The organism is Klebsiella sp. 141251, assembly GCF_050600725.1.
GTDB lineage: Bacteria > Pseudomonadota > Gammaproteobacteria > Enterobacterales > Enterobacteriaceae > Klebsiella > Klebsiella aerogenes.
In genome coordinates this window covers 228,392-310,715 of the sequence record NZ_JAQIRG010000007.1, presented here as the reverse complement: position 1 = coordinate 310,715, position 82,324 = coordinate 228,392, and the positions used below count along the sequence as shown (strand labels likewise).

General features: G+C 55.0%; 81 protein-coding genes and 2 tRNA genes (1 of these 83 only partly in view). 49 read left to right on the top strand and 34 right to left on the bottom strand.

The annotated features are described in order from the left end of the window. Window positions 1-313: 313 nt before the first annotated feature. The 3 genes from PGR09_RS17800 to PGR09_RS17790 form a co-directional block, all read right to left on the bottom strand. Window positions 314-401: transfer RNA gene (locus tag PGR09_RS17800), tRNA-Ser, on the bottom strand. A 146-nt stretch (window positions 402-547) separates the two neighbouring features. Beyond that, on the bottom strand, window positions 548-1,225 hold the full coding sequence (locus PGR09_RS17795) for an isochorismatase family protein (protein ID WP_430916363.1): 678 nt from the start codon (window positions 1,223-1,225) through the stop codon (window positions 548-550). A 19-nt stretch (window positions 1,226-1,244) separates the two neighbouring features. Next, complete coding sequence (locus PGR09_RS17790) at window positions 1,245-2,105, bottom strand: pirin family protein (RefSeq protein WP_430916362.1); 861 nt, start codon at window positions 2,103-2,105, stop codon at window positions 1,245-1,247. Window positions 2,106-2,220: 115 nt separating this feature from the next. Here PGR09_RS17790 and PGR09_RS17785 point away from each other — a divergent pair, with 115 nt between their 5' ends. After that, a complete protein-coding gene (locus tag PGR09_RS17785) occupies window positions 2,221-3,126 on the top strand; it encodes a LysR family transcriptional regulator (RefSeq protein ID WP_047046926.1) in 906 nt (301 codons plus the stop codon). Window positions 3,127-3,578: 452 nt separating this feature from the next. Here the strand turns inward: PGR09_RS17785 and PGR09_RS17780 are convergent. Further along, window positions 3,579-3,666, bottom strand: a tRNA-Ser gene (locus PGR09_RS17780). 268 nt (window positions 3,667-3,934) lie between these two features. On the opposite strand from PGR09_RS17780, the gene ghrA reads away from it, so the two are divergent. The 7 genes from ghrA to ymdB all read left to right on the top strand — a co-directional run bounded on the left by ghrA (window position 3,935) and on the right by ymdB (window position 8,589). Continuing rightward, the gene (ghrA, locus tag PGR09_RS17775) at window positions 3,935-4,873 is read left to right on the top strand and encodes a glyoxylate/hydroxypyruvate reductase GhrA (protein WP_430916361.1); all 939 of its coding nucleotides are present in this window, start codon (window positions 3,935-3,937) and stop codon (window positions 4,871-4,873) included. 85 nt (window positions 4,874-4,958) lie between these two features. Further along, window positions 4,959-5,696 (top strand): phosphatase, encoded by a 738-nt coding sequence (locus tag PGR09_RS17770; protein ID WP_047046923.1) that lies wholly within the window; start codon window positions 4,959-4,961, stop codon window positions 5,694-5,696. A gap of 23 nt (window positions 5,697-5,719) precedes the next feature. Beyond that, the gene (locus PGR09_RS17765; RefSeq protein ID WP_045393616.1) at window positions 5,720-6,274 is read left to right on the top strand and encodes a TorD/DmsD family molecular chaperone; all 555 of its coding nucleotides are present in this window, start codon (window positions 5,720-5,722) and stop codon (window positions 6,272-6,274) included. A 102-nt stretch (window positions 6,275-6,376) separates the two neighbouring features. Further along, window positions 6,377-6,859: a DUF1097 domain-containing protein gene (locus PGR09_RS17760; RefSeq protein ID WP_045386447.1), complete on the top strand. Its 483-nt coding sequence runs from the start codon at window positions 6,377-6,379 to the stop codon at window positions 6,857-6,859. 287 nt (window positions 6,860-7,146) lie between these two features. After that, window positions 7,147-7,443: a fimbrial assembly protein gene (locus PGR09_RS17755; protein ID WP_226473727.1), complete on the top strand. Its 297-nt coding sequence runs from the start codon at window positions 7,147-7,149 to the stop codon at window positions 7,441-7,443. Window positions 7,444-7,671: 228 nt separating this feature from the next. Next, complete coding sequence (locus PGR09_RS17750; RefSeq protein ID WP_052766969.1) at window positions 7,672-7,974, top strand: hypothetical protein; 303 nt, start codon at window positions 7,672-7,674, stop codon at window positions 7,972-7,974. A 90-nt stretch (window positions 7,975-8,064) separates the two neighbouring features. Next, complete coding sequence (ymdB, locus tag PGR09_RS17745; protein ID WP_045393619.1) at window positions 8,065-8,589, top strand: O-acetyl-ADP-ribose deacetylase; 525 nt, start codon at window positions 8,065-8,067, stop codon at window positions 8,587-8,589. Window positions 8,590-8,633: 44 nt separating this feature from the next. On the opposite strand, the gene mdoC is transcribed toward ymdB, so the two are convergent. Beyond that, window positions 8,634-9,794 carry a glucans biosynthesis protein MdoC gene (gene mdoC / locus PGR09_RS17740; RefSeq protein ID WP_045393621.1) on the bottom strand — a complete coding sequence of 387 codons (1,161 nt, stop codon included), beginning with the start codon at window positions 9,792-9,794 and terminating at the stop codon, window positions 8,634-8,636. A 252-nt stretch (window positions 9,795-10,046) separates the two neighbouring features. Between mdoC and mdoG the strand changes: the two genes are divergently transcribed. The 3 genes from mdoG (at window position 10,047) to PGR09_RS17725 (ending at window position 14,410) form a co-directional block, all read left to right on the top strand. Next, window positions 10,047-11,600: a glucans biosynthesis protein MdoG gene (gene mdoG, locus PGR09_RS17735; protein ID WP_047046915.1), complete on the top strand. Its 1,554-nt coding sequence runs from the start codon at window positions 10,047-10,049 to the stop codon at window positions 11,598-11,600. Beyond that, a complete protein-coding gene (mdoH, locus tag PGR09_RS17730; RefSeq protein WP_047046912.1) occupies window positions 11,593-14,121 on the top strand; it encodes a glucans biosynthesis glucosyltransferase MdoH in 2,529 nt (842 codons plus the stop codon). The genes mdoG and mdoH overlap by 8 nt, the downstream gene beginning before the upstream one ends. A 61-nt stretch (window positions 14,122-14,182) precedes the next feature. Further along, entirely contained in the window at window positions 14,183-14,410 is a 228-nt protein-coding gene (locus PGR09_RS17725) for a YceK/YidQ family lipoprotein (protein ID WP_045393628.1), read from the top strand. Here the strand turns inward: PGR09_RS17725 and PGR09_RS17720 are convergent, their stop codons facing one another. The 3 genes from PGR09_RS17720 to PGR09_RS17710 all read right to left on the bottom strand — a co-directional run bounded on the left by PGR09_RS17720 (window position 14,411) and on the right by PGR09_RS17710 (window position 17,231). Continuing rightward, window positions 14,411-14,797: a MysB family protein gene (locus PGR09_RS17720; protein ID WP_045393629.1), complete on the bottom strand. Its 387-nt coding sequence runs from the start codon at window positions 14,795-14,797 to the stop codon at window positions 14,411-14,413. Window positions 14,798-14,887: 90 nt separating this feature from the next. Further along, on the bottom strand, window positions 14,888-16,138 hold the full coding sequence (gene mdtG / locus PGR09_RS17715) for a multidrug efflux MFS transporter MdtG (protein ID WP_047066444.1): 1,251 nt from the start codon (window positions 16,136-16,138) through the stop codon (window positions 14,888-14,890). A 172-nt stretch (window positions 16,139-16,310) separates the two neighbouring features. Beyond that, a complete protein-coding gene (locus tag PGR09_RS17710; protein WP_430916360.1) occupies window positions 16,311-17,231 on the bottom strand; it encodes a Kdo(2)-lipid IV(A) acyltransferase in 921 nt (306 codons plus the stop codon). Window positions 17,232-17,438: 207 nt separating this feature from the next. Here PGR09_RS17710 and PGR09_RS17705 point away from each other — a divergent pair, with 207 nt between their 5' ends. Then, window positions 17,439-18,503: a rhodanese-related sulfurtransferase gene (locus PGR09_RS17705; protein ID WP_049061350.1), complete on the top strand. Its 1,065-nt coding sequence runs from the start codon at window positions 17,439-17,441 to the stop codon at window positions 18,501-18,503. Here PGR09_RS17705 and PGR09_RS17700 read toward each other — a convergent pair. From PGR09_RS17700 to mdtH, 7 genes are all read right to left on the bottom strand, one after another. Next, window positions 18,489-18,602, bottom strand: a complete 114-nt coding sequence (locus PGR09_RS17700; protein WP_064571551.1) for a DUF2770 family protein — start codon at window positions 18,600-18,602, stop codon at window positions 18,489-18,491. The two genes, PGR09_RS17705 and PGR09_RS17700, sit on opposite strands and share 15 nt — an antisense overlap. Window positions 18,603-18,660: 58 nt before the next feature. Then, the gene (gene solA, locus PGR09_RS17695; protein ID WP_430916359.1) at window positions 18,661-19,779 is read right to left on the bottom strand and encodes an N-methyl-L-tryptophan oxidase; all 1,119 of its coding nucleotides are present in this window, start codon (window positions 19,777-19,779) and stop codon (window positions 18,661-18,663) included. 124 nt (window positions 19,780-19,903) lie between these two features. After that, entirely contained in the window at window positions 19,904-20,158 is a 255-nt protein-coding gene (bssS, locus tag PGR09_RS17690) for a biofilm formation regulator BssS (RefSeq protein ID WP_045393644.1), read from the bottom strand. 304 nt (window positions 20,159-20,462) lie between these two features. After that, on the bottom strand, window positions 20,463-20,708 hold the full coding sequence (gene dinI, locus PGR09_RS17685; protein ID WP_045393647.1) for a DNA damage-inducible protein I: 246 nt from the start codon (window positions 20,706-20,708) through the stop codon (window positions 20,463-20,465). 73 nt (window positions 20,709-20,781) lie between these two features. Next, window positions 20,782-21,828, bottom strand: coding sequence for a dihydroorotase (gene pyrC / locus PGR09_RS17680; protein ID WP_430916358.1), 1,047 nt, complete (start codon window positions 21,826-21,828; stop codon window positions 20,782-20,784). 130 nt (window positions 21,829-21,958) lie between these two features. Continuing rightward, a complete protein-coding gene (locus PGR09_RS17675) occupies window positions 21,959-22,519 on the bottom strand; it encodes a lipoprotein (RefSeq protein ID WP_015367205.1) in 561 nt (186 codons plus the stop codon). A gap of 114 nt (window positions 22,520-22,633) precedes the next feature. Continuing rightward, a complete protein-coding gene (mdtH, locus tag PGR09_RS17670; protein ID WP_045393652.1) occupies window positions 22,634-23,842 on the bottom strand; it encodes a multidrug efflux MFS transporter MdtH in 1,209 nt (402 codons plus the stop codon). Between the two features lie 227 nt (window positions 23,843-24,069). Here mdtH and rimJ point away from each other — a divergent pair, with 227 nt between their 5' ends. From rimJ to murJ, 4 genes are all read left to right on the top strand, one after another. Beyond that, window positions 24,070-24,654: a ribosomal protein S5-alanine N-acetyltransferase gene (gene rimJ / locus PGR09_RS17665; protein WP_045393654.1), complete on the top strand. Its 585-nt coding sequence runs from the start codon at window positions 24,070-24,072 to the stop codon at window positions 24,652-24,654. 9 nt (window positions 24,655-24,663) lie between these two features. Then, window positions 24,664-25,311: a YceH family protein gene (locus tag PGR09_RS17660; protein ID WP_045393656.1), complete on the top strand. Its 648-nt coding sequence runs from the start codon at window positions 24,664-24,666 to the stop codon at window positions 25,309-25,311. A gap of 2 nt (window positions 25,312-25,313) precedes the next feature. Beyond that, entirely contained in the window at window positions 25,314-26,237 is a 924-nt protein-coding gene (locus PGR09_RS17655; protein WP_289576733.1) for a Gfo/Idh/MocA family protein, read from the top strand. A 113-nt stretch (window positions 26,238-26,350) separates the two neighbouring features. Then, complete coding sequence (gene murJ / locus PGR09_RS17650) at window positions 26,351-27,886, top strand: murein biosynthesis integral membrane protein MurJ (protein ID WP_015367200.1); 1,536 nt, start codon at window positions 26,351-26,353, stop codon at window positions 27,884-27,886. Between the two features lie 56 nt (window positions 27,887-27,942). Here the strand turns inward: murJ and PGR09_RS17645 are convergent, their stop codons facing one another. Continuing rightward, on the bottom strand, window positions 27,943-29,157 hold the full coding sequence (locus PGR09_RS17645) for an MFS transporter (protein WP_315710013.1): 1,215 nt from the start codon (window positions 29,155-29,157) through the stop codon (window positions 27,943-27,945). Window positions 29,158-29,266: 109 nt separating this feature from the next. Here PGR09_RS17645 and PGR09_RS17640 point away from each other — a divergent pair, with 109 nt between their 5' ends. Further along, window positions 29,267-30,205, top strand: a complete 939-nt coding sequence (locus tag PGR09_RS17640; RefSeq protein WP_045393662.1) for a LysR family transcriptional regulator — start codon at window positions 29,267-29,269, stop codon at window positions 30,203-30,205. 38 nt (window positions 30,206-30,243) lie between these two features. Here PGR09_RS17640 and rne read toward each other — a convergent pair whose 3' ends face one another. After that, window positions 30,244-33,456: a ribonuclease E gene (rne, locus tag PGR09_RS17635; protein WP_430916357.1), complete on the bottom strand. Its 3,213-nt coding sequence runs from the start codon at window positions 33,454-33,456 to the stop codon at window positions 30,244-30,246. 825 nt (window positions 33,457-34,281) lie between these two features. Between rne and rluC the strand changes: the two genes are divergently transcribed. Next, window positions 34,282-35,235 carry a 23S rRNA pseudouridine(955/2504/2580) synthase RluC gene (gene rluC, locus PGR09_RS17630; RefSeq protein ID WP_072251500.1) on the top strand — a complete coding sequence of 318 codons (954 nt, stop codon included), beginning with the start codon at window positions 34,282-34,284 and terminating at the stop codon, window positions 35,233-35,235. 40 nt (window positions 35,236-35,275) lie between these two features. Here rluC and PGR09_RS17625 read toward each other — a convergent pair whose 3' ends face one another. Next, complete coding sequence (locus PGR09_RS17625; protein ID WP_047078748.1) at window positions 35,276-35,860, bottom strand: Maf family protein; 585 nt, start codon at window positions 35,858-35,860, stop codon at window positions 35,276-35,278. Between the two features lie 141 nt (window positions 35,861-36,001). Between PGR09_RS17625 and yceD the strand changes: the two genes are divergently transcribed. The 22 genes from yceD (at window position 36,002) to PGR09_RS17515 (ending at window position 54,933) form a co-directional block, all read left to right on the top strand. Then, complete coding sequence (gene yceD, locus PGR09_RS17620) at window positions 36,002-36,523, top strand: 23S rRNA accumulation protein YceD (RefSeq protein ID WP_015705036.1); 522 nt, start codon at window positions 36,002-36,004, stop codon at window positions 36,521-36,523. A gap of 16 nt (window positions 36,524-36,539) precedes the next feature. After that, window positions 36,540-36,713, top strand: a complete 174-nt coding sequence (gene rpmF / locus PGR09_RS17615) for a 50S ribosomal protein L32 (RefSeq protein WP_000290724.1) — start codon at window positions 36,540-36,542, stop codon at window positions 36,711-36,713. Window positions 36,714-36,859: 146 nt separating this feature from the next. Then, complete coding sequence (gene plsX, locus PGR09_RS17610) at window positions 36,860-37,960, top strand: phosphate acyltransferase PlsX (RefSeq protein WP_088389843.1); 1,101 nt, start codon at window positions 36,860-36,862, stop codon at window positions 37,958-37,960. A 53-nt stretch (window positions 37,961-38,013) separates the two neighbouring features. Beyond that, the gene (locus PGR09_RS17605; protein ID WP_045393676.1) at window positions 38,014-38,967 is read left to right on the top strand and encodes a beta-ketoacyl-ACP synthase III; all 954 of its coding nucleotides are present in this window, start codon (window positions 38,014-38,016) and stop codon (window positions 38,965-38,967) included. Between the two features lie 15 nt (window positions 38,968-38,982). Then, complete coding sequence (gene fabD / locus PGR09_RS17600; protein ID WP_045393679.1) at window positions 38,983-39,912, top strand: ACP S-malonyltransferase; 930 nt, start codon at window positions 38,983-38,985, stop codon at window positions 39,910-39,912. Window positions 39,913-39,924: 12 nt separating this feature from the next. Further along, window positions 39,925-40,659 (top strand): 3-oxoacyl-ACP reductase FabG, encoded by a 735-nt coding sequence (gene fabG, locus PGR09_RS17595; RefSeq protein ID WP_015367190.1) that lies wholly within the window; start codon window positions 39,925-39,927, stop codon window positions 40,657-40,659. 210 nt (window positions 40,660-40,869) lie between these two features. Further along, window positions 40,870-41,106: an acyl carrier protein gene (gene acpP, locus PGR09_RS17590; protein ID WP_000103754.1), complete on the top strand. Its 237-nt coding sequence runs from the start codon at window positions 40,870-40,872 to the stop codon at window positions 41,104-41,106. A gap of 88 nt (window positions 41,107-41,194) precedes the next feature. Then, window positions 41,195-42,436 (top strand): beta-ketoacyl-ACP synthase II, encoded by a 1,242-nt coding sequence (gene fabF, locus PGR09_RS17585; RefSeq protein WP_015705037.1) that lies wholly within the window; start codon window positions 41,195-41,197, stop codon window positions 42,434-42,436. Between the two features lie 128 nt (window positions 42,437-42,564). Continuing rightward, complete coding sequence (gene pabC, locus PGR09_RS17580; protein WP_430916356.1) at window positions 42,565-43,374, top strand: aminodeoxychorismate lyase; 810 nt, start codon at window positions 42,565-42,567, stop codon at window positions 43,372-43,374. Between the two features lie 2 nt (window positions 43,375-43,376). Beyond that, window positions 43,377-44,399, top strand: coding sequence for a cell division protein YceG (gene yceG, locus PGR09_RS17575; protein WP_020079144.1), 1,023 nt, complete (start codon window positions 43,377-43,379; stop codon window positions 44,397-44,399). After that, entirely contained in the window at window positions 44,389-45,030 is a 642-nt protein-coding gene (tmk, locus tag PGR09_RS17570) for a dTMP kinase (RefSeq protein ID WP_430916355.1), read from the top strand. Before yceG ends, tmk begins: the two co-directional genes overlap by 11 nt. After that, complete coding sequence (holB, locus tag PGR09_RS17565; RefSeq protein ID WP_047046878.1) at window positions 45,027-46,031, top strand: DNA polymerase III subunit delta'; 1,005 nt, start codon at window positions 45,027-45,029, stop codon at window positions 46,029-46,031. Before tmk ends, holB begins: the two co-directional genes overlap by 4 nt. A 10-nt stretch (window positions 46,032-46,041) precedes the next feature. Further along, entirely contained in the window at window positions 46,042-46,836 is a 795-nt protein-coding gene (locus tag PGR09_RS17560) for a metal-dependent hydrolase (RefSeq protein WP_047046875.1), read from the top strand. A 296-nt stretch (window positions 46,837-47,132) separates the two neighbouring features. Further along, the gene (gene ptsG, locus PGR09_RS17555; RefSeq protein WP_045393695.1) at window positions 47,133-48,566 is read left to right on the top strand and encodes a PTS glucose transporter subunit IIBC; all 1,434 of its coding nucleotides are present in this window, start codon (window positions 47,133-47,135) and stop codon (window positions 48,564-48,566) included. A 256-nt stretch (window positions 48,567-48,822) separates the two neighbouring features. After that, window positions 48,823-49,179 (top strand): purine nucleoside phosphoramidase, encoded by a 357-nt coding sequence (hinT, locus tag PGR09_RS17550; protein ID WP_047046872.1) that lies wholly within the window; start codon window positions 48,823-48,825, stop codon window positions 49,177-49,179. 4 nt (window positions 49,180-49,183) lie between these two features. Further along, complete coding sequence (locus PGR09_RS17545) at window positions 49,184-49,558, top strand: YcfL family protein (RefSeq protein WP_045393699.1); 375 nt, start codon at window positions 49,184-49,186, stop codon at window positions 49,556-49,558. A gap of 21 nt (window positions 49,559-49,579) precedes the next feature. Further along, a complete protein-coding gene (gene lpoB, locus PGR09_RS17540) occupies window positions 49,580-50,218 on the top strand; it encodes a penicillin-binding protein activator LpoB (protein ID WP_430916368.1) in 639 nt (212 codons plus the stop codon). Beyond that, window positions 50,199-51,026, top strand: a complete 828-nt coding sequence (gene thiK, locus PGR09_RS17535) for a thiamine kinase (RefSeq protein ID WP_047046866.1) — start codon at window positions 50,199-50,201, stop codon at window positions 51,024-51,026. The genes lpoB and thiK overlap by 20 nt, the downstream gene beginning before the upstream one ends. 23 nt (window positions 51,027-51,049) lie before the next feature. After that, window positions 51,050-52,060, top strand: coding sequence for a beta-N-acetylhexosaminidase (gene nagZ / locus PGR09_RS17530; protein ID WP_161801943.1), 1,011 nt, complete (start codon window positions 51,050-51,052; stop codon window positions 52,058-52,060). Window positions 52,061-52,096: 36 nt separating this feature from the next. Then, complete coding sequence (gene ycfP, locus PGR09_RS17525; RefSeq protein ID WP_047046860.1) at window positions 52,097-52,639, top strand: alpha/beta hydrolase YcfP; 543 nt, start codon at window positions 52,097-52,099, stop codon at window positions 52,637-52,639. A 244-nt stretch (window positions 52,640-52,883) separates the two neighbouring features. Further along, window positions 52,884-54,188, top strand: coding sequence for an NAD(P)/FAD-dependent oxidoreductase (locus tag PGR09_RS17520; protein WP_015367177.1), 1,305 nt, complete (start codon window positions 52,884-52,886; stop codon window positions 54,186-54,188). 205 nt (window positions 54,189-54,393) lie between these two features. Then, a complete protein-coding gene (locus PGR09_RS17515; RefSeq protein ID WP_052671546.1) occupies window positions 54,394-54,933 on the top strand; it encodes a glycine zipper 2TM domain-containing protein in 540 nt (179 codons plus the stop codon). A gap of 56 nt (window positions 54,934-54,989) precedes the next feature. On the opposite strand, the gene PGR09_RS17510 is transcribed toward PGR09_RS17515, so the two are convergent. The 3 genes from PGR09_RS17510 to PGR09_RS17500 form a co-directional block, all read right to left on the bottom strand. Beyond that, entirely contained in the window at window positions 54,990-57,179 is a 2,190-nt protein-coding gene (locus PGR09_RS17510; protein WP_430916354.1) for a TonB-dependent siderophore receptor, read from the bottom strand. 225 nt (window positions 57,180-57,404) lie between these two features. Beyond that, window positions 57,405-58,040, bottom strand: a complete 636-nt coding sequence (locus tag PGR09_RS17505; protein WP_047066470.1) for a TetR/AcrR family transcriptional regulator — start codon at window positions 58,038-58,040, stop codon at window positions 57,405-57,407. Further along, window positions 58,037-58,156 carry a hypothetical protein gene (locus tag PGR09_RS17500; RefSeq protein ID WP_162184065.1) on the bottom strand — a complete coding sequence of 40 codons (120 nt, stop codon included), beginning with the start codon at window positions 58,154-58,156 and terminating at the stop codon, window positions 58,037-58,039. Before PGR09_RS17500 ends, PGR09_RS17505 begins: the two co-directional genes overlap by 4 nt. Window positions 58,157-58,289: 133 nt before the next feature. Between PGR09_RS17500 and bhsA the strand changes: the two genes are divergently transcribed. Beyond that, window positions 58,290-58,547 carry a multiple stress resistance protein BhsA gene (gene bhsA / locus PGR09_RS17495; RefSeq protein ID WP_045375056.1) on the top strand — a complete coding sequence of 86 codons (258 nt, stop codon included), beginning with the start codon at window positions 58,290-58,292 and terminating at the stop codon, window positions 58,545-58,547. A gap of 230 nt (window positions 58,548-58,777) precedes the next feature. On the opposite strand, the gene ldtC is transcribed toward bhsA, so the two are convergent. Further along, on the bottom strand, window positions 58,778-59,737 hold the full coding sequence (ldtC, locus tag PGR09_RS17490) for a L,D-transpeptidase LdtC (protein ID WP_430916352.1): 960 nt from the start codon (window positions 59,735-59,737) through the stop codon (window positions 58,778-58,780). 165 nt (window positions 59,738-59,902) lie between these two features. Continuing rightward, window positions 59,903-63,349, bottom strand: coding sequence for a transcription-repair coupling factor (gene mfd / locus PGR09_RS17485; protein WP_396279758.1), 3,447 nt, complete (start codon window positions 63,347-63,349; stop codon window positions 59,903-59,905). A 338-nt stretch (window positions 63,350-63,687) separates the two neighbouring features. Between mfd and lolC the strand changes: the two genes are divergently transcribed. The 6 genes from lolC (at window position 63,688) to PGR09_RS17455 (ending at window position 69,118) form a co-directional block, all read left to right on the top strand. Beyond that, a complete protein-coding gene (gene lolC, locus PGR09_RS17480) occupies window positions 63,688-64,887 on the top strand; it encodes a lipoprotein-releasing ABC transporter permease subunit LolC (protein WP_072251518.1) in 1,200 nt (399 codons plus the stop codon). Beyond that, window positions 64,880-65,581, top strand: coding sequence for a lipoprotein-releasing ABC transporter ATP-binding protein LolD (gene lolD, locus PGR09_RS17475; RefSeq protein WP_015367168.1), 702 nt, complete (start codon window positions 64,880-64,882; stop codon window positions 65,579-65,581). Before lolC ends, lolD begins: the two co-directional genes overlap by 8 nt. Beyond that, entirely contained in the window at window positions 65,581-66,825 is a 1,245-nt protein-coding gene (gene lolE / locus PGR09_RS17470) for a lipoprotein-releasing ABC transporter permease subunit LolE (protein ID WP_396279757.1), read from the top strand. The genes lolD and lolE overlap by 1 nt, the downstream gene beginning before the upstream one ends. A 105-nt stretch (window positions 66,826-66,930) precedes the next feature. Next, window positions 66,931-67,842, top strand: coding sequence for an N-acetylglucosamine kinase (gene nagK / locus PGR09_RS17465; protein WP_049059665.1), 912 nt, complete (start codon window positions 66,931-66,933; stop codon window positions 67,840-67,842). Between the two features lie 14 nt (window positions 67,843-67,856). Beyond that, a complete protein-coding gene (gene cobB / locus PGR09_RS17460) occupies window positions 67,857-68,687 on the top strand; it encodes a Sir2 family NAD+-dependent deacetylase (RefSeq protein ID WP_047046845.1) in 831 nt (276 codons plus the stop codon). A gap of 107 nt (window positions 68,688-68,794) precedes the next feature. After that, the gene (locus tag PGR09_RS17455) at window positions 68,795-69,118 is read left to right on the top strand and encodes a hypothetical protein (RefSeq protein WP_047046842.1); all 324 of its coding nucleotides are present in this window, start codon (window positions 68,795-68,797) and stop codon (window positions 69,116-69,118) included. A 72-nt stretch (window positions 69,119-69,190) separates the two neighbouring features. Here PGR09_RS17455 and PGR09_RS17450 read toward each other — a convergent pair whose 3' ends face one another. From PGR09_RS17450 to potA, 5 genes are all read right to left on the bottom strand, one after another. Further along, window positions 69,191-70,066: a DUF6708 domain-containing protein gene (locus tag PGR09_RS17450; protein WP_047046838.1), complete on the bottom strand. Its 876-nt coding sequence runs from the start codon at window positions 70,064-70,066 to the stop codon at window positions 69,191-69,193. Between the two features lie 324 nt (window positions 70,067-70,390). Next, on the bottom strand, window positions 70,391-71,437 hold the full coding sequence (potD, locus tag PGR09_RS17445) for a spermidine/putrescine ABC transporter substrate-binding protein PotD (protein WP_020079135.1): 1,047 nt from the start codon (window positions 71,435-71,437) through the stop codon (window positions 70,391-70,393). Next, window positions 71,434-72,219, bottom strand: coding sequence for a spermidine/putrescine ABC transporter permease PotC (gene potC / locus PGR09_RS17440; protein ID WP_045393735.1), 786 nt, complete (start codon window positions 72,217-72,219; stop codon window positions 71,434-71,436). Before potC ends, potD begins: the two co-directional genes overlap by 4 nt. Then, window positions 72,216-73,073 (bottom strand): spermidine/putrescine ABC transporter permease PotB, encoded by an 858-nt coding sequence (potB, locus tag PGR09_RS17435; RefSeq protein WP_041908286.1) that lies wholly within the window; start codon window positions 73,071-73,073, stop codon window positions 72,216-72,218. Before potB ends, potC begins: the two co-directional genes overlap by 4 nt. After that, window positions 73,057-74,193, bottom strand: a complete 1,137-nt coding sequence (gene potA / locus PGR09_RS17430; RefSeq protein WP_042892246.1) for a spermidine/putrescine ABC transporter ATP-binding protein PotA — start codon at window positions 74,191-74,193, stop codon at window positions 73,057-73,059. Before potA ends, potB begins: the two co-directional genes overlap by 17 nt. Window positions 74,194-74,447: 254 nt before the next feature. Here potA and pepT point away from each other — a divergent pair, with 254 nt between their 5' ends. Beyond that, complete coding sequence (gene pepT, locus PGR09_RS17425) at window positions 74,448-75,671, top strand: peptidase T (protein ID WP_045361297.1); 1,224 nt, start codon at window positions 74,448-74,450, stop codon at window positions 75,669-75,671. A gap of 88 nt (window positions 75,672-75,759) precedes the next feature. Further along, window positions 75,760-76,251: an REP-associated tyrosine transposase gene (locus tag PGR09_RS17420; RefSeq protein ID WP_047046833.1), complete on the top strand. Its 492-nt coding sequence runs from the start codon at window positions 75,760-75,762 to the stop codon at window positions 76,249-76,251. Between the two features lie 402 nt (window positions 76,252-76,653). On the opposite strand, the gene PGR09_RS17415 is transcribed toward PGR09_RS17420, so the two are convergent. The 6 genes from PGR09_RS17415 to mnmA form a co-directional block, all read right to left on the bottom strand. After that, the gene (locus tag PGR09_RS17415) at window positions 76,654-77,775 is read right to left on the bottom strand and encodes a cupin domain-containing protein (RefSeq protein ID WP_045375085.1); all 1,122 of its coding nucleotides are present in this window, start codon (window positions 77,773-77,775) and stop codon (window positions 76,654-76,656) included. 85 nt (window positions 77,776-77,860) lie between these two features. Continuing rightward, window positions 77,861-79,327: a two-component system sensor histidine kinase PhoQ gene (gene phoQ / locus PGR09_RS17410; RefSeq protein WP_045393745.1), complete on the bottom strand. Its 1,467-nt coding sequence runs from the start codon at window positions 79,325-79,327 to the stop codon at window positions 77,861-77,863. After that, window positions 79,324-79,998 (bottom strand): two-component system response regulator PhoP, encoded by a 675-nt coding sequence (gene phoP, locus PGR09_RS17405; protein WP_047046826.1) that lies wholly within the window; start codon window positions 79,996-79,998, stop codon window positions 79,324-79,326. The genes phoQ and phoP overlap by 4 nt, the downstream gene beginning before the upstream one ends. Before the next feature lie 167 nt (window positions 79,999-80,165). Then, entirely contained in the window at window positions 80,166-81,536 is a 1,371-nt protein-coding gene (gene purB / locus PGR09_RS17400; RefSeq protein WP_045393751.1) for an adenylosuccinate lyase, read from the bottom strand. Window positions 81,537-81,539: 3 nt separating this feature from the next. Continuing rightward, window positions 81,540-82,181 (bottom strand): high frequency lysogenization protein HflD, encoded by a 642-nt coding sequence (gene hflD / locus PGR09_RS17395; protein ID WP_015367144.1) that lies wholly within the window; start codon window positions 82,179-82,181, stop codon window positions 81,540-81,542. A gap of 56 nt (window positions 82,182-82,237) precedes the next feature. Continuing rightward, window positions 82,238-82,324: the 3' portion of a tRNA 2-thiouridine(34) synthase MnmA gene (gene mnmA, locus PGR09_RS17390; RefSeq protein WP_430916351.1), read on the bottom strand. 1,020 nt of this gene lie beyond the right edge of the window; only the last 87 of its 1,107 coding nucleotides appear in the window; the start codon falls outside the window, past its right edge; the stop codon is at window positions 82,238-82,240.

The following is an 82,324-nucleotide window of genomic DNA, read 5'->3' as shown; positions in this document are numbered from 1 at the left end:
GGCTACTGGTTGGTGGTGCGGCCTGTGGGATGGGTAGCCCGGGCGAGGCATTTATGCCGACCCCGGGAAGGGCGGCGGTGCCACATGCGAAAAAAGAGCCCGTACTTTCGTACGAGCTCTCATCTCGAATATGGCGGTGAGGGGGGGATTGACTCGCTTCGCTCGCCCCTGCGGGGCAGCCCGCTTACTGCGTTCGCGGTCTGTCCAACTGGCTGCGCCAGTTGTCGAACCCCGGTCGGGGGTTCTCGTCCCCCCTAACGGAGAATATAAAAGAAAAGAGCCCGTACTTTCGTACGAGCTCTCATCTCGAATATGGCGGTGAGGGGGGGATTCGAACCCCCGATACGTTGCCGTATACACACTTTCCAGGCGTGCTCCTTCAGCCACTCGGACACCTCACCATATTGTCTTGCTGCTCACCTTGGGTGGGCAACGGGGCGCTACTATAGGGAGTTGCGCTAAAACGGTCAAGCATATTTTTTTCTTTCTTTATCGTTCGGTTAAGCAATGAACACTGCCCCGTCGATTCATCGACGGGGCAGCTATTTTAACGCTGGGAATCCAGCTTTTCGTTGTTCTTCACGACATCCTGCGCCTTGCTGTAGCTTTCAATCAGCAACTGGTACGCCGGGAAGACTTTGGTATACACCTCAGCCCACTCGGCGGCATCCGGACGGTTCCAGGTGCGCTGCAGTTCAGAGGCTACCGCAGCAGTATCCATTGGCACTACACCGGCCTGGACTACGCGGGCCAGGGTGATCTCCTGCGCCATTTTGCTATAGGTACCCGAGGCGTCGATAACGGCAAACACCTTATAACCGTCGGCGACGGCGGCAATTGCCGGGAAAGCCATGCAGACGCTGGTAATGGTACCGGCGATGATTAAGATTTTGCGCCCGGTCGCTTTCACCGCGGCGACAAACTCCGGGTTGTCCCAGGCATTGATTTCGCCTTTACGCGCAATATATTTCGCATGCGGCGCGTTCTCATGAATTTCCGGAATCAACGGGCCGTTCGGGCCTTGCGGTACGGAAGCGGTGGTGATCACCGGGATCCCGGCAAGGGATGCCATTTTCGCCAGCGCGGCGGCGCGAGCGCGCAGTTCTGGCATCGGCATATCGCCAACGGTCTGGAACAGGCCGCTTTGGTGGTCAATCAACAGCATCGCGGTATCGTTAACATCAATCACCGGACGAGAACCGTTAAAGTTAGCTGGAGTAGACATATTCTTCACCTCAATTTCGTTAGATTTGGCCAAAACGGCCGCTGTTAAAATCGTGAATTGCCTCGGCAATTTGCGTTTTGGTATTCATCACAAACGGGCCGTAGCCCACGATCGGCTCCTGCAGCGGCTCGCCGGCCATCAGCAGAACTTTCGCGTCGGAGCCCGCTTCCAGATGGAAGGCTTCGCCTTTCTGGCTCAGCACCACCAGCTGTCCTTCCCGGGCGTTTTCCGTACCGTTAACGGTGACTTCACCTTCCAGTACGACCAACGCGGTGCTCCAGCCTTCCGGCTGACGCAATGTCACATCGTGACTTTGTTTGAGCTGCATATCCCACACGTTTAACGGTGAGAATGTGTGCGCTGGGCCGGCAACATCGCCGTAACGCCCGGCAATCACTCTGAAGGTCCCGGCATTGTCTTCCAGCGTCGCTTGCGGAATGACGTCTGCGGTAATGCTCTGATAGCCCGGAGTCGTCATTTTGTCTTTCGCCGGCAGGTTGACCCACAGCTGCATCATTTTCAGTTCACCGCCAGAGCGGGTGAACGCTTCGGAGTGGAACTCTTCATGCAGTATCCCGGCGCCAGCCGTCATCCACTGCACGTCGCCTGGGCCGATAACGCCGCCTCTGCCGGTTGAGTCGCGATGCTCTACTTCACCGGAGTAGACAATGGTGACGGTTTCGAATCCGCGATGCGGATGCTCGCCGACGCCGCGTTTACCGCTTCCCGCCGGAAAAGTATGCGGACCGGCATAGTCGAGCAGTAAAAATGGGCTCAGTTGTTCGCCGTGGGTCTGGTAAGAAAACATTGAGCGAACCGGGAAACCGTCGCCCACCCAGTGCTGCGAAGGGGCGGTGTAAACGCCAGTAATCTGTTTCATGGTTATCTCCTGCATGTCTGTATCTGATGTGAATAAGCTTATATCTGGAGCTAATATTCCGGTAGATAGCGAAAATGACCTATACTGTTCTAAAAATGGAACGATGGAGAGAAGGATGCATGACCTCAACGATCTGGCCTGGTTTGTTCAGGTGGTAGACCATGGCGGTTTTGCCGCTGCCGGTCGGGCGCTCGACCAGCCTAAATCCAAACTCAGCCGCCGCATTGCGCAACTGGAAGAACGCCTGGGCGTGCGCCTGATTCAACGAACCACCCGACAGTTCGCCGTAACGGAAGTCGGCCAAACTTTCTATCAACACTGCAAGGCGATGTTGATAGAAGCCGAAGCGGCGCATCAGGCGGTAGAAACGCTGCAGTCTGAACCGCGCGGCAGCGTTAAGCTCACCTGTCCGGTAACCCTGTTGCATGCCCATGTTGGCCCGATGCTGGCGCGCTTTATGGTGCGATACCCAGGGGTGACGCTACATCTGGAAGCCACTAACCGGCGGGTGGACGTGGTGGGCGAGGGGGTTGATGTGGCCATCCGCGTGCGGCCAAGGCCATTTGAAGATAGCGACCTGGTCATGCGGGTGTTGGCCGATCGCGGCCATCGCCTGGTGGCGAGTCCGGCGCTGATCGCTCGGCTTGGGCGCCCACAGGCGCCGGCGGAATTGAGTACCTGGCCGGGGCTAAGTATTGGCGCCGGAAAACATCAGCATAAATGGCAATTGACCGGCCCGGAGGGGGCGCGAGCCGAGGTTTATTTCACCCCGCGAATGGTGACCAGCGATATGCTGGCGCTGCGCGAGGCGGCTATGGCGGGCGTTGGCGTGGTACAGCTTCCTTTATTAATGGTGCGCGATCAGCTGGCATCAGGGGAGTTGGAGATCGTGCTTGATGAGTGGCAGCCGCGGCGGGAAGTCATTCATGCGGTGTTTGCCTCGCGGCGCGGTTTATTACCTTCTGTCAGAGCGCTGGTGGATTATCTCAGCGAAGAGTATCAGCGGATGGAAGAGGATTAGCTTAGACTCTTTTTCCCCGGCGGCGCTGCGCTTGGACGGGCTACTGGTGGTGCGGCCTGCGGGATTTCCGGCGACGCTGCGCCTGGACGGGCTACTGGTGGTGCGGCTGTGGGATTCCCGGCGGCGCTGCGCTTGGCCGGGCTACTGGTTGGTGGTGCGGCCTGTGGGATGGGTAGCCCGGGCGAGGCATTTATGCCGACCCCGGGAAGGGCGGCGGTGCCACATGCGAAAAAAGAGCCCGTACTTTCGTACGAGCTCTCATCTCGAATATGGCGGTGAGGGGGGGATTGACTCGCTTCGCTCGCCCCTGCGGGGCAGCCCGCTTACTGCGTTCGCGGTCTGTCCAACTGGCTGCGCCAGTTGTCGAACCCCGGTCGGGGGTTCTCGTCCCCCCTAACGGAGAATATAAAAGAAAAGAGCCCGTACTTTCGTACGAGCTCTCATCTCGAATATGGCGGTGAGGGGGGGATTCGAACCCCCGATACGTTGCCGTATACACACTTTCCAGGCGTGCTCCTTCAGCCACTCGGACACCTCACCATATTGTCTTTCCCGTTGTTGCTGGGAACGGGCGCTAATGTAGGGAAATACGTATCTCCCGTCAATCAACTTTTTTAAAAAAAGATGCGTTTAGCCAAACTTCAAACAACTTGCTTCTTAAACGCGCGGGAATCGTTTTTTTTGTCACCATTCTCTTTATTCCTCGATAGCGATACGAAATTTGTTATGCTGGCAAACCAATACAAAACAAAGAGTAAAACACGACGCAAACCTCAACCTACTCACGCGTCAGTAATCAGGAGTCATTATGGAGATTATTTTTTACCACCCGACGTTCGATACCCCGTACTGGATAGCAGAGTTGGAAAAACATCTGCCGGGAGCGCGCGTTCGTGAGTGGAAACCTGGCGACAATCAACCAGCCGACTATGCGCTGGTCTGGCATCCACCGGTAGAAATGCTTCAGGGACGCGAGCTGAAAGCGGTTTTTGCTCTCGGCGCTGGCGTGGATTCCATTCTTAGCAAGCTGCGGGAGTATCCGGAAATGCTGCCGCTTTCTGTCCCGCTGTTCCGCCTCGAAGATACCGGCATGGGACTGCAGATGCAGGAATATGCGGTAAGCCAGGTACTGCACTGGTTCCGTCGCTTTGATGATTATCATGCGCTGAAGCAGGAATCCCGCTGGCAACCCTTGCCGGAATACCGCCGCGAGGATTTCACTATTGGCATCATGGGGGCAGGGGTGTTGGGCGGCAAAGTTGCGGAAAGCCTGTTGCGCTGGGGATTCCCGATGCGCTGCTGGAGCCGTAGCCACAAATCCTGGCCGCAGGTCGAGAGTTTTGCCGGTCAGGAAGAGTTGGGCGCGTTTCTCCGAGAAACCCGCGTGCTGATCAACCTGTTGCCCAATACGGCCGAAACTGTCGGTATCATCAATAAAACGCTACTGTCCCAGTTGCCGGATAACAGCTATGTTCTGAACCTTGCCCGCGGCGTGCATATCGTCGAGCCGGATCTACTGGCGGCGCTTGATAGCGGCAAACTGAAAGGGGCGATGCTGGATGTCTTTAGCCGCGAACCGCTGCCGAAAGAGAGCCCGCTGTGGGCGCATCCGCGCGTGGCCATGACGCCGCATATTGCCGCCGTTACCCGTCCGCAGGAAGCAATTGCCTATATTGCCAGCACCATTAGCCGCCTGGAGCGTGGAGAAACGGTCAGCGGGCAGGTCGACCGCCAGCGCGGCTACTAATCGATAACCCCGCTACGGCGGGGTTTTTACTGATCATGACTCCTGATTCCTGCTATTCTTGCCACAAACAGAGGAGGAGATTGTGATGTATCCTGTTGACCTGCACATGCATACCGTCGCCAGCACCCACGCCTACAGTACCTTGCATGACTATATTGCCGAGGCCAAACGTAAAGGCATCAAACTTTTTGCCATCACCGATCACGGCCCGGATATGGCCGATGCCCCGCACTACTGGCATTTCGTCAATATGCGTATCTGGCCGCGTCTGGTTGATGGCGTCGGCATCCTGCGCGGCATTGAAGCGAATATCAAAAATACCCAGGGTGAAATTGACTGTACCGGACCAATGCTGACCTCGCTGGATCTGATCATTGCCGGTTTTCATGAGCCGGTATTCCCGCCTCAGGATAAAGCCACCCACACTGAAGCGATGATTGCCGCGATTGCCAGTGGCGCAGTCCACATGATTAGCCATCCTGGTAATCCGAAGTTCCCAATCGATATTCCAGCGGTAGCCGAAGCGGCGGCAAAGCATCATGTGGCGCTGGAAATTAATAATTCCTCTTTCCTTTCGTCGCGTATTGGTAGTGAGGATAATTGCCGGGCGATCGCCGCCGCCGTGCGTGATGCGGGTGGTTGGGTGGCGCTGGGTTCGGACTCCCATACCGCCTTTACCCTTGGCGAATTTACCGAATGCCGCAAAATCCTCGACGCGGTGAATTTCCCGGAAGAGCGGATCCTTAACGTCAGCCCGCGTCGACTACTGAATTTCCTCGAATCGCGTGGGATGACGGCGATTGCGGAATTTGCAGACCTTTAATTTGAACCACTGGAACATATTGTATGAATGAATTTTCAATCCTCTGTCGCGTGCTGGGCTCGCTGTATTATCGTCAACCGCAGGACCCGCTGTTGGTGCCGCTGTTCACGCTGATTCGCGATGGCAAGCTGGCCGCCAGTTGGCCGCTGGAACAGGATGAATTACTGGAGCGTCTGCAGAAGAGTTGTGATACCCAGCCGTTAACCGCTGATTATAACGCCCTGTTCGTTGGGGAAGAATGTGCGGTCTCGCCTTATCGCAGCGCGTGGGTTGAAGGGGCAACTGAAGCGGAAGTTCGTGGTTTTCTGACGCAACACGGCATTCCTACTGGCGAAGGCCCAACCGATCATATTGGATCCTTACTGCTGGCCGCATCATGGCTTGAAGATCACGCCACGGAAGATGAAAGCGAAACGCTGGAAACGTTATTTGCCGATTATCTATTACCGTGGTGCGGTACCTTCCTTGGAAAAGTGGAGGCGCATGCGCAAACCGCATTCTGGCGCACCATGGCGCTATTAACGCGTGAAGCGATTTCCGCCATGTGGGATGAACTGCAGGAAGAAAACGACGAATAAATGTGACTAAAGTCACCTTTATTGTGAAACAGCAAACTCACGCTTTCATATTGTGTGTTCTGGATCGCATTTGGTTGCCGCGTATCTGCTATGATACGCGGCATGAACATACTCTTCGCAATCGCACTCACGACGGGCATTCTCTCCGGTATCTGGGGATGGGTGGCGGTCTCACTTGGCCTGCTGAGCTGGGCCGGATTCCTCGGCTGTACGGCCTATTTCGCGTGCCCACAAGGCGGCCTGAAAGGGCTGTTGATTTCTGCCTGCACGGTCATGAGCGGCGTGATATGGGCGCTGGTGATTATTTACGGTAGCGCGCTGGCGCCGCAGTTAGAAATCCTCAGCTACGTGATGACCGGAATAGTCGCCTTCCTGATGTGTATTCAGGCGCGCCAGCTGCTACTTTCTTTTGTTCCCGGAACCTTTATCGGCGCATGCGCGACGTTTGCCGCGAGCGGCGACTGGCGCATTGTCGTGCCGTCTCTGGCGCTGGGATTGGTCTTCGGCTATGCCATGAAAAACAGCGGACTGTGGCTGGCGGCACGAGCGGCAAAGAGCAAGTCTCTGGCTAACGATAACGTCTGATTTTCTTCACATTTCCTCGATGACAGGAGCAAGGCTCCTGTCACGCACTACATGAAAGCCTTTTTGCATCAACCCCTCTTCGATTGTTTTTTCCTCTTAATGCAGACATTTTGAGCAAACAAACCATAATAATTTGATACCGTTTGCAAAAACGGAGAGAAAAAAGTATCAACAGGTACTTCATATATATACTGATTTTGTATGTAGTTGCTTGTATTCAACTGCGCTCATGGATGATTTGTAAGGTTTTTTTGACCGTTACGCAGAGGGGTTTTGCCGTGAAAAAAATGACTGGCGTACTACTTGCTACAGTTTGTTTCCTTCCCGCTTTATTGACGTTTTCAACTACCTCTAACGCCGCAAGCGGCGTGATTCGTTTCCACGGCGGCGTTGTCGAGCCGCCTTGTAAAATTCGTTCTTCAGAAGATCAGGTCTCGATGGCCTGCGCTAAGCAGAAGTCAGTCACTTTTTCTGCTCAGCAGGTAGCCCGAGGGGATCTGCAACATGCCAATATCAAATCTACGCAATTAACCTACATTAATCCTCAGCACACTAACGCTATCCTCGAAGTGAATTATCGTTAACAGTACAGCCCCTGCCGGACCTGCAGGGGTTTTCCCGTCTCTCACCTGATATTCCCCCGCAGATTTTTTGTAGCAAAATCAAGATGAATCGGTTTTGTTATCGAAAAGAAAACAAAAAGTAATATATTTGTGTTTTGTAACGCAATCATTGCCTTGCCGTAGTCGGGCGGCGCAGTGCGCTCAGGGATGGCCTGTTGCTTCTTTGCTATTCATACAGAGGAGTCTGCCGTGATAAAAAAAATCCACGCCTTAGCTGTGCCATGTCTGATGTTGTCATGCTTATTTGGCTCAGTGAATGCCGCGCCGACCGGCAGCGTTGTCGCCATTTACGGGCAGGTCGTTGACCCTTCCTGCGAGGCCAATAGTATGAATGGTAAGATTGAAATGGCCTGCCCGCGGCTGGGTAGCCAGGCGATTTCGCCGCAGGTGCTGACGACGGGGAATTACAGTAATGACGCCGTCGGTTCGACACAATTAAAGTATATTGATCCGCAACATACCCGCGCTATCCTCGAAGTGAATTATCGCTAATTACTGACCCTCAGGCTTTCGCCTTGGGGTCTATCATGCCATAGTAGACATCACTCTGAGTATGAAGACGTTTGCCGACAGGAGGGGGAAATGGTGGTTCAACCTGAAGTGGTTCTCGGCGATATTACGACGTTGCAGGTAGATGTTATTGTCAATGCGGCAAACCCATCATTACTGGGCGGCGGCGGCGTTGATGGCGCCATTCATCGCGCAGCCGGCCCGGAACTACTGGCGGCGTGCAAAATAGTTCGTCAGCAGCAGGGCGAATGTCCTCCGGGGCATGCGGTTATCACCAGCGCCGGTAATCTACCGGCCAGCGCGGTGATTCATGCGGTCGGCCCCGTCTGGCACGGCGGCGGCGAGCAAGAAGCCGAATTACTGGCGGATGCCTATCGCAATAGTCTGTTGCTGGCGGCAGCCAATAATTATCGTTCTATTGCTTTTCCGGCTATCAGCACCGGCGTATATGGCTATCCGAAACAGGCGGCGGCGGAAATTGCGGTGAAAACGGTGAATGCTTTCCTCACCCGATATAATCCGCTGGAACGGGTGTGCTTCGTCTGCTTTGATAACGAAACGGCGGAGATCTATCAGCGATTATTGCGGGCGGAATGAATCGTTACACCGGCAGCACGCGGGCGCGCTGCCGGTTGAGGCGTTTAGTTAACCGACACCGGCGTTTTAGCCGGCTTTTGCTGCGGTTTACCCGAGAACAGGAAGCGGAGCAGCGGAATACGTAGATGGATTTCGTACAATATCAGCGCAATCCCCACCACAAATACCAGCCCGGTGATAAAACCTAACAGGTTCGATTTTATTATCGGCGTAATCCATGCCCCATACAGCAGAGTCAGCGGATGGTGCACCAGGTAGATAAACAGCGAGGCGTTGACGAAGTAAGTCACCCGTGCGGACTGGAAGTTGAGTAGGCGGTGGCCCAGTGAGAACACCACGTTTACCATCCACAGCCCCAGTACCATCGTAATCACTGATTCGGTTTCATACATCCAACCATCGCCAGAACCATACTGCTGGTTAAGACGATAGGCGATAAAGCCCAGCAGTGCGCCAACAAAACACCACGGTGATGAGGTGGTGAACATCGCTTTCAGCCGCGGATTGATGAACGTCTGCGCGCCGAGAATAAAAAACGGCAGATAGAACAGGGTCTGCATCACGATGAAGTTAAACAATCCGTTACTGAGAATCGGCGGATAAATAATAAAAATGGTGCGACGGATCACCGCGTACAATACGCCAAGTCCCAGAAAAATCAGTGATAATTGACTGAATGTGACGGTGTCACCAAAACTGTTGTCCTGCTTTTTCCGCCGATTGGCCAGCCACTTAAACAGCACTACCCCAGCGGTGGTCAGCACCACGAGCACCAGCAAAAACCACAGATGGGAGATAAGCTCCCAGGCCAGGGTGTTGAATTTGTCATAGCCGGAGAGCGTATGCCAGTCCTGGGCTTTACCATTGACGTATTGCAGCATCAGAAACTGCGGCAGCGTAAGCAGCGGGATCGCGGTGAGCATCGGGATGCCAACTCGCTCTACGCGCACTTTCCACCATTTCTTCAGCGGATAGCGGAGAAACAGCATGTATGAGAAATAGCCGGAAATAACAAAGAAGACCTGCATACGGAAGGCATGGATAAAATCGTTGAACAGCGTTAGCCCCCAGGAGGGCTCCAGGCTATTCACATGCCAGCTGTGGCTGGAGTAGATAAGTGAGATGTGAAACGGGATCCCCAACAGCATCAGCCAGGCGCGGATACTGTCGAAGAAATATTCACGTTCTACTGGTGTTTTATTCATAAATTCACAACAATCTCAGACAATTCGTCTTATCACTCAGGGCGATAACGGGTACATTGCCAGCAACCCTACATGAACTCAGGGAATCTGTCTCCAGGATAAGTACGCAAAGTGCAATATGGGACAGAGAACTGTTTATTCCCTGGTCCGCTAAGCTGAACAATGCAGGGATTATGTTGTCGGATTGCCTGAGTTTCCATTAAAATAGATCGGATCGATTTAAGCACACAAAGGGGGAAGTGCTTACTTACTATGAAACATAAACCACAGATGATGAAAATGCGTTGGTTAAGCGCAGCCGTAATGTTGTCCCTGTGTACTTCATCTGCATGGGCATTCAGCATTGATGACGTAGCAAAACAGGCGAAAACGTTAGCCGGGAAAGGCTATGAAGCGCCGAAAAGTAACTTACCCTCCGCCTTCCGCGATATGAAATACGCGGATTACCAGCAAATCCAGTTCAATCACGATAAAGCCTACTGGAATAACCTGAAGACCCCGTTCAAGCTGGAATTTTACCACCAGGGTATGTATTTCGACACGCCGGTTACTATTAATGAAGTGACCAGCACCAGCGTACGTAAAATTAAATATAGCCCGGATTATTTTAATTTTGGCAATGTTCAGCACGATAAAGACACGGTGAAAGACCTTGGTTTCGCCGGTTTCAAAGTACTGTATCCGATCAATAGCAAAGACAAGAATGACGAAATCGTCAGCATGCTCGGTGCCAGCTACTTCCGCGTTCTGGGCCAGGGTCAGGTATATGGGCTTTCCGCCCGCGGCCTGGCTATCGATACCGCGCTGCCGTCCGGCGAAGAGTTCCCTCGCTTCCGCGAGTTCTGGATTGAGCGTCCGAAAGCGACCGATAAACGCTTAACCATCTATGCGCTGCTGGATTCCCCGCGTGCGACCGGCGCCTATCGTTTTGTGATTATGCCAGGCCGCGACACCGTGGTTGATGTGCAGTCGAAGGTCTATCTGCGCGACAAAGTCGGCAAGCTTGGTGTGGCGCCGTTGACCAGTATGTTCCTGTTTGGGCCGAACCAACCGTCGCCGACCACCAACTATCGTCCGGAATTACATGACTCCAACGGTCTGTCGATTCTTGCCGGTAACGGCGAGTGGATCTGGCGTCCGCTGAATAACCCGAAACATCTGGCCGTTAGCAGTTATGCGATGGAAAACCCGCAAGGGTTTGGCCTGCTGCAGCGTGGCCGCCAGTTCTCCCGCTTTGAAGATCTCGACGATCGTTACGACCAGCGCCCGAGCGCGTGGATCACCCCGAAAGGCGACTGGGGTAAGGGTAAAGTCGAATTGGTTGAAATCCCGACTAACGATGAAACCAACGATAATATCGTCACCTACTGGACCCCGGATCAGCTGCCGGAACCAGGCAAAGAGATGAACTTCAAGTACTCCATTACCTTTAGCCGTGATGAAGACAAACTGCATGCCCCAGACAACGCTTATGTGGTGCAGACTCGCCGCTCAACCGGTGATGTGAAGCAGTCTAATCTCATTCGCCAGCCAGATGGCACTATCGCTTTCATCGTTGATTTCACCGGCGCTGACATGAAAAAAATGGCGGCGGATACTCCGGTAACGGCGCAGGCGAGCATCGGCGATAACGCCGAAATCGTGGAAAACTCGGTGCGCTATAACCCGGTTATTAAAGGTTGGCGTATGACCCTGCGCGTGAAAGTGAAAGATCCGAAGAAAACCACGGAAATGCGCGCGGCGCTGGTCAATGGCGATCAGACGCTAAGCGAAACCTGGAGCTATCAGCTGCCTGCCAATGAATAAGATAACGAATTATATCGACGCATTGCCGCTGTCGGATGCAGAAAAAGCCGCTTTACCTGATGCGAGCCTGCAAGCCGTACATGAAGCGCTTGACGCAGAGCATCATCATTTTCCGCGCGATGAAGATTCCCCGTTAGGATCGGTAAAAGCGCGGCTGGAGCATAGCTGGCCGGACTCTCTGGCCGGCGAGCAACTGGTGAAAGATGATGAAGGGCGCACGCAGCTTCATGCGATGCCGAAAGCCAAACGCTCTTCTATGATCCCGGATCCGTGGCGTACCAACCCGGTAGGCCGCTTCTGGGATCGTCTGCGCGGCCGCGACGTGACCCCGCGCTATCTCTCTCGTCTTACGCAAGAAGAGCGCGAAAGCGAACAGAAATGGCGTACCGTCGGCACCATTCGCCGCTACATTTTGCTGCTGCTGACGCTGGCGCAAACGGTAGTGGCTACCTGGTATATGAAGACCATCCTCCCTTATCAGGGCTGGGCGCTGATCAATCCATCCGATATGGTTGGCCAGGATCTGTGGGTCTCCTTCATGCAATTACTGCCGTACGTATTGCAGAGCGGCATCCTGATCCTCTTCGCGGTACTGTTCTGCTGGGTCTCGGCCGGTTTCTGGACCGCCCTGATGGGATTCCTGCAACTGCTGATCGGGCGTGATAAATACAGTATTTCGGCATCCACCGTTGGCGACGAGCCGCTGAACCCGGAACACCGGACCGCGCTTATCATGCCTATCTGTAACGAAGATGTTGACCGCGTGTTTGCCGGCCTGCGCGCCACCTGGGAATCGGTGAAAGCGACGGGTAACGCTGCGCACTTTGACGTTTATGTGCTAAGCGACAGCTACGACCCGGACATCTGCGTTGCCGAGCAGAAAGCGTGGATGGAGTTGATTGCTGAAGTGCAGGGCGAAGGCCAGATCTTCTATCGTCGTCGTCGTCGTCGCGTGAAACGTAAAAGCGGCAACATCGATGATTTCTGCCGTCGCTGGGGTAGCCAGTATAGCTATATGGTGGTGCTCGACGCTGACTCAGTGATGACCGGCGAGTGCCTGAGCGGGCTGGTGCGCCTGATGGAAGCGAATCCGAATGCCGGGATCATCCAGTCTTCGCCGCGCGCCTCCGGTATGGATACCCTGTATGCGCGCTGCCAGCAGTTCGCCACCCGCGTGTACGGTCCGCTGTTTACCGCCGGGCTGCACTTCTGGCAGTTGGGGGAATCGCACTATTGGGGCCACAACGCCATTATCCGCGTGAAGCCGTTCATTGAGCACTGTGCGCTGGCGCCGCTGCCGGGCGAAGGTAACTTTGCCGGCTCGATTCTGTCGCACGACTTCGTGGAAGCCGCGCTGATGCGCCGTGCGGGGTGGGGCGTTTGGATCGCCTACGATCTGCCGGGCTCCTATGAAGAGCTGCCGCCGAACCTGCTGGATGAGCTGAAACGCGACCGCCGTTGGTGTCAGGGTAACCTGATGAACTTCCGCCTGTTCCTGGTAAAAGGGATGCACCCGGTACACCGTGCGGTATTCCTGACCGGCGTCATGTCCTATCTGTCGGCGCCGCTGTGGTTTATGTTCCTCGCGCTGTCGACGGCGCTGCAGGTCGTGCACGCCCTGACCGAGCCGCAGTACTTCCTGCAGCCGCGTCAGCTGTTCCCGGTATGGCCGCAGTGGCGTCCGGAGCTGGCTATCGCGCTGTTTGCCTCGACCATGGTGCTGCTGTTCCTGCCAAAACTGCTGAGTATCATTCTGGTGTGGTGCAAGGGGCCGAAAGAGTACGGCGGCTTCTTCCGCGTGACGCTTTCCCTGCTGCTGGAGGTGCTGTTCTCGGTGCTGCTGGCGCCGGTACGCATGTTGTTCCATACCGTGTTCGTGGTCAGCGCGTTCCTTGGTTGGGAGGTGGTGTGGAATTCACCGCAGCGCGATGATGACTCAACGCCGTGGGGCGAGGCCTTTATGCGTCATGGTTCACAGCTGCTGCTGGGGCTGGTATGGGCGGTGGGCATGGCGTGGCTGGATCTGCGTTTCCTGTTCTGGCTGGCGCCGATCGTCGTGTCGCTGATCCTCTCTCCGTTTGTCTCGGCGATTTCCAGCCGCGCGACGGTAGGCCTGCGCACTAAGCGTTGGAAATTGTTCCTGATCCCGGAAGAGTATTCGCCGCCGCAGGTATTGAAAGATACCGATGCTTATCTGACCCTGAACCGTCAGCGTTCGCTGGGCGATGGCTTTATGCACGCGGTATTTAACCCATCGTTTAACGCTCTGGCGACGGCAATGGCAACGGCGCGTCACCGCCACGGGCATATCCTGGATATCGCCCGCGAACGCCACGTCGAGCAGGCGCTAAATGAAACGCCTGATAAGCTTAACCGCGATCGTCGGCTGGTGCTGTTAAGCGATCCGGTAACGATGTCGCGCCTGCACTATCGCGTGTGGAACTCCCCGGAGAAATACTCCTCCTGGGTGGGTGAGTATCAGAAACTCACGCTGAACCCGCTGGCGTTGAAAACGAAGTAAGCCGTACGTTAAGGAAAATACCGGCAATTGTGCCGGTATTTTTTTGCCTGAGAGGAAGTGAATGAGAATATTTCTGCTTATCGCCATGACGCTGGTCCTCAGCGGCTGCGGCAGCATTATTAGCCGTACGGTGCCGGGGCAGGGCCATGGCAACCAGTATTACCCCGGTGTACAGTGGGATGTTCGCGATTCAGGCTGGCGCTATCTGACTATTCTCGATCTGCCATTCTCGCTGGTATTCGATACGCTGCTGCTGCCGCTAGACGCCAGCCATGGTCCCTACGAGTAATTAACGCTCATCCCACTCATCGGCTGCGGTCTGCCCCTCTTCGGTATCCAGGGAGGGCTCCAGCTGAAACTCGCCTTCGTCCCATTCGTGTAGCGTATTCTCTTCCACCCACTCCTGGCGTAGCTCGATTTCGTCATAATCGCCGTCAAATACGCTCTGTGCCGCCTCACCACTGAGCATGGGCAAACACTCGCCTTCTTCATCTTCGCTGGCGAAGAATTCGGCCCGCCAGGCGATATCGCCGTCCTGGAGAATGTATTTCTGCATATTGAACTGTTCGATATCGGCACTTTCTTCATCGCTGTCGGGATTATCGGCCAAAAACTCTTCCCGGGCGGCGTCGATTGCCTCTTCAAGCGTGGCGTAGAAAACTGATTCCGTTGACATAGCTAACCCCCTAAGAAGAATGAAAAAGGACACGTTTCAATCTATAGAAGGCGGTTAGCCTGGCGTCAAGGCAGAGTAGCGCTGAAGCGCTTAATTTACCGAACGTTTACCCGAGCCTCCGTCATCCGCTGAAGCGTTGTGCCGTGGGCGGCGCAGACTGATGGTTGAGTAAAAGGCGTTAAACAGGACGACGCAGGCGGTGACGAGGAACACGGCGCGGAAGCCGTAGTTGGCCGAGACCGAGGCGCCGATTAACGGCCCGGTGACGTTACCAATATCGCGAAACGACTGGTTATAGCTGAAGATGCGCCCCGATATCTGGCTGGTGGAGTTGTAGACCAGCAGAGTTTGTACGGCGGGTAACAGCGCGCCGTCGGCGGCGCCGAGCAAAAAGCGCAGAATGCCTAGCTGCAGCGGCGTCTGTACGAAGGACATCGGGATTAACAGCAGCACGGAAATAACCAGGGCAACGATCAGGATCTTTTCCGGCCCGATACGATCGCCGAGCTTGCCTAAACGTGGCGCGCTCAGCAGGGCGGCAATGCCGGGTACGGAGGCAATCATACCGCTAATAAAGGCGATATTACTGACGTTACCCGCCAGGTCGCGCACGTAGAGCGTCAGGATCGGCGCAATGGATCCGGTAGCGACCTGGATAATCAATGAGGTGACGAACAAGCTGAGCACCAGTTTCGGGTTCTTAAGCGAACCGAAAACGTCCCTGGCATTGAGCATCTCTTTTTTGTTCACCGGAACAAAGTTTTCGCGGATTAAAAACAGGGTGAACAGGAAGCAGATAAACAGCACCGTGGCGGTCATGAAGAAGACGGTGCGCAATCCCCAGTGGTCGGCAAGGAAACCGCCCGCCAGCGGGCCCAGCAGCGCGCCGCTTACCGCGCCAGTTGAAAGCGTTCCTAGCGCCCAGCCGCTTTTCTGACGCGGGATTTGGGTCGCGATCAGCGCATTGGCATTGGGGATAAATCCGCCCAGTAAACCCAGCAGCGCGCGCAGGATCAGGAATTGCCATATGTTCTGCGCCATGCCCATCAGCATCATGACGATGGCCATCCCCAGCGCCGAGCGTAGCAGCATAATCTTACGCCCTTTACGGTCGGCCAATCCGCCCCAGAACGGCGAGGCGATGGCGGAAAACAGGAAGGTAATGCTAAAGACCAGCCCTGACCACATATTCAGCGCGCTATGGCCGGTCACGCCCAACTGTTCGACGTAGAGCGGCAAAAAAGGCATCACGAGGCTAAAGGCGGCGCCGGTTAAAAAGCAGCCAAGCCAGGTGACGGTAAGATTTCGTTTCCAGTTGATAGGCGTATCAGCAGACGGCATAAGGTCTCACTGGCCCGCGGCGCGGGTCAAAATAAAGGAAAATATGAGCCTGCTAATTATGCGCCTGAGAAATGGTTGCCGCAATGGAGCGTAGCTTTTAAAGCTAAAGGAGTATTAAAAAGGACTGGCGGTAGAATTTATCCGGGCGAGGACCACCCGGATAGAGAGTCAATCAGTAGCGCGAAGGTACGCCTTCCGGACGAGTTTTAAAGCGGCGATGCAGCCACATATATTGCTCTGGCGCCATCATGATGCATTTTTCGACGATTTTGTTCATCCACGCGGCGGTGGTTTCTGCGTTTTCCAGAGGCGGATCGCATTCCGGCGGCAGCATAATGAGCTCATAGCCTTTGCCGTTTGGTTTACGTCGTGGGACAAACGGCACAATGCAGGCTTTGGACATTTTCGCCAGCATCCAGGTGCCGGAAGTGGTGGCGGCCTGGTCGACGGCGAACAGCGGCGCGAAGACGCTGGCGGTCGGGCCGTAGTCGTGATCCGGGGCGTACCAGACCACTTCGCCTTTTTTTAGCGCGCGGATCATGCCTTTGAGATCTTTACGGTCAATCATATCTTTGTTGGAACGCAGGCGGCCCCAGGTCTGCAGCCAGTCGATAACCGGGTTGTCATTTGGCCGATAAACCCCGATACCGGGCTCGTTCATGCCGAACATGCGCGCGCCCATTTCCAGCGTCAGGAAATGGATACCAATCAGCAGAATGCCGCGGTTTTGCGCCTGCACGTCACGGACATATTCAAAGCCAATGGTATCGGTCCAGCGCGCAATGCGGCAGGTAGGCCAGAACCATGCCATGCCGGTTTCCATCAGGCCCATGCCGACGGACTCAAAGTTTTGCACTACCAGTTGATGACGTTCTTGCTCGCTCTTCTCAGGAAAGCAGAGCTCAAGATTGCGATAAGCGATTTTTGCGCGGCGCTTCATAAAACGCATTGCCAGGCGACCGATGGCATTACCGAGACGGTAGATAATCGGATAAGGGAGCTGGACGACTAACCACAACAGGCCAATGCCCAGCCAAAGCAGCCAGTAGCGCGGATGGAGCAGCGCGGCGGAAAATTTCGGTAAATGGGTCATTTCATACCTGTCTGATTTAACAACGCGTTCTATTATCGCATTTTTTTCCGCTGTCGCCAAAAGCCGTCTCCTGCCGCAGCTGATTGTTAATGACTGAAAATTGCGTGGATGAAATGTAGCGTAAAATGTAGGGATGTAAATTAACGGTGTTTGCTATATGATGCCCGCCGTTTATTTTACTCATTTCCTATGTCGAGCAGGTACACCATGCCAGTGTTACACAACCGCATTTCAAATGAGACGTTAAAGGCGCAGATGTTGGCTGAAACCGAGCCGCGCACGACGATCTCGTTCTATAAATATTTCACTATCGTTGACCCGAAAGCAACCCGTGATGCCCTGTGGCTGGCGCTGACTAAGCTGAATGTCTTTGGTCGCATCTATCTGGCGCATGAAGGTATTAATGCGCAGATCAGCGTGCCGGAAAGCAAGGTCGCGGCGCTGCGTGAATTTCTTGATGGCTTTGACCCGGCGCTGAAGGGGTTACGTCTGAATATCGCGCTGGATGATGACGGTAAATCCTTCTGGGTCCTGCGTCTCAAGGTCCGCGACCGTATTGTGGCCGACGGTATTGATGACCCGACCTTTAACCCCTCTGACGTTGGCGAGTACCTGAAAGCGGCGGAAGTGAACGCGATGCTGGACGATCCGGACGCGGTATTCATCGATATGCGCAACCATTATGAGTACGAAGTCGGCCACTTCGAGAACGCGATGGAAATTCCGGCGGATACCTTCCGCGATCAATTGCCGAAAGCGGTTGAGATGATGCAGGAGTATAAAGACAAGAAGATTGTCATGTACTGTACCGGCGGCATTCGCTGTGAGAAGGCCAGCGCCTGGATGAAACATAGCGGTTTCAATAAGGTGTGGCACATTGAAGGCGGGATTATCGAGTACGCGCGACGCGCCCGTGAACAGGGCTTACCGGTACGCTTTATCGGTAAGAACTTTGTCTTTGACGAGAGAATGGGCGAGCGTATTTCTGATGATGTGATTGCCCACTGCCATCAATGCGGCGCACCGTGCGACAGCCACACCAATTGCCTGAATGACGGTTGCCATTTGCTGTTTATTCAGTGCCCGGCTTGTGCCGAGAAATTTGCCGGTTGCTGCAGCGAAGCCTGCATGGAAGAGCATAAACTGCCGGAAGAGGAGCAGCGCAAACTGCGGGCGGGACGAGAGAATGGCAATAAGATTTTTAATAAATCCCGCGGCCGTCTGAATACCAAATTAGGTATCCCGGATCCCGACCCGTCAGTAAAACCATAACCAGATGAGGTCGATTGCCGCTAGCAGCAGCCACAGCGCGAGATAAATCATAAAGTGCTCGCGCACGTTGTTGACTAACCAGTGATACAGGCGACGCATACACACTCTCTGATATGAAACGGCCTCGATTGAGGCCGTTTTGTTTTATGGCCGGCTATTATTGTGAAAATCGCGCCAGCGAGAAGGGAGCGAGATCAAACTCCGTCGTTTCGCCTTGCGCAAATTGCGTCGCAATTTCCCCTAGTACCGGGGCAAACTTGAAACCGTGACCGCTTAACCCGGTAATGAGTAATGTATTGTCGTGACCGGGAAGCGTATCGATGATGAAGTCTTCATCTACCGTATTATCGTAAGTGCAGGAGGCGCCGTGCAGGCAGCCGCCAATCCCGGGTAGCACGTTGCGCAGGAAGTTGAACGACTCCGAGCCATCGCTGGCCACCGCGCCAAACGGTTTACGCTCTTCCGGTTCGGAAATCAGCTGGCCGCCGTTATGCTTGCCGATCTTCAATTCGTTGTCTTCTGCCGGGAAGCCATAATACTGATCGCCATTCGGCAGTTCGCCGGTGAAAGCAGGGAAGTTGTTTTTCGCGCTATAGCGACCATCGGCCTGGAACCAGGCGAAGACTTTACGTACCGGTTGAATGGGCAGTTCCGGCAATAATTTTGTTACCCAGGTTCCGGCGCTGATCAGCAGTTTTTTGCCGCTGTAGCTACCATCGGCGGTATCGATGGTCACGCCGTCGGTGTGATGGTGAATTGCGGTAACCGGGCAGTTGAACAGTTGGGCGCAGCCCGCTTCGCGCGCCATGCGAATCCAGGTTTCTACCGCCAGCTCGCTGCGTAACACGCCGGAAGCCGGTTCAAAAATAGCCCGGTAATCTTGCGGAATACGAATCTCCGGCCAACGTTTCATGACCGCCTCAGCATCCAGCTCTTCCACGTTAAGCTCAAACTGACGCGCGCTGTGGGCCACGTTATTGAGAAAATCGGAGCTCGCGGGGCCAAGGTTAATAACTCCGGTTTTTTCGAATACGGCCTCGCCGCTACTTTGCGCAAATTCGTCCCATAGCTGCTGGGCGCGTAGCACCAACGGCACGTATCTTTCGCCCTCGCCATAGGCGTGACGGATCAGCCGCGTACTGCCATGGTGGCTGCCTTCCTGGTGCGGCGGTTTGTGGGCATCGGTCATCAGGACATTCAGACCGGCGCGACGGGCGTAATAGCCGGCGGCAGCGCCAACGGAGCCACTACCGATAATGATGAGGTCGTATTGCATGGTGAGTTCCGGGTTATTGTTTTATTAGCAGGGTAATTAACATCAGCCGGATGTACAAGCGCGAAAAATAATTCAGGCACCCGCAGGTGCCTGTTCAGTGAATATTTAGACATCATCGGTGATGCTAATGTCTGCGATACTCATTTTCCTGGTAATCGCCAGATTCTATCTTCGCTATTCCTGCTTCCAGAATAGAAATAAACTGACGTGCGACATCCGTCGTTAGCCATAGCGTCTGGCCAATTTCTGCTTCTTTATTGCTTTCTTGCGTGGGGTTTTGGTAGTGCAGGCGCAACATCAGCGCATCGTAGCTATCAACGGTGCTGATGTCCCATCCGACGAGGGGATGGGTCTGGATGACTTCATTATTCTTTTCCATCATAACCCCTTATTCATATGTTAAAAGACAACAATTCTCGAGGTTTAATGCTTGTTTTCTGAAGCACGTTAATTATATCAGCAGTTAAGTACAAACTCGAGAAAATAAATAATTAGAGACAAATTTTGCTCTGATTGGCGGTTTTTTGCGCGAGTTTCGTCCTGGGTCTCATTATTTTTTAAGGAATTTATCAGGATATTAAGGAAAGTCTTAGTTATAAGCGGAGATAAAAAAGCCGGGGCGACCCGGCAAAAAAAAGCACAATGAGGGAGCAAATTGATTTTGCGTAAGCAAACCCGGAGGCTTAGTCGTGGATAAACCAGTCGTCGGCGCTTTCCCAGGTTTCCTGCAGGATTTCGCTAATCCGGTCTTTGTCTTCTTTCAAACCACCGATGACCGACAAATTATTGCCGGCGGCATAACGTACCGTGACCTGGTTTTCACGTTCCGGGTAGTGTTGAGCGATACGTTTAGAGAGTTCGTTATTCAGCGCTTCCAGCGCGCCGCTGGGTAAGGCTGTGGTTTTGGCAATTGACACTTCGATGCGCATAATGGCCCCCTGGGTAATATACTGTTTATTTATACAGTAACGCTTGCGCATTTACAACAGGGGGCAAAAAACTTTATTTTTTCATCGTCCAACGCACGGTTTCACCGGCCAGGAACGGCACCAACGTATCGCCTGGAAGGGCGATGCTTTCGGCAACGGTGCTTTCTTCGCGTACCAGTTCAACGTAGCTTTCATTCACCGGCAGGCCGTAGAAACGCGGGCCATTCAGCGAGCAGAAAGCCTCAAAATGCGCCAGCGCGTTCATCTCTTCAAAGACGGTGGCGTAGCTGCCGAGCGCGGTTGGGGCATTGAAACAGCCCGCACAGCCGCAGCTGGCCTCTTTACGGTGGCGCGCGTGCGGGGCGGAGTCGGTGCCGAGGAAGGCGCGGCTGAACCCGCTGGCGACCAGTTCACGCAGCGCCTGCTGGTGGACATTGCGCTTGAGGATCGGCAGGCAGTATAGATGCGGACGAATACCGCCAACCAGCATATGATTGCGGTTAAACATCAGATGCTGCGGCGTGATGGTGGCGGCCAGCAGTTCGTTGCCGTCGCGCACGTATTCAGCGGCATCTTTGGTGGTGATATGTTCGAAGACCACTTTTAACCCCGCCAGCCGTTTGCGCAGCGGTTCCATCACCGTCTCGATAAAGCGCGCTTCGCGATCGAAGATATCAATATCAGCGTGGGTAACTTCGCCGTGCACCAGTAGCGGCATGCCCAGTTTTTCCATCCGTTCCAGCACCGGCATAATGGCATCGGTGCTGGTCACACCGTGACTGGAGTTGGTGGTGGCGTTTGCCGGGTAGAGTTTGGCTGCGGTAAATACGCCTTCATGGAATCCGCGTTCCAGTTCGTCCGGGTCGAGCGTGTCGGTCAGGTAGCAGGTCATCAGCGGAGTGAAATCATGCCCGGCGGGAATCGCATCGATGATGCGCTGGCGATAAGCAATGGCAGCAGCGACGGTCGTTACCGGCGGTACCAGATTCGGCATCACGATCGCCCGGCCATAAAACTCACTGGTGTAAGGCACGACGGTTTTTAACATATCATCATCGCGAAGATGGATATGCCAGTCGTCAGGGCGGCGGATTTTCAATACCTGGGGTTGTGCTGTCATGGAAGGCTCCGGCTAATTGGTTCAGTCATCAGGGCTGTTTTTTGCCGGGCACTAAGGATAAGCGTAAACGTTTTCCTTTGCACTCATTTCCGTAAAAAATTAAGGGCGCTATATTCAGCGCCCTTATCGTTTAGTCAGTGAAGGGGATGATTATCTCGCCCGGTTTCACTTCAATGCCTTTAGCGTATTTCTTCGCTAAGGCCTCGCCGGTGCTGGCATCTTCACGCAGAACGTAGGCCGGTTGCTGGTTGAAATAGCTGCGCAGCGACTGATTCAGATAGGGGATCAGCGTCTGTACCACGGAGGTGAGCTTTTCCGGCTTAACTTTCGCATCGACGACTTCCATTTCACGCAGATAAATCGCGCCTTGCTCTTTATTGAACACCGGCAGCGCTTTAAGCTTCAGGTCGATGGTCGCTTTCTGATTGCCAAACAGCGAATTCAGATCCAGATTAGCGGTTCCGCTCAGCGCCACTTTGTTAGGCTCTTCACGACCGATGGCGCTGGTCAGGTTTTGCAGTTCAATATGCGCATCCGCTACGCCAGGCAGGCCGATATCTTTGGCGAAGTGATTACGTTTCTGCAGCGCCTGGTTAATCTCCTGCTCGCTCACCGAGTATTGCGTAAGCTGGTTACATCCGCTCAGAAGGCCGCTGACAATCAGCGCGGCCGCGATCAACATCTTTTTCATTGGGTTCCTTAACGTCATGCCATGGCTAATCCTGACACAAAGCAGCATGGTCTGCTAGCCCCGCTTGTACTAGCGGAAAATGCTGAAAAAAAGGATTACCACTTTGGCCGCGCGTCAGATGCGCGGTTCCAGCATACCGGAAGCCGACCGTTTCTGGCTGAACTGCCACCACAATGCAATGAATGTCGCAAAGCCGATAATGCCCAACATCAACCACGGGAGTTCAGGCTGACTGAGCACTTTACCGGCATCAAACAGCCAGCCGCCGCCGGCGTACCCCAGCGCGCCGCCGAAGGCCAGGCCAAGGCGGCTAAAACCCATATAGCTGCCTCGGGCGCGGGCATCGGCTAGCGAAGCGCCCAACGTTTCGCGCGCAGGCTCGGCAATGATCGAGCCGATATAGAAAATACAGATTAAGGTAAACAGCTGCTGTAGCGTACTGGTTAAGCCAATCGGCAGCATCGCCGCCGTCATCACCAGTAAACCTGCCATCAGGCGATGCTCAAGACGAAAACGTTTTTCGCTCCAGCGGGCAATGGGGTACAGCAGGGTCAGGGAAATTGTCGCCTCAATGGCATACATCCATTTGACCGCCGCCGGAGAACCCGCAATATCGTTAACCATAATCGGCAGCATGAGCATCACCTGTACGGCCAGCATGTAGTAACCGGTCAGGGTCAGCACGTAAGTGACAAAGCGCTTATCACGTAACACCAGCCCCAACCCTTCGCGGACCGGCGTTTTGACCGTCGAGAGTTTCCAGGCCGGTAGGTACCAGGCGTTAAACGCGGCGCAGGCAATAAAAAGCGCCGCCCCCGCGCTGCATACCAGACGGAAATCGTACTGTAATAGCCAGCTGCCTAGCAGGGCGCCGATTACCGCGCCGGCGCTATCCTGCATCATAAGAATAGAGAAGAAGCGACCGCGTTGATGCGGGCGCACCAGCTTGACCACCAGCGCCGCTCGCGGCGGGTCGAACAGTGTGCCGCCGAGACCGGACAAAATGCACGAGAGCCAGAGTACCCAGGGCTCATGGGCGACGGCCATCGCCGCGAAACCGCCGGCGCGCATCAGCATCCCGGTGACGATCATCGGTTTAGCGCCAAAACGATCGGCGATCGCCCCACCGAAGATGCCTAAACCTTGTTGCACCAGCTGACGCAGACCGAGGGCAATACCGACCATCAGCGCCGCCCAGCCCATCTGGTCGACAAAACGGATCGATATCAGGGGGAATACGACAAAAAAGCCGAGAACAACCAGCATGTTATCGACTAACAGGAAATATTTACCCAGGCTCCTTGCCTGCGATACGCGGGACATTTCCCCTCCAGGGAAAAAGAAAGATAAGCTTAGATATTCTGCGGGTGCGCCGGTTATTTTCCCAGCATACTGGCGACAATATTTTTTTATCAAAAAGCAAGATCGATTGAGGCTATTCATCGAAAAATGGAGATGGTGCAGAAAATGGTATGTTGCTGTTTTCACACCTTCACTCAGGGAAGGTATAGTGAAAGATATCAGTTTGGGGTAGGGAACAGGAGTGAGGAATGTTTGGCTATCGCAGTAACGTACCCAAGGTGCGTTTGACGACGGACCGGCTGGTGGTGCGGCTGGTTCACGATCGTGACGCCTGGCGTCTGGCCGATTACTACGCGGAAAACAAAGGGTTCCTGAAACCCTGGGAGCCGGTGCGCGATGAAAGCCACTGTTATCCCTCCGGCTGGCAGGCGCGATTGTCGATGATTACGGAATTTCATAAACAAGGTTCGGCATTCTATTTCGCGCTGCTCGATCCTGATGAGAAAGAGATTATTGGGGTAGCAAACTTCTCCAACGTAGTGCGCGGTTCATTCCACGCCTGCTATCTCGGCTATTCCATTGGTGAAAAGTGGCAAGGGCAGGGGCTGATGTTTGAAGCGCTGACCGCGGCGATTCGCTATATGCAGCGTACGCAGCATATCCATCGCATCATGGCCAACTATATGCCGCACAATAAACGCAGCGGTGACTTGCTCGCCCGACTGGGTTTCGAGAAAGAGGGTTACGCTAAGGACTATCTCCTCATTGATGGGCAATGGCGAGATCACGTATTGACGGCATTAACGACCACTGACTGGACCCCGGGGCGCTAAGGAGACAACATGAAATATCAGCTAACCGCGCATGAAGCGCGCATTATTGGTTGCCTGCTGGAGAAGCAAGTGACCACACCCGAACAATATCCGCTGTCGGTGAATGCGGTGGTCACCGCCTGTAACCAGAAAACCAACCGCGAGCCGGTGATGTCGCTGGCGGAAAGCGATGTTCAGGATTTGCTGGATGAACTGGTTAAACGCCACTATCTGCGTACGGTAAGCGGTTTTGGCAATCGAGTGACCAAATATGAACAGCGCTTCTGTAATTCCGAATTTGGCGACCTCAAGTTAACAGCGGCGGAAGTCGCCATCGTCACGACGCTGCTGCTGCGCGGCGCGCAAACGCCAGGCGAGCTGCGCAGCCGCGCGCAGCGGATGTATGAATTCCGCGATATGGCCGAGGTGGAAAGCACGCTCGACAATTTGGCCAGTCGCGAAGACGGCCCGTACGTCGCGCGCCTTCCGCGCGAACCGGGTAAACGCGAAAGCCGCTATATGCACCTGTTTTGTGATGACATGGATTCGCTCATTACCGTCGTGGAAGCCGTGTCGCCGCCGAATGACGATCTGCAGGCGCGCGTCGAGGCGCTGGAGGCGGAAGTGGCTGAGCTCAAAGTACGCCTTGATTCACTACTGGCTCATTTAGGAGAGTAACCGTGACGGCAAAATTACGCGTTGGCGTGGTGGGGCTCGGCGGCATTGCGCAAAAGGCATGGTTGCCGGTGCTTGGCGCCGCCGATGGCTGGACGCTGCAGGCCGCCTGGTCGCCGGGGAAAGAGAAAGCGTTACGCATCTGTGAAACCTGGCGTCTACCTTATGCCGAGTCTCTGGATGCGCTGGCGGCGCAATGTGATGCGGTATTTGTCCATACCTCAACCGCTTCACATTATGAAGTGGTGCATCATCTGCTGAATGCAGGAGTTCATGTTTGCGTGGACAAGCCGCTGGCGGACAAGCTCAGCGAAGCCGAATCACTGGTTGAACTGGCGGCGCGTCGGCGTTTAACGTTAATGGTGGGTTTCAATCGCCGTTTTGCGCCGCTGTATCGTGAATTAAAAGCGCATCTCAACGATGCGGCGTCATTGCGCATGGATAAGCATCGCAGCGATAGCGTGGGTAAAGAGCTGCGTTTCACCCTGCTGGATGATTATCTGCATGTTGTCGATACCGCGCTGTGGCTGGCGGGAGATAAAGCGCGGGTGAATGGCGGGGTCCTGCAAACCACTTCTCAAGGGGAAATGCTCTACGCCGAGCATCACTTCAGCGTGGGGCAGCTGCAAATCACGACCAGCATGCATCGTCGCGCCGGAAGCCAGCGTGAGTGGGTACAGGCGGTGACCGATGGCGGGCTGTATGAGGTGAGCGATATGCGCGAGTGGCGTGAAGAGCGGGGCAGCGGAATCTTGCAGCGCCCGGCGCCCGGCTGGCAAACGACGCTTGAGCAGCGTGGATTCGACGGCTGCGCGCGGCACTTCATTGAATGCGTGCAAAATCAGACGGTTCCGGAAACCGCCGGCGAGCAGGCGCTCTTAGCCCAGCGGATCGTGGAAAAGCTCTGGCGTGAAGCGATGAGCGAATAACTGGTTGTAACAACTGACAGTAGTAATTCATTGCGAACCCGGTAGACTATCGCCACTTTCCAGCGCCCGCTTTTGCGGGCGTTTTACTCCATGGGTTGTGGAATAAGACAGTAATGAATCTATTAAAATCATTAGCGGCAGTCAGCTCGATGACCATGTTCTCGCGCGTACTGGGGTTCGCCCGCGATGCTATCGTCGCGCGTATTTTCGGCGCCGGGATGGCGACCGACGCCTTTTTTGTGGCCTTCAAACTGCCAAACCTCTTGCGGCGTATTTTTGCCGAAGGCGCCTTTTCTCAGGCCTTTGTGCCGATCCTCGCTGAATATAAAAGCAAGCAGGGCGAAGACGCGACGCGGGTGTTCGTCTCCTATGTTTCCGGGCTGTTGACCCTGGTTCTGGCGCTGGTCACGGTGGCGGGGATGCTGGCTGCGCCGTGGGTGATTACCGTTACCGCACCGGGCTTTGCCGATACGCCGGATAAGTTTGCCTTAACCACCCAGCTGCTGCGTATCACCTTCCCCTATATATTATTGATCTCGCTGGCATCGCTGGTGGGGGCGATCCTTAACACCTGGAACCGCTTCTCGGTTCCCGCCTTTGCGCCGACCTTCCTCAACGTCAGCATGATTGGTTTTGCTCTGTTTGCCGCGCCTTATTTTCATCCGCCAATGCTGGCGATGGCCTGGGCGGTTACGGTTGGCGGTATCCTGCAACTGGCGTATCAACTGCCGCATCTGAAAAAAATCGGTATGCTGGTACTGCCGCGGGTTAATCTGAAAGATGCCGGGGCGATTCGCGTGGTTAAGCAGATGGGGCCGGCGATCCTCGGCGTCTCCGTCAGCCAGATTTCGCTGATTATCAATACCATTTTCGCCTCCTTCCTGGTCTCAGGTTCGGTCTCCTGGATGTATTATGCCGACCGTCTGATGGAGTTCCCCTCCGGCGTGTTGGGCGTGGCGCTGGGGACTATCCTGTTGCCATCGCTATCAAAAAGTTTCGCCAGCGGCAATCATGATGAGTACTGCCGACTGATGGATTGGGGGCTGCGCCTGTGTTTCCTGCTGGCCTTGCCAAGCGCGGTGGCCTTAGGCATTCTCGCTAAGCCGCTGACGGTATCGCTATTCCAGTATGGTAAGTTCAATGCTTTCGATGCGGCGATGACTCAACGCGCGCTGGTGGCTTATTCGGTTGGGCTGATGGGGCTTATCGTGGTGAAGGTGCTGGCGCCGGGCTTTTACTCGCGCCAGGATATCAAGACGCCGGTTAAAATCGCCATTGTTACTCTGATAATGACCCAGGTGATGAACCTGGCGTTTATTGGCCCGTTGAAGCATGCCGGCTTGTCGCTGTCTATTGGTCTGGCCGCTTGTCTGAACGCCGCGCTGCTTTACTGGCAACTGCGTAAGCAGAAAATCTTCACCCCGCAGCCGGGGTGGTTCGTCTTCCTGCTGCGTCTGGTCATCGCGGTGCTGGTCATGGCGGCAGCGCTCGTCGGCGTGATGTATCTGATGCCGGAGTGGTCGCAGGGGACGATGCCGTTCCGCCTGATGCGCCTGATGGTAGTGGTGGTGGCCGGCGTAGTCGCCTATTTCGCAACCTTGCTGCTGCTCGGTTTCCGCCTGAAAGAGTTTGCCCGCCGCACGATTTAAATTCATCGCTACGTCGGGCCTGACTAACCCGTTCCGCTATGCGGAGCGGGTTTTTTTTATCTCACGGCGCGGTCAGCGGCCTTTAGACGGGCATTTTCCAGCAGGCGGATAATCAGAGCAATCGCGCCGCTGCTCACCGCCAGAATCACCACGCCATTCCAGCCAGCCAGCACGTACAGTTTACTTCCCAGCACCGAACCCAGAGCCATACCAATGAAGACCACGGTAAACAGCAAAGCGTTAAGCCTGCCGCGGGCCTGGGGCTCCAGGCTGTAAACCAGATTTTGATGCGCCACCAGACTTGATTGCAGACCAAGGTCAAAACCGATAGCCGATAGTGCAATCAGCGCCAGTTGGCCATGTACCGGCAGGGCGGGCAGCAGCAACATCAGGGCAAAGGAGACGGTGACGAATGCCGCGCCGAGCTGGGTGACTCTCCCCGCGCCAACTTTATCCGCCAGACCGCCTGCCAGCGGTGCCGCCAGGGCGCCTGCCGCGCCCGCGATACCGAAGCCGCCGGCGACCGCGCTACCCATCTGGTAATGTTCGGCGAGCATCACCGCCAGCGTCGACCAGAACGCGCTAAAGGCGATAGATAAAAAGCCCTGGGCGAATGCCGCGCGGCGCAGCGCAGGATAGCGCTGCCACAGATGGGCCATCGACCTCATCAACTGCGGATAGCTGAGGGTAGAGTGGATCTCAAAACGCGGCAGAACACGCCACATTAACAGGCCGATGAAAGCGATACTGACTGCCGCAGCCTGGTACATGACTCGCCAGCCAAATAGCGCGCCGACCAGCCCGCTGACGGTACGCGAAAGTAGGATCCCCAGTAGCAGGCCGGTCATCACCGTACCGACCATTTTCCCCTGTTTGCCCGCCGGCGCAAGAATGGCCGCTGCCGGGACAATATCCTGCGCCATGGTCGCCGCCATGCCGATCAGCAGGCTGACGACCAGCAGCGAGGTCAGTTGTCCGGTCAGGCTGCAGAGTAGCAACAGCGCCGCCAGTACGGCGCTTTTCAGCAGGATAAGCGTTCTGCGATCGTGGCGATCGCCGAGCGGCAGCAGAAATAATATTCCCAATGCATAGCCTGCCTGGGTCAACGTGGGCACCAGCCCCATTCCTTCAACGCTGAGATGCAGGTTGGCGCCGATTAATGGCAGCAGCGGCTGGGCGTAGTAGATGGATGCGACGCTAAAGCCTGCGCCGAGCGCGAGAATAAATATAACCCAGCCGGCCTGGCGGGTGGATAAAGGAAGCGGTGTCATAGTAATGCCCTCGTAAATGCGTTGGCGCTATTGTTCCCCGAAGCAGACTGGCGCGGAAGATAGGGTAGTGGTAAAACGGTTATACGTAGCACGTATAGGCAAAATATAAATGAAGAAACAAGAGCGTATAGATCGGATTGAGCTGATGCGGACGTTTATTCGCATCGTCGAAGCGGGTTCGCTCTCGGCGGCGGCTCTGCAGATGAGTACGACTCAGGCGACCGTTAGCCGACGCTTGCAGTCGCTGGAGACGTTACTCGGCGCAAGGCTTATTCTGCGCACGACCCATGCGATGAAACTAACCGATGACGGCGAGCGCTGCTATCAACATGCGCGGCGGCTGGTGGACAGCTGGCTGGCGCTGGAAGATGATCTACGCATCGAGGAAGACCGTCCGGTTGGCGTGCTGCGGGTGCGGGCGCCGCACGCTTTTGGCCAACAGCAGCTGCTGGGCCCGCTGGTTAGCTTTCTGCAGCGTTATCCTGAGCTTTCCGTTGAGTGGATGCTGAATGATAAAACCGTCGATTTTCTTAGCGATAATATTGATTGCGCGATCCGCGTTGGTGCAGAAGTGGATCCGTCAACCGTCTCGGTACTGTTGGCTGTAGTTCCCCGCAGCCTGGTGGTTGCGCCTGAGCTATTGGCGCGCCATCCGGAACTCGGCGAACCGCAGGCGCTCTCCGCGCTGCCATGGGTCGCTATCAGCACCTTTTACCAGCATGAAGTCACGCTACAGCATCAGGTGGGCGGGCAGTTGATGAGTTTCCCGATCGTCCCTTGTCTGAGTACCGATAGCGTCTACGTTGCGCGTAATACCGCTCTGGCGGGGTTGGGAGCGGCAATTGTTTCCAGCTGGGCGGTGGAGGAGGATATTGCGGCAGGCAGGCTGATTGAGCCGTTTGCGCAGTGGCGGGCTTCGCCGCTGCCGGTGCATCTGGTATATCCCTGGGCGCGCTATTACCCAACGCGGCTGCGCAAGTTTCTCGATTTGATGCGCGAAGTGATGCCGCAGGTGGCGGGGATGCAGCGCCCGGACGAGAACAAATAAAAAACCGGCCAGTTGGCCGGTTTTTTAGTCGTGCACCGTTACTCTACAGGTTGCGGGCGAGTCGCTTCCGCCGTGGCCTGATGAGTAGCGCTATGGCCGCCTGCGGACCCTTTACCCTCAAAGGCAAACGGTGGGCGAACCCAATCGCTTTGGCGCGGCGCTTCCGGCACGTATTCCGGCGCCGGGGCGCGGGTCATCGGCGCGGTCGCGTGGCGAGTTGCGGTGGTTGCCGGTTGCGCTTTTACCACTGGCGCGGCGCTGACGACCGGCGTCGGTTCAACAACCGGCGCGGTTTCTTCAGCTGCGGTAACGGTCGTTTCTTCGACAACAGCGGTTTCTTCTGCGGCAATTGTTGGCTGCGCAGCGTCGGTTTCTTCAGTCACCGGAGCTGGCGTGGTCTCAGTTTCTTCGACAACGGCCTCTGCTGGCGCACTGACCTCTGCCTGCGGCGCAACGGTTTCTGCTACAACTGCAGTCTCTTCAACCACTGCCGTTTCTTCGGCAACCGGGGCTTCAACTACGCTTGCTTCTGCGGTCGGTTCGCTGGTCACTGTCGGTGCGACAGTTTCAGCTGCGACGGTTTCCGCAACGACAACCGGAGCGATAGTCTCCGCGACGACTGGCGTGATGATAGGCTCAACGCTGCTGGTTTCCTGCACCGGTAACTCTTCCTGCAGCTGATCCTGCACGCGAGCAATCGGATAACGGATCCACGCTTTACCTGATGCCAGCTCAGGCGACGCGCAGGCGATAGCCAGCGGCATCGGCGACTGGGTCGGATAACGCTCATCGCGGTAACGACGGCGACGTTGGCCGCTTACGCGCAGGTGGCGCGGAGAGCGACGTGAACGACGCGGTATACCGTTAGATTCACGAGCGTCGCCGTTTTCATCCTGCTCAGCGGCAGTTTCAACGACGGCCGGCAGATCGACTTTTGCCAGTTCGGTACGCGGCGAAGTGGATTCCACCTGCTGCTCGGCAACGGCTTCGACAACCTGCTCGGTTTCTACGGATTCAAAGCGGACTTTCTGCGCCAGCTGACGCGGCTTACGACGCGGCATGCTCTGAACGCGTTCTTCCTGCTCGGTCTCCTGCTGAACTACCGGTTCTTCGCGGGACTGAGATTTTGCTTCCTGCTGTGCCTGGCGCTTGTCATCATTCCGACGACGGTTGCGTTCACGGCGCGGTTGTTGCTGCTCATCGCGAGATTTACTGTTATCAGCCTCATTGCCAGCGGTTTGACGTGATTCGCGCTGTTCAGCGTTCTGCGGCTGTTTCTCACGGCGATTACGGCGGTTTTCCTCACGAGATTCGCGACCTTCCGCGTTTTCTCCGCGATTATCGCGATTGTCACGGTTATCGCGATTATCGCGGTTATCACGACGGTCATTACGATCGCGGCGATTATTAGAACGCGGTTTACGACGCTCTTGCTGACGTTCCGGTTTCTCTTCTGTTTTTTGCTCAGCCTTGACTTCCGCCGGTTTGGCTTCTTCTGCGCCAGCAAAAATGTTTTTCAAAGCGCCAAAGAAACGGGACAGCAGGCCAGGCTGGGCAGGCGTTGCTACTTTTGCGGCTGGAGCGGCGGCTTTCGCTGCGACCGGTGCGGCTGCGGTTTCTTCCTGTACCGGTACTGGCGGCGCATCCGGCATCACGAAAGCGGCAAGAGCTGGCTCTTCACGGCGCTTGCGTTCAGCTGGTTCATCGTCGGACGGCATCGCCATCTCTTCTTCGTGTAGTTTCGGCAGCAAGTAGCTCAGGGTTGAGGTCTCTTCGCCTTTACGCACGCGCAGCACGGAGTAGTGCGGGGTTTGCATCTCATCGTTCGGGACGATGATGACGCGAATGTCGCTCTGACGGGTTTCAATCGCGCTGACTGCGGCACGTTTTTCGTTAAGCAGATAAGAAGCGATAGGTACCGGAACGATCGCATGGACTTCTTTGGTGTTCTCTTTCAGCGCTTCTTCTTCAATCAGACGCAGGATAGAGAGCGACAGCGATTCGTTGTCACGCACGGTACCGGTGCCGCTACAGCGTGGGCACACGTGGTGGCTGGACTCGCCCAGCGACGGGCTCAGACGCTGGCGGGACATCTCCAGCAGGCCGAAGCGCGAGATGTGGCTGATCTGGATACGCGCGCGGTCCTGACGAACGGCCTCACGCAGGCGGTTTTCAACCGCACGCTGGTGGCGCACCGGAGTCATATCGATGAAGTCGATAACGATCAGGCCGCCAAGGTCGCGCAGACGCAGCTGGCGCGCAATTTCGTCAGCCGCTTCGAGGTTAGTATTGAACGCCGTTTCTTCGATATCGCCGCCGCGGGTCGCGCGAGCGGAGTTGATGTCGATAGCGGTCAGCGCTTCGGTGCTATCGATAACGATAGAGCCGCCGGAAGGCAGGCGAACTTCACGCTGGAACGCGGATTCAATCTGGGATTCGATCTGGTAATGGCTGAACAGCGGGATTTCACCGGTGTACAGTTTGATTTTGCTGCTGAAATCCGGACGACCGAGGGCGGCGATATGCTGGCGCGCCAGCTCAAGCACTTTCGGGTTATCGATCAGGATTTCGCCGATGTCCTGGCGCAGATAGTCGCGGAAGGCACGTACGATAACGTTACTTTCCTGGTGGATCAGGAACGGAGCAGGGCGACTCTCAGCGGCTTTCTGAATAGCTTCCCAGTGCTTCAGGCGGAAGCTCAGATCCCACTGCAGCGCTTCAGCGGATTTGCCGACGCCCGCGGTACGTACGATAAGACCCATGCCGTCCGGCAACTGAAGGCTCGCCAGCGCTTCTTTCAGCTCGGTACGATCGTCACCTTCGATACGGCGCGAAATACCGCCGGCGCGAGGGTTATTCGGCATCAGTACCAGGTAGCTGCCGGCCAGGCTGATGAAGGTCGTCAGCGCAGCGCCTTTATTACCACGCTCTTCTTTATCAATCTGAACAATGACTTCCTGACCTTCACGCAGAACATCCTTAATGTTAGGACGACCATGAGAGCTGTAATTGGCAGGGAAGTATTCGCGGGCAATTTCTTTGAGGGGGAGGAAACCATGACGCTCAGCGCCGTAATCGACAAACGCGGCTTCAAGGCTAGGTTCAATACGAGTGATTTTGCCTTTGTAGATGTTCGCTTTTTTCTGCTCGTGCCCGGGGCTTTCGATATCCAGGTCGTACAGGCGCTGCCCATCAACAAGAGCGACGCGCAACTCTTCCTGCTGAGTTGCGTTGATTAACATTCTTTTCATCGTAACTTACTCATTATTCTTACATTGACGACTAAGCTACGGGCAGAGTAACGCCTTACCGGGTGAAAACCGATGGCCTCGAGTCTGGTTCACGTCGCCAACCTCACGGTTGTCGCGCGCTTAAGAGGCGCAGAGTGTCGGTCGCCTGTGTTTCAAACGGAAACACAGCGCAATTATTCAGGGGAACAGCCTGGGATGTATCACCAGAGAATATTCCATTTATACACTTCATCCTTTAAGTGATTTCGCGTTGGCCGCGCTTGTTCACTTCAATCGATTGCGTGTACAACCGACTGAAGATTCTCTCTTTTGCAGCCTTGACGCACCTCAAACGATGTTGCGTATATTCTCATCGTCTCTCACGTCGCAGGGGTAATGGCTTAACCTGTTCACCTCAATCGGAGGATTCAGATGAACTCCCGGTAGTCCCGGAGTCGTCGCCGTCCTGCCACGCAAAAATCTTATAGAGCCTGTGCCGGTAAGGACTGCAACCCGCAGCCCGCTAACTGTCTGAAAGATCAATACGTCTTACGCCATTGCTGCGTGGATGATCGGTCAGACAAAATTGGTCATTCCGCTAATTTCTTGTTCTAACAAGTGTCAACACGGAAAACGGCTTCATTATTCCATTGCTAACCTTGTTATAGCAAGTTCACTTTTACCTTTTATCACCGGGTTACTCACAGTTTTTTCACCAGCGTCTACAGATTGTTCTAATAACAAACAAAACGCCGATGAAGCATGCGATGAAATCCGGATACTGATAAATATAAGCATATAAAAATGAGTGGCGCTAATGCCCTCGGCTATTTAGAATCGCCGACCATGAAAACTGAGACTCCAACCGTAAAAATGGTTGCCATTTCCGCCGATGAAGCGGGGCAACGTATCGACAACTTTTTGCGTACGCAACTTAAGGGCGTACCGAAGAGCATGATTTATCGCATCCTGCGTAAAGGCGAGGTGCGGGTGAACAAAAAGCGCGTCAAGCCGGAATATAAACTGGAAGACGGCGATGAAGTGCGTATCCCGCCGGTGCGGGTTGCCGAGCGCGAAGAAGAGGCCGTTTCGCCGCATCTACAAAAGGTGGCGGCGTTGTCGGATGTGATCCTCTATGAAGACGATCATATCCTGGTGCTCAACAAGCCTTCCGGCACCGCGGTACACGGCGGCAGCGGTCTGAGCTTCGGCGTGATTGAAGGGCTGCGGGCGCTACGCCCCGAGGCCCGCTTCCTGGAGCTGGTTCACCGTCTTGATCGGGATACCTCCGGCGTTCTGTTGGTAGCGAAAAAACGCTCGGCGCTTCGCTCGCTTCACGAGCAGCTGCGTGAGAAAGGGATGCAGAAGGATTATCTGGCGCTGGTCCGCGGTCAGTGGCAGTCGCACACCAAGGCGGTACAAGCGCCGCTGCTGAAAAATATCCTGCAGAGCGGCGAGCGCATCGTGCGCGTGAGTCAGGAAGGTAAGCCGTCCGAAACGCGCTTTAAAGTGGAAGAGCGTTACGCGTTTGCCACCCTGGTGCGCTGTAGCCCGGTTACCGGGCGTACGCACCAGATTCGCGTTCACACGCAGTATGCGGGACATCCCATCGCTTTTGACGATCGCTATGGCGATCGCGAGTTTGACAAGCAGCTTTCAGGGACGGGGTTAAACCGCCTGTTTTTGCATGCCGCAGCGCTGAAGTTCACTCATCCAGGCACCGGTGAAGTAATGCGTATTGAAGCGCCGTTGGATAATCAACTGAAGCACTGCTTACAGGTTTTGCGCAATAGCAAATAACCACAGCGGCGGATTCATACTCCGCCGCTTTCTTTAATGGCTAGCTAAGCAGAGGGTTAAAGCCTTCCCGGCGCAACATCTGGCATAGCGCGATCAGCGGTAGCCCCACCAGCGAATTAGGGTCGCGTCCTTCCAGTCGTTCAAATAGCGTGATGCCTAAGCCTTCGCTTTTAAAACTGCCGGCACACTGCAGAGGGTTCTCTTTACGGATATAGGCCTCGATCTCCTGATCGCTTAAATGACGAAAATGGACGTCGAAAGGTTCGCATTCCGTTTGCAGGTGTCCGTTGGCCGAATTATAGAGCGCAAGCCCGGTATAAAAAGTGACAATCGTGCCGCTGGCCTTGCGTAGCTGTCGGTAGGCATTTTCTTCAGTGTGCGGTTTACCGGTGATGTCGCCGTCTAAGACACAAACCTGATCGGAACCTATAATAAGGTGTTGAGGGAAGCGGGATGCCAGCGCCTGGGCTTTGGCTTGCGCCAGACGCACAACCAACTGGCGGGCGGATTCGCCGGGCAGAGGCGTTTCGTTAACCTCCGGCGCCGCGCATTCGAATGGCAGCGAGAGTTTTTCCAGCAGCATTCGCCGCCACGGCGAGGTTGAGGCCAGGAGAAGATTAGACATATTTTTTCATCCACATATAGCGCTTCGCAGAGCATCATTTTAAACTATGCGCCGCAATGTGTGCGAATAAATGGCAAAAGGCAACCTGAGGCTGCCTTTTTCTTTGACTCTATGACATTACAAAGTTAATATGCGCGCCCTATGCAAAAGGTAAAATTACCCCTGACTCTCGATCCGGTTCGCACGGCTCAAAAACGCCTTGATTACGAGGGTATCTACGCCCGTGATCAGGTTGGCCGTGTCGCCGATTCAGTCGTCAGCGTGGACAGTGATGTGGAATGCAGCATGTCGTTCGCTATCGATAACCAGCGTCTCGCCGTTATTACCGGTGATGCGAAGGTGTCGGTAACCCTCGAATGTCAGCGTTGCGGGAAACCGTTCCCTCATCATGTCCACACAACGTATTGTTTCAGCCCTGTCAGAAATGACGAACAGGCAGAAGCACTACCGGAAGCGTATGAGCCGATTGAGGTTAACGAATTCGGTGAAATCGATCTGCAGGCGATGGTTGAGGATGAAATCATTCTTTCCTTGCCGGTAGTTCCGGTGCATGATTCTGAACACTGTGAAGTGTCCGACGCGGACATGGTCTTTGGCGAACTGCCTGAAGAGGCACAAAAACCAAACCCATTTGCCGTATTAGCCAGCTTAAAGCATAAGTAATTGAGGAGTAAGGTCCATGGCCGTACAACAGAATAAACCAACCCGTTCCAAACGTGGCATGCGTCGTTCCCATGACGCTCTGACCGCAGTCACCAGCCTGTCTGTAGACAAAACTTCTGGTGAGAAACACCTGCGTCACCACATCACTGCCGACGGTTTCTACCGCGGTCGCAAGGTAATCGCTAAGTAATCACGCCTTACTCCGTGGATTTCACGTTGCAAGAAAACGTACCTAACGTCCTTGCAACGTGAAAGACAAGAGTAAAAGCGTGGTGAAGCTTAGTGAGGATCTCCCCGGGTAACTGGGGAATAACCGAACCGGGCAGCGACGAGACCTTGACACGTCTAACCCTGGCGTTAGATGTCATGGGGGGCGATTTTGGCCCATCCGTGACAGTGCCTGCAGCACTGCAGGCACTGAACTCTAATTCGCAACTCACTCTTCTTTTAGTCGGCGACCCCGACGCCATCACGCCATTACTTGCCAAAGCTGATTTCGAACAACGTTCGCGATTGCAGATTATTCCTGCACAGTCAGTTATTGCCAGTGATGCGCGACCCGCACAGGCTATCCGCAGTAGTCGCGGAAGCTCGATGCGCCTGGCGCTGGAGCTGGTGAAAGAGGGCCGAGCCGAAGCCTGCGTTAGCGCGGGAAATACCGGCGCGCTGATGGGGCTCGCGAAATTATTGCTCAAGCCCATTGAGGGGATTGAGCGCCCGGCGCTGGTGACGGTACTGCCGCATCAGCAAAAGGGCAAAACGGTGGTGCTGGATTTAGGCGCCAACGTCGATTGCGATAGCACGATGCTGGTGCAGTTCGCGGTGATGGGCGCGGTGTTAGCCGAAGAAGTCGTGGGGATTAAAAATCCGCGCATTGCGCTGTTGAATATCGGCGAAGAAGAGATGAAAGGCCTCAACAGCATCCGTGATGCGTCGGCGATTCTCAAAAAGCTGCCGTCGTTCAACTATATTGGTTACCTTGAAGCTAACGAGTTGCTGACGGGGAAAACGGATGTTCTGGTTTGTGATGGATTCACCGGCAACGTCACATTAAAGACGATGGAAGGTGTTGTCAGAATGTTCCTTTCGCTGCTGAAATCACAGGGAGAGGGAAAAAAAAGGTCGTGGTGGCTGATTTTATTAAAGCGTTGGTTACAAAAAAGCCTAAGCAGGCGATTCAGTCACCTCAACCCCGACCAGTATAATGGCGCCTGTCTGTTAGGATTGCGCGGTTCTGTGATCAAAAGTCATGGCGCTGCCAACCAGCGCGCATTTTGCGTCGCAATAGAGCAGGCAGTGCAGGCGGTGCAGCGGCAAGTTCCACAGCGGATCGCCGCTCGCCTGGAATCGTTATACCCAGCAGGTTTTGAACTGCCAGGGAGCAGCAGCGGTAACGGGAATGCCCGACAGCACACCGGGACCAACGGATACGACTGACGCCCTGCGGTTTTAACAACGCGGGTATATTACCCAAGAGTGACTGAGCGTACATGTATACAAAGATTATTGGCACCGGCAGCTACCTGCCTGAGCAAGTGCGTACTAACGCCGACCTGGAAAAAATGGTTGAAACGACTGACGAGTGGATTGTCACGCGTACAGGTATTCGTGAACGCCGTATTGCCGCAGCGAACGAAACAGTTGCTACGATGGGCTTCGAAGCCGCAAAGAAAGCGCTGGAAATGGCGAATGTCAACCCGGAGCAAATTGGTCTGATCGTTGTTGCGACCACCTCGGGTACGCATGCCTTCCCGAGCTCTGCGTGCCAGATTCAATCTATGCTGGGGGTAAAAGGGTGCCCGGCGTTTGACGTCGCAGCCGCCTGCGCGGGCTTTACCTATGCCTTGAGCATCGCCGATCAGTACGTGAAAAACGGCGCCGTCGATTATGCGCTGGTGATCGGCGCTGATGTGCTGGCGCGTACCTGCGATCCAACCGATCGCGGCACGATCATTATCTTCGGCGACGGCGCGGGCGCGGTGGTGCTTGGCGCTTCCGAAGAGCCGGGCATTATCTCTACGCATCTGCACGCCGATGGCCGCTACGGCGACCTGTTAACGCTGCCGAATGCCGATCGCGTTGAGCCGGAAAACCCGATTTATCTGACGATGGCCGGCAACGAAGTGTTTAAAGTCGCGGTCACCGAACTGGCGCATATCGTTGACGAGACGCTGGCGGCCAACAACCTTGAGCGCTCGGCGCTGGATTGGCTGGTCCCGCACCAGGCTAACCTGCGTATCATCAGCGCGACGGCGAAAAAGCTGGGGATGTCGATGGATAACGTGGTGGTCACGCTCGATCGTCACGGTAATACCTCTGCTGCTTCGGTTCCTTGCGCGCTCGACGAAGCCGTGCGCGATGGCCGTATTCAACGCGGCCAGTTGATTCTGCTGGAAGCCTTCGGTGGTGGTTTCACCTGGGGTTCCGCGCTGGTTCGTTTTTAGTATAAGGATTTAAACATGACGCAATTTGCTTTTGTGTTCCCCGGACAGGGCTCTCAGGCTGTCGGTATGCTGGCAGATATGGCCGCGACCTGGCCTGTGATTGAAGAGACCTTCGGCGAAGCTTCCGCAGCGTTGGGTTACGATCTGTGGGCGCTTGCCCAACAGGGCCCGGCAGAAGAACTGAATAAAACCTGGCAAACGCAACCGGCGCTGCTGACCGCCTCCGTCGCGTTATATCGCGTATGGCAGCAGCAGGGCGGTAAAGCGCCGGCGCTGTTAGCCGGTCATAGCCTTGGCGAATACTCTGCGCTGGTCTGCGCAGGCGTTATCAATTTCGCTGATGCCGTTCGTCTGGTTGAACTGCGTGGTAAATTCATGCAGGAAGCGGTACCGGAAGGCACCGGCGCGATGTCTGCAATTATTGGTCTCGACGATGCGTCCATTGCGAAAGCCTGTGAGGAATCTGCGCAAGGGCAGGTGGTTTCGCCGGTGAACTACAATTCTCCGGGCCAGGTGGTTATCGCCGGGCACAAAGAAGCCGTTGAACGTGCAGGCGCCGCGTGTAAAGCCGCAGGCGCCAAACGCGCGTTGCCGCTGCCGGTCAGCGTACCGTCCCACTGCGCGCTGATGAAACCTGCCGCAGAAAAACTGGCGGTTGAACTGCAGAAAATCACTTTTAACGCGCCGACGATTCCGGTCGTGAATAACGTCGACGTGAAGTGTGAAACCGCGCCGGATGCTATCCGCGATGCGCTGATTCGTCAGCTGTACAGCCCGGTTCAGTGGACTAAGACTGTTGAGTTTATGGCATCTCAGGGCGTCGAGCACCTGTATGAAATGGGTCCGGGTAAAGTCCTCACCGGCCTGACCAAACGTATTGTTGACACCCTGACTGCTTCTGCGCTCAACGAGCCGGCTGCGATGTCTTCGGCGCTTGAGCAATAAAAGAGGAATACCATGAGTTTTGAAGGAAAAATCGCGCTGGTTACCGGTGCAAGCCGCGGTATCGGCCGTGCAATCGCTGAAACCCTCGCCGCGCGCGGCGCGAAAGTTATCGGTACTGCCACCAGCGAAAGCGGTGCGCAGGCGATCAGCGACTATCTAGGCGCCAACGGTAAAGGTCTGATGTTGAATGTGACCGACCCGGCATCTATTGAATCTGTTCTGGAAAATGTTCGCGCAGAGTTTGGCGAAGTTGACATCCTGGTCAATAATGCCGGGATTACTCGTGATAACCTGTTAATGCGAATGAAAGATGATGAGTGGAACGATATTATCGAAACCAACCTGTCATCTGTATTCCGTCTGTCAAAAGCGGTAATGCGCGCTATGATGAAAAAGCGTCATGGGCGTATTATCACTATCGGTTCTGTGGTTGGTACCATGGGAAATGCTGGTCAGGCTAACTACGCTGCGGCGAAAGCGGGTCTGATTGGTTTCAGTAAGTCACTGGCACGTGAAGTTGCGTCTCGCGGTATTACTGTAAACGTTGTTGCTCCGGGCTTTATTGAAACGGACATGACGCGTGCGCTGACCGATGAGCAGCGTGCGGGTACGCTGGCTGCAGTTCCTGCGGGGCGCCTTGGCTCCCCAAATGAAATCGCCAGCGCGGTTGCATTCTTAGCCTCTGACGAAGCGGGTTACATCACTGGTGAAACCCTGCACGTCAATGGCGGGATGTATATGGTCTGACCGAGATTTGCGCAAAATGTTCAGGAAGCGCGCAGTCTGCACGCTTGCGGGTACTGTTTTGTGCGAAATCATTTGCGTTATTAGGGCAAACAGCCGCAAAATAGCGTAAAATCGTGGTAAGACCTGCCGGGATTTAGTTGCAAATTTTTCAACATTTTATACACTACGAAAACCATCGCGAAAGCGAGTTTTGATAGGAAATTTAAGAGTATGAGCACTATCGAAGAACGCGTTAAGAAAATTATCGGCGAACAGCTGGGCGTTAAGCAGGAAGAAGTTACCAACAATGCTTCCTTCGTTGAAGACCTGGGCGCTGATTCTCTTGACACCGTTGAGCTGGTAATGGCTCTGGAAGAAGAGTTTGATACTGAGATTCCGGACGAAGAAGCTGAGAAAATCACCACCGTTCAGGCTGCCATTGATTACATCAACGGTCACCAGGCGTAAGTGAACATCTCCAGGCGGTCATTCGACCGCCTGAGTTTTATCTTTTTTTGTCCCACAAGAATCTATTTTCCCTCCCTGGAGGACAACCGTGTCTAAGCGTCGTGTAGTTGTGACCGGACTGGGCATGTTGTCTCCTGTCGGCAATACCGTAGAGTCTACCTGGAAAGCTCTCCTTGCCGGTCAGAGTGGCATCAGCCTGATCGACCATTTCGATACTAGCGCCTATGCAACGAAATTTGCTGGCTTAGTAAAGGATTTTAACTGTGATGATATCATCTCGCGCAAAGAACAGCGCAAGATGGATGCCTTCATTCAATATGGAATTGTCGCTGGCGTTCAGGCCATGCAGGATTCTGGCCTTGAAGTGACGGAAGAAAACGCAACCCGCATCGGCGCCGCTATCGGTTCCGGTATTGGTGGCCTCGGCTTGATCGAAGAAAACCACAGTTCGCTGGTAAATGGCGGACCGCGGAAGATCAGCCCGTTCTTCGTACCGTCCACAATTGTTAACATGGTGGCCGGTCATCTGACCATCATGTTTGGTCTGCGTGGACCGAGTATCTCCATCGCGACCGCGTGTACTTCAGGCGTACATAACATCGGCCACGCGGCGCGTATTATCGCTTACGGCGATGCCGACGCGATGGTTGCCGGTGGTGCAGAGAAGGCGAGTACGCCGCTGGGCGTAGGCGGCTTTGGCGCTGCGCGCGCGCTGTCTACCCGCAATGATAACCCGCAGGCGGCAAGCCGTCCGTGGGATAAAGAGCGTGATGGCTTTGTGCTGGGCGACGGCGCCGGTATGGTCGTGCTGGAAGAGTACGAGCATGCGAAAAAACGCGGCGCGAAAATCTACGCTGAGATCGTCGGTTTTGGTATGAGCAGCGATGCGTACCATATGACATCTCCACCGGAAGATGGCGCTGGCGCTGCGCTGGCGATGGTTAACGCCATTCGCGATGCGGCGATTGAACCGGGCCAGATTGGCTATGTCAACGCCCACGGTACTTCGACGCCAGCCGGTGATAAAGCAGAAGCCCAGGCGGTGAAATCCGTGTTTGGCGATGCGGCAAGCCGCGTGATGGTGAGCTCCACCAAATCCATGACCGGCCACCTGTTAGGCGCGGCTGGCGCAGTAGAGTCTATCTACTCTATTCTGGCGCTGCGCGATCAGGCGGTTCCGCCGACCATCAACCTGGATAACCCGGATGAAGGTTGCGACCTCGACTTCGTTCCTCATGAAGCGCGTCAGGTTTCCGGTATGGAATACACCCTGTGTAACTCCTTCGGCTTTGGCGGTACTAACGGTTCGATTATCTTCAAAAAAGTATAATCAACCGCTAATGCTGGTTCAGCGTTGACGAAAAGACCCGCCTGGCGGGTCTTTTTTTATTCGGTTTTCTCCGCTTGTTCTCTGCTTTTTATCCTGAGACACTGTGCCACCGGTGAGAGGAGCCCCCTATGTTCTTGATAAATGGTGTCGAGCAGAGTGTACTGGCAGCTAACGACCGTGCTATTCAATTCGGTGATGGCTGTTTTACCACCTCACGAATCATCAACGGTAAGATAGCCTTCTTCAATGCCCATTTGGCCCGTTTGCAGGATACGTGCGAAAAACTCTTTATTCCTTTTACTGCGTGGCAAATGCTGGCCGCAGAGATGCAAGAACTCGCAAAGTCGCATCGTGAAGGCGTCCTCAAGGTGATCATTACGCGTGGTTCAGGAGGTCGGGGATATAGCGCGAGCGGATGCATTCAACCTACCCGCATGATGAGTGTGTCGTCTTTCCCCGCGCATTATGCGCGTTGGCGAGAAGAGGGAATAACTCTGGCGTTAAGCCCGATCCGCCTGGGGCGCAATCCTTCGCTGGCGGGGCTCAAACATCTTAATCGCCTCGAACAAGTCTTAATTCGTTCTCATCTTGAGCAGACGGACGCCGATGAGGCGCTGGTTCTTGACAGCGACGGGTGGCTTACGGAATGCTGTGCCGCGAATGTGTTCTGGCGTAAAGGAAGCCAGGTGTTCACGCCGCGCCTCGATCAGGCGGGCGTTAATGGCATTATGCGCCAGCACTGTATGGCTATGTTGGCACGTTCTTCTTTTGAGGTTGTCGAAGTATCCATGCGCCCTGATGTACTGCGCGATGCCGATGAAGTGCTGATTTGCAATGCGCTTATGCCGCTGGTACCGGTTTGTCGTTGGGATGACGTCTGTTGGTCTGAACGCGATCTTTACCATTTTTTAGCCCCATTGTGTGAGCTGCCTGGTTAGTCATGAAGAAAATGTTACGTTTTGTCCTGCTGTTAGTCGTGGTGTTCGGTATTGCCGCAGCGGCAGGTATGTGGAAAGTCCGCCAACTGGCAGATAGTAAGTTGCTTATTAAAGAAGAGACCATCTTTACCCTTGAGCCAGGAACCGGGCGAGTGGTGCTTGGTCAGCAGCTGTATGGCGATAAAATCATTAATCGTCCACGCGTATTCCAGTGGCTGCTGCGCGTCGAACCTGAACTTTCTCATTTCAAAGCGGGTACCTATCGCTTCACACCGCAAATGACGGTGCGCGAGATGCTGCAGCTTTTAGCGAGCGGTAAAGAAGCGCAGTTCCCGCTACGGTTTGTTGAAGGGATGCGCGTTAGCGACTATTTGCGTCAGCTACGCGATGCGCCGTATGTGAAGCACACTTTAGAAGACGACAGTTACGAAACGGTGGCCAAAGCGCTGGGTCTTGAGCACGCCGATTGGGTTGAAGGTTGGTTATGGCCGGATACCTGGATGTACACCGCCAATACCAGCGATATCGCCATTCTTAAACGCGCGCACCAGAAAATGGTCGCTGCGGTAGCGAAAGCCTGGGAAGGGCGGGCGGATAATCTACCGTATAAAGATCAAAACCAGTTACTGACCATGGCCTCTATCGTTGAGAAAGAGACCGCGGTTCCTGCCGAGCGCGATCGCGTGGCGTCGGTCTTTATCAACCGTCTACGCATTGGCATGCGTTTGCAGACCGACCCTACCGTAATTTACGGCATGGGAGAGCGCTATAATGGTAAACTGTCGCGTAAAGATCTGGAGACGCCGACCGCTTATAACACCTATGTGATTAGCGGTATGCCGCCAGGGCCAATCGCCGTGCCGGGCGAAGCGTCTCTCAATGCGGCCGCGCATCCGGCGAAAACGCCGTACCTCTATTTTGTTGCCGACGGAAAAGGCGGCCATACGTTCAATACCAATCTGGCCAGCCATAACCGTTCGGTTCAGGACTATTTAAAAGTACTTAAGGAAAAAAATGCGCAGTAACTATATCGTCATCGAAGGCCTGGAAGGGGCGGGGAAAACGACCGCACGCAATCTGGTCGTTGAGACACTCGAACAGCTGGGTATCCGCGATATGGTGTTTACCCGTGAGCCGGGCGGTACCATCCTGGCTGAAAAACTGCGCAGCCTGGTGCTGGATATCCAGTCTACCGGCGATGAAGTCATTAACGATAAAGCGGAAGTGCTGATGTTTTACGCTGCCCGCGTACAGCTGGTCGAAACCGTTATCAAGCCGGCGCTGGCCCGCGGTCAATGGGTCATTGGCGACCGTCACGATCTCTCAACTCAGGCCTACCAGGGCGGCGGACGCGGTATCGATCAGCGAATGCTGGCGACGCTACGCGATGCGGTGCTCGGCGATTTCCGCCCTGATTTAACGCTCTACCTTGACGTGACGCCGGAGGTCGGCCTCAAGCGCGCGCGCGCGCGCGGCGATCTGGATCGAATCGAGCAGGAGTCGATGAATTTCTTTAATCGTACCCGCGCGCGCTACCTTGAGCTGGCGGCGAAGGATCCGACTATCCGCACGGTGGATGCGACGCAGCCGCTGGAAGCGGTTGAGCGCGACATTCGCGCGGTTGTCACGCAATGGGTTGCGGAGCAGCGCGCATGAAATGGTATCCGTGGTTACGCCCGTCCTTCGAGCAGCTAGTCGCTGGTTATCAGGCAGGACGGGGTCACCATGCGTTATTACTGCAGGCGTTGCCGGGAATGGGGGGCGATGCGCTTATCTACGCATTATGCCGATTCCTGATGTGCCGCCAGCCGGAGGGGCATAAAAGCTGCGGCCATTGCCATAGCTGTCAGCTTATGCAGGCCGGCACCCATCCTGATTACTACACGCTTGTCCCGGAGAAAGGCAAGAGCGCGCTAGGCATCGATGCGGTGCGCGGCATCACTGAAAAACTCTATGAGCGCGCGCGTCTTGGCGGCGCGAAGGTGGTGTGGATCAACGATGCGACGTTGTTAACCGATGCTGCCGCGAATGCTTTGCTGAAGACGCTGGAAGAGCCGCCGGAAAACACCTGGTTTTTCCTGGCCTGTCAGGAGCCGGCGCGTCTACTCGCCACCTTGCGTAGCCGGTGCTTCTCATATCACCTTGCTCCGCCTTCTGAAGCCTGGGCATTAGGGTGGTTAGAGCGCGAAGTGACAATGTCACAAGATACTTTACTGGCAGCGCTGCGCCTCAGCGCTAACGCACCCGCGGCAGCGCTGGCGTTACTGCAAGAAGCCAACTGGGCGCCGCGACAACAGCTTTGCCAGGCGCTAGCGAGCGCGTTAACCAGCGGCGACTGGCTGTCATTATTACCGGTTCTTAATCACGAACAGGCTCCGGTGCGCCTGCACTGGCTGGCTTCGCTGCTGTTGGATGCGCAAAAAAGGCAGCAGGGCATTTCGCTTCTGAGTAATCCGGATGCCTGGACGCTGGTTAACCAGCTGGCGCAAACACTTTCGGGCCCACGTCTTGAGGCTATCACGCGCGATGTTAGCGCCTGTCGCGAACAGTTGCTGAGCGTGGTCGGCGTCAATCGCGAACTGCTGCTCACCGAGCGCCTTCTGCGCTGGGAACATTACCTGCAACCCGGGGCGGTTCTGCCCGTCTCGCATCTCTGAGAATAAGAATATGTTTTTAGTCGATTCCCACTGCCATCTTGATGGCCTGGATTATCAAACGTTGCATAAAGACGTCGATGATGTTCTGGCGAAAGCCGCCGCGCGTGATGTCAGGTTTTTCCTGGCGGTCGCCACGACGCTGCCGGGATACCGCGGGATGCGTGAATTAATCGGCCAGCGCGATGACGTTGTCTTTTCTTGCGGCGTGCATCCCCTGAACCAGGATGAAGCGTATGACTATGAGGAGCTGCGTACGCTGGCGGCGGAAGAGGGCGTAGTGGCGATGGGGGAAACCGGGCTCGATTACTTCTATACCCCGGAAACCAAACTGCGCCAGCAGGAGTCTTTCCGTCAGCATATTCGCATTGGCCGCGAATTAAATAAACCGGTGATTGTGCATACCCGTGATGCGCGCGCCGACACGCTGGCAATTTTGCAGGAAGAAAACGTGACGGATTGCGGTGGCGTACTACACTGTTTCACAGAGGATAGAGAGACCGCGGGTAAACTGCTCGATATGGGGTTCTATATTTCGTTTTCCGGTATCGTCACGTTCCGTAATGCCGAACAGCTGCGAGATGCAGCGCGTTATGTGCCGCTCGATCGCCTGCTGGTAGAGACCGACTCGCCCTATCTGGCGCCGGTACCGCATCGCGGTAAAGAGAATCAGCCGGCGATGGTGCGTGATGTCGCCGAATACATGGCGGTCTTGAAGGGCGTGTCGCTGGAGCAACTTGCGCAACAAACCACCGAAAACTTTGCCAGCTTGTTCCACATCGACCCTGCCAGACTGCAACCTGCCTGATCTTTCTATTATTTTAAGGCTCGTAATTAATACTCAAAGCGAGTAAAGTTCACCGCCGCGACAGAGGCGGTGAACGCATTTCTGCAACATACAGATACACATTATGTAAATCAGTGTAAATTTTTATATGTTGACTGAATGAAACGTGATAGCCGTCAAACAATCTCCGCGTTAATTATTTTACTCTGTGTAATAAATAAAGGGCGCTTAGATGTCCTGTCCACGGCACGGTTCTCCCCCCGGGCCAATGCGTGAAAACGTAAAAAAGTACCAAATACTCAGGAGCACTCTCAATTATGTTTAAGAATGCATTTGCTAACCTGCAGAAGGTCGGTAAATCGCTGATGCTGCCAGTATCCGTACTGCCTATCGCAGGTATTCTGCTGGGCGTCGGTTCTGCCAACTTCAGCTGGCTGCCTGCCGTGGTTTCCCACGTCATGGCAGAAGCAGGCGGTTCAGTTTTCGCCAATATGCCGCTGATCTTCGCAATCGGTGTTGCGCTTGGCTTCACCAATAACGACGGTGTATCCGCACTGGCTGCAGTCGTAGCTTACGGCATCATGGTGAAAACCATGGCGGTAGTCGCGCCGCTGGTTCTGCATTTACCTGCTGAGGAAATCGCAGCGAAACACCTGGCTGATACCGGCGTGCTTGGCGGTATTATTTCCGGTGCGATTGCAGCCTACATGTTCAACCGCTTCTACCGTATCAAGCTGCCTGAATATCTCGGCTTCTTCGCGGGCAAGCGCTTTGTGCCGATTATCTCTGGTCTCGCCGCTATCTTCACCGGCGTGATCCTGTCCTTCATCTGGCCGCCGATCGGTTCCGCCATCCAGACCTTCTCTCAATGGGCGGCTTACCAGAACCCGGTTGTGGCGTTCGGTATCTACGGCTTCATTGAGCGCTGCCTGGTACCGTTTGGTCTGCACCATATCTGGAACGTACCTTTCCAGATGCAGATTGGTGAATACACCAACGCTGCAGGTCAGGTGTTCCACGGCGACATCCCGCGTTACATGGCCGGCGACCCGACTGCGGGTAAACTGTCTGGCGGCTTCCTGTTTAAAATGTACGGCCTGCCGGCTGCAGCTATCGCGATTTGGCACTCTGCTAAACCAGAGAACCGCGCCAAAGTCGGTGGTATCATGATCTCCGCTGCGCTGACCTCGTTCCTGACCGGTATTACCGAGCCGATCGAGTTCTCCTTCATGTTCGTTGCGCCGATCCTGTATATCATTCACGCGATTCTTGCAGGCCTGGCATTCCCGATCTGTATCCTGCTGGGTATGCGTGACGGTACTTCATTCTCTCACGGTCTGATCGACTTTATCGTTCTGTCCGGCAACAGCAGCAAGCTGTGGCTGTTCCCGATTGTCGGTATTTGCTACGCGATCGTGTACTACGTAGTCTTCCGTGTGCTGATTAAAGCGCTGGACCTGAAAACTCCGGGTCGTGAAGATGCCACTGAAGACAGCAAAGGCGCCGCTACCAGTGAAATGGCCCCAGCTCTGATTGCTGCTTTCGGCGGTAAAGAGAACATCACTAACCTCGACGCATGTATTACTCGTCTGCGCGTGAGCGTGGCTGACGTAGCGAAAGTTGATCAGGCTGGTCTGAAAAAACTGGGTGCTGCTGGCGTAGTTGTTGCAGGTTCTGGCGTTCAGGCCATTTTCGGTACCAAGTCCGATAACCTGAAAACCGAAATGGATGAATACATCCGCAACAGCTAAGACGTAGTGTGGGGAGACTAAGGCAGCCAAATGGCTGCCTTTTTTACGTCGGTATTCTGCTCATTGTTGGCAATGGCAGGAAAATGGGGAGAAATGCTTATTCCCTCAGCAGCTAAGTCTATAGTTGAATAAGAAAAACTGCATTCAGGTTGAAAGAGAGGGAGGAAGTCGCTCATACTCTTAGCTGATCCTGTGCATTCGTGTTTATCTGCAGAGGCAGGCCGGAGCACGGTATAAAACTAATAAGGAATCAGTCATGGCAGAAGAAACGATTTTCAGCAAAATCATTCGCCGGGAAATCCCGTCGGATATTGTTTATCAGGATGAGCTGGTCACCGCTTTTCGCGATATCTCTCCGCAGGCGCCGACTCATATTCTGATTATCCCGAATATCCTGATTCCGACCGTGAACGACGTTACGAGCGAGCACGAACTGGCGCTGGGCCGTATGATGACCGTCGCGGCCAGGATTGCCCGTGATGAAGGCCTGGCTGATGACGGCTATCGCCTTATCGTTAACTGCAACCGCCACGGCGGCCAGGAAGTCTACCATATTCATATGCACCTGCTGGGCGGCCGTCCGTTAGGCCCGATGCTGGCGCATAAAGGCTAAACCGATGCGCGCTGCTTATTCAGGCGTTTTGATTCTGGCGGCGCTGCTGGCCGGATGTAGTTCGCGCCCGGAAATTCCGGTTGGCGAACAGCAGACTTTGGTGATGGAATCCAGCGTTCTGGCGGCGGGTATCAGCGCCGATCCACCGTCGGTCACCGCCTCGGAAATTCAGGCCACCGCTACCTCAAGATTATTTAACGAACGGCAACAGCCCATTACTGTGCACTACCGTTTTTTCTGGTATGACGCTCATGGGCTGGAGATGCATCCGTTGGAGCCTGCGCGAAGCGTGACGGTTCCCGCCCACTCGTCCGTTGTGCTCTACGGCAGTGCAAATATTCTCGGGGCGCACAAAGCCCGCCTTTATCTTTATCTCTAAGAGGTCATCATAATGATTAAAATGTGTCGCTATGCGTTAATCACTGCACTGGCGATATTCCTGGCAGGCTGTGTGGGACAACGTAATGAACCTGCGCCAGTCGAGGAGGTCAAGCCGAAGCCGGAACAACCTGCGCAGCCGCAGCCGACGGTGCCTGCCGTGCCGACGGTGCCAACGCAGCCGGGTCCAATCGAACACGGCAGCGAGCAGCCTTCACAGCCCTCTCAGCCTGCGCCGCGCGTGCGCCACTACAACTGGGACGGCGCTGTGCAACCGATGATCGGCCAGATGCTGCAGGCGGGCGGCGTGAACGCGGGCAGTATTCTGCTGGTGGATAGCGTCAATAACCGTACCAACGGATCGCTGAACGCGTCTGAAGCGACCTCCGCGCTGCGCAATGCGCTGGCGGGCAACGGCAAGTTTACGCTGGTCTCCCCGCAGCAGCTCTCCGTAGCGAAACAACAATTAGGTCTTTCGCCGCAGGATAGTCTCGGCAGCCGCAGCAAAGCGATGGGAATTGCGCGCACCGTTGGCGCTCAGTACGTGCTGTACTCGAATGCCACCGGTAACGTCAACTCGCCGGAGCTGAAAATGCAACTGATGCTGGTGCAGTCCGGCGAGATTATCTGGTCAGGCAAAGGTGCGGTTCAGCAACAATAAGCTTACGCGCGACGAGCTCTTGTCGCGCTTTTTCCCCCGCTATTCACCTGTCGCCGCGCTGACTGAAAACGGTCTTAGCGGCGGCAGCTGTATTATCAGCGATGGCGTCCGTCGGCTGGTGCTGCGCCAGCCACACGATCCGCAGGCGCCGCTCAGCCATTTTTTACGCCAGTACCGCGCGCTTCAGCGCCTCCCCGCGACGCTGTCGCCGGCGCCGGTATTCTTTTCGCCGTGCTGGATGGTGGTGGAGTATTGCGCAGGGGAGGTGAAAAGCGCGCTGCCGGAGTGCCCTTCACTTGCCGGCTTATTGTATCATCTGCATCAACAGCCGCGTTTTGGCTGGCGTGTCGAGCTGGCGCCATTACTTGAATTGTACTGGCAGCAGTGCGATCCGGCCCGGCGTACGATTTTGTGGTTACGCTGGCAGAAACGGTTATTACGCCGGCGAGAACCACAGCCGTTGCGTTTGGCGCCTCTGCATATGGACGTCCACGCCGGCAATATCATTCACCGCGACGACGGCCTGTGCTTGATTGACTGGGAGTATGCCGGAGACGGCGATATCGCGCTTGAACTGGCAGCGGTATGGTGCGATGCCCCTACGCGTTGCCAGCTGCTTAAAGACTATTCACGGCTCGCGCAGCTTGATGAGCGACAGCTGCGGCGGCAAATACAACGCTGGCGACCGTGGGTGCTCATGCTGATGGCGGGATGGTATGAACGGCGCTGGCAGCAGAGCGGCGACCGGCAATTTATTACGCTGGCGGATGCGACATGGCGTCAGTTAGAAACAGAAAACAAAGGATAAGAGAGGTCTGTGTGGGTCCGGTAATGTTGGATGTCGAAGGTTTTGAACTGGATGCGGAAGAGCGTGAGATTCTGGCTCATCCTTTGGTTGGCGGCTTAATTTTGTTTACCCGCAACTACCACGATCCGGCGCAATTGCGTGAACTGGTACGCCAAATCCGCGCGGCCTCGCGGAATCATCTCGTGGTGGCGGTTGATCAAGAAGGCGGGCGCGTGCAGCGTTTCCGCGAAGGTTTTACTCGCCTGCCCGCCGCGCAGTCTTTTGCGGCGCTGTTGGGGATGGAAGAGGGCGGTAAGCTTGCCGTAGAAGCCGGTTGGCTGATGGCCAGTGAAATGATCGCTATGGATATTGATATCAGCTTTGCGCCGGTGCTGGATGTCGGCCATATCAGCGCCGCGATCGGCGAACGCTCCTGGCATGAAGACCCGCAAAAGGCGCTGGCGATGGCTCGCCATTTCATTGACGGTATGCATGCTGCGGGCATGAAAACCACCGGTAAACACTTCCCTGGCCACGGCGCGGTGACGGCGGATTCACACAAAGAGACGCCGATTGATCCGCGTCCGGCGGCGGAAATTCGCGCCAAAGATATGGCGGTGTTCAAAAGTCTGATCGATGAACAACGGCTGGATGCGATTATGCCGGCGCACGTGATTTATCCTGATATCGATCCGCGTCCGGCCAGTGGTTCCGAATACTGGCTGAAGACGGTGTTGCGCGGCGAGCTGGGCTTTGACGGCGTCATCTTCTCTGACGACCTGTCGATGGAAGGAGCGGCGATCATGGGTAGCTATGCTGAACGTGGGCAGGCATCGCTCGATGCCGGTTGCGATATGATCCTGGTCTGCAATAATCGTAAAGGCGCGGTGAGCGTATTGGATAACCTGTCCCCGATCAAAGCAGAGCGTGTTACAAAATTGTATCATAAAGGTTCATTTACCCGTCAGGAACTGCGAGATTCCGCGCGTTGGCAGACGGTCAACGCACAGCTGGAGGCGCTCCATGCGCGCTGGCAAGAAGCGAAGTCTGCGTAATTAACCTGAAGGGCGTTGTTGTCTGGTGAGGATACGATGATTATCTATTTACACGGTTTTGACTCTAACAGCCCCGGTAACCATGAAAAGGTGCTGCAGCTGCAGTTTATCGACCCTGACGTACGGTTGATTAGCTACAGTACGCTCCATCCAAAACATGATATGCAGCATTTGTTGAAGGAAGTCGACAAAATGCTGCAGCTCACTGCCGACGATCGGCCGCTGATATGCGGTGTCGGGTTAGGTGGCTACTGGGCGGAAAGGATTGGTTTTCTCTGTGATATTCGCCAGGCCGTGTTCAACCCGAATCTGTTCCCTCACGAGAACATGGAAGGGAAAATCGACAGGCCGGAAGAGTATCAGGATATCGCCACCAAGTGCGTGAACAACTTCCGTGAAAAAAATCGCGACCGCTGCCTGGTGGTGCTATCACGCCATGATGAGGCGCTGGATAGCCAACGCTCGGCTGACTTGCTGCATCATTATTACGAAATCATTTGGGATGAAGAACAGACGCATAAATTTAAAAGTCTTTCGCCGCACCTGCAGCGAATAAAGGCTTTTAAGACCCTCGGTTAATCCTGTTTTCACTTATTCAGCCCGCGGCGTGCAAACGCCGCGGGCTTTTTCTTGTCCATAATTGACGTTGTTCGTTTAAAAAATATGCGGTAAAACTTGATGTACATCAATTTTGGTATGACCAATGTTCCGTTCATGCTATTCTCGGTGCTGCTGAATGGTTTCATCGCTGCAACCTATTGTTAACTAAGAGCTATTTGGATAACTTTTAATTAACAATTGGTTAATAATTTTAGGGGGTCTTGTGACTACGCCATTGAAAAGAATCGTTATTGTAGGTGGTGGTGCCGGCGGACTGGAACTGGCTACTCAGTTGGGTAGAAAGCTGGGCCGCAACAAAAAAGCGAAAATTACGCTGGTGGACCGCAACCATAGCCACCTGTGGAAGCCGTTGCTGCACGAAGTGGCGACCGGTTCTCTGGATGAAGGCGTTGACGCGCTGAGCTATCTGGCGCACGCGCGCAACCACGGTTTCCAGTTCCAGCTAGGCTCGGTGGTGGATATCAATCGCGAAGGGAAAACCATTACCCTCGCGGAACTGCGTAACGAGAAAGGCGAGCTGTTGGTTGCCGAGCGTAAGCTGCCGTACGACACGCTGGTGATGGCGCTGGGCAGCACCTCCAATGACTTTAATACTCCTGGGGTGAAGGAAAACTGCATTTTCCTTGATAACCCGCACCAGGCGCGCCGTTTCCATCAGGAAATGCTTAACCTGTTCCTCAAGTATTCTGCAAACCTCGGCGCGAACGGTAAGGTCAATATCGCTATCGTCGGCGGAGGGGCCACCGGGGTTGAGCTGTCCGCTGAGCTACATAATGCGGTGAAACAGCTGCATAGCTATGGCTATAAAGGATTGACCAACGAAGCGCTGAACGTGACGCTGGTCGAAGCCGGCGAACGTATTCTTCCGGCGCTGCCGCCGCGTATTTCCGGCGCCGCGCACAATGAGCTGACCAAACTTGGCGTTCGTGTCCTGACCCAGACTATGGTGACCAGCGCAGACGTTAACGGCCTGCATACTAAAGACGGGCAGTTTATTGATGCCGACCTGATGGTGTGGGCAGCGGGCATCAAAGCGCCTGATTTTATGAAAGAGATTGGCGGCCTGGAGACCAACCGCATTAACCAACTGGTGGTTGAGCCAACGCTGCAGACCACCCGTGATCCGGATATTTACGCTATCGGCGATTGCGCCTCCTGCGCTCGTCCGGAAGGCGGCTTTGTACCTCCACGCGCCCAGGCGGCGCACCAGATGGCAACCTGCGCGCTGAATAACATTCTGGCGCAGATGAAAGGCAAAGCGCTGAAACCGTATGTCTACAAAGATCACGGTTCACTGGTGTCGCTTTCTAACTACTCCACCGTTGGCAGCCTGATGGGCAACCTGATGCGCGGCTCGATGATGGTTGAAGGGCGAATTGCGCGCTTCGTGTATATCTCGCTGTATCGCATGCATCAGATTGCGTTACACGGCTATTTCAAAACCGGCCTGATGATGCTGGTGGGGCGTATTAACCGTATTATTCGTCCGCGTCTCAAGCTGCACTAAGCGGCAAGTAATCAGGATAGCGTCATCGCGACGCTATCCTGAAAACACAGCATATCCTTCTGCCTGAATCGCAACTTTCCGTTAGGAATCCTCTGAATCCCCTTGATTTGCCGTAGGTTCCCGCATTTTTCATCCGCTTTCTGATTTGCATACCCCCTGAGCAGAACGCAGAATTGCTAGTAACAGCAATGAAGGAGGAACTCCCGTGAATAAATCAATGTTGGCGGGTATTGGGATTGGCGTTGCCGCCGCGTTGGGCGTCGCCGCCGTTGCCGGTCTCAATGTATTAGATCGTGGCCCGCAATATGCGCAAGTGGTGTCCAGTACGCCAATAAAAGAAAGCATAAAAACGCCGCGTCAGGAGTGCCGTAACGTCACCGTTACCCATCGTCGCCCGGTTCAGGATGAAAACCGTATTGCCGGTTCCGTTCTCGGCGCGGTCGCCGGCGGCGTGATTGGCCATCAGTTTGGCGGCGGTCGCGGTCGTAGCGTGGCAACCGTCGTCGGCGCGCTGGGCGGCGGCTATGCTGGTAACCAAATTCAGGGCTCGATGCAGGAAAACGACACCTATACCACCACCCAGCAGCGCTGTAAGACGGTCTACGATAAGTCGGAAAAAATGCTTGGTTATGACGTCACCTATAAAATCGGCGACCAGCAGGGCAAGATTCGCATGGACCATCAACCGGGGGCGCAAATACCTCTCGATAGCAACGGTCAGCTGATTCTGAATAACAAAGCGTAAAATAGCAGTTTTAAGCGATTAGCCCCTCAATCACTCAGGCTGAGGGGCTTTTTTTATCAGAACGTTAACGCGTAGTTCAGGCCGAAGGTCCGGCCGCGTCCTTTATATTCGTACAGTCCGGCGCTGCCATAGGTTGGACTATACAACAGCGGCGCACGCTGTCCCCAGATGGTGACGTAATCTTCGTTCAGCAAGTTTTCGATGCTAAAGGTCAGTTTACCCACCGGGAGCAGATAGCTACCGATAAAATCGACGGTGTTGTACCCATCAAGCTTATTGCCACTGGCGTCGCTTAAATCAAATACCTGCTGGCTCTGCACACGCAGCGACCACGGGTCCGGCGCCCAGCCGACCCAGGCGGTGGCTTTCGACGGCGAGGCCAGGGTGACGTCCCACTTCTGCCAACTGCCATCGGTTTTAACTTGCGATTTCAGCACGTTGAAGTTAGCGCCCAGACTCCAGTCGCTATCAGGCACGAAGTAGTCCACCGCGCCTTCCACGCCGTAAATGCGACGTTTATCCGATTGCACATCAATGGTCATGTCGCTGCGGTTAACTACGATGGTTTTGTCTGATGTCGAGTAATAAGCGGCAAGCTGCGTGCGCAGGTTGTCGCCGGTGTAGCGCCAGCCCAGTTCCCAGGAGTTAACTTTGATCCCCTGTAGCGGCGAGTCGCCGACGTTAACGCTCGAGACCAGCGGCAGATGGCCGTTGACCGCGGCGCCGTAGCTGCCGATACCGTAATATTTGCCCGGATCCGGTAGTTCGACGCCCTGAGAGAAGTTAAACCAGGTCTGCTGGCGTTCGGTAATGTGGGCGACGATCCCGGCATTAAAGAGGAAGTTATCATAATCGGTCTTACCGCCAGGAATGGCATCCGCCGACTGATATTTGCCTTTAGAGACATCCTGCTGCTGCGCGTAGCCGACAAAATCATCGACGCGGTTTTCCGTCCATTGATAGCGCACGCCGCCGCTAAGGGTGAAGATGTCGTTCAGGTCGTAACTGCTTTGCAGGAACGGCGCAAGATTGGTGATGCTGTAGCCAGGATAACGGCCGGTGGTATAGGCAGACTGATTATTCAGGCCGCCGGAAGCCATCGCCTTATCCAGGTCGAAGAACATCTGGTTGGAATTAAAGGTTTCATGGTCGGCGTCAACGCCCCAGGTCAGATCCCATCCCGTTAGCGGCTGGCTGTTGAAGGTGATCTTAGCGCCGTACTGATCGGTATCCTGCTGTGAGGCGGAAAAACTGCTGATTTTACCTTTGCTCAAGGCCGGGAAGGGGTAGAAGGTCAGCGACTCATCGCGGTAGTAAATCTGGCTGACCAGATTCTGGCCGAGGAAGTCGGCGTCGGAATATTGCAGGCTGATCAAATGACGCTCGGTGCCGGGCACGCGATCGGAGTTAAGCCCGTTAGAGGTCCAGGCTTTACTTTCGCCAAGCACCGCCGACATATCTTTGCCCAGATTCAGACCATAATCATCGCCCTGGCTTTTATAGTACTGCGTGACCAGCTGGAGCTGGCGCTGGTCATCAATTTCTATGGTTCCGGTGCCCATCACGTCGAGTCGGTCCGAATGTTGTAAGCCGGTTTGCGTATTATCGAGGATCAGCGCGTCATTGTTGGCGTCATACCAGCCGCCGAAGCGTTGATACGCCACTGATAGACGGCCGGAAGCATGATCGGTACCGCCGCTGACGGCCGCCGCCACCCGTTCATCATGATCGTTGCTATTGGCAAAGCCGGTTTTACCACCCAGCTCCAGATCCACCTGGCGTTCCTGTTGGCCCTTTTTCGTGACGATATTAATCAGACCGCCGGTACTGCCGCCGCCGTATAACGATGTGGCGCCGGAAATAACTTCAATATGTTCGATGTTAAACGGATCGATGGCATCAAGCTGGCGGCTATCGGTGCGCGATGAATTGAGGCGCACGCCGTCGATCAGTACCACGATGGCGCGTCCGCGCATGTTCATGCCGTAGTTGGTACGCCCCTGGCTGCTGACATCTATTCCGGGGATTAACTGCGCGAGGACGTCTTTAAACTCTTTACCACCCTGAACCTGTTGCTCAATTTCCTGGCCTTCAATCACCCAGGTGGTTTGCGCCATCTCGGCGACGGTACGGTGGTTACGGTTGGCGCTGACGATGATATCGTCTTCATCGGCGGCCTGCGCGGCAAAGGCAGGCAGGGCGGTGGCCAGCAGCAGGGGATTGAGCAGCCAGAGGCGCTTGTTCATTCGCATTCCTTGATATGAGTTAGTCATTACTGTTGTTATTTTTTTCAGCCACAGGCGCGGCTGTTACAGCGTGAAACATATAGAAAGACAAATGCGAATTTTGCACATATTGATTATCGTTATCAATATCATTTACAACAAATCAACATAATGAAAATATTGAGAAAAGTAAGGGTATTTAGCAGAAGGGGAAAAAACCGGCGAGCGAGGGCCGCCGGTAGGGAATTAAGGTTGCAGGATTTGCGGCCACAGGCGCAGCGTAGTGTCGCTAATTTGTTTCAGGGTGGCGAAATCAGCGCCTTCGCGCGCGCTGATTGACATTCCTTGCAGCACGCAGTTTAAAAACTGCGCCAACTGCAAGACATTGCCCTGCGCAGGGAGTTCGCCGCGCTGCTGGCGCTGCTGTAAAAATTGCGTCAACGTTTGTTCCTGCACCGCGTGCCGCGACTTAATAGTGTTGGCGATATCGGTTGAAGAGGCGGCCAGCGCCGCGGAGGTGTTAATCATAAAACAGCCTGCCGGGGTATCTTTGCTGGTAAAGCAGGTTGCGACAGCGGTGAAATAGTCGCGCAGCGCCTGATCGACGGTTTTGTGGTCATCGAATAGCAGGGCTTCATGTTTCGCGGCAAAGCGGGAGATGTAGCGATCCAGCACCGCGCGGAATAAGCCTTCTTTGTTCACGAACTCGGCGTACAGCGTCGGGGCTTTCGCGCCGGTCGCTTCGACGAGATCGGCCAGCGAAGTTGCTTCATAGCCGTGCTGCCAGAAAAGTGTCATGGCCTTGTCCAGCGCCGCGTCCCTGTCGAACACTTTAGGTCGGCCACGGCTTTTTTTTGCGCAACTTTGAACGTCAGTTGTCATGATGCCGTTGTACCTATGTTGGGTTGTTGAACGGCCATTATAAAAATAAACGTGTCATGCCGCCAGCGGCAGAAGTCCAAAAATAAATAATTCATATATGTATGAAAATTAAGCATTTTATAAATAGTTAAATGATCGTTATAAAAATGAGTTGACCTGTGACATGGATCACATTATTATTTACCTATCGATCGTTAAGTTAATTCTTACGACCCTACTATAAAAATCATCTGCATAGGTATAATAATCATGAAAAACGTCCAAAAACTGGCACTTGCTGCCGTACTGAGCTCACTCTCATTTGCAAGTTTCGCCGCTGTTGAGGTGCAATCCACCCCAGCAGGCCAACATAAAATCGGTACCGTTTCCGCATCCGCCGGCACCAATCTGGGTTCGCTCGAAGATCAGCTGGCGCAGAAAGCCGACGAAATGGGGGCGACCTCTTACCGCATTACTTCGGTAACCGGTCCTAATACCCTGCACGGTACCGCAGTTATCTATAAATAAATGTTGTAACCCCTGTCATGCCACTGACAAAACGCGTTCCTGACCCCCTTCAGCAGAACGCGTGTAGTAAGCAGTAAACGTAGTTCCCTTTGTTATGCCACTCTCGCGACGCGGTCCACACCCCTTCATGGGACCGCGCCCCGCGAAACCTCGTCAGCGAAGCTGGCGATTGCCACAAAAAAACCCGCCGTGCCTGGCGGGTTTTTTACTTTCTGCAATTCGCAAATGCATTACAAGGCTTGCTCGGCGGAAACCTGGTGGTGGGTCACATCGACCGGCATTCCGGAACGCAGCGCCATCGCGCTTTCCATTACCTGCTGATTGGTCTGCGGCGCCTGCTTAAAGTTCTTCATGCTGGCGTTCAGGACGATTGGCAGCGTTTGCGGATCGTCATTGATATGTTCGGAGAGCGGCTGGTGGACTTCCACCAGACGGGTACCGTTTGGCTCTACCGAAACTTTGATAGGTTCGTTGATGATATTCACCCTGGTGCCCGGCGTGATTTTGTTATACAGAGACTTTATATCAGCATCGCGCAGGCGGATACAGCCTGAACTGACGCGCATCCCGATGCCAAAATCGGCGTTGGTGCCGTGCAGTAGATAGACGCCGCCGTAGGCCGCAAGACGAATCGCGTGATGTCCCATCGGGTTATTCGGCCCGGCCGGAACCACTGCCGGTAAATCGATCCCCATTGCTTTATAACGCGCACGAATGTTGGCGGTTGGCGTCCAGGTCGGGTTGGCGCGCTTATCGGAAACGGTAGTGACCATCGTCGGGGTCAGGGTATCGCCGCCAAGCTGGCCGATACCGATCGGGTAAACGGTCACGCTATTCTGTCCCGGTGGATAGTAGTACAGACGCAGCTCGGCGATATTGAGCACCAGACCTTCACGGGGGACGTCAGGCAGCAGTGTCTGCAGCGGGATGGTCAGCACGCTCCCGGCGCGCGGCACATAAGGATCGACCCCGGGATTAGCCTGCAGCAGCGCGAGAAAACCAACGTTGTATTTTTTGGCAATCGCTTCCAGCGACCCGCCGTTATCCTGCACTACATGAAACTGATTCTGCCCGACCAGTCGGCTACCGCTCGGCGGTAACGGCCAGGTATTGGCGCGGGCGGGAAGGGCGAGCGTCGCCGCGAGAGCGAATGCCGTCAGCCAGGTTGAAACACGCGAGATATTTATCATTACCATAATTCCACAATAAACAAACGGTTATTTTTATAAGATAATCAATGTCAATTATGGCGCGGGAGAGTGTTGGGAAATCCAGGTGGATTGCAAAATGTTTGTAAAGTTTGCTAACTGTGACAGGTAAAGAGATGCGGTTTTGACAACCGCATCTCTTCGTTCTCAAGCGGTAGCGTTTTCTTCCAGCTGACGCATAAACTGGCGTACCCAGTCCATGCGCGTTTTACGCTCATCAAGCTCCTGGAAGAATTTGAGCCTTGTCGGCCCATCCAGTCGGTAATGCTGCGGCTGCTTCTGCAATAGACCGATAAGCCAGACCGGATTAACGTTATTTTTCTCGTTAAACTCGATCACGCCGCCTTTTTCATTGCACTCCAGCTTGCGGATCCCCAGCTTTTGCGCCTGCTGGCGTAGGCGCGTGATATCCAGCAAATTACGCGCCGCATCCGGCAATGTACCAAAGCGATCGATCAGCTCGACTTTGATCTCATCGAGATCGTGTTCGTTTTTGGTGCTGGCAATACGCTTATAGAACGACAGACGGGTGTTAACGTCGGGAATAAAGTCATCCGGCAGCAGCGCCGGCATGCGCAGCTCCACTTCCGTCTGCTGGCTGGTGAGATCTTCCAGCGACGGCTCGCGACCCTCTTTCAGGGCATCAACGGCGTTCTCCAGCAGTTCCATATACAGCGAGAAGCCGATGGTTTCCATCTGTCCGCTCTGACCTTCTCCCAGCAGTTCGCCGGCGCCGCGAATTTCAAGATCGTGGGTCGCGAGGGCAAAACCGGCGCCGAGGTCTTCCAGCGAAGCGATAGCTTCCAGGCGTTTCTGCGCGTCGGTAGTCATCGCTTTTGGATGTGGGGTGAGCAGCCAGGCGTAGGCCTGATGGTGCGAACGACCCACGCGGCCGCGCAGCTGGTGCAGCTGGGCAAGGCCGAAGTGATCGGCGCGCTCAATGATGATGGTATTGGCGGTCGGGATATCGATGCCGGTTTCAATGATTGTCGTACAGACCAGCACGTTAAAACGCTGGTGATGGAAATCATTCATCACCCGTTCCAGTTCGCGTTCGCGCATCTGGCCGTGACCGATGGCAATTCGCGCCTCCGGTACCAGTTCAGCCAGACGATCCGCCGCTTTCTGAATATTTTCAACATCGTTATACAGATAGTAAACCTGACCGCCGCGCAGGACTTCACGCAGGATCGCCTCGCGAACCACCAGCGCGTCATATTCGCGGACAAAGGTTTTTACCGCCAGACGGCGAGCTGGCGGGGTGGCGATAATGGACAGATCGCGCATTCCGCTCATCGCCATATTCAGCGTACGCGGAATAGGCGTGGCGGTCAGCGTCAGGATATCGACGTCCGCGCGCATCGCCTTGATGCGTTCTTTATGACGCACCCCGAAGCGGTGTTCTTCATCGACGATAAGCAGACCCAGGTCGCGCAGCTTGACTTCATTTTGCAGCAGCTTATGGGTACCGATCAGAATATCGATTTTACCTTCTGCCGCCTGTTCAAGTATCTGCGCCTGCTCTTTGGCGCTGCGGAAACGGGATAGCATCTCAATACGTACCGGCCAGTTGGCGAAGCGGTCGCGGAAGTTATCGTAGTGCTGCTGGGCGAGCAGGGTGGTAGGCACCAGCACGGCCACCTGTTTGTGGTTTTCGACGGCGAGGAAGGCGGCGCGCATCGCCACTTCGGTTTTCCCGAAGCCAACGTCGCCGCAGACCAGGCGGTCCATTGCCAGCGGCTGGCACATATCGCTGAGAACGGCGTTAATTGCCTGCGCCTGATCCGGCGTGGTTTCGAACGGGAAACCGTCGCAGAATAATTGATACTGCTCGCGGTCATGCTTAAAGGCGAAGCCTTCTTTGGCCGCGCGCTGGGCGTAGATATCCAGCAGTTCGGCGGCCACGTCGCGCACTTTCTCCGCCGCTTTTTGCCTTGCCCGCGCCCAGGCGTCGCCGCCCAGTTTGTGTAGAGGCGCATTTTCTTCCGCGCCGCCGGCGTAGCGGCTAATCAAATGCAGTGACGATACCGGGACGTACAGTTTGGCGTCGTTGGCGTAGGTCAGCATCAGATATTCGCCTTTGATGCCCCCGGCTTCGAGGGTGGTCATCCCTGCATAACGACCCACCCCGTGTTCAAGATGCACCACCGGCTGTCCGATATGCAGTTCCGCCAGGTTGCGAATGAGCGTGTCGGGGTTAATGGTACGGCGGGAATCCTGACGGCGGCGGGCGACGCGTTCGCCCAGCAGATCGCTTTCGCAAATCAGCGCCAGATTTGCCTGGCTGTCGATAAATCCGTGCTCGGCGGCGCCAATCATCAGGAAGCGGCCATTTCCGCTGGCTTCCTGCAGGCGCAATATATGTTTTGGCGCAACTTTGATGCGTGCCAGCATTTCGCTCAGCGCCTCGCGGCGGCCTTCGCTTTCCACTGAGAAAATCACCGGGCCGCTGAAGGATTCAAGGAAGCGACGCAGGTTGTCCAGCGGCGCTTTATTTTGCGCCTGAATCGCCAGCTCGGGCAGAGGTTGATAGCCGAGGTTAGTATGAGCGGCTTTCTCCGCCAGACGTTCAGTTTTTAACTGGACCCGCGGCCATTTTTTCAGCTCGCTAAAAAGCTCGTCGCTGCGCAGCCACAGCTGCTCCGGCGGTAGCAGCGGGCGCATCGGATCGACGCCGCGGTTTTCAAAGCGGGCGCGGGTCTCATTCTGGAAACGCTCGGCGCTGTGCTCCAGATCGCCGGTATTCACAATCAGCGTACTGGGCGGGAAATAGCTAAACAGCGGCGGCAGCGGCTCGTTGAAGAACAGCGGTTGCCAGTATTCGATCCCGGCGGGCAGGGTACCTTTGCTCACCTGCTGGTAGATATGTTCCGGGTCGCGCTTCACGTCAAAGCGATCGCGCCACTGGCTGCGGAACAGTTCGATCGCCGCCTGGTCGGTCGGGAACTCATGCGCCGGCAGCAGATTGATGGCCTCGACTTCTTCCAGAGTACGCTGGCTATCAACATCGAATAACCGCAGGCTGTCAATTTCGTCATCAAAGAAATCGAGGCGATAGGGCTGCTCGCTGCCCATCGGGAAGAGATCGAGCAGGGCGCCGCGGGTCGCGTATTCGCCGTGTTCCATTACCTGATCGACATGGCGGTAACCGGCGCTGTCCAACTGCGTGCGTAGCGCATCGCGCGACAGACGCTGCCCTTTTTTCATTACCAGCGCGTGACCGTGCAGATAATTATGCGGGCAGACCTTCTGCATCAGAGTGCTTACGGGAACGATAAGCACTCCGCGCTGCATGGTCGGCAACTGATATAAAGTCGCAAGGCGCGAAGAGATAATATCCTGATGTGGCGAAAAGCTATCGTAGGGCAGGGTTTCCCAGTCAGCGAGGCCGATCACCATGCTATCGGTAAATTGCCTGATTTCATCATTCAAACGCAGGGCGTTTTGCATGTCGGGCGCAACCAGCACCACCGGGCCATGATGGCGTTCGGCCATTTCGGCTACCAGCGTGGCGCAGGCGGCGCCGGTGAGTTCGCCAAGCTGGCGCTGATCGCCGGCTTTGACCGGCAGAGTATAGCGATATTGTTCAGGCATAACGGTTGTCAGGATCCCTTAGCGCCTATCCCATCAGGCGATTGTTTGTACTGTTTGGCCGCAGTCGGCCAACTCGCTCTACGATGTAGGGGCAAATTGCTGATATTCAATGTCTCTGATTATCCGCAATTGGTCTGATTTCGCCAACCCGATTGGCCTCCTGCGCCATGTTTTCTACAGCGCAAGGCGATTGATAAATATATACACTCTAAATTAACCCTCTGATTTAAAACTATTACTTTGTTATTTTGGCGAAAAAATCTACCGTATCAGCGATTTACGCGTTGGGCTATGCCATATATACTCGAACATCGGCTATCAGCAACCAGATGGATTACATGTACCAACCTGCCGCACTATTTATCGGCCTTCGCTACATGCGCGGGCGCGCAGCCGACCGCTTCGGCCGTTTCGTCTCCTGGCTTTCGACCATCGGCATTACGCTTGGCGTGATGGCGCTGGTGACCGTCCTGTCGGTGATGAACGGTTTTGAGCGTGAGCTGCAAAACAACATCCTGGGGCTGATGCCGCAGGCTATCATTAGCGCCCAGCAGGGCTCTATCAACCCGCAAAAAATGCCGGAAAGCGCCGTTAAGCTGCAGGGCGTGACGCGCGTCGCGCCGCTCACCACCGGTGATGTGGTGCTGCAAAGCGCCCGCAGCGTCGCCGTCGGCGTGATGCTGGGTATCGACCCGGCGCAAAAAGATCCGCTGACGCCTTACCTGGTGAACGTGAAACAAAGCGATCTGCAGGCCGGCAAATATAACGTCATTCTCGGTGAACAGCTGGCCGGCCAGTTGGGGGTTAACCGTGGCGATCAAATTCGCGTGATGGTGCCTTCCGCCAGCCAGTTTACGCCGATGGGCCGTGTCCCGAGCCAGCGTTTGTTTAACGTCATCGGCACCTTTGCCGCTAACAGCGAAGTCGATGGCTATCAAATGCTGACCAACATTGATGACGCCTCCCGCCTGATGCGCTATCCGCTGGGCAATATTACCGGCTGGCGTCTGTGGCTCAGCCAACCGCTGCAGGTTGATACGCTCAGTCAACAGAAGCTGCCCGACGGCACCAAATGGCAGGACTGGCGCGAGCGCAAAGGCGAGTTGTTCCAGGCTGTGCGAATGGAGAAAAATATGATGGGGCTGCTGCTGAGCCTGATCGTCGCCGTCGCCGCTTTCAACATCATTACCTCTCTTGGCATGATGGTGATGGAGAAGCAGGGCGAGGTGGCTATTCTGCAGACCCAGGGGCTGACGCCGCGGCAGATCATGGCCGTCTTTATGGTACAGGGCGCCAGCGCTGGTATTGTCGGCGCGCTGCTTGGCGCGCTGCTCGGCGTGCTGTTGGCCAGCCAGCTGAATAATTTGATGCCGATTATCGGCGCGTTTTTGGACGGCGCGGCCCTGCCGGTGGCGATTGAGCCGCTGCAGGTGATTATTATCGCTCTGGTGGCGATGGCGCTGGCCCTGTTGTCTACGTTGTATCCTTCCTGGCGCGCTGCCGCCACCCAACCCGCTGAGGCTTTACGTTATGAATAAGATCCTGCTGCAATGCGACAACCTGTGCAAACGCTATCAGGAAGGCAACGTGCAAACCGATGTGCTGCACGATGTCAGCTTCAGCATTCAAGAGGGTGAAATGATGGCGATTGTCGGCTCTTCAGGTTCCGGCAAAAGTACGCTACTGCACCTGCTTGGCGGGCTGGATACGCCGACCTCCGGCGATGTTATTTTTTCCGGTCAGCCGATGAGCTCGCTTTCTGCGGCGGCTCGCGCCGATCTGCGTAATCGCGAACTCGGGTTTATCTATCAGTTCCACCACCTGCTGCCGGACTTTACCGCGCTGGAAAACGTGGCGATGCCGCTGCTGATTGGCAAGAAAAAAGCGGCGGATATTGAACGCCAGGCGAAAGCGATGCTGCAGGCGGTGGGCCTGGAACACCGTAGCCACCATCGTCCGTCTGAGCTTTCCGGCGGAGAGCGCCAGCGCGTGGCGATTGCTCGGGCGCTGGTGAACAAACCGCGGCTGGTACTGGCTGATGAACCGACCGGCAACCTCGACGCCCGCAACGCCGACAGCATTTTTGAGCTGCTGGGCGAGCTCAACGTGGCGCAGCGTACCGCTTTCCTGGTGGTGACTCATGACCTGCAGCTGGCGAAACGGATGAACCGCCAGCTGGAGATGCGCGATGGCCGCCTGACGGCCGACCTGACCCTGATGGGGGCCCAGTAATGGCTTCACCGTTATCGTTACTGATTGCGCTGCGTTTTAGCCGCGGCAGACGCCGCGGCGGTATGGTCTCGCTGATTTCCGTCATCTCTACTATCGGCATCGCATTAGGCGTGGCGGTACTGATCGTCGGCCTGAGCGCGATGAACGGTTTTGAGCGCGAGCTCAACAATCGCATTCTGGCGGTGGTGCCGCACGGCGAAATCGAGCCGGTTAACCAGCCGTGGAATAACTGGAACGAGGCGCTGTCGAAGGTTGAAAAAGTGAAAGGCATCGTCGCCGCTGCGCCCTATATCAACTTTACCGGGCTGGTGGAGAGCGGCAGCAATATGCGCGCTATTCAGGTCAAGGGTGTCGATCCGCAGCAGGAGAGCCGCCTGAGTTCGCTACCAAACTTTGTGCAGAACAACGCCTGGGCCAACTTTAAGGCCGGCGAGCAGCAGGTGATTCTGGGCAAAGGCGTCGCCGATGCGCTGCATGTGAAGCAGGGCGATTGGGTGTCGATCATGATCCCCAATTCAGATTCCGAGCACCAGCTGTTGCAGCCGAAACGCGTCAGGCTACATGTGACCGGGATTCTGCAACTGAGCGGCCAACTGGACCATAGCTTCGCGATGATCCCGATGGCGGACGCCCAGCAGTATCTGGATATGGGCAGCAGCGTGACCGGCATCGCCATTAAAGTCACCGACGTCTTCCACGCCAATACGCTGGTACGCGACGCCGGCGAGGTGACCAACAGCTACGTCTATATCAAGAGCTGGATCGGCACCTACGGCTATATGTACCGTGATATTCAGATGATTCGCGCCATTATGTATCTCGCCATGGTACTGGTTATCGGCGTCGCCTGTTTTAACATCGTCTCGACGCTGGTGATGGCGGTAAAAGATAAAAGCGGCGATATTGCGGTGCTGCGCACGCTTGGCGCGAAAGACGGCTTAATCCGCGCGATTTTCGTATGGTATGGTTTATTGGCCGGTTCGGTCGGGAGCCTGATCGGGGTGGTTATCGGCGTGGTAGCCGCGCTGAAGCTGACATCGATTATCAACGGTATCGAAACGTTGATCGGGCATAAATTCCTTTCCGGCGACATCTATTTTATTGACTTCCTGCCGTCTGAATTGCACTGGCTGGACGTCGTTTATGTGCTGGTGACAGCACTGTTGCTGAGTTTGCTGGCCAGCTGGTATCCCGCCCGCCGCGCCAGTCGTATTGACCCGGCGAGGGTGCTGAGTGGCCAGTAATTTATCGTCGTGGCCCGTCAAACGCCGCATCCCTTAGGCCAGTGCTGTGAAAGCAGATACAGCCCAAAGGATGAGGGGTTGGGGCCAATAAGAGGAATGGCTGAAATGTACTACGGATTTGACATTGGCGGCAGCAAGATAGCGTTGGGCGTATTTGATAACGCCCGACAACTGCAGTGGGAAAAACGCGTCCCCACCCCGACGGAAAGCTATGAGGCTTTCCTGCAGGCGATTGAAGCGCTGGTTCGCGAAGCCGATCGGCGCTTTGGCGTGGAGGGCGCGGTCGGTATCGGTATCCCCGGTATGCCGGAAACCGCGGACGGCAAGCTGTATGCCGCTAACGTTCCCGCCGCCAGCGGCCAACCGCTGCGCGTTGATCTCAGCGCACGCCTGGGGCGTGAAGTTCGTCTTGATAATGACGCCAACTGCTTTGCGTTATCTGAAGCGTGGGATGATGAATTTACCCAATATCCGCTGGTGATGGGGTTAATCCTCGGCACCGGCGTCGGCGGCGGGATCGTGCTTAACGGCAAATCGATAACCGGTCACAGCTACATCACCGGCGAGTTCGGCCATATTCGTCTGCCGGTGGACGCCCTGGAAGTAGTGGGGCGCGATTTTCCGCTAACCCGCTGCGGCTGCGGCCAGCTCGGCTGCATCGAGAACTATCTTTCCGGCCGCGGATTCGCCTGGCTTTATCAGCATTTTTATCATCAATCCTTAACTTCTCCAGAGATCGTCGATCTGTGGCAGCAGGGTGATGCGCAGGCGCGGGAGCACGTCGAACGTTACCTCGATCTACTGGCCGTTTGTCTGGGCAATATCCTCACCATTGTCGATCCGGATCTGCTGGTGTTAGGTGGCGGATTATCTAATTTTACTGCTATAACCGAAGGGCTGGCGCAGCGCCTGCCGCGTCATTTGCTTCCGGTCGCCCGGGTGCCGCGCATTGAGCGCGCGCGTCACGGCGACGCCGGAGGTATGCGCGGTGCGGCCTTCCTTCATTTGACTCATTAATTACAGGGGTAGCTATGCTGTCGCGCCGCTTACATCGCTTAAGCCGTTTCCGCCGTAAAAAACGCCAGTTGCGCGATCGCTTACGGCAACGTGTCTTCTTCGGCGAAGACAAAACGCCGCCGCAGGCAATAGACAAACCGCGGGTGGTGGTGTTAACCGGCGCCGGTATTTCGGCGGAGTCGGGGATTAAAACCTTCCGCGCCGCCGATGGCCTGTGGGAAGAGCACCGGGTGGAAGATGTGGCGACGCCGGAAGGTTTTGCCCGTGACCCGGCGCTGGTGCAGGCGTTTTATAACGCCCGCCGCCGCCAGTTGCAGAGCGCGGAAATCGCGCCCAATGCCGCGCATCTGGCGCTGGCGAGGCTGGAAGAGGCGCTGGGCGATCGTTTTCTGCTGGTGACGCAGAACATCGATAATCTGCACGAGCGCGCGGGTAACCGCCGGGTTATCCATATGCACGGCGAGTTACTGAAAGTACGCTGCTCGTGGAGCGGACAGGTGCTGGAGTGGACCGGCGACGTGACGGCGGATGACAAATGCCACTGCTGCCAGTTCCCGGCGGCGCTGCGCCCGCACGTGGTATGGTTCGGCGAGATGCCGCTGGGCATGGATGAGATCTACAGCGGGCTGGCCGAGGCCGATATCTTTATCGCGATTGGGACTTCCGGGCACGTCTACCCGGCCGCGGGTTTTGTCCATGAAGCTCGTCTGCACGGCGCGCATACCGTCGAGCTTAACCTCGAACCCAGCCAGGTCGGCAGCGAATTCGCTGAGAAACATTACGGGCTGGCAAGCGAAGTGGTGCCCGAGTTCATTGATAAGCTGCTGCAGGAAAACAGATTATAGAAGGAACGTAGTGTAAAAGCGTGCAGAGGCGTTAGTTTAACCACTTCGCCTTGGTACGCTCTTTTTTTTTCGCCATATGGAATGGCTGATGATGACAGGAGTCAAAAATGAACAATCCGCTAGTTGTCGAGACGAGTATGCTGATCGCGGCCGTTGCCGTTGGTGTTATTAGCCAAAATGGCTTGTCCAAACAATCTGATGCAAGAAATATTCTCTTTCTCGTCTGTCTTTTAGTCGGCGTGGCTAGCGCCTTGAGCCTATTATTTGATGGCCTTCTTCTGCTTTTTACTGGCGATTTAGCTACAGGCGGCATGCGAATTATAGGGCCATTCGTGTTACTTATTATTCTGTGGAAACCCGTCAACGTCCTGGTGGGAAAAATCGATGATTTTTTGCAGCGCAAAGAAGCCAACAGCAAGCGCGACCATTAAAACTGGAATGGGAAACACATGAGCGGTCGGAGGCACCCGACCGTCATGAGCGCTTAAGGACACGACTTGCGTTTAACTTTCTGAGGTTGATTCAGCTTGTGCGGAATGAGACCAGACCGTATCCGGAAGTCTTCGCATAATCCAGTACAGCGCCAGAGCGTCTGCTAAAATGAGCGGAACGATGAAAAATGATATCACCCAGAATAATGGGTTGCAGATGGGAAAAATGGTGGTCCAGCGATCGCTCTCATCGGCGCGTGACAACATTCTATTGCTCAGCGTAGTTACGCAATATTTAAAGGAGTAGCGGTGTGTTGGCAAGATATAAACGGGAGAATTAATACCGCGCATATAGTCGTTACACCATTGCCAGGATATGGCATAGTTTAGAATCGTATCTTCAAGGTTAATGGAATAGCGAGAGGCGTTATAAAACAAAGGTATATTATCATCGCTGATGACAACTTTGACCCTTGGGCTAGCTGGTGGGCTGATATGCCAGGTATACCAGGTTCGTGAACTTGCAGAACCGGAACCGTTTCTAAAACTGGGGTGAATAACCTCATGCCAGTTGAAAACTAACGTTTCGACGGGCCATTGAGAAAAAATATTATAGTTGATGCAATGCTTCTGGACATAAATTTTCTGCTCCTGGCGATTTAGTCGAACCATCAACGATTTTGGCTTGATGATGAATAGTCTTACTGCATGTATGCCGCTATATAATAATAAGAGAAGTATAGGCACAAGAAATATAAGCTCCTGGAGATAACCGATCAACGGAGTGAGAATAAACAGGGCTGTCAGAGAAACCAGTACCATAGTAAAAGGCAGCGTGATGCCTAACCATTCACTTCGTGGTATATTCCTGCTGATATCACAGTAAATATCATTAACTTCAGTAACACCGAAGAGTGGTGGGGCTTTAGTTTTTGCGCGGGCCATCATTCCATTTCCTTATGGGGAACCTACGGTGAATCTTTTAAATATTGCTAACGGGTTGTATTGGGGATGTTAAGTAATTCAGGGTATCTCTTTCGTGATTAGCCTCTTTTATTTACCCCAGACGAGACCGGCAGCAAAGCGGCAGTATCGATGCAAAACATCGACGACGGCGAGACAGCTGCAAAACATATAATTATTGAATAAATTCGGATAAAGTGAATAACCCGCAGCGCTTAATTAACGCATGCATTTAAGCAGATATTGACAGTGAATATATTATTTTTTATATGCTGGATAGCATCGACGCTATCCAGCATATTATTACAATTAACGACCGGCTTTCAACTTCTGGTAATACTCTTCATAAATAGCGCTGGCGCTGCCGACATCATTTTGCCATTCGCCTTTTTCGATAGTGGCGGCATCCGGATACAGCGATTTATCGTTGGCCACTTCCGGGCTAAGCATTTTGCGCGCGGCCAGGTTCGGCGTCGGATAACCGATAGTTTCAGCTACCTGTTTCGCGACATCAGGGCGCAGCAGGAAGTTAATTAGCTTCAGCGCACCGTCAACGTTTTTGGCATTCGCCGGAATCGACAGGCTATCCATCCAGAAGATGCCGCCTTCTTTTGGCCAAATCACTTCCAGCGGGGTACCTGCCTGACGCGCGACATAAGCGGAACCGTTCCATACCATGCCGAGGTTCACTTCGCCTTCCATATACGGGTTTGCCGGGTTATCGGAGTTGAACGCAGCGACGTTTGGCATCAGTTTTTTCAGCTCGTTATAAGCCGCTTCGATCTCTTTTGGATCGGTGGTGTTGCCGGAATAGCCCAGTTTACGCAGCGCCATCTGGAACACCTCGCGCGCGTCGTCGGTCAGCAGCAGGCTGCTTTTATATTCCGGTTTCCACAGGTCGGCCCAACTGGTCACGGTTTTCGGGTCGATAGCATCGCTATTGACGCCGATTGCCGTCGCGCCCCAGATGTAGGGAATCGAGTAGTCGTTATTCGGGTCGAAAGGTTTATTCAGCATCTGCGGATCGAGGTTGCTGAAGTTACTCAGCTTGCTCTTATCAATCTTTTGCAGCATGCCTTCTTTACGCATTTTGTCGACGAAATAGGTCGATGGCACCACCAGATCGTAAGCGCCGTCTTTATAGGTTTTGAGCTTGGCGTACATGGTTTCATTCGACTCGTAGGTCGAATAGATCACCTTGATGCCGGTCTCTTTGGTGAACTGTTCCAGCAGGCCTGGCGGCACGTATTCGGTCCAGTTATAGAAGTAGAGCGTTTTGCTATCGTCTGCCTGCGCGGCGCCCATGCCTAAAGCCAGAGCGCCCGCAGCGAGCAGGTGGCGTGACCATTTTTTCATTTTGACGTCCCCTGAGTTTTATCACGTGCAATTAACTGACTGGCGATGACCATCACCAGCGAAAGAACCAACAGAATTGTCGCCAGCGCGTTCACTTCTGGCGAAACTCCGACCTTTACCATCGAATAGATCTTCAGCGGCAGAATTTCATATCCCGGACCCGTAACGAACGAAGAGACCACCACGTCATCCATCGACAGGGTAAAGCTCAACAGCCACCCGGCGGCCACTGCCGGCAACGCCAGCGGCAGAATGATTTTGCGCAGGATGGTCATCTCGCTGGCGCCGAGGTCTTTCGCCGCTTCCAGCATGCGTACATCAAAGCCTTTCAGGCGTGAGAACACGGTTACCACCACGAAGGGCAGGCAGAAGGTGATATGCGAAAACAGCAGCGACCAGAAGCCCAGCTGAATACCGATCAGCATAAACAGCACCAGCAGGGAGATAGCCATCACGATATCCGGCGACATCATCACTACGAATAGCATTCCGCTGACGAACGGCTTACCGCGAAAACGGTAGCGATACAGCGCCACGGCGGTGAGCGAGCCGATAAGCGTGGCGAAGGTCGCCGACAGGACCGCCATGGTCAGCGAGTGCTGGGCGGCCTGCAGCAGGCTATCGTTATTCATCAACAGGCTATACCAGTCGGTGGTGAAGCCTTGCCAGTTGATGCCAAAGCGCGAGCGGTTAAACGAGTTAACGATCAGAATAATAATAGGGATGTAGAGATACGCGTAAATGGCGGTCATAAAGCCGCCGCGCAGCAGTCGACCGATCATTCCAGTTCCACCTTTTTATTCAGCAGGCGCGCCGCGCGCCAGTAAATCAACAACATCAGCCCCATCACCAGCGTTAAGGTGATACTGGTCGCCGCGCCGAACGGCCAGTCGCGGATATTCAGGAACTGACTCTTGATAACGTTGCCGATCAGCAGGTTTTTGGCGCCGCCCATCAGGTCTGAAACATAAAAGAGCCCCATTGCCGGCAGCATCACCAGCAGACAGCCGGCGATAATTCCCGGCATGGTGAGCGGTATAATGATGCGGATAAAGGTCTGCAGCTTGCTGGCGCCGAGGTCTTTTGCCGCCTCCAGCAGCGGACGATCCAGTTTTTCAATGCTGGAGTAGAGTGGCATCACCATAAACGGCAGCAAAATGTAGACCAGGCCGATGATCACTGCTGACGGCGTGTACATAATGCGTACCGGCGTATCGATAACCCCTGACCACAGCAGGAACTCGTTCAGATAGCCTTTGGTACTGAGGAAAATCTTCAGCCCATAGATACGAATAAGCGAGTTAGTCCAGAACGGAACGATCAGCAGGAACAGCAGCAGCGGGCGTACTTTTTGCGGCAAGCGCGCCAGAAACCACGCGAACGGATAGCCCAACGCCAGGCAGGCGAGGGTCGCCAGCAGCGCCATATTCAACGAATGCAGCAGCACATCGTAATAGAGCGGATCCAGCAGCCGCGAGTAGTTATCGAGCGTGAAGACCATTTTGACGAAGTTTGCATCGTCGCGGGTCAGGAAGCTGGTGGCGATGATCATCAGGTTGGGCAGAAAGACGAACAGTACAAGCCAACCCACGATGGTGGCGATCACCACATTCTGGAATTTACTGGTGTTCTTCATCGGCCAGCACAACCTCCCAGCTTTCTACCCAGTTAATGGCCATTTTCTGGTCGAGCGAGTGGTCAAAGTCCGGATCGTCTTCATTGAAGAATTCGCTGACCATGACCATCTTGCCATTTTCCAGCTCAACAACCGACTCAAGGGTCATTCCCTTGTAGTTGCGCTCGCGCACGTAGCCGATAAGGCCGTCCGCTTCGCTACCGTGATGAATTTCATCAACGCGTAGATCTTCCGGACGGAGCAGTACGTTCAGCTGTTGCCCTTTTTCAACGGCGAAGTTGACGTAGATATTGCACTCGCGGCCTTCGACGCAGGCGCGTACGCGCTGTTCATCCAGGCGTTCAATAACGGTTGCGTTGAAGATGTTGATTTCACCAATAAAACTGGCGACGAACAGATTCTTCGGCTCTTCGTAGATTTCACGCGGGGTACCGTCCTGCTCGATTTTGCCATCGCGCATTACCACAATGCGGTCGGACATGGTCAGGGCTTCTTCCTGGTCATGGGTGACGAAAACAAAAGTGATGCCGAGCTTGCGCTGTAGCGCTTTGAGTTCGTTCTGCATCTGCTTACGCAGCTTGTAGTCGAGCGCCGAGAGCGACTCATCAAGCAGCAGCAGACGCGGTTTGTTGACCACCGCCCGGGCGATGGCGACGCGCTGCTGCTGGCCGCCGGAGAGCTGGTGGGGTTTGCGCTGGGCAAATGCCTCCAGCTGTACCATTTTCAATGCGTCCACCACCCGCGGGGTGATTTCTGCCGCCGGGGTTTTTTGCATCCGCAGGCCGAAGGCGACGTTTTCAAACACCGTCATGTGCGGGAATAGCGCGTAGCTTTGGAATACGGTATTGACGTGGCGGTTTTCCGCCGGGACATGGGTGATATCCTGGTCTTCCAGGTGGATACGTCCGACATCGACGCTTTCCAGACCAGCGATTAGACGAAGAACGGTTGTTTTACCGCAGCCAGAGGGGCCAAGCAGGGTGAGAAATTCACCATTATTGATGGTTAAGTTGAGATCGGAGATAACGGTCTTACCATCAAAGCTTTTGCGAATTCCCGCGAGTTGTACCAGCGGAGAAAGCGAACGCGGTTGTATATTCAATTTTTGACTCTGTCCCATGTAGACGCAACGGAAAAGGGATCGCTGCGGGGTTTGTGATTAACCACCTTTGGGGTTGCACATAATTAATAAGGGCCAGCATTTTACGGCAAACGATTGTAATCGCCAATCATTGTTGTTCTGCGGTGTATCACCTTTACACAGAATGCACGCAAATGTATTAAATTTTGGTTTACGGGCTAAAAATGACCTGACGCAATATTTGTCTTTTCGCCCTTATTGATAATGTTGTCACAAAAAAAGAGGGTGGCCACATGGATAAATTGCTTGAGCGTTTTCTGCAGTATGTTTCTTTAGATACGCAATCGAAGCCTGGCGTACGTCAGGTTCCCAGTACCGAAGGGCAGTGGAAGCTGCTGCGTTTGCTGCAGAGCCAGCTGGAAGAAATGGGGCTGGTCAACGTGACGCTAAGTGAGAAGGGTACGGTGATGGGGACGCTGCCGGCCAATGTCGCAGGGGAAATCCCGGCCATCGGTTTTATTTCCCACGTCGATACCTCGCCGGATTTCAGCGGTAAGAACGTGAATCCGCAAATTGTTGAAAACTACCGCGGCGGCGATATCGCCCTCGGCATCGGCGATGAAGTGTTGTCGCCGGTGATGTTCCCGGTTCTGCATCAGCTGTTAGGCCAGACGCTTATTACCACCGACGGTAAAACGCTGCTCGGCGCCGACGACAAAGCGGGCATCGCTGAGATCATGACGGCGTTGGCGACGCTGCAGGCGAAAAAAATCCCTCACGGTGATATTCGTGTTGCTTTTACGCCGGATGAAGAGGTCGGGAAGGGCGCGAAGCACTTTGACGTTGCCGCGTTTGATGCCCGCTGGGCGTACACCGTTGATGGCGGCGGGGTCGGTGAGCTGGAATTTGAAAACTTCAATGCCGCGTCGGTCACTATCAAAATCGTTGGCAATAATGTGCATCCAGGTACCGCGAAAGGGGTGATGGTCAATGCCTTATCGCTGGCTGCGCGAATTCATGCCGAAGTGCCCGCCAATGAAGCGCCGGAAACCACCGACGGTTATGAAGGCTTTTATCACCTGACCAGCATCAAAGGCAGCGTTGACCGGGCGGAGATGCACTATATTTTGCGTGATTTCGATCGCAAGCAGTTTGAAGCGCGTAAACGCAAAATGATGGAGATCGCCAAAAAGGTCGGTAAAGGGCTACACCCTGACTGCTACATTGAACTGGTGATCGAAGATAGTTATTACAACATGCATGAGAAGGTGATTGCCCATCCGCACGTAGTTGACATCGCGCGTCAGGCGATGGTGGACTGCGATATCGAGCCGCAGATAAAGCCAATACGCGGCGGTACCGACGGCGCCCAGCTCTCGTTTATGGGATTACCGTGCCCGAATCTGTTTACCGGCGGCTACAACTATCACGGTAAGCACGAGTTTGTCACGCTGGAAGGTATGGAGAAAGCCGTGCAGGTGATTGTGCGGATTGCGGAGCTGACGGCGAAACGCTAAACCAGAGCTCGGTCCTGTAGGCCCGGTAAGGCGTGAGTCGCCACCGGGCAAAAAGAGTCCATATAAGCTGAAGAGGAGGGAACCTCTGATGTCAAATTATCGCCGTAGTTATCTCCCCGGCGGCTGCTGGTTTTTCACCGTAAACCTGCAAAATCGCCACAGCGATCTGCTGACACGACATATTGATCATCTTCGTGCCGCGATAGCCTGTGCTAAACGTAAGAGACCTTTCCAGATTAACAGTTGGGTTGTGTTACCTGAACATATGCACTGTATTTGGACGTTGCCGGAAGGTGATTCCGATTATTCTGGTCGTTGGCGGGAAATTAAAAAGTCTTTTACGCGTGCGTTAGCGCAAAGCCAGATCTGGCAGCCGCGTTTTTGGGAACATGCTATCCGTAATGATGAAGATTATCGGCGTCATATGGATTACGTTTATATCAATCCAGTGAAACACCGGCTTGTCGGACGTGTGAGTGATTGGCCATATTCAACGTTCCATCGTGATGTGAGGCAGGGGTTATATCCTGAGGATTGGGCAGGGCACATCGCCGAAATGGATGCCGGAGAGCGGCGGTAATATGCCGGATGGCGGCTACGCCTTATCCGGCCTACGGTGCCGATGCCATTTGTAGGCCCGGCAAGCGTAGCGCCACCGGGCAGGGTGTGGTTGATGCCGTTGTAGGCCCGGTAAGCGCAGCGCCACCGGGCAGGTTTTAGGTTGATGCCATTTGTCGGCCCGGTAAGCGCAGCGCCACCGGGCAGGTTTTAGGTTGATGCCATTTGTAGGCCCGGTAAGCGCAGCGCCACCGGGCAGGATGTAGGTTGATGCCGTTTGTAGGCCCGGTAAGCGCAGCGCCACCGGGCAGGATGTGGGTTGATGTGGTTTGTAGGCCCGGTAAGCGCAGCGCCACCGGGCAGGATGTGGGTTGATGCCATTTGTAGGCCCGGTAAGCGCAGCGCCACCGGGCAGGCTGTCGACTCAGTCCTCGAAGAACCAATAGCCGCTGTTGACCAGCGCCGCCAGCATGGCGAGGAAAGATGGGTCTTCCAACGCATCGCCGAAATGTTCGGCGCGCAGCGACAGGTGCGTTGCCAGCGCGTCAAGCGCCGGGCGGTGCGGAGAATTGATTTTCTCGCCGTTGACGAACACTTCGCCATCGATTCGCAGCACGCGCAGGCCGCCGAGGCGGGCGAGCTTATCGCCCTGCTGCAGCGCATCGTAAATTTCATCTGGCTGATATGGCGGCTCCGGCGGCGCCACGTCAAGCTCGTGGCGGGATTGGGTAATGAACTCGCCAAACCACTGCTTAAAGTGCTCAGGCTGGTTAATCAGCCCCAGCATCATCTCGCGCAGACGATCCAGCTCAACCGGCAGAATATCGGCCGGATGGTCGCGGGATGGCACGTCCGGGTCGGCATAGCGCTGACTACCCAGTTCTCGTTGCAAAATATAGTCAGCAAAGCCGCTGAACAGCTCGCGAGCGTTCGGCGCACGATAGCCGACCGAATAGTTAAGCGAATTTTCCAGCGAATAGCCTTCATGCGGGAATCCTGGCGGAATGTAGAGAATATCGCCAGGTTCCATCTCTTCATCGATGATGGCTTCAAACGGATCAACCTGCAGCAGATCCGGATGCGGGCAGTGCTGTTTCATCGGCACCTTTTCGCCCACGCGCCAGCGCCGGCGGCCGGTACCCTGAATGATAAACACATCGTATTGATCAAGGTGCGGGCCCACGCCCCCGCCGGGGACGGAGAAGGAGATCATCAGGTCATCGATACGCCAGTCCGGTAGGGCGCGAAAGGGATGCATCAACGCCGCCGTCGGCTCGTGCCAATTGTTCACCGCTTGCACCAGCAGCGACCAGTTGTTTTCGCTAAGATGATCGTAGCTTTCAAATGGACCATGGCTGACCTGCCATTTTCCGTCCTGATGACTCACCAGACGGCTGTCGACCTCGCTCTCCATGGCCAGGCCGGCCAGTTCATCCGGGCTGATTGGGTCGATGAAATTGGCGAAGCCGCGCTTTAACACTACCGGGCGTTTTTGCCAGTAGCGTTCGATAAAGTCGGGCCAGTTAAGCGTTAATTGATAGTCCATATTTATATTCCACAGCAGGTGTCTGTCTGGGATTATAACGGATGCGACGCCGCGGCGATGCAGGCGCCGTTAAAAAACTGCTGCGTTAGCTCTCTTTATCATCAGGAAGTTGTCGGCCAAAGATAACTTCCATGCAGGCGCCGCCGAGCAGGCTGTCGCCGGTCAGGATATCGCCATCGTACTGTTCGACGATATCGCGGGCGACAGACAAGCCTACCCCCTGACCCGGACGCAACGTATCGGCGCGCTGGCCGCGATCGAACACCGCCGTGCGCTGGTTACGGGGAATTCCGGGGCCGTCATCCTCCACCAGAATATGCAGCTGGTTGTCGTTGGTCTGGCGTACCGAGACTTCGACAAATTCCAGACAGTACTTGCAGGCGTTATCAAGCACGTTGCCCATCACTTCCATAAAGTCGTTCTGCTCGCCGACAAAGCTTATCTCCGGCGAAATATCCAGCGTGATGTTAACCCCTTTACGCTGGTAGACCTTATTCAAAGCCGAGGTCAGGCTATCCAGCAGCGGGGCGATCGGGTGCAGTTCGCGGCTGAGAAGCGCATTGCCGCTGCGCATGCTGGCGCGGTGCAGATAATAGCCGATTTGCTGTGAGATGCGGCTAATCTGCTCCAGCATCACCGGCTCTGCTTCGCTGACGCTAATTTTCTCGCCGCGCAGCGAGCGTAGGGTGCTTTGCAGCACCGCCAGCGGCGTTTTCAGGCTGTGGGTTAAGTCAGTGAGGGTGGTTCGGTATTTGTCGTAGCGGTCGCGTTCGCTTTTCAGCAGGCGATTAAGGTTGCTGACCAGACCGGTAAGTTCACGAGTGGTGTGAGAATCGAGCCTCTCACGATGATGTTCTTCCAGTTCGCGGACCTCTTTCGCCAGTGATTCGATAGGGCGTAAACTCCACCAGGCGGCAAGCCACAGCAGCGGGATGACCAGCAGCAGGTTAGCCGCCAGCACGTAGATAAACCAGCTCCACACCATATAAGAGCGTTTAAGCTCCACCGGGATGGTGTCGACCACCACAATGCTTAATTGCGGCATCTTCGCGGTGGCCGGATAGAGATTAATCGCCACCGAGTGCGTCATCTCCGAGGAGTCATCTTCCTCGCGGATGGCGTCAAGCTGCTCGCGAATTTCATCATTATTGCGCAGTAGCATACTACTGCTGCCAACATCGGCTTCGATTTCATGAAAACCGTTGCTTTTCAGCCATTCAGGTTGGATCCGCTTCACCAGCCAGGGGACGTCATGCTGTGCCCACAGCAGTTTACCTTTGGCGTCGTAAATCAGCGTCACCGTCGGGCTCTGCATATTCAGGTGTTCTGGAATATCGACATCGATGTGGTTATTTTCCCACTTCGCCAGCATGTAGAACAGGTTGCTCTCGCCGCGCAGCAGGCGGAAAGTGGTTTTATCGAAACTGACGCTGTAGCCTACCAGCGCAACCATGCCGTAGGCCAGCGACAGGATCAGCACCACGGCGGCTGTCGCCAGCAGGAAGCGGACGCGCAGTGAAAGCGGGAGAATATGTCGCAACACGCCTTTCATCCGCGCAGTTCGAATAAGTAGCCCTGACCGCGCACGGTGGTGATCACCTCTTGCGGATATTGCGTCTGGATTTTCTTACGCAGCCGCCCCATCAGCACATCAATAGTGTGGCTTTCGCGGAGTTCGGCATCCGGATAGAGCTGCAGCATCAGCGAATCTTTGCTCACCACTTTGCCGCGGTTACGGATCAGCGTTTCCATAATGGTGTACTCAAAGGCGGTGAGCTTAATCGGCTGGTCATTGACCGATAATTCGCGGCGCGATAAGTCAACCTGGAAAGGCGGAATCGAAATTACCTGTGACGCCAGGCCGCTATTGCGACGCAGCAACGCCTGCATGCGGGCGGCGACCTCTTCGATGTGGAAGGGTTTGGTGACGTAGTCATCGGCGCCGGCGCTCAGCACCTCGACTTTATCCTGCCAGCCTTCACGGGCGGTCAGTACCAGTACCGGTACCGATACGTCGTGACTACGCCAGCGGCGGATCAGCGACAGGCCGTCTTCATCCGGCAGGCCAAGGTCAACGATGGCGACATCCGGGATATGCTCGCCCAGGTAGTAATCTGCTTCCTTTGCATCTTCCGCGGCATCCACCTGATGCCCCAGTTCCTGTAGCTGGACCTTGAGGTGATGGCGCAGCAGAGCATTATCCTCAACGACGAGTACGCGCATGCCCATTCTCCATTTCATTTTCGATTTGAATAGTTTAACGCGATTATGTGGCGCTGGGGGTAAACATTATTTAAACCAGGCGGGAGAGAGATTTTTTTACGTGGAAAGTGGAGGGTTGCCAGGTAGCATGTGCGAAGAGATTGCCCATGCTACCTGAGGCAGGCTGGTTACTTCAGCTCGTCGACCATGGTGATCGCGCGGCCGATGTAGTTAGCCGGGGTCATCGCCTTCAGGCGGATTTTTTCTGCTTCTGGCAGCGGCAGGCCGTCGATGAACTGCTGCATACCTTCGGCGTCAACGCGCTTACCGCGGGTCAGCTCTTTCAGCTTCTCGTACGGCTTTTCGATACCGTAGCGGCGCATCACCGTCTGGATCGGCTCAGCCAGCACTTCCCAGTTGTGATCCAGTTCGTCCAGCAGACGATCCTGGTTCAGCTCCAGTTTGCTCACGCCTTTCAGGGTGGATTGGTACGCGATCAGCGCATAGCCGATGCCCACGCCGAGGTTACGCAGCACGGTGGAGTCGGTCAGGTCGCGCTGCCAGCGAGAAACCGGGAGCTTGCTGGCCAGGTGCTGCATCACGGCGTTCGCCAGGCCCAGATTGCCTTCGGAGTTTTCGAAGTCAATCGGGTTCACTTTATGCGGCATGGTTGAAGAGCCGATTTCACCCGCGATGGTTTTCTGTTTGAAGTGGTTGAGCGCGATGTAGCCCCACACATCGCGATCGAAATCGATCAGGATGGTATTGAAGCGCGCGATGCAATCAAACAGTTCGGCGATATAGTCGTGCGGTTCAATCTGGGTGGTGTACGGGTTCCACTGAATACCCAGTGAGGTAACGAACTCTTCGCTGAACTGATGCCAGTCAACTTCCGGATAGGCGGCGATGTGGGCGTTGTAGTTACCGACCGCGCCGTTGATTTTACCGAGGATTTCCACCTGGTTCAGCTGACGGTACTGGCGCTCCATACGATAGGCGACGTTAGCCATCTCTTTGCCCATGGTGGACGGGGTCGCCGGTTGACCGTGGGTACGAGAAAGCAGCGGCACGTCACGGTATTGGGTCGCCAAATCTTTAATCGCGTCAATCAGTTTACGCCAGTACGGCAGCACCACTTCGTCACGTGCGGTTTTCAGCATCAGCGCGTGCGACAGGTTGTTGATGTCTTCAGAAGTACAGGCGAAGTGAATGAATTCTGACACCGCGTGCAGCTCGGCGATATCGGCGACTTTTTCCTTGAGGAAATATTCTACCGCTTTCACGTCGTGGTTAGTGGTGCGTTCGATGGTTTTGATACGCTCCGCGTCCTCTACGCTGAAGTCGGCAACGATTTTATCAAGGAAACCGTTTGCGTCGGCAGCAAAAGCAGGAACTTCCTTGATCGCTGCGTGCGCTGCCAGTTTTTGCAGCCAGCGGACTTCTACCTGTACACGGAATTTCAGCAAACCGAATTCGCTGAAGATACCGCGCAGCGCGCTGACTTTATCGCCGTAGCGGCCGTCTACGGGGGAAACGGCGGTCAGTGAGGATAATTCCATAAATCATAACTCCGGGGTTAAATGAGCAAGAATTTGTTTTGCCTGGTTAACCAGACGATTGCGAGAAAACATGAGCTGCAGACGTCCGCCGCCAACCTGATGCCAGAGCACGGCGGAACGAATGCCGGCGAGCAGGGTAGAGCGTACCTTCGCCTGAACCTGCGGGCTTTGCAGCACGGCAGGAGAACCGGTGACCTGAATGCGCGGCCCCAACGGGCTGATGACGTCAACGTAAATGCCAGCCATCGCGCTGAGCAGCGTTTCAGATTGTAGATCAAAATGTTCCAACTGACGGCGCAGGCCGCCGATGCGGTTGCCGAGAGTATCCATCGCCCCTTTGCTGGCGGCGAGTTTACGTTCCAGCACCATCAGGCTCAATGTGTAGCGGGTGAGTTCCGCGTTGAGGCCCTGACGGCTACTGGTATTCAGCACGCCGAGCAGAGTCTCAAGCCCGAGACGAAGATTGGCTTCACTACCACCGAATACCGCCAGCGTTGAGTCCGGGTCGAGATCGATGATGCTGTTCAGCGAAACGTGCAGGGCGTCGCTGTCGCAATGCCCCTGATGCGCCAGTTGCTGAACCAGCCGCGCTGCCTGGCATACGCCCGCCAACGCCAGAGTGATGTCATAATAATTCTTCGCCACGCTTACTCCTTGTAACCCGCCGGGCGTTAATCAGGCGTCCGGCGGAAAATGGTCGATCAGGATACCAGCGGCAGGCGCTGTTCGATAATTCCGCCGCCGAGGCACACTTCGCCGCTATAGAATACAGCCGACTGTCCCGGCGT

What these genes read in the sequence shown, in the direction of transcription:
- PGR09_RS17795 (WP_430916363.1), bottom strand. Translation starts at nt 1,225, where the DNA reads ATGTCTACTCCAGCTAACTTTAACGGTTCTCGTCCGGTGATTGATGTT.
- PGR09_RS17790 (WP_430916362.1), bottom strand. Translation starts at nt 2,105, where the DNA reads ATGAAACAGATTACTGGCGTTTACACCGCCCCTTCGCAGCACTGGGTG.
- PGR09_RS17785 (WP_047046926.1), top strand. Translation starts at nt 2,221, where the DNA reads ATGCATGACCTCAACGATCTGGCCTGGTTTGTTCAGGTGGTAGACCAT.
- ghrA (WP_430916361.1), top strand. Translation starts at nt 3,935, where the DNA reads ATGGAGATTATTTTTTACCACCCGACGTTCGATACCCCGTACTGGATA.
- PGR09_RS17770 (WP_047046923.1), top strand. Translation starts at nt 4,959, where the DNA reads ATGTATCCTGTTGACCTGCACATGCATACCGTCGCCAGCACCCACGCC.
- PGR09_RS17765 (WP_045393616.1), top strand. Translation starts at nt 5,720, where the DNA reads ATGAATGAATTTTCAATCCTCTGTCGCGTGCTGGGCTCGCTGTATTAT.
- PGR09_RS17760 (WP_045386447.1), top strand. Translation starts at nt 6,377, where the DNA reads ATGAACATACTCTTCGCAATCGCACTCACGACGGGCATTCTCTCCGGT.
- PGR09_RS17755 (WP_226473727.1), top strand. Translation starts at nt 7,147, where the DNA reads ATGACTGGCGTACTACTTGCTACAGTTTGTTTCCTTCCCGCTTTATTG.
- ymdB (WP_045393619.1), top strand. Translation starts at nt 8,065, where the DNA reads ATGGTGGTTCAACCTGAAGTGGTTCTCGGCGATATTACGACGTTGCAG.
- mdoC (WP_045393621.1), bottom strand. Translation starts at nt 9,794, where the DNA reads ATGAATAAAACACCAGTAGAACGTGAATATTTCTTCGACAGTATCCGC.
- mdoG (WP_047046915.1), top strand. Translation starts at nt 10,047, where the DNA reads ATGAAACATAAACCACAGATGATGAAAATGCGTTGGTTAAGCGCAGCC.
- mdoH (WP_047046912.1), top strand. Translation starts at nt 11,593, where the DNA reads ATGAATAAGATAACGAATTATATCGACGCATTGCCGCTGTCGGATGCA.
- PGR09_RS17725 (WP_045393628.1), top strand. Translation starts at nt 14,183, where the DNA reads ATGAGAATATTTCTGCTTATCGCCATGACGCTGGTCCTCAGCGGCTGC.
- PGR09_RS17720 (WP_045393629.1), bottom strand. Translation starts at nt 14,797, where the DNA reads ATGTCAACGGAATCAGTTTTCTACGCCACGCTTGAAGAGGCAATCGAC.
- mdtG (WP_047066444.1), bottom strand. Translation starts at nt 16,138, where the DNA reads ATGCCGTCTGCTGATACGCCTATCAACTGGAAACGAAATCTTACCGTC.
- PGR09_RS17710 (WP_430916360.1), bottom strand. Translation starts at nt 17,231, where the DNA reads ATGACCCATTTACCGAAATTTTCCGCCGCGCTGCTCCATCCGCGCTAC.
- PGR09_RS17705 (WP_049061350.1), top strand. Translation starts at nt 17,439, where the DNA reads ATGCCAGTGTTACACAACCGCATTTCAAATGAGACGTTAAAGGCGCAG.
- PGR09_RS17700 (WP_064571551.1), bottom strand. Translation starts at nt 18,602, where the DNA reads ATGCGTCGCCTGTATCACTGGTTAGTCAACAACGTGCGCGAGCACTTT.
- solA (WP_430916359.1), bottom strand. Translation starts at nt 19,779, where the DNA reads ATGCAATACGACCTCATCATTATCGGTAGTGGCTCCGTTGGCGCTGCC.
- bssS (WP_045393644.1), bottom strand. Translation starts at nt 20,158, where the DNA reads ATGGAAAAGAATAATGAAGTCATCCAGACCCATCCCCTCGTCGGATGG.
- dinI (WP_045393647.1), bottom strand. Translation starts at nt 20,708, where the DNA reads ATGCGCATCGAAGTGTCAATTGCCAAAACCACAGCCTTACCCAGCGGC.
- pyrC (WP_430916358.1), bottom strand. Translation starts at nt 21,828, where the DNA reads ATGACAGCACAACCCCAGGTATTGAAAATCCGCCGCCCTGACGACTGG.
- PGR09_RS17675 (WP_015367205.1), bottom strand. Translation starts at nt 22,519, where the DNA reads ATGAAAAAGATGTTGATCGCGGCCGCGCTGATTGTCAGCGGCCTTCTG.
- mdtH (WP_045393652.1), bottom strand. Translation starts at nt 23,842, where the DNA reads ATGTCCCGCGTATCGCAGGCAAGGAGCCTGGGTAAATATTTCCTGTTA.
- rimJ (WP_045393654.1), top strand. Translation starts at nt 24,070, where the DNA reads ATGTTTGGCTATCGCAGTAACGTACCCAAGGTGCGTTTGACGACGGAC.
- PGR09_RS17660 (WP_045393656.1), top strand. Translation starts at nt 24,664, where the DNA reads ATGAAATATCAGCTAACCGCGCATGAAGCGCGCATTATTGGTTGCCTG.
- murJ (WP_015367200.1), top strand. Translation starts at nt 26,351, where the DNA reads ATGAATCTATTAAAATCATTAGCGGCAGTCAGCTCGATGACCATGTTC.
- PGR09_RS17645 (WP_315710013.1), bottom strand. Translation starts at nt 29,157, where the DNA reads ATGACACCGCTTCCTTTATCCACCCGCCAGGCCGGCTGGGTTATATTT.
- PGR09_RS17640 (WP_045393662.1), top strand. Translation starts at nt 29,267, where the DNA reads ATGAAGAAACAAGAGCGTATAGATCGGATTGAGCTGATGCGGACGTTT.
- rne (WP_430916357.1), bottom strand. Translation starts at nt 33,456, where the DNA reads ATGAAAAGAATGTTAATCAACGCAACTCAGCAGGAAGAGTTGCGCGTC.
- rluC (WP_072251500.1), top strand. Translation starts at nt 34,282, where the DNA reads ATGAAAACTGAGACTCCAACCGTAAAAATGGTTGCCATTTCCGCCGAT.
- PGR09_RS17625 (WP_047078748.1), bottom strand. Translation starts at nt 35,860, where the DNA reads ATGTCTAATCTTCTCCTGGCCTCAACCTCGCCGTGGCGGCGAATGCTG.
- yceD (WP_015705036.1), top strand. Translation starts at nt 36,002, where the DNA reads ATGCAAAAGGTAAAATTACCCCTGACTCTCGATCCGGTTCGCACGGCT.
- rpmF (WP_000290724.1), top strand. Translation starts at nt 36,540, where the DNA reads ATGGCCGTACAACAGAATAAACCAACCCGTTCCAAACGTGGCATGCGT.
- PGR09_RS17605 (WP_045393676.1), top strand. Translation starts at nt 38,014, where the DNA reads ATGTATACAAAGATTATTGGCACCGGCAGCTACCTGCCTGAGCAAGTG.
- fabD (WP_045393679.1), top strand. Translation starts at nt 38,983, where the DNA reads ATGACGCAATTTGCTTTTGTGTTCCCCGGACAGGGCTCTCAGGCTGTC.
- fabG (WP_015367190.1), top strand. Translation starts at nt 39,925, where the DNA reads ATGAGTTTTGAAGGAAAAATCGCGCTGGTTACCGGTGCAAGCCGCGGT.
- acpP (WP_000103754.1), top strand. Translation starts at nt 40,870, where the DNA reads ATGAGCACTATCGAAGAACGCGTTAAGAAAATTATCGGCGAACAGCTG.
- pabC (WP_430916356.1), top strand. Translation starts at nt 42,565, where the DNA reads ATGTTCTTGATAAATGGTGTCGAGCAGAGTGTACTGGCAGCTAACGAC.
- yceG (WP_020079144.1), top strand. Translation starts at nt 43,377, where the DNA reads ATGAAGAAAATGTTACGTTTTGTCCTGCTGTTAGTCGTGGTGTTCGGT.
- tmk (WP_430916355.1), top strand. Translation starts at nt 44,389, where the DNA reads ATGCGCAGTAACTATATCGTCATCGAAGGCCTGGAAGGGGCGGGGAAA.
- holB (WP_047046878.1), top strand. Translation starts at nt 45,027, where the DNA reads ATGAAATGGTATCCGTGGTTACGCCCGTCCTTCGAGCAGCTAGTCGCT.
- PGR09_RS17560 (WP_047046875.1), top strand. Translation starts at nt 46,042, where the DNA reads ATGTTTTTAGTCGATTCCCACTGCCATCTTGATGGCCTGGATTATCAA.
- ptsG (WP_045393695.1), top strand. Translation starts at nt 47,133, where the DNA reads ATGTTTAAGAATGCATTTGCTAACCTGCAGAAGGTCGGTAAATCGCTG.
- hinT (WP_047046872.1), top strand. Translation starts at nt 48,823, where the DNA reads ATGGCAGAAGAAACGATTTTCAGCAAAATCATTCGCCGGGAAATCCCG.
- PGR09_RS17545 (WP_045393699.1), top strand. Translation starts at nt 49,184, where the DNA reads ATGCGCGCTGCTTATTCAGGCGTTTTGATTCTGGCGGCGCTGCTGGCC.
- lpoB (WP_430916368.1), top strand. Translation starts at nt 49,580, where the DNA reads ATGTGTCGCTATGCGTTAATCACTGCACTGGCGATATTCCTGGCAGGC.
- nagZ (WP_161801943.1), top strand. Translation starts at nt 51,050, where the DNA reads ATGTTGGATGTCGAAGGTTTTGAACTGGATGCGGAAGAGCGTGAGATT.
- ycfP (WP_047046860.1), top strand. Translation starts at nt 52,097, where the DNA reads ATGATTATCTATTTACACGGTTTTGACTCTAACAGCCCCGGTAACCAT.
- PGR09_RS17510 (WP_430916354.1), bottom strand. Translation starts at nt 57,179, where the DNA reads ATGAACAAGCGCCTCTGGCTGCTCAATCCCCTGCTGCTGGCCACCGCC.
- PGR09_RS17505 (WP_047066470.1), bottom strand. Translation starts at nt 58,040, where the DNA reads ATGACAACTGACGTTCAAAGTTGCGCAAAAAAAAGCCGTGGCCGACCT.
- PGR09_RS17500 (WP_162184065.1), bottom strand. Translation starts at nt 58,156, where the DNA reads ATGCTTAATTTTCATACATATATGAATTATTTATTTTTGGACTTCTGC.
- bhsA (WP_045375056.1), top strand. Translation starts at nt 58,290, where the DNA reads ATGAAAAACGTCCAAAAACTGGCACTTGCTGCCGTACTGAGCTCACTC.
- ldtC (WP_430916352.1), bottom strand. Translation starts at nt 59,737, where the DNA reads ATGATAAATATCTCGCGTGTTTCAACCTGGCTGACGGCATTCGCTCTC.
- mfd (WP_396279758.1), bottom strand. Translation starts at nt 63,349, where the DNA reads ATGCCTGAACAATATCGCTATACTCTGCCGGTCAAAGCCGGCGATCAG.
- lolC (WP_072251518.1), top strand. Translation starts at nt 63,688, where the DNA reads ATGTACCAACCTGCCGCACTATTTATCGGCCTTCGCTACATGCGCGGG.
- lolD (WP_015367168.1), top strand. Translation starts at nt 64,880, where the DNA reads ATGAATAAGATCCTGCTGCAATGCGACAACCTGTGCAAACGCTATCAG.
- lolE (WP_396279757.1), top strand. Translation starts at nt 65,581, where the DNA reads ATGGCTTCACCGTTATCGTTACTGATTGCGCTGCGTTTTAGCCGCGGC.
- nagK (WP_049059665.1), top strand. Translation starts at nt 66,931, where the DNA reads ATGTACTACGGATTTGACATTGGCGGCAGCAAGATAGCGTTGGGCGTA.
- cobB (WP_047046845.1), top strand. Translation starts at nt 67,857, where the DNA reads ATGCTGTCGCGCCGCTTACATCGCTTAAGCCGTTTCCGCCGTAAAAAA.
- PGR09_RS17455 (WP_047046842.1), top strand. Translation starts at nt 68,795, where the DNA reads ATGAACAATCCGCTAGTTGTCGAGACGAGTATGCTGATCGCGGCCGTT.
- PGR09_RS17450 (WP_047046838.1), bottom strand. Translation starts at nt 70,066, where the DNA reads ATGATGGCCCGCGCAAAAACTAAAGCCCCACCACTCTTCGGTGTTACT.
- potD (WP_020079135.1), bottom strand. Translation starts at nt 71,437, where the DNA reads ATGAAAAAATGGTCACGCCACCTGCTCGCTGCGGGCGCTCTGGCTTTA.
- potC (WP_045393735.1), bottom strand. Translation starts at nt 72,219, where the DNA reads ATGATCGGTCGACTGCTGCGCGGCGGCTTTATGACCGCCATTTACGCG.
- potB (WP_041908286.1), bottom strand. Translation starts at nt 73,073, where the DNA reads ATGAAGAACACCAGTAAATTCCAGAATGTGGTGATCGCCACCATCGTG.
- potA (WP_042892246.1), bottom strand. Translation starts at nt 74,193, where the DNA reads ATGGGACAGAGTCAAAAATTGAATATACAACCGCGTTCGCTTTCTCCG.
- pepT (WP_045361297.1), top strand. Translation starts at nt 74,448, where the DNA reads ATGGATAAATTGCTTGAGCGTTTTCTGCAGTATGTTTCTTTAGATACG.
- PGR09_RS17420 (WP_047046833.1), top strand. Translation starts at nt 75,760, where the DNA reads ATGTCAAATTATCGCCGTAGTTATCTCCCCGGCGGCTGCTGGTTTTTC.
- PGR09_RS17415 (WP_045375085.1), bottom strand. Translation starts at nt 77,775, where the DNA reads ATGGACTATCAATTAACGCTTAACTGGCCCGACTTTATCGAACGCTAC.
- phoQ (WP_045393745.1), bottom strand. Translation starts at nt 79,327, where the DNA reads ATGAAAGGCGTGTTGCGACATATTCTCCCGCTTTCACTGCGCGTCCGC.
- phoP (WP_047046826.1), bottom strand. Translation starts at nt 79,998, where the DNA reads ATGCGCGTACTCGTCGTTGAGGATAATGCTCTGCTGCGCCATCACCTC.
- purB (WP_045393751.1), bottom strand. Translation starts at nt 81,536, where the DNA reads ATGGAATTATCCTCACTGACCGCCGTTTCCCCCGTAGACGGCCGCTAC.